Here is a 109,970-nt window from a genome sequence, read left to right as displayed (position 1 = left end):
CCCCCCCCACACACAACCTTGGGTTTGGTTAAGGCCATGATTTTCACCATTCTGTGGAAATATTTAAAGTGGGCTGGATATGCGTGTTCGGCCAATCTCGATTGTTTATTTGGTGCTCTGAGAGAATAATTATTTAGCTATTGAAATTGCTGTGCTTATTCCTAATGTTTATTTAAAAGTGTCAATGTTGACAGTATTTTTCGTTAATGAATTTGCGCATGCTGCAGAGGATTACTCCAATAAGGGAATACAGGCTATGTCACAGGTGCATTTATTAAAAACGCTTCAATGCTTTACTGCTATTGGAGGATTAGTGCTGATGGGTAATGCCTATGCAGCCCCGCTGTCTTGTCCAGACGTCTCAAGTATTAAGGCAGTGAGTATTCACTTCTCAGGCGGGGTGCAGGAGTGGAGTGGTGAGCAGCTTGTCGAGGATAGCTCGATGGTTGAGGGGTTCAGCTTTTCAGGCGCGGCGATCAAGCAGGGAACAGACAGCGAGACGAAGTTGCCTTATAACTATGTGACCTGCGATTACGTGGGAAAAGGCAAGAGCGACTATTTAAGGCTGTCCAAGCGTTTTACCTTGCCTCCAGTGGCTAAAGGCAGTGCTTGGAACGAGCACAAGGAATGTAAAAATAACACTGTCACAGACTGTACTTTTGAGCTAATGAACTCAAAGGGCCCTGCGAAATTGACATTGCCTCCTCAGTAGAAAGGCGAAGCCATCAGGTGCTGGGGCTGACCTGACGGCACAAATTTAATTAAGTCCACTTTATGAAAAACCCGCAGGAGTGCGGGTTTTTTGCTGGAGTTTGATTAGACGGCGCTGGGTGTATCGAACCCTTGCTGTTCAATCACCCGGAACACGTCGCTCACGTCCTGAACCAAAATGCGTGCGGTATTGGCGATGTTGTTCAGGTCGCGTTCTGTGAAATCCGGCAGGCTGGAACAGGCCATCAGGTTGAGGTGTTCAATGGCCGCGTTGAGGCGTTCGCGCAGGCAGGCGTGGAGGTCGAGCAGTGGGGCGTCGCTGTCGATGAGAAGCACGGGGTAGTCGGTGGCGGTTTCGGTGCAGGGGGTGAAACGGCGGGGTGGAAGCTGTTGGGTCATGGCAAATATCCTCGTATCTGAAAAGGACTACCGCCATTCGCTGCGAAACGAAGTGGGTGGTAGCTGTGCGCGGGTTCGCAGACCGAGGATACGAGGAACCCGGCAGACCCGGAGGTCTCCCACACACAGCCACCATAAAACAGACGACGGGCGCCGAAGCGCTCATCGTTGTATTCATGATGCTTGGTTACACACGTATCGTTAGGGCTGCGAAACCCTATCGCTGATCAACGCCAGCGACGGGGCGAACTATAAGCGGCGAGTTGGCTGACCGCAACGGTCCTGTAGGACGGACACCAAGCCCTCAGGCCACACAGGCCAAATGTGGGAGGGGGCTTGCTCCCGATTGCGGTGGGTCAGTCACAGCTATTGGAGCTGGCACACCGCTATCGGGAGCAAGCCCCCTCCCACAGGGGATTTAATCGTCTGGATTTATCGGGGAATGATCCGTGGGCTTATCGGACGTTGCCTACTCGAAATAGGCTAATCCATTTACTCGTGATCAATATCCAACTTCGCAAACGTCACCCTTGCCCCCTCCTTGCTGTCCCCACTGTTGTCCTGCACATACACCCCCGCCTTGAAGTACAACGGCTTGTCGCCCCAGGCAGCGCCAATGCGTTCATTCCACTCGCTGTCGGCCGCGTACACGCTGAGCAGCCCGGCTTTATTGAGATTGATAACGTAGGTGAAGCTCTTCTCCAGTGGCACGTTGGAGGCGACGATGATGACCTGGCTCTCGGCCTCATCCGGGCGCATGCGCACCTTGGCGACGATGTTGCCGGTCTGGAGTTTCTCCTTGAACTGGTACTCCAGCTTGATCAGTGGTTTCTGGCTGTCATAGGCGTGGATCTGGCCGATGACGACTTTGCCGGAGGTGGGTACCTGGTTGACCGTGAGGGTGGCGCGCAGGAAGTTGTCGGCCTCGGGGTAGGTCCAGTTGCGCAGGCGCCCGTCGGCGTAGGTTTCGCGCAGTTCGCTGCGTGGGTAAATGGCGTTTTCGGTGCGGGTGCCGGTCACGGGGGTCCAGAACTGCACATCGCTGCCTTCGGCCTGGAAGTATTGATCGTTGAAGCCACTCAGCAGCCTTGGGGTGTCGATGGTCGTGGGCGGGGAGCCGACCGGAATGCTCAGGTTCCAGGTGGAGAGGTCGATCATGGTGTTGGCCTTTTACAGAGGGTGAAAACGTTGGCCCAGAGGCCTTACCGGTTCTTTATAGGCGGTGCTGGTGCAATTGTTAAACAATCGCTGGCAATTAATTGGCGTCAGAGGAATGCCAAAAAGCCATGTTGCCCATGAGCCGCGGGCTGCAGGGCCTTACCGTTAGTCGGCTTCCTGGCTTTTGTTTCAATGAGGGCATCCACGTCACTTCTGCTTTTTTGGAACCGAGGCTAGAGTGAGCCCTCAGTATTTATCCGGGTTTGGTAACAGAACTGACCGGTGCAGCTCCCCAAGGAAGAGACGTAGCATGGATTGCGCTCCACACCCAGGCGATGCCAGTTCGGTCCTTTTGGTGGTCGATGACTACCCGGAAAATCTCGTCAGCATGCGTGCGCTATTGCAGTGTGAAGACTGGCGGGTAATGACCGCCGCTTCCGGCCTGGAAGCCTTGGAATTGCTGCTGGCCCACGACGTCGACCTGGTGTTGCTGGACGTGCGCATGCCCGGTATGGATGGCTTCGAGGTGGCACGTCTGATGCGTGGCAGCCAACGCACGCGCATGACGCCGATTATCTTCCTGACAGCCACTGCCCATTCACCCGATGCGGTACTTGAAGGGTATGCCAGCGGTGCGATCGACTACCTGTTCAAGCCGTTTGACCCACTTATCCTCAAGCCCAAGGTGCAGGCGTTGCTGGATCACCAGCGTAATCGCCGCGCTTTGCAGCGCCTGAGCCATGACCTGGAACTGGCCCGCGCCTTTAATGCCTCGGTGCTGGATAACGCCGCCGAGGGCATTCTGGTGGTGGGCGACACCAGTGTGATCGAGTACGCCAACCCGGCCATTTCGCGGCTGCTCAATGCCACGATGGCCGAGTTGCAGGGGGAGAGTTTCCTCAGTTTTCTGCAAAAACCTCATGTGCCCACTTGGCTGGGCTTCCCGATGTACGAGGCGTATCGCAAGGGCCAGACGTGGCGCCAGCACGATGCCATTTTGCGTACGGGTCGCGGGCAGCAGGTGCCGGTGGCGTTATCCTGCGCGCCCTTGCCTGCCGAGCAGCAGGCGATGGTGGTGACAGTGCTGGACATGTCTGAAGTGCGCCACCTGCACCAGCAGCTGGAGTTCCAGGCCGTGACCGACCCGTTGACCGGGCTGCTGAACCGGCGGGGTTTTCATCAGGCGGTGGAGAATACGTTGCTGCGCGGCGAACGCAGTGAGCAGGCGCTGGTATTGCTGTACCTGGACCTTGATGGCTTCAAGCGAGTCAACGATACGTTGGGCCACGACGCCGGTGATCGCGTGCTGCGTTGGGTTTCTGAACAAATGCAGGCATGTCTGCGTTCCTACGACATTCTCGGACGCATTGGCGGGGACGAGTTCACCGCCTTGCTGGAGCTTGAGTTCCCCGAACAGGCTGCGAAGATCGCGGAAAAGCTGATCGAGCGAGTGTCTGTGTGCCAGCAGGTCGACGGTCTGGATGTGATGCTCGGCGTCAGTATTGGCATTGCGACGTTTCCGGATTGCGGCTCGGACCTGAGCGGTCTGTTACGGGCAGCAGATATCGCTATGTACGAAGCCAAGCGCGCCGGACGTCAGCAGTATCGTTACTACGACCAGGAAATGAACGGCCGCGCCCGTTCGCGGCTGATGCTCGAAGACAGCGTACGCACAGCCATTGCGAACAAGGATTTCACCTTGGTGTACCAACCCCAGATGTGCCTGGATGATGGGCGTCTGCGCGGTGTCGAAGCACTGTTGCGCTGGCAGCATCCGAGTGTCGGCGATGTGCCACCAGGTTTGTTTTTGCCGCTGTTGGAAGAGGCGCACTTGATCAGCCAGTTGAGCACCTGGATCTACCAGCAAGTCGCTGCTCAGCGCCAGGCCTGGCAAGCTACCTTCGACCCTGAGCTGGTGCTGAGCGTGAGCCTGAGCAGCAGCCAGTTCAATATGCCCAACCTGGCCAACCAACTGCAGCAGGTACTGGAGCGACATGGGCTGCGTGGGCGGCAGTTGGAGGTGGAAATCGGTGAAGACTGCCTGATGAATAATCTTGAGGAGTCGACCAAACAATTGCAGTTACTGCGCCGCATTGGCGTGCGTATAGCCCTGGATGACTTTGGTGCTGGCCACTGCTCCCTGGCCCATTTGCGCGATCTTGCGTTCGACACCCTCAAGCTTGACCCGCAGTTGGTGGCGCGCCTGCCAGGCTCGTCGCGGGATGCCGCAATGGCCCGCAGCATCATCCAGTTGTGTGGGCATTTTGATGTGTTGGTGATCGCTGAAGGCGTAGAGACCGTTGAGCAAACAGAATGGCTCAAGGCCAATGGCTGCACGTATATCCAGGGGCCGTGGGCGGCGTTGCCGTTGACGGCCGAGGACGTTGCAGGCTGGTCGTACCCTCGCGTGCGTTGAATTCGCTACACTGGCGCCCGTCCCATTTGCGTTGCACACCCCCATGACTGCGTTGAAATACCTCCAGGCCTATCCCGCTGCGCTTCAGGAGCAAGTGCGTCAACTGATCGCCAAGGATCAGTTGGGTGCCTATCTGGAGCAGCGTTACCCCGAACGCCACGCCGTGCAGAGCGACAAGGCGCTGTACGCCTACGCGCTGGCCCTGAAGCAGGAACACTTGCGCAACGCACCGTCCATCGACAAGGTGCTGTTCGATAACCGGCTGGACCTGACTCATCGCGCCTTGGGTTTGCACACCACGATTTCGCGGGTACAGGGCGGTAATCTCAAGTCCAAGAAAGAGATTCGCATCGCTTCGCTGTTCAAGGAGGCCGCCCCGCAGTTTCTACGCATGATCGTGGTGCATGAACTGGCGCACTTCAAGGAATCGGACCACAACAAGGCGTTCTACAAACTCTGCCAATACATGATGCCGGACTACCATCAGGTGGAATTCGACCTGCGGGTGTACCTCACCTGGCGCGATTTGCAGGGCAAGCCCTAACCACAAGGCGACAGACCATGGATGTGAGCAAGACCAAAAGCAGCTTCTATCGCCGCCTGTATGTGGCGTATTTGATCGACAGCCAGTTGGCCAGCAGCGTCCCGGCGCTGACCGAGGCCACTGGCATGCCACGGCGCACGGCCCAGGACACGATTGTGGCGTTGGCCGACCTGGATATTGTGTGTGAGTTCGAGCAGGAGGATGGTGCGCGTAACCATGCGGGGCGTTATCGGATTCGGGATTGGGGCGCGATTGATCGGGGGTGGATCGAGGCCAATCTGGCGTCGATCAAGCAGGTGTTGGGCTACCCCTGAGTTCAGCAGTGGCTGGACTGACGCTATCGCGGGCAAGCCCGGCTCCCACAGTTGAATGCGTTCCAATGTGGGAGCTGGCTTGCCTGCGATGGCGCCCTCAGATGCGCCGCATACCAATATGTGGAATATCGTCCTCCAGGTATTCCTCACCCGCCACCACAAACCCATACCGCCCGTAATACCCCTGCAAGTGCGCCTGGGCCGAGAGAAAAATCGGCGTTTGCGGCCAGATATCCTCAATACGCTCAAGCGCCTTTTCCAGCATTTGATGCCCCAGCCCGGTGCCCCTTGCCGCTGGCGAAACGATAACGCGGCCAATCACCACATCGCCGCCCTGAGACTCCGGGTCTAGCAGGCGCAAGTAAGCCACCAGTTCATTGTCGTCCCAGGCCATCAGGTGATGGGTGTCTCCGGCCAGGTCCTGCCCATCGATGTCCTGATACGCGCATTTCTGCTCGACGACAAATACCTCGCTGCGCAAACGCAGGACGGCATATAGCTGGTCCTTGCCCAAGTCGTCGTGATGTTTGCAAACCCAATCAACCGTCATGATGTGTGCTCTGATAAAGACGTGCCTGGATAGTAAGCGTGGCGGGCGCCGCTGTCTAAAATTGGCAAATGTGTGAATGGCGTCAATTTGCCATCATTGAGTGCGTGCGCCGTTGGCTTCTTTGTGTAATCTGCAGTGCACGCTCATTGATGAGCTACTGTTATCAGGCCACTGCCTGCCCGCCAAGGACTTTGAGCATGCCGCGATTGACTCGTGCCGTTGCTTTGATCGCCGTGTTGTTACTGGCCCAACCGGTGTTGGCACAACGCCTGCGCCTGGTGGCGGATAGCTGGCCGCCGTTTACCGATGCCACCCTGATCAATGGCGGCCTGGCCACGGATATCGTCAGCACGGCCCTGGCCCGTGCGGGGTATGCCAGTGATTTTGACCAGGCGCCTTGGGCTCGCGCCTTGAAAGGGGTGGGGGACGGACGCTACGACGTGCTGATCAACGCCTGGTACGACGAGGCCCGTACGCAGTTGGGGCAATTTTCCGGCGAGTATTTGCTTAACCGTGTGCGCTTTCTCAAGCGTAGCGACGATCCCATTGCTTATCGCAACCTGACAGAACTGCACGACGAGACGATCGCCGTGGTGCGCGGTTACGCCTACTCGGCAGCGTTTGACCAAGACACGCTGTTGCAGAAAGTGCCGGTGCACAACTTTGCCATGGCCGTGCGCATGTTGGCGGCCCGGCGCGTGCGGTTGACGCTGGAGGATGAATACGTAGCGCGTTACTACCTGGCGCGGGAATCGCCGCGGGTGCGCAATGCCGTGGCATTTGTGGGCGAGCCCTTGAGCCAGAACAGCTTGCATATCCTGGTCAGCCTGAAGAACCCCGAACACGCGCAGATTGTTGCCGGTTTTGATCGGGAGATTGCACGGATGAAGGCGGATGGCAGTTATGCGCGGTTGATGAAGGCGCATGGGATGTAGCGTCTGTGCGGGCCTCATCGGGGGCAAGCCCCCTCCCACAAGGGACCGGCATACACCAATCGAATGTGGGAGGGGCGGTGCGACGATTCGACTTGCCCCCGATAGCGGCCTAAGCCGCGCTGGTGTCTTTGATCAAGTGCGCGGCCAACGTGCGCAACGGCCCCAACTGCCGACAGATCAACGCCAACTGCGTTTGCACCAGCCGCTGCGCCTCATCGATCTCATCCGGCATTTGCTCCAACTCTGCCGCCAACCCTTCCTCGGCATCACTCTGGATCGCAATCGGCTGTTTGTTGGCCAGGCCGCTGGCGATCTCATCAATGCTTGCCGCCAGGCTGTTGCCTGCGCCTTCGATCAAATGCTCACGCACGTCGGCCGGTAGCTGGGTTTCGCGGTGCGCACCCAAACCCGACAAATAGCTGAGCAAGGTGTGTGACAGCACCAGAAAGCGAAAGCCTACGTCGGCCTCCTTACGAAAATGCCCAGGCTCCATCAGCATATTCGCCAGCGTAGTGGATAGCGCGGCATCGGCGTTATGCGCGTTGCGCCGGGCCAGGCGGTAGGCCAGGTCGTCGCTCTTGCCGGCGGCGTATTGCTGCATGATCTGGCGCAGGTAGATGCTGTTGCAGGTCAGGGTATTGGCCAGCACTTTGTTCAGGCGCCGGCCTTGCCAGTCCGGCAGGAACAGGAATACCGCCAGCCCCGCGATCAGGCTGCCAAGCAGGGTATCGAACAGGCGAGGCAGAAACAGCCCGTAGCCATCGCCCACCTGGTTGAAGCAGAACAGCACCATCAGGGTGATCGCTGCAGTCGCCAGGGTGTAGCGCGTGGTGCGGTTGATAAAGAACACCAGGCCCGCAGCGATGGCGAACATCGATTGCACGACCGGGTTGGGGAACAAATCGAACAGCGCCCAGGCCACGGTCAGGCCGATGGCGGTGCCGATGATCCGCTGGCCGAGTTTGCGGCGGGTGGCGCCGTAGCTCGGCTGACAGACGAACAGGGTGGTGAGGATGATCCAGTAACCTTGGGACGCGTGGATGGCGTGCAGGGTGCCATAGCCGATGGTCAATGCCAGTGACAGGCGCAAGGCGTGCCGAAACAGCAATGACGTCGGCGTGAGTTGGGTGCGCAGGCGCGTCCACATTTCCTTGAAGTTACGCGGGGCGCGGTCCAACAGGTTGCTGTCGGTAGCGTCGGCCAGGGCATCGGGGTTGCTGGCGTCGCCCAGCAGGCGGTCGAGGGTGGACAGGTTGGCGGCCAAGGCGCGCAACGAGCGCAACAGGCCACGCCAGGCGGGGTTGCTCTGGATGCGCAGGTGCTCCAGGGAGGCGTTCAGGTCGCCCAGGGCCTCGGCGAAGCTGTCGTCATAGATGAACGGTTGGCGCAGTTGGATCGATTCGGCCAGGGTCTGGCAGGCTTTGCCTTGCTGGCGCAGCAGGCGCTGGCAGCGAAACAGCACATCGCTGTGGAAAAAGGCATCGGTCAGGGCGTTGTACGGGTAGTGAGACGAACTGGCGCGTTCGTGGATGTCCTGGGCCAGGAAATACAGCTTCAGGTAGCGGCTGACCTTCGAGCCCGGTCGACCATTGCCGACACGGTGCAGAATGATTTCCTTGGCCGCATTCAGCGCGGCGACCACCCGGCCATTTTGCTGGGCCAGTTCCAGGCGCCGGGCTTCCACATCCAGTTGGCGGATCGGCTCGAACAAGGATGACTTGAGCTTGAGATAGCGCCCCAGCTCACGGAACAACCGCGCCAGGCTCTGCTGCACCGGCTGGTTGGAAAACAGCGCCTGCCACACCACCGACAGCACGCCGTACCAGGCGGCGCCGGCCACCAGCAGCAGCGGCTCATGCCAGAAGTCGGTGACGGCGCCGCCGCGCTGGTCCACGCCGATCATGGTGTAGACCGACAGAATCAGGGTGGCCGAGGCAATCGCGCCATAGCGTTCGCCCAGCGCACCGAGCATGGTCAGGGAGAAACTGGCCAGGGCCAGGGCGATGGCAAAGATCCAGGGGTAGGGGAACAGCAATTCCACCGACAGCGCGGCGATGCTGAAACACACCAGTGTCACCGCCAGGGCGTTGAGGCGGCCCTGCCAACTGTCATCAGTCTCGGCCAGGGCACTGGCGATAATCCCCAGGAACAGCGGGATCAACAGCGTCATTTCATCCTGGTACCAACACAGCGCCATGCTGCCGGTGAGGGCGATGAACACCCGTACGCTGTAGCTGAATTTATCCAGCGCCCACAGGCGCCGCATGGACTGCTTGAACGAGGTCGATGACATGAAGTCTGGAGTCTTCCGGGACGTTGTCGCTAAATTGAGCTATCAAGGACGCCACGGCAAGTGTGGTGATCACATCCAACAGCAAATTTTTCAAGATCACTACAAAACCAATGTGGGAGGGGGCTTGCTCCCACATTTTTACTGCTTTGTGTCAGGCGTATTGCGCGGCTGCGTAGCCCGACGCCCAGGCCCACTGAAAGTTGAACCCGCCCAAGTGACCGGTCACATCCAGCACTTCGCCGATGAAGTACAGGCCAGGGCTTTTCAGTGATTCCATGGTCTTGGACGACACTTCCCGCGTGTCCACTCCACCTAAGGTTACCTCGGCGGTGCGATAGCCCTCGGTGCCGGCCGGTACGAGTTGCCAGCTCCCAAGCTTTTGCGCGATATCGGCAATTTCAGCATGGGTGTACTGCTTCATCGGTTTGGATTCGAACCAGCTTTGGGCCAGCAGGTTGGCCATCTTCTTGGTGAAAATCTCCCCCAGCAGGGTCTTCAGCTCGCTGTTGGGATGCTCGGCCTGTTGCTGTTGCAGCCAGTCATGGGCGTCATGATCGGGCAACAGGTTGATTTCCACCGTGTCGCCGGATTCCCAGTAAGACGAGATCTGCAAAATCGCCGGCCCGCTCAGGCCGCGATGGGTGAACAGCATGTTCTCGCGAAAGCTCTGGCCGTTGCAGCTCACCAGGCAATCCACTGAAGTGCCGGATAACTCACTGCACAATGGCTTGAGCTGGTCGGTGATGGTAAACGGCACCAGCCCGGCGCGGGTTGGCAGCAGTTCGTGGCCAAATTGCTTGGCCACTTGATAGCCAAAACCGGTGGCGCCCAATGTGGGGATCGACAAGCCACCGGTGGCAATCACCAGCGACTCGCAGTGCAACTCGCCGAGCGTGGTCTGCAATTGGTAGCCGCTATCGAGCCTGGCGATTTCCTCGATGGAGGTGTCCAGGTGCAGGCTCACGCCGGTCTGGATGCACTCATCGAGCAACATGCCGAGGATGTCGCTGGACTTGTTATCGCAGAACAGCTGGCCGAGTTTTTTCTCGTGGTACGGCACGCCGTGCTTGGCCACCAGCCCAATGAAATCCCACTGGGTGTAGCGCGCCAGGGCCGACTTGCAGAAGTGCGCGTTATGCGAGAGGAAGTTGGCAGGCTCGGTGTACATATTGGTGAAGTTGCAGCGGCCGCCACCGGACATCAGGATCTTCTTGCCGGCCTTGTTGGCGTGGTCGATCAGCATCACTTTGCGCCCACGCCCGGCGGCGGTCAGTGCGCACATCAAGCCTGCCGCGCCGGCGCCAATGATTACAACTTCGGTCGAGCGCAAAACGGTGTCCTCATACAAATTCTGAATTGAAATACAGTCAAATGTGGGAGGGGGCTTGCTCCCGATGGCGGTGGTTCAGTCACATCTATATTGACTGAGACTCCGCTATCGGGAGCAAGCCCCCTCCCACATTTGAATCTCCATTGGTGTGCGAGATATTTACAGGATCCGCACGCGCAACGACCGGCCTTTGATCTTGCCGTCATTCAAGCGCTGCAACGCCTGCTTGGCGATCCCGCGTTCCACGGCCACGAATGCCTGGAAGTCAAAGATCGCAATCTTGCCGACCTGGGCGCCCGGAATGCCGGCTTCACCGGTCAATGCACCCAGAATGTCGCCTGGGCGGACTTTGTCTTTACGCCCGGCGGCGATGCACAGGGTGCTCATCTGCGGCAGTAGCGGGCCACCGCTTTGCGGCTTGAGGTTGTCCAGTTGGTCCCAGTTCAGCGGCGACTTCTGCAGTTGCTCGATGGCCTGGGCGCGGTGCGCTTCGGACGGCGCCACCAGGCTGATGGCGATACCGGTCTCGCCAGCACGACCGGTACGGCCAACGCGGTGGATGTGGATTTCCGAGTCGCGGGCCAGTTCGACGTTGATCACCATGTCCAGCGAGTCGATGTCCAGGCCACGGGCAGCCACGTCGGTAGCTACCAGCACCGAGGTGCTGCGGTTGGCGAACATCGCCAGTACCTGGTCACGGTCGCGTTGTTCCAGGTCGCCGTGCAGGCCGACGGCGGAAATGCCTTTGGCTGTCAGGTGGTCGACAGTTTCCTGCACTTGCTGCTTGGTGAAGCAGAACGCCACGCAGGAAGCCGGGCGGAAGTGCGCGAGCACCTTGGTCACCGCGTCCATGCGCTCTTCCGGCGAGATTTCGTAGAAGCGCTGTTCGATCTGGTCATCGGAGTGGAACGCCTCGGCCTTCACCTGCTGCGGCGCACGCATGAACTTGGACGCCAGCTGCTTGATGCTCACCGGGTAGGTGGCCGAGAACAGTAAAGTCTGGCGGCGTGGTGGGGTCTTGCTGATGATGTCTTCGATGGCGTCGTAGAAGCCCATGTCGAGCATACGGTCGGCTTCGTCGAGGATCAGGGTGTTCAGGCCATCCAGTACCAGCGAGCCTTTGCGCAGGTGCTGCTGGATGCGGCCCGGAGTGCCGACGATGACGTGAGCGCCATGCTCCAGGGAGGCGATCTGCGGGCCGAGGGACACGCCGCCGCACAGGGTCAGCACCTTGATGTTGTCTTCGGCACGGGCCAGGCGACGGATTTCCTTGGCGACCTGGTCGGCCAGTTCACGGGTGGGGCACATCACCAGCGCCTGGCAACCGAAGTAACGTGGGTTGATCGGGTTCAACAGGCCGATGCCGAAGGCGGCGGTCTTGCCGCTGCCGGTCTTGGCCTGGGCAATCAGGTCCAGCCCCTTGAGGATCACCGGCAAGCTTTGCGCCTGGATCTGCGTCATCTCGACGTAACCCAGCGAGTCGAGGTTAGCCAGCATGGCGGCGGACAGGGGCAAAGTATTAAAAGCGGTGGCGATGGTAGTCACGGGACTGGCTCTGCAAAACAAAATGTCGCGCAGTGTACCAGCCCTGTGGGATTTTCCCCGCAAGTTCTCGACGAGAAGCCCGTCAGTGCTCGATATCGTGCTCGCGGCTGACCATGCGTTTGCCGTCTTTTGGCGACAATTGCAGGAAGATCGCCGCCGCCAGCATCGCCATGATGCCCACGGTGAGGAAGGTCAACTGGAACGCGCCGAGGACACTTTCCACACCATCATTGCCGGCTTCGGCAGTAAACCCGCCAAGCAACGCGCCGGCACAGGCCACGCCGAGGCTGAGGGACAACTGCGCCACCACCGACAACAAACTGTTGCCGCTGCTGGCCTGGGCGTCGTCGAGGTCGATCAGGGTCACGGTGTTCATCGCGGTGAATTGCAGGGAGTTGATCGCCCCCAGCACCGCCAGCATTGCCAGCAGCAGCGGGTAGGGCGTGTGCTCGCTGACCAGGCCCATGCTCGCCAGCATGATGCCCAGAGCCAAGGTGTTGCCGGTCAGCACGATGCGATAACCGAGGCGCTCGATCAACGGCCTTGCCACGGATTTGGCAAACATCGCCGCCGCCGCGAGTGGCAGCATGCTCATCCCGGCTTCCGATGGCGAGTAACCCAGTGCCACCTGCAACAGCAGCGGTACCAGGAACGGCAGTGCGCCGCTGCCCAGCCGCGCAAACAGGTTGCCCAGAATGCCGACGGCAAAGGTGCGGGTCTTGAACAGCACCGGCGAGAACAACGGGTTATCAATATGCCCGGCGCGCAGCCAGTACGCCGCCAGGCAGGCGAACCCGCCGAACAGCAGCAATATGACCCGCAGGTGCGGCAGGTGCAGTTCGCCCAGGCCCTCCATGGCGATGGTGATCAGCACCATTGCCGCGCCGAACAGCAGGAAACCCAGGCCGTCGAAGCGCGTGCGTTCGCTGCCGCGCAGGTCGGGAATGAATTTCCACACGGCATAGCAGCCGATCATGCCCACCGGCAGGTTGATCAGGAAGATCCAGTGCCAGGTCAGGTATTGCACCATCCAGCCGCCCATAGTCGGGCCCAGTAATGGACCGAGCAGGCCGGGGATGGTGATGAAGCCCATGATGCGCACCAACTCGGAACGTGGATAAGCGCGCAGCACCACCAGCCGCCCGACCGGCAGCATCAGCGCACCGCCCAAGCCCTGGATCACCCGTGCGCCCACCAGCATGGTCAGGCTGCTGGACAACGCGCACAGCAGCGAGCCGAGGCTGAACAGCATGATCGCGCCAAAGAAAATCTTCTTGGTGCCAAAGCGGTCGGCGATCCAGCCCGATGCGGGGATCAGCAGGGCGACGGTGAGCATGTAGGCAATCACCACCCCCTGCATGCGCAGCGGGTTCTCCGCGAGGTCCCGAGCCATGGCCGGCAGAGCCGTGTTGAGGATCGTCCCATCCAGCGATTGCATGAAGAAGGCAATCGCTACCACCCAGGGGAGCCAGCGGGCGGTCTTGGCATCGAGAGGGGCACGATTCGGCATGGGGACCCTTTTATTAGCAGGCTATGTGTTGGCGATTATGCGCCATTCGTCGCTCATTTTCCCACTGGCGGTTCGTCTAAGTCCGACAACGTTGCGTGCTCTCCGACCAGGAAATCCAGCAATGCACGGTGAACTGCCAGCGCCGCCTCCCGAGACTCCAGGTCCAGCAGGTGGCCGGTATGCTCGGCCACCGCAAAGCTGCTGCGGCCTACATATTGTTTGAACAGCTGGGCCTCGGCGGCCGGGGTGTATTCGTCCAGCGCACCGTTGAGAAAGTGCACCGGCGTCTCGATCTGTCGCAGCGCCGGCAAGTAGTTGCCATCGCCCAAGGCCAGGACCTGGTGAATGTGAAAGCGCGCCTGGCGGTACTCGGTAGTGGCCATGGTCGACAGGTGCCGATGGTTGTTGCGCTTGAGGCGCGGCGACAGGTATTTGCCGACCGTCTCGTTGAGCAGGTGGCCGACCGCAGATTTGTCATCGGCCTCGATCAACACGCGAACGCGCTCCACGTATTCGAGCATGGCCTGGTTGAGGTTGGGCGCCAGGGCCATCACCACCGAGCTTTCGATGGAGGGCGGGTTGTGCGCCAGGGTCAGCAGCGTAGAGATGCCGCCCCACGAGGCCGACACCAGATGGTTGACCTCAAAGCGTTCCACCAGGGCACGCAGGATTTGCACCTCGTCGTCCTTGGTGACCAGGTCAAGGTCGGTGTTGTGCTCGCGCGAGTAGCCGGAGAACGGCAAGTCGAACAGCAGCACATTGAAATGCTCGGCCAGGCATTTGCTGGTGCGGGCAAAGGAGCGCGTGGTGGACAGCGCGCCATTGACCATCAGTACGGTTTTTCTATGCGGATGGTTACCGAGCTGCTCTACGTGAACGTTGTAGTGTTTGAACAGCTTCTCTATGACAAAACTTCCATGGTTCATCTGAAGGCTCCAGCTTGCCCAGTCCAGGCAAGGTCATGCATCACGTGCGGGCACGTGGGTGGGGTGGCGGGATGCCATCAAGCCTTATAACGAGGAATCAGGGAGGGGACAATAGGCGGATTCGCCAAATGAGAGCACCGCAGAAAGTTTACCAGTGGGAAGGGATTTGCCTGACAGATGAGTCCACTTACAGGCAAGTCAGGCAAAGATTGGTTTAAGCCAACACCAATACGGTAGTTTCTTTACTGTCGAATGGTGAGTCGCCAAGAGGAACTTTGATACTCCACAAGTCGATATGGCCATCAATGACGGCGACAGAATGGCTGGAGTTGGCAAGGGTACCTATCGCTCCATTTTTTAATTCCTCAAGAGTGCCGCTGCGCATAGAGTGCTTGAGCCCAAGGCGTGTTAACGCTTCACCAGGGTGTTCTCCGTCGTTCAAGGTGTCCATTGCGGTCTTAAAGTTCTGGCTGGCCCGGTGGTCATTGTTTTCGTTCTGCGCCCGCTTTGCGCTGGCCGCATATAGAAAAACGGCATGTCGCAAGACCTTGCCGCTACCAGCGAATCCTGTGTGCTCCATGGCTTGAAGCAGTTCTTGATGGGTCAGGGTGATGCGGACATCGTCGCGCATCACTACGTCATAACCTTCAGGTGTCCGGGTTATCTTTTTATAAATACCCTCTGGATGGCTGCCGAACTTGGCCATCGCCGCCTTGATGGCTGACACCGTGACACAGTTACCTTCGGTGACTTGAAAGAAATCTCGCCATATGTTTTTTGGTCTGATGCCCGAGTCGGTGGTCGAGCGAACAATTGTACGGGCGGGGGCATCATCTTTGCGGGTGTAGGCAGCATTGAATTCGCCTTTTTCCAAGTGGCGATTGTTGATGCGACTATTATCGTAAGGGGTTGGATAGTTGAGGCCATTCAGTGGAGAGAAACCGATATTCATAGTAATTGACTCGGGGTACATAAAGGAGACTGTCGGTGAACAGGTTGTCTGAGAACTGACGGTGAGGATTTATTATTATGCGAGTTGATATCCGTGGGTGTGTACCTTCTCATCCCCAGGAAGGTTTTTACCTTCCTTTATGAGCCTGCCGTTGTAGAACAGCCCACCAGCGTTACTGCCGATCAACACGGTCAGGCCATCGGCATCGCCTGCTCTTTCCATGTATTTAATAGATGAGCTCACGCCCATCCCTTCCAGAACATTTTTTACCGTACGGCCATCAATTTTGCCAATCAATGCTGCTTCGAAACTCTGCCCAAAGGAGCGCACGGGGGGCTGGAGTTGTTGACGTTTGATGTAGGCTGCGAAGATGAAGTTGGCGTCCTTTATCATGCCATCATCGTGCCCGATAAATAAGGAGTGTTGTTGGGCTTGCTCAAGTTCGTCCCGCGAGAGGGTCAATTCAAATCCGTCCCTAAAGGTGACCTGATAGGCGTTATGGGCGAATTTTACATTTGAAAAAAACATCGGTTGGGCTCTGCCCGAACTTGGACATCAGCAATTTTATGACATCGGCGTGGGTTGAAGTCTCACCTTGAAAGACAAAAGGTCTTTGCGTATAAAACCTGGTGACCAGGTTATCTGGTTTCTGTCCATTTCGTTTGGCAGAAAGCTCCGGAAGTTCATGGTCGGCCTGAATATCACCTTCAGGGGGAAGGGGTTCGAGCGTGAAGGTGGAAGGTGTTGATATCTGAGGGACCGCAATAGGCGTCGGCATGGAGGTGTGGGGGGCCTTAAGGACAATAAAGCTTTCTATCCATTGTGGTACCTTTTTCTTGTGCCCGTAGTTTTCCATAAAGCCGTCATTAATCATGCCGCGCTTACTCGAAAATACCTTCATTGCCGGTACGGCTACCTGGTTCCCTACGTCCTGAGACCACACATGCTGTAGTTGGTAGTCAAGCCCTAAAAGCTTTAAACCCTCGTACCCGCTGATCCCGTAATCAGAAGAACTCAGAACAGCACCAAAGCTGTGTTGGTGAATATGGGTGCGATAATCGATTTTTCTGTAGTTGTATTGTGCTTCAAGGTGCTTGCGTTTATTCATGATCGCAAAAATAAAGCGTGCATCTTTTAGCATGCCCTCATCGTCGCCCGCAAACTTGGCATGGTGGGTAGCCAGTGCTAGTTCATCGTTGGATATATGCAGTTTGAAGCCGTCTTTCATGGTGATGTTGTAGCCGTTTCCGGTGTCCTTGACTTCATCAAAAATACTCAAGGGGCTCTGGCCGAGGCCCGACATGGCGGCCTTAATTACCGCCACCCAGTCATCGTGGTCATAACGGCCAAAGTAGGGGTATTTTTCATAGGTGGCATACAAGCCAGTCCACAAGTTACTGGGTGGGGCGCCTCTATCTTTTCCTGACATGACATGTGTTGCGGGTGTTTCGGTAGGCACGGCGCGGAGGAGGTGTGAAGACAATAGTTTGTTTTCAGCGCTCGACGTGTTATTTGCGGATTTGCCCTTTGTTTGTGAATAGCTATTTACGCTCGACCGATGACTGCCGGTGGGCGTCGAAATGCTCAGGCTCATAAGTATGCTCCGCAGTTGATAGTGGGTTGCCCGCAAATGAATCACTGTTGTAAGTGTCCTGTTGCTGCAATGCGTTCCCGCTATAGGTGAGAGGATAGGTTACAGAGAGTGACCTCGATTGGTTTTGGATGCAGGATAAATCCGGCCTTGGGTCGGTTTGTACGCAGGAAGGGAAATAGCCGGACACTTATATAACTAATGGCAGCCGGAGTGGCTGCCATTAGTTTTTACGCGGGCTGTGAAAGTTTCACAGCGTCAAGGTCAGGCACTTGACCAAGGCACCCGGCAGCAGGTTGGAGGCGGTATTGCGCTGGCTGTAAGTGCTGGCCGAGAGCAGCAACTCCCGATCAGCGGTCAGGGCCTCAAGTTGCGAGCCGAGCAACTGATAGACACTGTCATCAAAACGCATGGTGCTGACCGGCGCCTTGATTTCGCCGTTTTCCACCCAGAACGTGGCGAAGCGCGTCATGCCGGTCAGGCGCGCCGCTGGCAGGTCGGAATAGTTCAGGTACCAGAGGTTGCTGATATATAACCCGGTGCCCAACTGCTTGAGGATATCGGCCTGGGCCAGGCTGCCTGCCGCCATTTGCAAGGCGCTGGGCGACTCGTCGCTGCTGGCGCCGTTGGTGCTCAAACCGTATTCGGCGGCGCTGCGAGAGTTGATCAACTGGCCCTCGGCCTTGCCTGCCCGGATCAGGGGCACATCCCCGCGCGGGTAGCCTTCGGTGGAAAACGCCTGGCTCAGGGAACCGCTGATCTGTTCATTGATTGTCACCAGCGGGCTCAGTGATTGTTCACCGGCATACAGGCGCTGCAACGAACTGCCTTTGCTGGCGATGGCCTGGGCCGAAAAACCACCCCAGGTAATGATGCTGATGATTTCTTCCAGCGCTGGCGGTGCAAGGTAGGCACGGTATTGGCCGGGCGCCAGCTTGTGCAGCGGCCGCCCCAGAAACGCCAGTTGCTCGCGGGCCTGTTGAAAGCGTGCGGCAAATTCGGCGCTGTCCCAGGTGTGCCCGGCGTAGCTGGCCTTGACTGCTTCGCCATTGGCGTGGAACAGGCTGAAATCGAAGTTGAAGCTGTTGGCGCAATGCCAGCCGAACGCGCCCGAGGAACTGGCGAAACCACGGCTGATGGGGCCGGCGGCGTAGAAGCCGACCAGGTCGACGCCGTCGGCAGCCTGGCTGATATCGTCCAGCACCTGGGCCAGCGTCGGCAGCGGCCGTCGCTGTTCGTTGCTGCTTTGCCAGGCGTTGTGGTTGAGCAGCAGGTACGGATCACGTGGCAGCAGCGGCAAGGTTTCACGCAGCTGTTGCAGGGCATCGGCCAGACGCTGGCGATCCAGTGCCGCCTCGCCGGACAGGGTGATGCCCAGGTCGGCGTGGCGGCCATCGTTGATCAGCTTGAGGTTCAGGCTGGCCTGTTGCACTTGGCCGGCCTGGCGCACCTGTGCGTGGTTAAAACGCACGAACTCGGACGATTCATCCGCGTAACCCAGGTGGAACTGCTCCTTGTCGGTGACGGCCTGCTTGAGCCAGTCCACCAGTGCCTTGAAGTGGTTCATCAGGCATCGCCCCCAAATACGTCAATGTTACTGAATACACAGGCCGGAGACGCATGGCCAACGCGGATCACCTGGTTGGGCTCGCCCTTGCCGCAGTTGGGCGTGCCCAATACCTTGAAGGTGCTGGCGTCGCCGACCGCGCTGAGGTTGCGCCAGAATTGCGCGGAAATTGCCCGATAGTTGGGGTTCTTCACCACGCCCTTGAGTTCGCCGTTTTCAATCAACTGGCCCCACTCGCAACCGAACTGGAACTTGTTGCGCGCATCGTCGATGGACCACGAACGGTTGGTCGACATCAAGATGCCGTTTTCAATGCCACCCACCAGTTGCTCCATGCTTTTATCGCCGGCCTCGATATTCAAGTTAGCCATGCGGTCGATGGGCGGGCGGTTCCAACCGCAGGCGCGGCTGTTGGCAACGCCTGGCAAGTCGGCGCGAAATTGCGACAACGCACCGCCCAGGGGCTTGAGCAGCAGGCCATCGCGGATCAGGAATTGCTTGCTGGCGCGGGTGCCGTCGTCGTCATGGCTGTAGCTGGCGAGCTGTTCGGGGATGTCCGGGTCGAAGGTCACGTTAAGCAGCGGTGAGCCGTATTGCAGATGGCCGAAGTCGCTGGTCTTCACAAAACTGGTGCCGGCGTAGTTACGCTCGTCACCCAGGATGCGGTCGAGTTCCAGCGGATGGCCGATGGACTCGTGGATCTGCAGGATCATCTGGTCGGGCATCAGCAGCAGGTCACGTTGGCCGTGGGGCGTATTGGGTGCGAGCAGCAATTGCAGGGCTTCGTCGGCCACCTTGCGGGCGGCGCCCACCAGGCCAAAGCGCTGGATCACACCGGCACTGCCTTGCTGGCCGAAGTTGGTACCGCCCAGGGTGCGGGTCTGGCTGTCGTTGCCGTCGAAGGCGGTGACACTCAGGCCAGGAAAGACGAAGCGCTGGGCCTGACGTAGTTGCGCGCCGGCGCTGTTGAGGTAGATCTGCTCAACATGGGTGGTGCCCAGGCTGACTTCCCAAGTCACCAGGCGTTCATCCTTGGGCACGGCGGCAGATTCATCGCCGAGCAATTGGTAGCAGTCGCTCAGGGACGGGAAGGGCTGATCAAGGTCCGGAGACAGGTAGTCGGCGACTTCATTGGAAACCGGCTGCTGGTGCAGGTCGAGCAGGGCGTGGGGCTGGATCAGCCGGGCTTGCTGTTCGGCGCGCTCAAGGGCCGCTTGCAGGCCGGTAAGGGAAATGTCGTTGGTCGCGGCATAGGCTTCCACGCCATTGAGACGCACGGTAAGCATGGCGCCTTCATCGTGGCTCAGGTGTGGTGGTTCGGCGACGTTCTTGCGTACCGACAGGTACTGACCGGATTCGCGTACGTAGCGCAGGGAGAAGAATTCGGCACGGGTGCGCAGGGCACTGAAGTGCTGTTTGAGGGTGGCGTGGTGTTCGAACATGGGGCCTTCCTTGTGGGCGGCTCGGCGCGCGGCAGGCCAACAGAGTAGGCCGGGGCTGGGAGCTGATCAAGGAAAGTGTAGAGGGGGAGGTTTTGTGGTGGCTGTCAGGGCCTCATCGGGGGCAAGCCCCCTCCCACACTGACTGTGTTCACAAATTCAGATGTGAAAATACAGTCAAATGTGGGAGCTGGCTTGCCTGCGATATCAGGCGCCGCGGTGTATCAGTTACTGCGCAGTAGGGCCTACTTCACGCATCGGCTTGCCACGCACCGGCGCATCGCCTGCCACGTAGTAGTCGGCGGTGCTGCGCGGCAGTGGCTTGCGGCCACGGATCTTGTCGGCGATTTTTTCGGCGATCATGATCGTCGGCGCGTTCAGGTTACCGGTGGTGATGATCGGCATGATCGACGCATCGACTACACGCAGACCCTGCATGCCATGCACGCGGCCTTCGCCATCCACTACGGCCATCTCGTCGGTGCCCATCTTGCACGAGCAGGACGGGTGGAACGCGGTTTCGGCGTGCTCGCGGATGAACTTGTCGAGCTGCTCATCGGTTTGCACTTCAATACCCGGGCTGATTTCGCGGCCACGGTATTGATCCAGTGCCGGCTGCTGCATGATTTCACGGGTCAGGCGGATGCCATCGCGAAACTCCTGCCAGTCCTGCTCGGTGGCCATGTAGTTGAAGAGGATGCTCGGGTAGTCCCGTGGGTTCTTCGACTTCAGTTGCACGCGGCCACGGCTTGGCGAACGCATGGAGCCCATGTGTGCCTGGAAACCGTGCTCTTTCACACCGTTGCTGCCGTTGTAGTTAATCGCGACCGGCAGGAAGTGGTACTGGATGTTCGGCCATTCGAATTCCGGACGCGAACGGATAAAACCGCCGGCTTCGAACTGGTTGCTGGCGCCAATGCCAGTGCCGTTGAACAGCCACTCGGCACCGATGGCTGGCTGGTTGTACCAGAGCAGCGACGGGTACAGCGACACCGGCTGGGTGCACGCATATTGCAGATACAGCTCAAGGTGATCCTGCAGGTTTTCGCCGACGCCCGGCAGGTCGTGGACCACCGGGATGTCGAGGCTTTCCAGCAGCTTGGCCGGGCCGACACCGGAGCGTTGCAACAACTGCGGCGAAGCGATTGCACCGCTGCACACCAATACTTCTTTACGCGCACGGGCTTCAACGCGCTCTTCGGCGGCGCCGATCAGGTAGCGCACGCCAACGGCACGCTTGCCTTCGAACAACACTTTGTCGGTAAGGGCATGGGTGACGATGGTCAGGGTCGAACGCTTTTTAGCCGTGTCCAGGTAACCGCGTGCGGTGCTGGCGCGACGGCCATTCGGCGTGACGGTACGGTCCATCGGGCCGAAGCCTTCTTGCTGGTAACCGTTCAAGTCTTCGGTACGCGGGTAACCGGCTTGTACGCCGGCTTCGACCATGGCGTGGAACAACGGGTTGTTGCCCGCTTTCGGCGTAGTCACGCTGACCGGGCCTTCACCGCCGTGGTAGTCGTTCGGGCCAATATCGCGGGTTTCTGCCTTGCGGAAATACGGCAGGCAATCGAGGTACGTCCAGTCTTCCAGACCGGGCAGCTTCGACCAGTTGTCATAGTCCATGGCATTGCCACGGATATAGCACATGCCGTTGATCAGCGAAGAACCACCCAGGCCCTTGCCGCGACCGCACTCCATCCGGCGACCGTCCATGTGTGGCTCTGGATCGGTTTCGTAGGCCCAGTTGTAGCGGCGGCCTTGCAGCGGGAAAGCCAGGGCGGCGGGCATCTGGGTACGGAAGTCGAGGCGGTAGTCCGGGCCACCGGCCTCCAGCAGCAAAACGGTGACGCCTTCGTCTTCGGTCAGACGGGTCGCCAGGGTGTTACCGGCGGAGCCGGCACCCACAATGATGTAATCGTATTCTTGGGACATTGGATGCACCCTCTTTGAAGTCTAGTCAGGTCGGGCCTCATCGGGAGCAAGCCCCCTCCCACATTTGATCGGGTTCACACAGTCAAAGGTGGGAGGGGGCTTGCCCCCGATGGCGGCCTTACAGGCAATACAAGGCTCGGGTGTTAGAACACCGAGGCGTAATCGCCCAGCTCAACCTGTACCGATTTGATGCGGGTGAAGTTGTTCAGCGAGCTGATCCCGTTCTCACGGCCCACACCGGATTGCTTGTAGCCACCGACCGGCATCTTGGCGTCGGACTCGCCCCAGGCGTTGATCCAGCAGATACCCGCTTCCAGTTGATGAATCACGCGGTGGGCGCGGTTCAGGTCCTTGGTCACCAGGCCGGCAGCCAGACCGAAGTCGGTGTCGTTGGCGCGACGGATCACTTCTTCTTCGGTCTCGTAGGTGAGGATGCTCATCACTGGGCCGAAGATTTCTTCACGCACGATGGTCATCTCATCGGTGCAGTCGGTGAACACGGTCGGAGCCACGAAGGCGCCTTTGGCGAAGTCGCCGTCGGTCAGGCGATCGCCGCCGCACAGCAGGCGGGCGCCTTCTTCCTTACCTTTGGCGATGTAGCCCAGCACGCTTTCCATGTGGGCGAAGCTGACCAGCGGGCCGAAGTTGGTGTTGTCGTCCTGCGGGTCGCCGACACGGATGCGCGCAACGCGCTCGACAATCTTGGCTTCAAACGCAGCTTGCAGATGCTTGGGCACGAACACACGAGTGCCGTTGGTGCAGACCTGGCCGGAGCTGTAGAAGTTGGCCATCATCGCGATATCGGCGGCGCGATCCAGGTCGGCGTCTTCGAACACGATCAGTGGCGACTTGCCGCCCAGTTCCATGGTCACTTCCTTGAGCGACGAGCTCGAGGCGCTGGCCATGACTTTCTTGCCGGTGTCGGTGCCGCCGGTGAACGAGACTTTCTCGATGCGCGGGTGCTCGGTCAACCAGGTGCCGACTTCACGGCCGCTGCCGGTCAGTACGTTGAACACGCCAGCCGGAACGCCGGCTTCGGTGTAGATCTCGGCCAGTTTCAGGGTGGTCAGCGAGGTGACTTCGCTTGGCTTGAAGATCATCGCGTTGCCTGCGGCCAGGGCCGGGGCGGATTTCCACAGGGCGATCTGGATCGGGTAGTTCCACGCGCCGATACCGGCGACTACACCCAGCGGCTCGCGGCGAGTGTAGACGAAGGAGGTGTCGCGCAGCGGGATCTGCTCGCCTTCGATGGCTGGCACCAGGCCTGCGTAGTATTCCAGCACGTCGGCGCCGGTGACGATGTCGACGTACTTGGTTTCGGAGAAGGCTTTACCGGTGTCCAGTGTTTCCAGGGCGGCCAGTTCATCGTTGCGCTCGCGCAGGATGTCGACAGCACGACGCAGGATGCGCGAACGCTCCATGGCGGTCATGGCAGCCCAGATTTTCTGGCCCTTTTCAGCGCTGACCACGGCACGCTCGACGTCTTCTTTCGTGGCGCGTTGCACTTGGGCGAGAACTTCACCGTTAGCCGGGTTGATGGCTTCGAAGGTGGCATCGCTGCCAGCGTCGCTGTAGCCGCCGTCAATGTAGAGTTTTTGCAGGTCGAAACGGGCCATAAAGTCCTCGCAAGTGCATAAGTGGTTGGCGTTACCCGCCGTACAGTGGGCCATGGAGTTGTGGCAACACTGAGCGGCGGACGTTCAGGGGTTGAGCGTTTATAAGTGCTCTAACTCACCTGCTTGGCCAATTGGAAATCCATGTATTCGTAAGCGATCCGTTGCGCTTGCTCCGTGTCGAAAGCGTCTCCCGACAGGGCGCCGCGCAACCACAAACCGTCGATCAAAGCCGCCAGGCCGCGGGCTGCGCTGCGTGCCTCGGGTAACGGCATCGCACGGCGGAACTGGCAACACAGGTTGGAATACAGACGGTGATCGTTGATCCGCTGCAACCTGTGCAATGACGGGTGGTGCATGCTGGTGGCCCAGAAGGCCAGCCAGGTTTTCATTGCCGGGCCATTGACCTGGCTGGCGTCGAAGTTGCCTTCGATGATCACCTGAAGGTGTGCCCGTGGGCTGTCTTCCTTCAAGGCACGCCTGCGTTCGTGGACGTTCTCGATCAACGCATTCATCAGGTAGCGCATGGTCGCTGCGATCAGGCCGTTCTTGTCCTGAAAGTAGTGACTGATGATGCCGTTCGAGACGCCGGCCAGCCGCGCAATCAGCGCAATGCTGGCATCTCCCATTCCGACCTGATCGATGGCCGTCAAAGTGGCTTCGATCAACTGCTGGCGGCGTATGGGTTGCATACCGACCTTGGGCATGTAGCACCTCTCCTTAGGCCTGCCGATGGACGATCCACGTCCGTCGGCTTGAGGGCCAGTCTATTTTGTTTTGATTGAACGTTCAATCAACAAAGAATAAGATCTGCGACAAATGGTCGCTGCCTACAGATATTTCCTACCTGCGAGCTGCAACCTCTGACACCTGCAAAAACCCTTGAAACAGGCCACTTCAGAGCCTGATCACCGCTTCGGCGGGCTCAAGAATTTTCGGGGTGTCTTTATAACACCCGTCCGTCGACTGCCGAAAAATCGATGTCCCGGGATAACCGTTGCCTTGTGTTTCTCTCTCGCACTGCCTGGAGCATCTGCGCCATGAGTTCTGCCTCTCTTATAAAGACCCCGCCGGAAAAGGTCCGGGTCAACGGTTGGGTGTTCTACACCTCCACCGCGCTGATTCTGATATTGACCGCCATTCTGATCATCGCCCCGCAGGAGGCCGGGCGCCTGCTCGGCGTAGCCCAGGCGTGGCTGTCGAAAAGCTTCGGCTGGTACTACATGGTGGTTATCGCCGCCTACCTGGTGTTTGTGGTCGGTCTGGCGTTTTCGTCCTACGGGAAATTGAAACTGGGTAGTAAGGACGATACCCCGGACTTCAGCTACGGCGCCTGGGCCGGCATGTTGTTCTCGTCGGGCATCGGCATTTCGCTGTTGTATTTCGGTGCGTCCGAGCCGCTGGACCACTACTTCAACCCGCCCGAAGGCGCAGCGGCCAGCAATGGCGCGGCACGCCAGGCGCTGCAACTGACCTTTCTGCACTGGGGGCTGCACGGCTGGGCGATCTATGCCCTGGTCGGTTTGGCCGTGGCGTACTTTGCCTACCGCCATAACCAGCCGCTGGCCTTGCGTTCGGCGCTGTACCCATTGGTGGGCGAGCGTTGGGTGAAGGGCGCGGCCGGCCATGCGGTAGACGGTTTCGGCATGTTCGTCACCTTGCTGGGGCTGGTGACCAACCTGGGTATCGGCTCGATGCAGGTGTCGTCGGGGCTGGAAAACCTGTTCGGCATGGAGCACAGCAACACTAACTTGCTGATCGTGATCATCGTGATGAGCACCGTAGCGACCATCGCTGCTGTATCGGGCGTGGAGAACGGCATTCGCCGCCTGTCCAACCTCAACATCGTGCTGTTCAGCGGCTTGCTGATTTTTGTGCTGCTGTTCGGCCCGACCCTGCACCTGCTCAACGGCCTGGTGCAGAACACCGGCGATTACCTCAACGGCATCATTCTGAAAACCTTCGACCTGTATGTGTACGAAGGCGACGCCGACAAGACCGAGCGCTGGATGGGCCTGTGGACCCTGTTCTACTGGGCCTGGTGGATTTCCTGGGCGCCATTTGTGGGCATGTTCATCGCGCGTATTTCCCGTGGCCGTACCGTGCGTGAACTGGTGGCGGGCGTATTGCTTATCCCGCTGGGCTTTACCCTGGCGTGGCTGTCGATCTTCGGTAACTCGGCCCTGGACCTGGTGTTGAACCACGGGGCGGTGGAGTTGGGCAAGACGGCTCTGGAGCAGCCGTCCATGGCCATCTACCAACTGCTTGAGCATTACCCGGCATCGAAAATTGTCATCGGCGTATCGATCTTCGTGGGCTTTGTGTTGTTCCTGACCCCGGCGGATTCCGGCGCGGTGATGATGGCCAACCTGTCCTGCAAAGGCGGCAATGTGGACGAAGATGCGCCGCACTGGTTGCGGATCTTCTGGTCGGCGGTCATTACGCTGGTGACGATCGGCCTGTTGTTTGCCGGCAACTTCGAAGCCATGCAAACCATGGTAGTGCTGGCAGGGCTGCCGTTCTCGGTGGTGCTGATCTTCTTTATGTTCGGTTTGCACAAGGCGATGCGCCAGGACGTGGCCATCGAACAGGAGCAGGCGCAACTGGCTGAACGCGGGCGTCGTGGGTTCAGCGAGCGCTTGACGGCGCTGGACCTGCAACCGAGCCAGGCCACCGTGCAACGCTTTATGGACAAGCACGTAACGCCGGCGCTGGAAGAAGCGGCGGTTGCGCTGCGTGAGCAAGGTTTGGAAGTGCAGACACTGCTGGGCAAATCCAAGCGCTGCATTGGTGTGCGTATCGAGATGGAAGAGGGCAACCCGTTTGTCTACGAAGTGAGCCTGGATGCTTACTCGTCGGCGCCGGCTGACTTGCCTGAAGAAGAGCGCACCCGTTATTACCGTGCCGAGGTGTACCTGCACAACGGGCCTCAGGAATACGACCTGATGGGCTTCACCCAGGAACAGATCACCCGGGATGTGCTCGATCAGTTTGAAAGCCATCGGCAGCTCCTTGGCCGTGTCTATAGCTGATAGTTGAAACCTGGTGGTGCTTTGAATGTGGGAGGGGGCTTGCTCCCGATGGCGGTGTATCAGTAACAGATGTACTTACTGACACACTGCATCGGGAGCAAGCCCCCTCCCACATTGACCCAGTTGCTACAGTTGGTTTTGCAGTGTTTGCTAGCCCAGGTTCTTGCCTAAGAGGGCATGGTAGAGCTCACTGTCACCCAAGATCCCCACCACCTGGTTGTTGTCATGCAACACCAGCTTGTTCCCCGTCTGGTAGCGAATCTGTAACGCATCGCGCATACCGATGTTGGAGTCCACCAGCGTCGGCACCCGGCCCAGACCTTCCACCGCTTGCCCCGGCGCCCAATTCTGCAGGTTCATCGCCACGCCATTCTGGCGTGCGCCCTGGATGGTGTTGCCTTCGGCCAGGTCCAGCCACGAGTCACCACCCGGATCAAGGCACACCGAACCGTTCACGCGCTTGCAGTTGTCCAGCGTGCGCATCAGGCTGCGTCCGCACAGCACGTTCAGTGGGTTGGTGTGGGCGACGAAGGTGCGCACATAGTCGTCCGCCGGGTTCAGCACGATCTCTTCCGGCACGCTGTACTGGATGATCTTGCCGTCTTTCATGATCGCGATACGGCTGCCCAGTTTCAGCGCTTCATCCAGGTCGTGGCTGACGAACACGATGGTCTTGCTCAACTTGCGTTGCAGCTCCAGCAGCTCATCCTGCAAACCTTGGCGAATCAGCGGGTCGAGGGCCGAGAAGGGTTCGTCCATCAGCAGGATATCGGCGTCCATCGCCAGGGCGCGGGCCAGGCCGACGCGTTGCTGCATACCGCCGGACAGCTCGTCGGGCTTCTTGTTGCGCCATTGGCTCAGGCCCACCAGTTCAAGCTTTTCATCCACCAGCGTGCGCCGTTCCTTCTCCGGACGGCCCTGCATTTCCAGGCCGAAGCTGATGTTCTCGCGCACCGTCAGCCAGGGCATCAGGGCGAACTTCTGGAACACCATGGCGATGCGTTTGGTGCGCATCATTTTCAACTCGGCGGGGGTGCAGGAGGCGATGTCGATCTGGCGACCTTCATGCTCTACAAACAGTTGGCCACGGCTGACGGTGTTGAGGCCGTTGATGCAGCGCAGCAGGCTTGACTTGCCGGAACCCGACAAGCCCATCAGCACACAGATCTCGCCTTTCTCGATATCCAGGCTGGCCTTTTCAACGCCGACAATCTGCCCGGTCTTCTTCAGAATTTCGTTACGGCTCATGCCCTGGTCCAGCAGCTTGAGCGCTTCGCGTGGGTCTTTGGAAAAGATCACGTCGACATTGTCGAATCGGATAATGCTCATGCATCACCCCCTACTTTAGCGTCGGGTTGTTTGCAGATACGGTCGAGCATGATGGCCAGCAAGACGATCGCCAGGCCCGCTTCAAAGCCCAGGGCGATGTCAGCGGTGTTCAGTGCGTTGACCACCGGCTTGCCGAGGCCGTCGGCACCCACCAGGGCGGCGATCACCACCATCGACAACGACAGCATGATGCATTGGGTAATGCCGGCGGCGATGCTCGGCATGGCGTGGGGCAACTCGATGCGCGAGAGTAACTGGCGGCGCGAGCAGCCAAAGGCTTTACCGGCGTCCATCAGCTCTTGCGGCACATCGCGGATACCCAGGTAGGTCAGGCGGATCGGCGCGGCAATCGCGAACACCACCGTGGAAATCAGCCCGGGCACCACACCCAGCCCGAAGAGGGTCAGGGTAGGGATGAGGTAGACGAAGGTCGGTACGGTCTGCATCAGATCGAGCACCGGCCGCATCATGGTGTAGAACATCGGCTTGTGCGCGGCAACAATACCCAGCGGCACGCCGATGACCACGCAGACCAGGGTGGCGAACAGCACCTGCGCGAGGGTTTCCATGGTTTCCTGCCAGTACCCCAGGTTGAGGATCAGCAGGAAGGAGGCAATGACAAACACCGTCAGGCCCCATTTGCGTTGAATAAAGTGAGCCAGCAGCGCAATCAGACCGATCAATGCCAGCGGATTGAACCAGGTCAGCGCAAACGTCACGCCGTGGATCATCGTTTCCAGTGTCGATGCGATTGCGTCGAAATAGTTGGCACCGTGTTGGGTCAACCAGTCGACGAAGGCAGCGATGTACTGGCCTAGAGGGATTTTCTGTTCAGTCAGCATGGTAGTGAATGTCCACATGCGAAGGGGAAAACATCCCGGGCCAGCGCACCGGCCCGGGGTCAGCGGGTGCTATTTGGCGAGGTAAGCTTTGACGGCATCGAGCCCTGGTTTGCCATCGACGGTGGTGACACCGGCGAGCCAGGTGTCGAGCACTTGCGGGTTCTTCTGCAGCCAGGCCTTGGCGGCGGCGTCGGCCTTCATCTTGTCGTCCAGGACGTTACCCATCAGGGTGCTTTCCATGTCCAGCGTGAACACCAGGTTTTTCAGCAACTGGCCGACGTTGCTGCATTCCTGGGTGTAGCCCTTGCGGGTGTTGGTGTAGATGGTGGCCTGGCCATAGTTGGGGCCGAACGAATCGTCGCCGCCGGTCAGGTACTTCATCTTGAAGCGGGTGTTCATCGGGTGCGGTTCCCAGCCGAGGAACACAATGGCCTGGTTGCGCTTGGAGGCGCGTTCAACCTGGGAGAGCATCCCGGCTTCGCTGGACTCGACCACCTTGAAGCCGGCGGTCTTGAGGCCGAAGGCGTCTTTGTCGATCAGTGTCTGGATAGTGCGGTTGCCGTCGTTGCCCGGCTCGATGCCGTAGATCTTGCCGCCCAGCTCATCCTTGAATTTGGCGATATCGGCGAAGTCTTTCAGGCCCTTGTCGTACAGCGCCTGTGGGACCGCCAGGGTGTACTTGGCGTTTTCCAGGTTGGCGCGCACGGTTTCCACGGTGCCGGCATCACGGTACTGCTTGATGTCGTTTTCCATGGTCGGCATCCAGTTGCCGAGGAAGATGTCCATGTTCTTGCCGTCGGCCAGGGACTTGTAGGTCACCGGTACCGAAATCATCGTGGTGCGCGGCTTGTAGCCCAGGCCCTTGAGGATTTCGCTGGTGGTCGCGGTGGTGACGGTGATGTCGGTCCAGCCGACATCGGAGAAGTTGACGGTCTTGCACTGTTCCGGTTCTGCGGCGTGTGCCATGACGGGCAGACTCAGCATGGCGGCCAACAACAACGAGGGTGAACCTTTCATTGGGGTAGACTCCTGTGTCTTTTCTGGCGGCATTCGCCGCGCTTTATAAGTGTTGCGGTTGGAGCGTGCGACAACAGCTCTGGCGCGATGCCTTGCAAACGAGTCGAGACTGATCATGTACCAGTGAAAATCTGACGCCTACAGGGGGCGTCGTATCCAGTACAGGGAGGGTCGCATCCAGTACCGATGACGTCGCTTACAGCTTTTTCCCAAGGTAAAACTGCTGTTTTTACCCATCTGCACCGCAAAAAACGGCCAAAACAGGCGTTCGCACGCGAGCGACGCTGGTGAGCATGGATGCGTCGGTGTGAGACGCCGTGGCGAGCAACAAAAGCTTGATGATGCCGCCATCTGGGCGATCTGAGCGTAGCACCTCGTTCAAGCCCGGCCCGCGCTTATCGAGGAGTTACACGTTAATGGCTATCAGCGTTTTCGACCTGTTCAAGATCGGCATCGGGCCTTCGAGTTCTCACACCGTGGGCCCCATGCGCGCCGCGGCGTTGTTCGTGCAGGCGTTGCGTGAGCGTGAACTGTTGGAACGGGTTCGGCGTGTCGAAGTGCAACTGTACGGCTCGTTGTCTGCCACTGGCATCGGCCATGGCAGTGACACCGCAACCATCATGGGCCTGATGGGCGAGTGGCCGGACGCAATCGACCCCTCGCAAATCGGCGTACGCATTCAGACCTTGCGTGAAACCGACACCCTGTTGCTGGACAGCCGTTTGCCGGTGCCATTTGTGTGGGCGCGGGACATGCGCTTGCTCGACGAGAACCTGCCGTTCCACCCCAACGCCATGACCCTGGTGGTATGGGGTGATGACGGCGAACTGCATCGCGATACCTACTATTCGGTCGGCGGCGGCTTTGTGGTGGATGAGGCCCAGGCCCAAAGCGGCGTGGCCGATATGGACCGCACCGAATTGCCTTACGATTTTTCCAGTGCGGTGGAGCTGTTGCAGCTGTGCAAGACCCACAACCTGCGCGTCGCCGAACTGATGCTGGCGAACGAAAAGACTTGGCGCTCCGAAGAAGAAATCCGCAGCGGCCTGATGAAACTCTGGCGCGCCATGCAGGATTGCGTGGAGCAGGGCCTCAAGCACGAAGGCATCCTGCCCGGCGGCCTCAATGTGCGCCGTCGCGCCGCCAAGTTGCATCGCAGTTTGCAAGAGCTGGGCAAACCCAATGTGATCGGCTCGACCTTGAGCGCCATGGAGTGGGTCAACCTGTTCGCCCTTGCGGTCAACGAAGAAAACGCCGCCGGTGGGCGCATGGTGACGGCGCCCACCAATGGCGCGGCGGGGATCATCCCGGCAGTGCTGCACTACTTCATGAAGTTCAGTGAGGAGGTCACCGAAGCCAACGTGGTCGACTATATGCTCGGCGCGGCGGCGGTAGGTATCTTGTGCAAGAAGAACGCTTCGATCTCCGGTGCTGAAGTCGGCTGTCAGGGTGAAGTAGGCTCGGCTTGCGCGATGGCCGCAGCTGGCTTGGCGGAGATTCTAGGTGCCACGCCGGAGCAGGTGTGCAACGCCGCTGAAATCGGCCTGGAACATAACCTCGGCCTGACCTGCGACCCGGTCGGCGGCCTGGTACAGGTGCCGTGTATCGAGCGCAATGCGATTGCGGCGGTGAAGGCCATCAACGCGGCGCAAATGGCCCTGCGCGGCGACGGCCAGCACTTTATCTCCCTGGACCGGGTGATCCGCACCATGCGTGATACCGGGGCCGATATGCATGACAAGTACAAAGAGACATCACGCGGTGGGTTGGCGGTGAGTGCGGTTGAGTGCTGAGACCCAGTCGCCTGCATCGGGGCTTGCCCCCTCCCACACTTGATTTGTGAACACCTTCAAAATGTGGGAGGGGGCTTGCCCCCGATAGCAATAGTGCAGACACAATTGCTCATAAAGTGAACACCAGATCAAAAAACGCCACCTTTTAGCGCGTCGCAAACAGATAAGTAGCTACCAAACGATTTCCCTCTCGTCACCTGCGCATTGTGCTTTGGGTGACAGACACGTCCTACGCCCGCAAAGCGCCTTCCCACAAGTGCTACCGATTTGCTCACACGCTTTGAGTAGCACCCTTCTCACGTCATATCCCGCACCCCACGCGCGGGCTTATATAGACGCATCAACAGGTCGTTTTCAGGAGTTATTGAATAGCCATTCAATTTTAGGCACGGCATTTGCTCTATCAATTCAAAGCCTCTCCTTTTCAGGGAGCGCGCAATAACAAGAGCCTCGCCTGAGGCCATCACCCGCTTTGTGTGAGGAGATACCGCGATGACGTCGTTCAACTCCGGGGGCCAACCCCAGAACCGTGCGCCTCAATCCATCGGCTTTCTGCTGCTGGACAATTTCACGCTGATTTCCCTGGCTTCGGCAGTGGAACCGCTGCGTATGGCCAACCAGTTGTCCGGCCGCGAGCTGTATCGCTGGACCACTCTGAGTGTCGACGGTAACCAAGTGTGGGCCAGCGACGGTCTGCAGATCACTCCCGATGCCTCCATGCACAAAGCCCCGGCCCTGGACACCGTCATCGTGTGCGGCGGCGTGGGTATCCAACGCACTGTCACTCGTGAGCATGTGTCGTGGCTGCAAGGCCAGGCGCGCCAGTCCCGGCACCTAGGCGCGGTGTGTACCGGCAGTTGGGCCTTGGCCTGCGCGGGTTTGCTCGATGGTTTTGATTGCAGCGTGCACTGGGAATGCCTGGCGTCGATGCAGGAAGCCTTTCCGCGCGTCGCGATGAGCACGCGTCTGTTCACGCTCGACCGCAACCGCTCCACCAGCTCCGGCGGCACTGCGCCGTTGGACATGATGCTGCACCTGATCAGCCGCGACCACGGCCGTGAATTGTCGGCTGCCATCTCCGAGATGTTCGTCTACGAACGCATCCGCAACGAACAGGATCACCAGCGCGTGCCGCTCAAGCACATGCTCGGCACCAACCAGCCGAAGCTGCAGGAAATCGTCGCGCTGATGGAAGCCAACCTGGAAGAGCCGATTGACCTGGATGAACTGGCGGTGTATGTCGCCGTGTCGCGCCGCCAGTTGGAGCGGCTGTTCCAGAAATACCTGCACTGCTCGCCGTCGCGTTATTACCTCAAGCTGCGCCTGATCCGTGCACGGCAGTTGCTCAAGCAAACACCGATGTCGATCATCGAAGTGGCGTCGGTGTGCGGGTTCGTGTCGACGCCGCACTTCTCCAAGTGCTACCGCGAATACTTCGGCATACCGCCACGCGATGAACGTGTTGGCTCCAACACCACCCAGCAAGTAGCGATGATGTCGATTCCGCAGGCACTGGTGTTGTCACCGTTGTCGGGGCCGATGTCGGCGTTGAGCCAGGCCAGGAACGAGTCGACGTTTGCCAGTGTAAGGCTCTAAACCGAGTCGTCTGCATCGCAGGCAAGCCAGCTCCCACCTTGGAATGCGTTCTCCTGTGGGAGCTGGCTTGCCTGCGATAGCGGTATTTTCAGGCGCCGGAGTTCTGTTTGAATTGCATCAGCGCCGGCAACAACTGCTTGTCGATCGCCTGGCGTACCGCCGGCAAAATCGTCGCACTGCCGCTGTACATTTTTTCAACCATGCCCTTGAGCGCCTTGGCCCGCGCCTCGCTCAAACCGCGCACCGCACATTCACACGCCTGCTCGGCGGTGGTACCGCTGGATACTTCAAAACCCAGCGAGCGCAGTTGGCTCAGCAGGTCATCCTGGTCAATCAAATCCGCGTGCATCATGACGTTTATCCTGGTGTAGGGAACAGGGATTGACCTGGATTCTGGTTGGCCCCCGCTGGGTGGGCAAGAGCAGAATCGAGCAATGGCTTGGATGGCTATGAACAGGTCGTTTTCGGGTCACTTGGCAATACGGTTAATAGGCACACTGATCCCAGGCACGCAGCTTGACGGTTTGGTCACCCTCCAGATGCACAGCTCACACAAGGCCCCTCTGCCCCGATCCAGTCACGGCTGGCTCGGGGCTTTTTTTGCCGGCAAACCGATGACACGGCCAAGCAGGGCGGGCCTTGGCAGCTCGGCCTGTGCAGCGCTGATCGCGTCGAGCCGTTGCAGCGTGGCCTCGGTGAACGGTGTAGCTTGCGGCCCGGCCAGATCGACGTGCAGCAGCATCTGTTCATTGCCGGCCAGTTCCTTGTCATCGCCCACCCGGTGCAGGCTGTGATACAGGTGCAGGCGCTTGGCGTCATGGGCGATCAGTTGGGTGTGCACTTCAACCTCGGCGCCCAGTTTCACTTCGTGCAGGTAGTTCAGATGCAGCTCCAGGGTGAACAATGAGTGGCCGCTGGCTTCACGGTTGTCGCTGTCCAGGCCCAGGGTGTCCATCAGCGCGTCGGTGGCGTAGCTGAAGATCAGCAGGTAGAACGCGTCGCGCAGGTGGCCGTTGTAGTCCACCCAGTCGGGAAGGACTCGGGTGGTATAGGTGGTCAATGCGGGCATTATCGGTTCCCTTTATTCGGCGAAGGTCATGCCGTGCCGGGCCTTGGTGGTTTTCACCGCCTCAAGCACTGCCAACAGGCAATCATCACGATAGCGTTCCAGCGCCGAAATGCTGTGTTGGCCTAACTGATCGCTAGTGCCATCGACGACGTCGTCAATCAGCTTGTCGGTCAGCTCCGGTGCTGGCAGGTAGGTCCATGGTAACTGCAACGCCGGGCCGAATTGCGCCATGAAGTGCCGCATACCGGCATCACCGCCTGCCAGGGTGTAGGTGAGGAAGGTACCCATGAACGACCAGCGCAAGCCGGCGCCAAAGCGAATCGCGTCATCGATTTCGCCGGTGGTGGCCACGCCGTCATTGACCAGGTGCAGCGCCTCGCGCCACAACGCTTCGAGCAGCCGGTCGGCAATAAAACCGGGCACTTCCTTGCGCACATGCAGCGGGCGCATACCGAGGGATTCATACACCTTGATGGCCGCCTGGATCGCTTCAGGCGCAGTGCGCTTGCCGCCCACCACCTCCACCAAGGGCAGCAGGTAAACCGGGTTGAACGGGTGGCCGACCACGCAGCGTTCCGGGTGGGTCGAACCTTCATAGAATTCGCTTGGCAACAGCCCGGACGTGCTCGAACCGATCAACGCATTCGGCTTGGCCGCCGCGCTGATCTGGCTGTGTAACTGCAGCTTGAGCTCCAGGCGTTCCGGGGCGCTTTCCTGAATGAAGTCGGCGTCCTTGACGCACTCCTCGATGGTGCTGACAAAGCGCAGCCGATGCTGGGAGGCACCCGCTGCCAGGCCTTGTTTTTCCAGCGCGCCCCAGGCATTGGCGACGCGTTTGCGCAAGGCTGCTTCGGCACCGGGGGCAGGGTCCCAGGCGACCACATCCAGGCCGTGGGCGAGGGCACGGGATACCCAACCGCTGCCGATAACACCGCTGCCCAAGGCAGCGAAGGTTTTGATGTCAGTGATAAAGCTCATTGGCACATTCCTAAAGAGTTCGGGGATCCCCTCCCACATGTTTAACCGCGTTTGGTCAGGCCCATCTTGATTCGGCCCTCGGCCGGGGTCATGACCCGCGCACCCAGCCGGCTGAGGATTTCACGGGCGCGTTCCACCAACTGGCCGTTGGTGGCGAGCACGCCTTTGTCCAGCCACAGGTTGTCTTCCAGGCCCACCCGTACATTGCCGCCCAGCAGCACCGCTTGCGCGGCCATCGGCATTTGCATGCGACCAATCCCGAACCCTGCCCACACCGCGTCGGCGGGCAGGTTGTCGACCATGGCTTTCATGGTGGTGGTGTCGGCCGGCGCGCCCCAGGGAATGCCCAGGCACAGTTGGAACAGCGGGTTATCGAGCAGCCCTTCCTTGATCATCTGCTTGGCGAACCACAGGTGGCCGGTGTCGAAAATTTCCAGCTCGGCCTTTACGCCCAGGGCCTGGATACGCTTGGCGCCGGCCCGCAGTTGCGCCGGGGTGGACACGTAAATGGTGTCGCCGTCGCCGAAGTTGAGGGTGCCGCAGTCCAGGGTGCAGATCTCCGGCAGCAGTTCCTCCACATGCGCCAGGCGGGTCAGTGGGCCGACCAGGTCAGTGTTGGGGCCGAAGTCCATCGGGTTCTCGCCGCCACCGATTTCCAGGTCGCCGCCCATGCCGGCGGTGAGGTTGACGATGATGTCGATGTCGGCCTCGCGGATGCGTTCCATCACTTCACGGTACAGGGCTACATCGCGGCTGAATTTGCCGGTGTGCGGGTCGCGCACATGGCAGTGCACCACGGTGGCGCCGGCCTTGGCGGCTTCTACTGCGGCGGCGGCAATTTGTTTGGGGGTGACCGGCACGTGCGGGCTTCTGGCGGTCGTGTCGCCAGCACCGGTGAGTGCGCAGGTGATGATGACGTCGTGGTTCATGAGGCGGTTCCTTACAGGCGTGGTGGTGCCGTTCGCGGTCGCAAGTGGCCGCGAAACGGTGATTCGGAGAAGGTTATTTGCTGGTGAGTTTCAGGTTGGCGGCCGCGGGTTTGCCATCGAACGTGGTCACGCCCTCCAGCCAGCGCTGCTGGTCTTGAGGGTGATCCTTGAGCCACTGCCTGGCGGATTCCAGGGCATCCTTGTGATCGAGCAGCGGCTGCATCATGCGGCTCTCGTCGGCGGCGGTGAACGTCAGGTTGGTCAGCAGCGTGTGCACGTTGGGGCACTGCTCGGCGTAGGTTGGCGACGTGACGGTCCATACGCTGGCCCGGCCTTCGTTCGGCCCCAGGGCGTCTTCGCTGCCGGTGAGGTAGGTCATCGCCACATTCACGTTCATCGGGTGCGGCGCCCAACCAAAGAACACCACGGCTTCCTTGCGGCGCACGGCGCGGTCCACGGCGGCCAACATGCCGGCTTCGCTGGACTCCACCAGTTGGAACTTGCCCAGGCCAAACTGGTTCTTGGCAATCATCGCCTTGATCTGGGTATTGGCACCCGAGCCAGGCTCGATGCCGTAGATCTTGCCGCCCAGCTCTTTCTGGAACCTGGCGATGTCAGCGAAGGTCTTCAGGCCCTTGTCCGCCAGATAAGTCGGCACCGCCAGGGTGGCGCGCGCGTCTTCCAGGCTGGGTTTATCCAGGACCTTGACCTGCCCGGCCTCGACAAACGGCGTGATGGTCTGGGTCATCAGCGGGTTCCAGTAGCCCAGGAACAGGTCCAGGCGTTGGTCGCGGATACCGGCGAAGATGATTTGCTGGGAGGCGCTGGTTTGTTTGGTCTTGTAGCCGAGGCCGTCGAGCAGCACTTGAGTCATGGCGCTGGTGGCGATCACGTCGGTCCAGTTCACCACGCCCATGCGTACGTTCTGGCATGAAGCGGCATCCGCTGCCATGGCGTTAGTGCTCAAAACGGCGCTGGCGCTGAGTGCAAGTACGCAACGGCGGATCAGTCGGTTCATGGTGGGTCCCTCGGCAGGTCGTTATTGTGGGGGCCGGTGTCTTTGTGCACCGTGACGCCACGTTACGCAGCTTGGCGAACCACAAAGCGCACGACGGCGACCGGCTCTTGCACTGCAGCGACCTGTCCCCTTGAATCCGTGCATGAACGGGAGTATCACAGTGCCACGCTGCCCGCCCCACGAGAGCGCCACCATGTCCCAGGATTTCTACTTCTTGCTGATGCCGGGTTTTTCGGCCATCGGTTTTATCTCGGCCTTGGAACCGTTACGGGTCGCCAACCGCTTTCGTGGCGAGTTGTACCGCTGGCACATATTGAGTGCAGATGGCGGTGCGGTGCTGGCGAGCAACGGTATGTCGGTCAACGCCGACGCCGCGCTGGAGCCGCTGGAAAAAGGCGCCACATTATTAGTGGTGGCCGGTTTCGAGCCTTTGCAATGCTCCACCCCGGCGCTGGAGCATTGGCTGCGTCGCCTCGATCACGACGGCGTGACCTTGGGCGCCATCGACACCGGCGCCTGTGTGCTGGCCGAAGCGGGGCTGCTCGATGGCCACCGCCTGACCCTGCACTGGGAAGCCATCGACGCCTTCAAGGAAGCCTATCCGCAATTGAGCGTGACTCAGGAACTGTTCGAGATCGACCGTCGCCGCATTACCTGCGCCGGCGGCACCGCGTCCATCGACTTGATGCTCGATCTGATCGCCCAGGCCCACGGCTCGGAACTGGCGGTCCAGGTCTCGGAGCAATTCGTGCTTGGCCGTATACGCCCACGCAAAGACCACCAGCGCATGCAGATCGCCACGCGCTACGGCATCAACAACAAGAAACTGGTGCACGTGATCGGCGAAATGGAGCAACACACCGAACCGCCCCTGAGCACCCTGGCCCTGGCCGACGCGATCAAGGTCACCCGGCGCCAACTGGAGCGCCTGTTTCGTCTGCACCTGAACGACACCCCGAGCAACTTCTATCTCGGCCTGCGCCTGGAGAAAGCCCGGAAACTGCTGCGCCAGAGCGACATGAGTGTGCTGGAAGTGAGCATTGCGTGTGGGTTTGAGTCGCCGTCCTATTTCACCCGCAGCTATCGCGCCAGGTTTGCCAAGTGTCCTAGGGAGGATCGCCGGCGGGAGGTGGTTTGACGGGTAATTAGAGTCAATTATGCTGGGAACTATAATTTATAGTTCGTTCAATAATTGAGTATAAAACCATGTTCGCGCACAGCGGTTTTGTGTTCCGTCGTCCCGTCCCGCCGAGCTGATTGCCAATGCCATTGCCACACACTTCCAATGTGGGAGGGGGCTTGCCCGCGAAGACGTCGGCCCAGCAAACATTGAGGTGTGGTGTGGCTTACTTTTTCAGCAGCGCCGAGCACGCTGCCTTGTAAGCCTCATGCTGATATTTGTTCAGCGTGGCCGGCAATTCAACGTTGTGCTTCTTGTTCTGCGCATTGATGGTTTGCGGCGACAGCAGCGTCACCTCCACCCCGTCCAGCAACTGAAAGATCCCCTCAATCTTGAACGTCGTCGGGCCCCCGGCGAACTCGCCTTTTTTACTGCGCTTTTTGATCGCGATACGGGTAATGGCGTTCGCCTGCACGAACGCCTTCACCTGGGCGGCGAAGGCTTTTACGTTGGCTGCTTCGTCGTCGTCTTCAAGGGCGATTTTCTTGGTGGCCAGGGCGATGTGGGTCAGTGCCTGGTTGTCCAGAGCGGCGAGGGCGATGATGGCTTCGCTGCCTTTGATTTCGATGCCGCAAGTAGTCATGGAATGCTCCGCGCCCCAGAAAATGCTCATGGGTAAGTTATTTATCGGGGCGCATGATACCGCCAAGCTCAAACAGCTTCTTTACGGTTTCGCTCATGGGCTGCATTTGAGAGATCTCAATGTGCAATTTCAACAAACTGGCTTTCTTGATTTCTTCGTCGAGTTCATTTTGGCGCTCGTTTGGCCCGTGGATTTTTTTGCGCCAGCCGCTTAGGCCAAATACGGTTAGCCATGATGCGACGAGGGCGTATATGACGAGGGCGATCAATGAAAGCGCCTCTCGAGCACGTACGAAGTTAAATACAAGATCGAGGGTGTCAGGATCAGCAGGTTTGTAGCCGGCCTTCAGCTCTGACTGGATTTTCAATGCAGCTGCTAAAAAATCCGGATCGTTATTTAATTTCTTTGAAAGCTGCGGGATATAGTCTTTCTCGGTGTCACCCTCTTTAAGAGCGGTGATGCGGTTTTCGAATAATCTCTGATTATGCTGGTTTGAAAAGTTGTCCAGAGACGCGTTGGTCTGTACTTCGATTCGATAATCCAGGTAAGCCAATGACAGGATGGCAAACAGCGCGCCGCCGAGCATCAGCAAGCCGCAAACAGCGGCAAATTTGTACAGGTTGTCGGTGGGAGGGGTAGGAAACCATTGCATTGTTCAGTACTCATCCTTGAGAGGGAAAGCATCGTTAAATTTGACGAGCGCGCAAAAGCAGCGTGGGACTTGCTTGGCCAATAGGGTGCGCAAATCACTCCTGCCCAATCGACTCCAAAAACTCCGACCGCTCATCACTCATCCGCGCCAGGCAATCATTCTGCGCAATCGCATACTCCTTGCTGCCATTGACCGCCGGGAAGGTGTCCACCGCGCAATCGGCATCACGCAGTTTTTCCCATTTCTGCTGGGCGTCCTTCAGACGGGCGGTAATGTCGGCCAGTTTGGTCTTGTCGCTGCCGTAGGTTGAAGCCATGCGCTCCAGCAGGCCTTGATAGTTATCCTTGAGCAATTGCTCGGCGGTGGTTTTGTTGTAGGCGGCGCAGGCCAGGGTCTGTTTGTCGTTTTCGATGCCGTCGCACGGCGTGCTGTCGGTGTCTTCGGCTGCGTGAACGCCGGTTGCGATGAGTGCCAAAGCCAGGAAAATCGATTTCATTGCGCCGTCTCATATCACGTGATGCGCAATTCTGGCTCAAGCGTAAGACAAAGAACAGTCGCCCGTCAGGCATGTCTGCACAGCCTTTGTCGTGGATTGACGCTTTCGGCAATTCCCCTGTCGTTTTTGCACCCGGCTCGGGTTGTCCCTGGGCATATGCTGGCCCCAAAGCGCCGGCAGACGATTCGGCGCATGAATCGCCAATAAGGGGACGCCTGATGAGCCCAGCCGAGTTGCACGCCGACAGCATCGTTATCGACGGTCTGATTATTGCCAAGTGGAACCGCGACCTGTTCGAAGACATGCGCAAAGGCGGCCTCACCGCCGCCAACTGCACGGTGTCGGTGTGGGAAGGCTTCCAGGCCACGATCAATAACATCGTCGCCAGCCAGACCCTGATCCGCGAGAACAGTGACCTGGTGATCCCGGTGAAAACCACCGCCGACATCCGCCGTGCCAAGGAACAGGGCAAGACCGGCATCATCTTCGGCTTCCAGAATGCCCATGCGTTTGAAGACCAGCTCGGCTATGTCGAGATCTTCAAGCAGCTCGGCGTTGGCGTGGTGCAGATGTGCTACAACACCCAGAACCTGGTGGGCACCGGCTGCTACGAGCGCGACGGCGGGTTGTCGGGCTTCGGGCGCGAAATCGTCGCCGAGATGAACCGTGTCGGCATTATGTGCGACCTGTCTCACGTCGGTTCCAAGACCAGCGAAGAAGTCATCCTCGAATCGAAAAAGCCGGTGTGCTATTCACACTGCCTGCCGTCCGGGCTCAAGGAACACCCGCGCAACAAGTCCGATGAAGAACTCAAGTTCATCGCCGACCACGGTGGGTTTGTCGGCGTGACCATGTTCGCGCCGTTCCTGGCCAAGGGCATCGATTCGACCATCGACGACTACGCCGAAGCCATCGAATACACCATGAATATCGTCGGTGAAGACGCCATCGGCATCGGCACCGACTTCACCCAGGGGCATGGTCAGGATTTCTTCGAAATGCTGACCCATGACAAGGGCTACGCCCGCCGCCTGACCAGCTTCGGCAAGATCATCAACCCGCTGGGCATCCGCACCGTGGGTGAATTCCCCAACCTCACCGAGACCCTGCTCAAGCGTGGCCACCCCGAGCGCGTGGTACGCAAGATCATGGGCGAGAACTGGGTCAACGTCTTGAAGGACGTCTGGGGCGAATAAGCCAGACACCTATCGGCAACACCACAACGAATTTTTCTGGAGTTAAGTTTCCATGGCCAAGATCGCCCCGCAATTGCCAATCCAAGTCGACAGCGAAACCGGTGTCTGGACCTCCGACGCCCTGCCCATGCTGTACGTGCCGCGCCATTTCTTCGTCAACAACCACATGGGTATCGAAGAAGTGCTGGGCGCTGATGCCTACGCCGAGATCCTCTACAAGGCCGGCTACAAATCCGCCTGGCACTGGTGTGAGAAAGAAGCCGAGTGCCACGGCCTGGAAGGCGTCGCGGTGTTCGAACACTACATGAAGCGCCTGTCGCAACGTGGCTGGGGCCTGTTCAAGATCCAGGACATCGACCTGGATAAAGGCACCGCCAGCGTCAAGCTTGAGCACTCGGCGTTCGTCTACGTGTACGGAAAGGTCGGGCGCAAAGTCGACTACATGTTCACCGGCTGGTTTGCCGGTGCCATGGACCAGATTCTTGAGGCCCGTGGTAGCAAGATCCGCACTGTCGCCGAACAAGTCTACGGAGGCTCCGAAGAGGGCCACGACGATGGCCTGTTCACCGTCAAACCGTTGTAAGCCGAGGACCGTGCCATGGCTTTCGAAGCAATGTTTGCGCCGATCCAGATCGGCAAGCTGACCATCCGCAACCGCGTGCTCAGTACCGCCCACGCCGAGGTGTATGCCACCGACGGCGGCATGACCACCGACCGCTATGTGAAGTACTACGAAGAGAAAGCCAAGGGCGGTATCGGCCTGGCGATCTGCGGCGGCTCCTCGGTGGTGGCCATCGACAGCCCCCAGGAGTGGTGGAGCTCGGTGAACCTGTCCACCGACCGCATCATCCCGCACTTTCAGAACCTGGCCGACGCCATGCACAAGCATGGCGCCAAGATCATGATCCAGATTACCCACATGGGCCGTCGCTCACGCTGGGACGGCTTCAATTGGCCGACCCTGATGTCGCCGTCCGGCGTGCGTGAGCCGGTGCACCGTGCCACCTGCAAGACCATCGAGCCGGAAGAAATCTGGCGCGTGATCGGCAACTACGCCCAGGCGGCGCGTCGTGCCAAGGCCGGTGGCCTGGATGGCGTCGAGCTGTCTGCCGTGCACCAGCACATGATCGATCAGTTCTGGAGCCCGCGGGTCAACAAGCGTACCGACGAATGGGGCGGTAGCTTTGAAGGCCGCATGAAGTTCGGCCTGGAAGTGCTCAAGGCCGTGCGTGCCGAAGTGGGCGATGACTTCTGCGTGGGCATGCGCCTGTGCGGTGACGAGTTCCACCCGGACGGCTTGTCCCATGAGGACATGAAGCAGATCGCCAAGTATTACGACGACACCGGTATGCTCGACTTCATCGGCGTGGTGGGCTCGGGGTGCGACACCCACAACACCCTGGCCAACGTGATCCCGAACATGAGTTACCCGCCGGAGCCGTTCCTGCACCTGGCAGCCGGGATCAAGGAAGTGGTCAAGGTTCCGGTGCTGCACGCGCAGAACATCAAGGACCCGAACCAGGCCACGCGCATCCTTGAAGGCGGCTATGTGGACATGGTCGGCATGACCCGTGCGCACATCGCCGACCCGCACCTGATCGCCAAGATCAAGATGGGCCAGATCGACCAGATCAAGCAATGCGTGGGCGCCAACTACTGCATCGACCGCCAGTATCAGGGCCTGGACGTGCTGTGCATCCAGAACGCCGCGACCTCCCGTGAATACATGGGCGTGCCGCACATCATCGAGAAAACCACCGGGGCCAAGCGCAAAGTGGTCGTGGTGGGCGCAGGCCCCGCTGGTATGGAGGCAGCACGTGTCGCCGCCGAACGCGGCCACGACGTAACCCTGTTGGAGAAAAAAGAGTTCATCGGCGGGCAGATCACCACCGCTTCGAAAGCGCCGCAGCGCGACCAGATCGCCGGTATCACTCGCTGGTACCAGCTGGAGTTGGCGCGCTTGAAAGTCGACCTGCGCCTGGGCGTGGCGGCGGATGCCGAGACCATTCTGGACCTGCGTCCGGACGTGGTGGTGCTGGCGGTGGGCGGGCATCCGTTCATCGAACAGAACGAACATTGGGGCGCCGCCGAAGGCTTGGTGGTGAGCAGTTGGGATGTGCTTGACGGCAAAGTCGCGCCGGGCAAGAACGTGCTGGTGTACGACACCATTTGCGAGTTCACCGGCATGTCGGTGGCGGACTTCCTGGCGGACAAAGGCTGCCAGGTGGAAATCGTCACCGACGACATCAAGCCCGGTGTGGCAATTGGCGGTACGTCGTTCCCGACTTACTACCGCAGCATGTACCCCAAGGAAGTGATCATGACCGGCGACATGATGCTGGAAAAGGTCTATCGCGAGGGCGACAAGCTGGTGGCAGTGCTGGAAAACGAATACACCGGCGCCAAAGAAGAGCGGGTGGTCGACCAGGTGGTGGTGGAGAACGGCGTACGCCCGGACGAGGCCCTTTACTACGGGCTCAAGGAAGGTTCACGCAACAAGGGCCAGATCGACGTCGAAGCCTTGTTTGCGATCAAACCGCAGCCGTGCTTGAGCGAGGCGGGCGAAGGGTACTTGCTGTTCCGCATTGGTGACTGTGTGGCCCAGCGCAACACCCACGCCGCAATCTACGACGCCCTGCGCCTGTGCAAGGATTTCTAAGCCGACACCGAACCAAAAAGTGGACTCGGTTCAAATGTGGGAGGGGGCTTGCCCCCGATAGCGGTGGGTCAGCTACAACAGTATCAACTGACACTCCGCCATCGGGAGCAAGCCCCCTCCCACATTCAAGGCCAGTTTCACAGTAGACCTGTGTGGTCTGTGGGAGCTTCATCATGTTGAACACCTTGTTGCCAATTCTCTTGTTTGCCGCTTTGGGGCTCGCCGTCCTCGGCGCCTTGCGCCGCATGAGCATGTGGCGCCGTGGGCGTGCATCCAAAGTCGACTTGCTTGGCGGTCTTTTGGCCATGCCCAAGCGCTACATGGTCGACTTGCACCACGTGGTCGCCCGCGACAAATACATTGCCAATACCCACGTCGCCACGGCGCTGGGCTTTGTGCTGTCGGCGCTGCTGGCTGTTGCGGTGCACGGCTTCGGCCTGCAGAACCGCATTCTCGGCTATGCCTTGCTGCTGGCTTCGGCGTTGATGTTTGTGGGCGCGATCTTCATGTACCTGCGCCGCCGCAATCCGCCTGCGCGCCTGTCCAAGGGCCCATGGATGCGCCTGCCGAAAAGCCTGATGGCGTTCTCGGTGAGCTTTTTCCTGGTGACCTTGCCGGTGGCCGGGATTCTGCCCGCTGACTTTGGCGGCTGGCTGCTCGCTGCGCTGCTGAGCGTGGGCGTGCTGTGGGGCGTATCGGAAATGTTTTTCGGCATGACCTGGGGCGGGCCGATGAAGCACGCCTTCGCGGGTGCCCTGCACCTGGCCTGGCACCGCCGCGCCGAGCGCTTCGGCGGTGGCCGCTCCACTGGTTTGAAGCCGCTGGACCTCAGTGATAAAACCGCGCCGCTTGGCGTGGAAAAGCCCAAGGATTTCACCTGGAACCAGTTGCTCGGCTTCGACGCCTGCGTGCAATGCGGCAAGTGCGAAGCAGCGTGCCCGGCGTTCGCTGCCGGCCAGCCCCTGAACCCGAAAAAGCTTATCCAAGACATGGTCGTCGGCCTGGCCGGTGGCACCGATGCCAAGTTCGCCGGTAGCCCATACCCAGGCAAACCGGTGGGCGAACACGGCGGTAACCCGCATCAGCCGATCGTCAATGGCCTGGTGGATGCCGAGACGTTGTGGTCGTGCACCACATGCCGCGCCTGCGTGGAAGAGTGCCCGATGATGATCGAGCACGTTGACGCCATCGTCGACATGCGCCGCCACCTCACCCTGGAAAAAGGTGCCACGCCGAACAAGGGCGCCGAAGTCCTGGAAAACCTGATTGCCACCGACAACCCTGGCGGTTTCGCACCGGGCGGTCGCCTCAACTGGGCGGCGGACCTGAACCTGCCGTTGCTCAGTGACAAGGGCAGCTGCGAGGTGCTGTTCTGGGTCGGCGACGGTGCCTTCGACATGCGCAACCAACGCACCCTGCGGGCGTTTGTCAAAGTGCTCAAGGCGGCGGGGGTGGACTTTGCGGTACTCGGCCTGGAAGAACGCGACAGCGGTGACGTAGCGCGGCGTCTGGGCGATGAAGCAACTTTCCAATTGTTGGCCTCGCGCAATATCCAGACGTTGGGCAAATATAGCTTCAAGCGCATTGTTACCTGCGACCCGCACAGTTTCCATGTGCTGAAAAACGAGTACGGCGCCTTCAACGGCAATTACTTCGTACAGCATCACAGCACCTTCATGGCCGAGTTGATCGGCGACGGCGCGCTCAACCTGGGCCAGCACAAAGGCAGCAGCGTGACCTACCACGACCCTTGTTACCTGGGCCGCTACAACGGCGAATACGAGGCACCGCGCCAAGTGCTGCGGGCGTTGGGCATCGAGGTCAAGGAAATGCAACGCTCAGGCTTCCGTTCGCGCTGCTGCGGCGGTGGCGGCGGCGCGCCGATCACTGACATTCCCGGCAAGCAACGTATCCCCGACATGCGCATGGAAGACATCCGCGAAACCGGTGCCGAACTGGTGGCCGTGGGCTGCCCGCAATGTACGGCGATGCTTGAAGGTGTGGTCGAGCCGCGGCCATTGATCAAGGATATTGCCGAGCTTGTGGCCGACGCTTTGCTTGAAGACCCTGTGCCGGCAAAAGCGCCTAAACGTGAACCCGCGGAGGTGCATTGATGAGCGACATTATTCGCCGTGACCCTCGGGCCGAATGGATCGCCCGTAACCGTCTTCACCCCTTGCACGCGGCCATGCAGCCCGTGCAGCAGAGCTGGATGGGGCCCAACGGCATCATTCGTAAAAACGTGCACGGTGTCGGTTTTATCGGCCCCAACGGCATCAAGCGTATTGACCGCAGCGGTGCCCAGCAGGGCGGTGCGGCCAAGCGTACGGCGGCGGTGGAGGTACAGTTGCCACTGCATCAGGTGCCAACGCCCGCGTTCTACATCAGTGTGGTGCCGGACATGGTCGGTGGCCGCTTGAGCAGCCACGACCGTGACTTGCTTGGCCTGGCCAGGCAACTGGCTGGCAGCGACGGCGCGGTGCTGGCCATGGTGTTTGGTGAACATAAGGAAAACGCCTTCGCCACTGCCGGTGTCGATCGCCTGCTGGTACTGGACGGCCACGCGTTCGACGGTTATTCACCGGAGCAACGCGTACAAGGCCTGCGCGCTGTGGATAACCAGTTCAATCCGCGCCACTGGCTACTGCCGGACAGCCGCAGCGGCGGCGGTGAATTGGGTCGGCGCTTTGCCGCCAGCCTCAAGGAACGCCCGGCGACACGCGTTTGGCAAATCAAGGGCGATGAGTGCATCGGCCGTGCGGGGGCGGGCCAGCAAGATTTGGCCCGGCCGCTGCCGCGCCTGATCCTGGCGGCCGTTGAGTGTGCCGACCCGGTCAGCGAGACCCGGCATGAGGTATTGCCCGTAGAGTTATCCACAAGCCTGGCGCGCAGTTTGTCGCGTATCGAGGACCTGGGGGCGGTGGCGGTGGATCCGGCGGCGATTCCCATGGCCGAAGCGGAATTCATTTTCTCCGGTGGCAATGGCGTGAAGGACTGGGCGCTGTTCCACCAGACCGCCGCAGCCCTGGGCGCCACCGAGGGCGCGTCGCGGGTGGCGGTGGACGATGGCTTCATGGCGCGTGATCGTCAGGTCGGCGCCAGCGGCACCTGGGTCACGGCGCGGGTGTACGTGGCCGTGGGTATTTCCGGGGCGATCCAGCACCTGCAAGGCATCGGGGCCTGCGACAAGGTGGTGGCGATCAACCTCGACCCGACCTGCGACATGATCAAGCGTGCCGACCTGTCGGTGATCGGCGAAAGCGCCGCGATTCTGCAAGCCTTGATCGATGCGGTGCAGGCCTACCGCAACGGCGCCAAGCGCGATGCAGCTTAGGGACATGACCATGACAACCACTGTAATCAGCTTGGTATCCATCGGCGCCCACCCCACTTCCGGGCGCCCGCGCCGTGCGGAGCAGGACGCCCGCGCTGTCGAGCTGGGCCTGCAAATGGCTGGGGATAAGTTGCAGGTGCTGCACGCCGGCGATATCAACGAGCCGACCTTGCGCAGCTACCTTGGGATGGGGCTGGCGCAACTGCATGTACTGGAACAACCGCCCGGCGCCGATGCCTTGCCGGTACTCAGTGAATACCTGCATGACGCCGGCGCCCAGGTGGTACTCACCGGCAGTCAGGCGGAAACCGGTGAAGGCTCGGGCATGTTGCCGTTTCTGCTGGCAGAACAATTGGGCTGGCCCCTGGTTGTAGGGTTGGCCCAGGTGGAATCCATCGACGCCGGCGTGGCCCATGTACTGCAAGCCTTGCCTCGCGGCCAGCGGCGGCGCCTGAAAGTGCGCCTGCCGTTTCTGGCCACCGTGGATAACGCTGCGCCCAAACCGCGCCAGAGTGCATACGGCCCGGCGCAACGTGGCGAACTGGCGGCCCATGAGGTGGAGATCGAACAGGACGAGTTATTCACAGGCGCCCTGCTGCAACCGGCCAAGCCAAGGCCCAAGCGTCTCAAGGTGATCAAGGCCAAGAGCGGCGCCGACCGTATGAAGGCTGCCACGGCCAAGGCCAGTGGCGGTGGTGGGCAGGTGCTCAAGGGTGTGAGTGCTGAAGAGGGCGCTCAGGCGATTCTCAAGCTGTTGATTGAAGAGGGTGTCGTACGCTGATCCGCTGTGGGAGGGGGCGTGCTCCCTCCCGCATGAGTTCTGCGGTTTACCCACAATCGCTGTTGATCCGCTTGTGGATAACCTGTTCGCGGTTGTCCACACCCCCTATGTATCAAGCCTTGCAGCCCTCTGTACGAAAAATAGCCAGCCTAAACTGCGGTTTTTCCAGGAGTTTTCCCGGTTGGCAGTACTGACTTGCCCCCAAAGTCTGTTGGCGCATCTGTGGATAAGATGTTCGCTATCTTCTGTAAGCCATGTAAACAAAGGCTTTCAGGAGGTTGATCGAAATTCGATCAGTTTCGGCTTTTTTCTGCATTGAAACCCCGGGAAGCCCGATTTATGCAGGGTTTGTGCGCTTTTCCACAGGTTGGATAAAGTTGCCCCCAAAGTCTGTTGGTGCATCTGTGGATAAGGTGTTCGCTTAGTGCTGTAGGCCATATGAATCAAGGTCTGCACAGATATGATCAATAAATGATCAGGTAAGGATGGATCCCTTGGTTTCAAATAAGTCACGGATTTTCTTGATTTAATTTAAGCCGCACACCGACTTGCCCACAATTGCTGTGGGTGGCTTTGTGGATAAGTTGTTGGACAAAGGCTGGAGGGCAGGGTGTTAGCGGTCTGCGCGAGAGTTGATCAAATAGTAGGCAGCGTCTGCTTGAAGTGTGGGAGGGGGGGCTTGCTCCCGATAGGGATGGCTCAGCTTGCACATGCATTGGCTGATACTCCGTTATCGGGAGCAAGCCCCTCCCACCTTTTGATCCATAGGGCGTAAGTTACTCGTGTGCAGCCACACCTTTGAGGTACGGCGCAGGCGCGGCACCCAAGTTGTTCAACATGCGCTCGCTGTACCAGTCCACAAAGTTCACCACGCCAAACTCATAGGTCTTGGAGTACGGGCCAGGCTGGTAGGCTGTTGAGTTGATGCCGCGCTGGTTCTCCTCGGCCAGGCGACGGTCCTGGTCGTTGGTCGCGTCCCACACCTGGCGCATGCGCTCCACATCGTAGTCCACGCCTTCCACGGCATCTTTGTGCACGATCCACTTGGTGGTGACCATGGTTTCCTGGGCGCTGATCGGCCACACGGTGAACACGATGATGTGATCGCCCATGCAGTGGTTCCACGAATGAGGCAGGTGCAGGATGCGCATCGAGCCCAGGTCCGGGTTCTTGATGCGGCCCATCAGTTTGGCGCAGCCCTGCTTGCCGTCCAGGGTCATCGACACTGTGCCCTTGAGCAGCGGCATACGCACGATGCGGTTACGCAGGCCGAAGCTGGCGTGGGCGTAAGGGATCTTCTCGGCATCCCAGGCGGCGGCGGAGGCGGCTACGTGGTCCTTGAACGCCTGGTCGGCGCGCGGGTCGGTGACGTCGTCCCATTCCAGCAGGGTTTTGAGCAGTTCCGGGTGCGACGCGTTGCAGTGGTAGCACTCGCGGTTGTTTTCCAGCACCAGCTTCCAGTTGGCTTTTTCGAACAAGGTGGTCTGGATCGCCACCTTGGTGTTTTCCATGTCGTAGGGTTCCATGTAATGGCTGAGCGTCGACAGGAAGTCATCGATGGCCGGCGGGGTCTCGGCCAGACTGATGAAAATGTAGCCGCCGGCGGTCTTCACGTTTACCGGTTTCAAGCCGTACTGCTTCATGTCGAAGTCGGCGCCCATCTCGGTACCGGCGAACAACAGGCGACCGTCCAGTTCGTAGGTCCATTGGTGGTAGTGGCAAACCAGTTTGGCGACCTTGCCCTTTTCGCTGGTGCACAAGCGCGAACCACGGTGGCGGCAGACGTTGTGGAATGCATGTACCACGCCTTCGGCGCCACGGATCACGATGATCGGGTTCTTGCCCACTTGCAGGGTCAGGTAGTTGCCCTTGGTGGGGATTTCGCAGGTCATGCCGGCAATCAACCACTCTTTCTGGAAGATCTCCTGCATGTCGATATCAAACAGCCGCTCATCAGAGTAGAACGGCTGTGGCAGCGAAAAGGTGCGCTCGCGCTCGTGCAGCATTTGCGCGGTGGCCTTGCGTGCGGGTTCCAGCGGATCGCCCAAGCTTAAGGTTGCGGTGACGTCCATCGTGTGTGTCCTCATGGCCATTCTGTGTGGCCGGCGAATAGTGGCTGATCAGGTTTGCAGCAAGGCGTAAAGAACGCGTCTTTGTTGGGAGCGAGTGTGGGCCCGGCGTTGGGTCGAACCTTATCCATGGGCGACATGGCCCAATCTGATCCCGACGCGCAAGGCCCTGTCTTTGGGGGCTGGTCGCCGTAAGTATGTGAATGTCGCAGATAGGTAAATGGGTGGCCCCGGCGTTACGCAGAATCGCCACCATAAGGCCGACGTCGGCGGTGGAGAACAACATGTCTAGCAATTTCCTGAATCCGGTAACCACCCAGACCTGGGCCAATGGTCGGCACATCGTCCGTTGCGTCAAAGTCATCCAGGAAACCTGGGACGTGCGCACCTTCTGTTTTATGGCTGACCAGCCGATTCTGTTCTTCTTCAAGCCCGGGCAATTCGTCACCCTGGAGCTGGAAATCGAAGGCCAGCCGATCATGCGCTCCTACACGATCTCCAGTTCACCGTCGGTGCCTTACAGCTTTTCGGTAACCATCAAGCGTGTACCGGGCGGGCGTGTGTCCAACTGGCTGCATGACACGCTGCACGAGGGCCAGGAGCTGGCGGTGCACGGACCTGTCGGGCTGTTCAACGCGATCGACTTCCCCAGCCCGAAAGTGCTGTACCTGAGCGGCGGGGTGGGGATCACCCCAGTCATGTCCATGGCGCGCTGGTTCTACGACACCAACGCTAATGTGGACATGACGTTTGTTCATAGCGCGCGTTCACCCAAGGACATCATCTACCACCGCGAGCTGGAGCACATGGCGTCGCGGATCGACAACTTCAGCTTGCACCTGATTTGCGAAAAGCATGGCCTGGGTGAACCCTGGGCCGGCTACCGCGGTTATCTGAATCACAAGATGCTGGAACTGATGGTGCCGGACTTCCTGGAGCGCGAAGTATTCTGTTGCGGCCCGACGCCTTACATGAGCGCAGTGAAACGCCTGCTGGAAACCGCCGGTTTCGATATGGCGCGTTATCACGAAGAATCCTTTGGTGCGACGCCGCCGGAAGCGCGGGCCGACGCCGTGGAGCAGGCCGAGCAAGCGGCGGATGCGCCGGAAATCGACCTCGCGGATCTGCACCAGGTGGAGTTCATCGCATCGGGCAAAAGCATTCGGGTGGCCCCCGGCGAGACTGTCCACGCAGCAGCTGCCAAGCTTGGCCTGTTGATCCCCAAAGCCTGCGGCATGGGTATCTGCGGCACGTGCAAGGTGATGAAGCTGGGCGGGGAGGTGGAGATGGAACACAACGGCGGGATCACCGAGGAAGACGAAGCCGAAGGTTACATCCTGTCGTGCTGCAGCGTGCCGAAGGGCGATGTGCGCATCGAGTTCTAATACCTCGCACATTCCCACGCAGGAGCGTGGGAATGTGCGGTCGGCTGTGCGCCGAGGGTCATGAGTCTTCGGCGCGGGCTTCCAGGAGTAACGGTTACTGCGCGTAGATATGCACGACGAAATGCTGGCCTGATGCTGTCAATTCATAGGCTTTATCGTAGATCCTCAACGTCCTCGAAGGTTCGCGGATGGTGTCCCCGACTTTGGCGTACTTCCTGAACTCATCCCAGTCAATCACCGTGGTGCTGATAGTGCCATCGCTTTGCAGGGTGTTGCCGTTGCTTTGATATTCCATGATTAAGCTCTCCATTGGATTTACGTTTCCAGCCGATTATTCGGCGGGTAGCGAACCCGGAAAATGGCGGTTATGACTGCGTTTTCCTTCCGGGTACCAAGAGGCTAGTCAACGAATATCCAGCGCGTAGCTGTCAGAAATATCAAAAAACAGACTCGGCAATCGGCCAGTATTCGCTGGCCGAATTCCCACGTTAAGCCCTCATGACTTCCCTGATATCGGCGGCTAACTCTCGTACACGTTCTTCTTCTGTGTCCCACGCACACATGAATCGCGCCCCACCTTTACCGATAAAGGTGTAGAAGCGCCAACCCTTGGCTGTAAGCCCCGCAATGGCTGGCTCCGAGAGTTGCAGGAATACACCGTTGGCTTGCACAGGGAACATCAATTCAACGCCGGGGATGTCCGCAACCAGGCTGCTGAGCAATTGCGCGCAGTGGTTGGCATGGCGTGCGTGCTTGAGCCAGGCATCGTTTTCCAGCAAGCCTACCCACGGGGCGGACAGGAAGCGCATCTTGGATGCCAACTGGCCAGCCTGTTTGCAGCGGTAGTCGAAGTCTTCGGCCAGCTTGTGATTGAAGAACAGGATGGCTTCACCCACCGCCATGCCGTTCTTGGTGCCGCCAAAGCACAGCACGTCCACCCCGGCTTTCCAGGTCAGGTCGGCCGGTGAGCAGCCCAGGAACGCGCAGGCGTTGGAGAAGCGAGCACCGTCCATGTGCAGGTTCAGGCCCAGCTCTTTGCACGTGGCGCTGATGGCGCGGATTTCTTCCGGGGTGTACACGCTGCCGACTTCGGTGGCCTGGGTCAGGGTGACCACGCGCGGTTTGGGGTAGTGGATGTCCTGGCGCTTGAGGGCGATCTCGCGGATCGATTCCGGGGTCAGCTTGCCGTTCTCGGTGCGTGCAGTGAGCAGCTTGGAGCCATTGGAGAAAAACTCCGGTGCGCCGCATTCGTCGGTTTCAACGTGGGCGGTTTCCGAGCAAATCACGCTATGGTAGCTCTGGCACAGCGAGGACAGTGCCAGGGAGTTGGCGGCGGTGCCGTTGAAGGCGAAGAACACTTCGCAGTCGGTTTCGAACAAATTGCGGAAACCGTCGGCGGCGCGATGGGTCCACTCGTCATCACCGTAGGCGCGTTGATGGCCGTGGTTGGCTTGTTCCATGGCGGCCCAGGCTTCCGGGCAGATGCCGGAATAGTTGTCGCTGGCGAATTGTTGGCTCTTGTCGGTCATGGCCCATTCCTGTGGTCGATGTTGGTGCGCACTTTAACCAAGATTGTCAGGGGCGCGCACGCTCTGTAAATGCAAAGTCGTTGGGGAATTATGCACGGTACTCACACCTTGCCTGTCGGACGTGTCCGAGATGGCGCTTTGGACTTACTCAAGTGGCTGGCGCTGCTGAGCATGGTGCTCGATCACCTGCGCTATGTGGGGTTGAGCCTGGATGGGCTGTATGTGCCTGGGCGCCTGGCGTTCCCGTGGTTTTGCCTGGCGATTGCGGCCAATTTGCACAGGGCCCGGAACGCTCCGGTGACCGGCCATCGGCGCTACCTGGGGTGGTTGCTGCTGTTTAGCGTGATCAGCGAAGTGCCTTATCGGATGTTCATCGAAGATGCCGATACCTTGAACGTGTTGCCGACTCTGGCGCTGGGCCTGCTGGTTGCCCGAGGTTGGCAGCAGAAGGCGTTGATTGATCGAGGATTGGCGCTGATCGCCGTCACAATAGCCGCTGTGTTTTCAACCCAGTTGATGTTCGGTTTCTTTGGTGTATTGCTGCCACTGGCGATGCTGTTGGTGTTTCGCCGGCCCTGGTATTTCAGCGTGCTGCCGGGGTTGGTCTGTGTCGCCGCGAATCAATGGCAGATTCTGCTGAATAGCGGTACGCCTGTGGCGCAGTTGGGGTTGGCTGCATGTCTGATTGCGCCGCTGGCAGGATTGGTCTTATTGCGACATGGCAAAAACGCCAAGCCACCCGCCATGCGGCGCTGGGCCTATGCCCTGTATCCCATGCATTTTCTTCTGTTGCTACTCGTTCGCAAGCTCATCGCCTGACCCCTGTGGGAGCTGGCTTTGCACATTCTTCAGTCCATGTCGTAAACGCACCTTTGCGTGGCGTGCGCAGGCATTTGACCTGTACGCGCCAGCCCTACCATCGCATCAAAGGGCCCTGCGAGGGCTTCAACAATACGAAAGGCTGGGAGAGACGCGATGTTCAGCAAACAAGACCAGATCCAGGGATATGACGACGCACTGCTGGCGGCCATGAATGCCGAGGAGCAGCGTCAGGAAGACCATATCGAGCTGATCGCGTCGGAGAACTACACCAGCAAGCGCGTCATGCAAGCCCAAGGCAGCGGCCTGACCAACAAATACGCCGAAGGCTACCCGGGTAAGCGCTACTACGGTGGCTGCGAGCATGTGGACAAGGTCGAGGCCCTGGCCATCGAGCGTGCCAAGCAGCTGTTCGGCGCCGATTACGCCAACGTGCAGCCGCACTCCGGTTCGTCCGCCAACAGCGCGGTGTACCTGGCGCTGATCAATGCCGGCGACACCATTCTGGGCATGAGCCTGGCCCACGGCGGTCACCTGACTCACGGTGCCAAAGTGTCGTCCTCGGGCAAGCTGTACAACGCAGTGCAATACGGCATCAACACCGACACCGGCCTGATCGACTACGACGAAGTCGAGCGCCTGGCGGTCGAGCACCAGCCGAAGATGGTGGTGGCCGGTTTCTCTGCCTACTCCAAAACCCTGGATTTCCCACGCTTCCGTCAGATTGCCGACAAAGTGGGCGCGCTGCTGTTCGTCGACATGGCCCACGTCGCCGGCCTGGTGGCTGCCGGCCTGTACCCGAACCCGCTGCCCTACGCCGACGTGGTCACTACCACTACCCACAAGACCCTGCGCGGTCCACGGGGCGGCCTGATTCTGGCCAAGGCCAACGAAGCGATTGAAAAGAAGCTCAATGCTGCGGTGTTCCCCGGTGCCCAGGGCGGCCCGCTGATGCATGTGATCGCCGGCAAGGCGGTGTGCTTCAAGGAAGCGCTGGAGCCCGGCTTCAAGGCGTATCAGCAACAAGTGATCGACAACGCCCAGGCGATGGCCGAGGTGTTCATCAAGCGTGGCTACGATGTGGTCTCCGGCGGCACCGATAACCACTTGTTCCTGGTCAGCCTGATCCGTCAGGGCCTCACCGGCAAAGACGCGGACGCCGCCCTCGGTCGCGCCCACATCACCGTCAACAAGAACGCCGTGCCGAATGACCCGCAGTCGCCGTTCGTGACCTCGGGCCTGCGCATCGGCACTCCGGCGGTGACCACCCGTGGTTTCAAGGTGCCGCAGTGCATCGAGTTGGCTGGCTGGATCTGCGACATCCTCGACAACCTCGGCGACGCCGATGTCGAGGCCAACGTGGCCAAACACGTGTCTGCCCTGTGCGCTGATTTTCCGGTTTATCGCTGAGCGCGGTTTTGGAGTAATGACTATGCAACGCTACTCAGGCTTCGGCCTCTTCAAGCACTCCCTCAGCCATCACGAAAACTGGCAGAAAATGTGGCGCACGCCCACCCCGAAAAAAGTCTACGACGTGGTCATCGTCGGTGGCGGCGGGCATGGTCTGGCGACCGCCTACTACTTGGCCAAGGAGCACGGCATCACCAACGTGGCCGTGGTCGAGAAAGGCTGGCTGGGCGGCGGTAACACTGCGCGCAATACCACCATCGTGCGTTCCAACTACCTGTGGGACGAGTCCGCGCATTTGTACGAACATGCGATGAAACTCTGGGAAGGTTTGTCTCAGGACCTCAACTACAACGTGATGTTCTCCCAGCGCGGCGTGTACAACCTGTGCCACACCCTGCAAGACATCCGCGACTCCGAACGCCGTGTGAGCGCCAACCGCCTCAACGGCGTGGACGGCGAACTGCTCAATGCCCAGCAAGTAGCTGACGAGATTCCATACCTGGACTGCTCGAAAAACACCCGCTACCCCGTGCTGGGCGCCACCGTGCAACGTCGCGGCGGCGTGGCCCGTCACGATGCCGTAGCCTGGGGCTTTGCCCGTGCTGCCGATGCCTTGGGCGTGGACTTGATCCAGCAAACCGAAGTGATCGGGTTCCGCAAGGAAAACGGCGTGTGCATCGGTGTGGAAACCAACAAGGGCTTTATCGGCGCCAAGCGCGTCGGCGTCGTCACTGCCGGTAACTCCGGGCACATGGCCTCGCTGGCCGGTTTCCGCCTGCCGATCGAATCTCACCCGTTGCAAGCGTTGGTGTCGGAGCCGATCAAGCCGATTATCGACAGCGTGATCATGTCTAACGCCGTGCACGGCTACATCAGCCAGTCCGACAAGGGCGACCTGGTGATCGGTGCCGGTATCGACGGCTACAACGGCTACGGCCAGCGTGGTTCGTACCCGGTCATTGAGCACACCATTCAGGCCATCGTCGAGATGTTCCCGGTGCTGTCGCGGGTGCGCATGAACCGCCAGTGGGGCGGCATCGTCGACACCACACCGGATGCCTGCCCGATCATCTCCAAGACCCCGGTACCGAACATGTTCTTCAACTGCGGTTGGGGCACCGGTGGCTTCAAGGCCACGCCGGGCTCAGGCAACGTCTTTGCTGCCAGCCTGGCCAAAGGTGAAATGCACCCATTGGCCGCGCCTTTCTCCATCGACCGTTTCCACAACGGTGCGCTGATCGACGAACACGGCGCTGCGGCCGTCGCCCACTAACAGGAGAAATTCCCTATGTTGCATATCTTCTGTCCTCACTGTGGCGAACTGCGCTCCGAAGAGGAATTCCACGCGTCCGGCCAAGCGCATATCCCGCGCCCACTGGATCCGAATGCCTGCACCGATGAAGAGTGGGGCGACTACATGTTCTTCCGCGACAACCCTCGCGGCCTGCACCACGAACTGTGGATCCATGCCGCCGGTTGCCGCCAGTACTTCAATGCCACCCGCGACACCGTCACCTACGAAATTCTTGAAACCTACAAGATTGGCGAAAAACCCCAGTTCACCGCCAAGGCTTCTGGAGAGAAGGTATGAGCCAGATCAATCGCCTGTCCAACGGTGGCCGCATCGACCGCAATAAAGTCCTGACTTTCAGTTTCAACGGCCAGACTTACAAAGGCTTTGAAGGCGATACCCTGGCCGCCGCGTTGCTGGCCAACGGCGTCGACATCATCGGTCGCAGCTTCAAGTATTCGCGCCCACGGGGCATCTTCGCCGCCGGCGCCGAAGAGCCGAACGCAGTGCTGCAGATCGGTGCTACCGAAGCCACGCAAATTCCTAACGTGCGCGCCACCCAACAGGCGCTGTACCAGGGCCTGGTTGCCACCAGCACCAACGGCTGGCCGAACGTTAGCAACGACGTGATGGGCATTCTCGGCAAGGTCGGCGGCAAGCTTATGCCGCCGGGTTTCTACTACAAAACGTTCATGTACCCGCAGTCGTTCTGGATGACCTACGAGAAGTACATCCGCAAGGCCGCAGGCTTAGGCCGCTCGCCGACCGAGAACGACCCGGACACCTACGACAACTTCAACCGTCATTGCGACGTGCTGGTCGTGGGCGCAGGCCCTGCCGGCCTCGCGGCTGCATTGGCCGCTGCGCGCAGCGGTGCGCGGGTGATCATCGCCGACGAGCAGGAAGAGTTCGGTGGCTCGCTGCTCGATTCCCGTGAAAGCCTCGACGGCAAGCCGGCCACTGAGTGGGTTGCCAGCGTCATTGCCGAATTGAAAGCCCTGCCGGACGTGGTACTGCTGCCCCGCGCCACCGTCAACGGCTACCACGACCATAACTTCCTGACCATTCACGAGCGCCTCACCGATCACCTCGGTGACCGTGCGCCGATTGGCGTGGTGCGTCAGCGTATCCACCGTGTGCGTGCCAAGCGCGTGGTGCTGGCCACCGGTGCGTGCGAGCGTCCGCTGGTGTACGGCAACAACGATGTGCCGGGCAATATGCTGGCCGGAGCGGTCTCTACCTATGTGCGCCGCTACGGTGTGGCGCCGGGCAAAAAACTGCTGCTGTCGACCAATAACGATCATGCCTATCGCGTCGCGCTGGACTGGTTTGATGCGGGCCTTTCGGTGGTGGCGGTGGCTGATGCCCGTCACAACCCACGTGGCGCGCTGGTGGAAGAAGCCCGCGCCAAAGGCATTCGCATCCTCACCGGCAGCGCCGTGATCGAAGCGCGTGGCAGCAAGCATGTGACCGCTGCCCGCGTGGCCGCGATCGATGTGAAAGCGCATAAAGTCACCAGCCCCGGCGAGTGGCTGGACTGCGACCTGGTCGCCAGTTCCGGCGGTTACAGCCCGGTGGTCCACTTGGCCTCGCACCTGGGCGGCAAGCCGACCTGGCGTGAAGATATCCTCGGTTTTGTGCCGGGCGAAGCACCGCAGAAACGCGTGTGCGTCGGCGGTATCAACGGTGTCTACGGCCTTGGCGATTCCCTCGCCGATGGTTTTGAAGGTGGCGTGCGTGCGGCCAGTGAAGCCGGTTTTGCGCCGGTGGAAGGTGTGCTGCCTAAAGCCTTGAGCCGTCTGGAAGAGCCGACGCTGGCGCTGTTCCAGGTGCCCCACGAAAAAGCCACTGCACGGGCGCCGAAGCAATTTGTCGACCTGCAAAATGACGTCACCGCAGCCGCCATCGAACTGGCCACCCGCGAAGGTTTCGAATCGGTCGAGCACGTCAAACGCTACACCGCGCTGGGCTTCGGTACTGACCAGGGCAAGCTGGGTAACGTCAACGGCCTGGCCATCGCCGCCCGTTCGCTGAACGTGACCATCCCGCAGATGGGCACCACCATGTTCCGTCCCAACTACACGCCAGTGACGTTCGGCGCGGTGGCGGGCCGTCACTGTGGGCACATTTTCGAACCGGTGCGCTACACCGCGCTGCAAGCCTGGCACGTGAAGAACGGCGCCGAGTTTGAGGATGTCGGCCAGTGGAAACGCCCATGGTATTTCCCGCGTAACGGTGAAGATCTGCACGCCGCGGTGAAGCGCGAATGCCTGGCGGTGCGTGACAGCGTCGGCCTGCTGGATGCCTCCACCCTCGGCAAGATCGATATCCAGGGCCCGGATGCGCGTGAGTTCCTCAACCGCATCTACAGCAACGCCTGGACCAAGCTCGATGTGGGCAAGGCGCGCTACGGTCTGATGTGCAAGGAAGACGGCATGGTCTTCGACGACGGCGTCACTGCCTGTCTGGCCGACAACCACTTCCTGATGACCACCACCACCGGCGGCGCCGCCCGCGTTCTCCAGTGGCTGGAAATCTACCAACAGACCGAATGGCCTGACCTCAAGGTGTACTTCACCTCGGTCACGGACCATTGGGCGACCATGACCCTGTCCGGCCCCAACAGCCGCAAGCTGCTGGCGGAAGTCACCGACATCGACCTGGACAAGGATGGCTTCCCGTTCATGACCTGGAAGGAAGGTTTGGTCGGCGGTGTACCGGCGCGGGTGTTCCGTATCTCGTTTACCGGTGAGCTGTCGTACGAAGTCAACGTGCAGGCCGACTACGCCATGGGCGTGCTGGAGAAGATCGTCGAGGCCGGCAAAAAGTACAACCTGACCCCGTACGGCACCGAGACCATGCACGTCCTGCGCGCCGAGAAGGGCTTCATCATCGTCGGGCAAGACACCGACGGCTCGATGACCCCGGACGACCTGAACATGGGCTGGTGTGTAGGCCGTACCAAACCGTTCTCGTGGATCGGCTGGCGTGGCATGAATCGCGAAGACTGTGTGCGTGAAGAGCGTAAGCAACTGGTGGGCTTGAAGCCGATTGATCCAAACGTATGGCTGCCGGAAGGCGCGCAGTTGGTGTTCGATCCAAAGCAGACGATTCCGATGAAGATGGTCGGTCACGTCACTTCAAGCTATGCGCACAACTCCCTGGGTTATTCGTTTGCCATGGGCGTGGTGAAGGGCGGCTTGAAGCGCATCGGTGAGCGGGTGTTCTCACCGCAGGCCGATGGCAGCGTGATCGAGGCGGAGATTGTGTCCTCGGTGTTCTTTGACCCGAAAGGTGATCGCCAGAACATTTGATAGACCGCGTCGCGGCCATCGGGAGCAAGCCCCCTCCCACATTTTGATTTGTGAATATCTTCCAATGTGGGAGGGGGCTTGCTCCCGATGAGGCCATCAGCCTCACAACAGAATTCAGGAAAGGTGCTTTATGACAGCAGCCAATGTTTACCAACAACGCCCCACCACCAGCGCCAAGGCCGAGTCGTCGCTGCACCATGCAGACCTCGCCAGCCTGGTCGGCAAGGGCCGCAAGAACGCCGGCGTGACCGTGCGTGAAAAGAAACTCCTCGGCCACCTGACTATCCGTGGCGATGGCCATGATGCCGCCTTCGCCGCTGGCGTACTCCAGGCCGTCGGCATTGAACTGCCCGGCCCGCTAAGCGTGACCGTCAACGGCGAGACCAGCCTGCAATGGCTCGGCCCGGACGAGTGGCTGCTGATAGTGCCGAGCGGCGATGAATTCGCCGCAGAACAAAACCTGCGTGCCGCCTTGGGGGATTTGCACATCCAGATCGTCAACGTCAGCGGCGGCCAGCAGATTCTCGAACTCAGCGGCCCTAATGTGCGCGATGTGCTGATGAAGTCCACCAGCTACGACGTACACCCCAATAATTTCCCGGTGGGCAAGGCGGTGGGCACGGTGTTTGCCAAGTCGCAATTGGTGATCCGCCATACCGCTGAAGACACCTGGGAACTGCTGATCCGTCGCAGCTTCTCCGATTACTGGTGGTTGTGGCTGCAGGATGCCTCGGCCGAATTCGGTCTGAGCGTTCAAGCCTGAGGAATCGCCCATGAGCCGCGCACCCGATACATGGATTTTGACTGCCGACTGCCCCAGCGTGCTCGGCACGGTGGACGCGGTCACCCGCTACCTGTTCGAGCAGGGCTGCTATGTCACTGAGCACCACTCGTTTGATGATCGTCTCTCGGGCCGGTTTTTCATTCGTGTGGAGTTTCGTCAGCCTGACGGTTTTGACGAGCAGGCGTTCCGCGATGGCCTGGCGACCCGTGGTGAAGCCTTCGGCATGATCTTCGAGCTGACGGCGCCGAACTATCGGCCGAAAGTGGTGATCATGGTCTCCAAGGCCGATCACTGCCTCAACGACCTGCTGTACCGCCAGCGTATCGGCCAACTGTCGATGGACGTGGTCGCGGTGGTGTCCAACCACCCCGATCTCAAGCCGTTGGCCGACTGGCACCAGATTCCCTACTACCATTTCCCGCTCGACCCCAACGACAAACCGTCCCAGGAGCGGCAGGTGTGGCAAGTGGTGGAAGACACCGGCGCCGAACTAGTGATCCTTGCGCGCTACATGCAGGTGCTGTCGCCGGAGCTGTGCCGCAAGCTGGATGGCAAGGCCATCAACATTCATCACTCGTTGCTGCCGGGGTTCAAGGGCGCCAAGCCGTATCACCAGGCGTACAACAAGGGCGTGAAACTGGTGGGAGCCACGGCGCATTACATCAACAACGATTTGGATGAGGGGCCGATCATCGCCCAGGGTGTGGAGGTGGTTGATCACAGCCACTATCCCGAGGATTTGATCGCCAAGGGGCGCGATATCGAAGGGCTCACATTGGCGCGTGCGGTGGGGTATCACATTGAGCGGCGGGTGTTCTTGAATGCCAATCGCACCGTCGTTCTTTAGATCGCTATCGCAGGCAAGCCAGCTCCCACATTCCAGGATGTGTGAACCCGATCCACTGTGGGAGCTGGCTTGCCTGCGATGAGGCCCTTACAAGCAACACAAGAAACAGCATCTGTACCCGAGCACTAACGCGCTGCCACCCAAGCGGCAACGCAGTTCCATAAAAACAACAGCGAGGTGAAAGCATGTCTGGTAATCGTGGTGTCGTGTATCTCGGCAACGGCAAGGTCGAAGTACAGAAAATCGACTATCCCAAAATGCAGGACCCGCGCGGCAGGAAGATTGAGCACGGCGTCATCCTGCGCGTGGTCTCCACCAACATCTGCGGCTCCGACCAACACATGGTGCGTGGCCGCACTACTGCCCAGACCGGCCTGGTGCTGGGGCATGAAATCACCGGCGAAGTGATCGAGAAAGGCAGCGACGTTGAGAACCTGAAAATCGGCGACCTGGTTTCCGTGCCGTTCAACGTCGCATGCGGCCGCTGCCGCTCGTGCAAGGAGCAACACACCGGCGTGTGCCTGACCGTCAACCCGGCGCGTGCCGGTGGTGCCTACGGCTACGTCGACATGGGCGACTGGACCGGCGGCCAGGCCGAGTACGTGCTGGTGCCGTACGCCGACTTCAACCTGCTCAAACTGCCGGACCGCGACAAGGCCATGGAGAAAATCCGTGACCTGACCTGCCTCTCCGACATCTTGCCCACCGGCTACCACGGCGCCGTCACTGCCGGCGTTGGCCCGGGCAGCACCGTTTACATTGCTGGTGCCGGCCCGGTCGGTCTGGCCGCTGCTGCCTCGGCTCGGCTGTTGGGTGCAGCCGTTGTAATCATTGGCGACGTCAATTCCATCCGCCTGGCCCACGCCAAGGCCCAGGGTTTTGAAATCGTCGACCTGTCCACCGATACGCCGCTGCACGAACAGATTGCTGCGTTGCTGGGCGAACCGGAAGTGGATTGCGCCGTCGACTGTGTAGGCTTTGAAGCACGCGGCCATGGCCACGACGGCGTCAAGGCCGAAGCCCCGGCCACCGTGCTCAACTCACTGATGGGCGTGGTGCGTGTGGCAGGCAAGATCGGTATCCCTGGCCTCTACGTCACCGAAGATCCGGGTGCTGTCGATGCCGCCGCGAAAATGGGCAGCCTGAGCATTCGCTTCGGTCTGGGTTGGGCCAAATCCCACAGCTTCCACACCGGGCAGACGCCGGTGATGAAGTACAACCGCCAGTTGATGCAGGCGATCATGTGGGATCGGATCAATATCGCCGAAATCGTCGGTGTGCAGGTGATCAGCCTGGACGATGCGCCACGCGGGTATGGCGAGTTCGACGCGGGTGTACCGAAGAAGTTTGTGATTGATCCGCATAAGTTGTTCAGTGCGGCGTAAGTGGAAAATGAACGGCGACCTTCAGGTCGTCGTTCTTGTTTGATATTCCAGGCATTCGGTGCAATTACACTATTGCTGCACCACGCTGATCAATTGAAGGTGCAGCCTGACGGTTCCTTGGCCTGGCAATCAACAGTCCAATTGCCTTCAACTGGGAGCAGTGCTTTACCTGTCTTTAGCACCATGACGGTGTTGGCTTCGCCATCCCTGCTGTTTTCTCCGGTTCCCTCGTATCGGCAGATGACAGCTGAGTCTTTGCTCTTCTTAGTGACCGGGTCGAAGCTTGCTTTTTGAAGGCGTACCGATGTGAAGACGTAGCTTGATAGATCGTTTTTTTCAGTCCATTTATCTCCGCCCACCCACTCGTTTCCGTCTGGCCCTGCGGCGGTGTAGCTGAAACCACCTCCGACCATCGGCGTTTGCTCAATTTTGGAAACTTCCGGGCAGGTAGTGGCGTACGCGGTGTTCGCAAGGAGAAAAAGTGTCATCAGACAAAGGGTGTTGTAGGTGTTCATTTTTCATACTCCTTTATGTCGTTTCGGAAAGAGTATGAGAAAGAGAAGGAGGAGGATACTGTGAAAGATGACAGTTTTTAGAAGTCGTTCTGATTAACCAATCCGAGGTTATTTCGAAGGATGATAAAAGTCGCCCTATTTGTTTTTGGAATTTACGCCTGCAAACGTCGGCTGATCACATCCAGCAAATCACACCATCATGCAACGGAAAGTTTTCCCATCGAGCTTCGCAAACAGCGCGCGGTGTTTGACCAGGAATTCATTTCTCGCAGTTGTGGTGCCCTTGCTCAAGTACTGCTATGCAAATCATCGATTTCCTTGAGGGCTGTTTCGATTTGCGTCAAGTGCCTGCTCCAGGCGCTGCTTGCACCACCAATGCCAAGCGAAGCAAGGGACATGATGGCCTTCAACTGATCATAACGTACGGTGGTGTGAGAGGACGACGGATCTGAATCCACCTCCTTCTATATACTTCCGCTCTCTACAAGGAGACCGGTGATGCAGAGGCCTATAATGGCGAGGAAGGTGACGAGTGTGGGTATGACCATCCAGTACTTGAGATTCCTTGGTATTTTCTCAACGTCCTCAACAAGTACCATGCCCCTCCATTGAATGACTTTTGGGATGAGAATAACGGTTGCCATGGCAAATACGCGTTGAGGTCTTCCTTCAAAGTGAAAATGACGAAAAGTGTGCCGGCATCCGACTATATAGGTACTGTATTGCATATAGCGCTCAGCGGCATCGAGCTTTTTGTACATGGCAGAAAAGAGGATAGGGAAACTTAATAGCAGGAGGGAGAATGAGCCCACCGCAAAATATTCCAAGTACATTCAACCCTCCACAGCTTGATAGAGCGCGTCACCTACCCATTCCCCACCCTTGCTTCCGAGCTTGCCAACGGCGAGTCCGCCCGCAGCACCGCCGATGATGGCGCATGCCAAAGCTCCGGCACCCGCCGTGGGTAGGCCGAAAGCAATCATGCAGGCAGCGGTACTGACATAGACGCCTGCAAGACCGCCCGCAGATGCGCCACCCACGGCACCCACTAACTTCCCTCCTTCGCATATTTCGCTTGCGTACATTGTTGCTCACGCCCTGTGGAGCATGCCTCCACTATCTCCAGCGCTGTCGCGCCTACATCCAGCGCGATTCCAATGTAAGTGCCTTTCTTCAACATCTGCGCAGTCTTGGCTACGCGCTTGACGTTTGCTTCGTATCCCCGGATTTCCCCATGTTGCCAGTAACTCTTACTGGAAATTCCTAACATCTTTTTGATCGAACCTTCGTTTTTCAGTCCCGTACCAAAACGCGCCATTCCTGACAGTTGCCCATCCAGTTTCGCAAACAGCGCCCGGCGTTTGATGAGGAACTCATCTCTCGCAGCCGTGGTGCCCTTGCTCAAGTACTGCTTATGCAAATCATCGATTTCCTTGAGGGTTGTCTCGATTTGCGTCAAGTGCCTGGTCCAAGCGCTGCTGGCACTACCAATGCCAAGCGAAGTATGGGACATGATGGCCTGCAACTGATCATAGTTTTTGATCAGGAATTGATCGGCAGCAGATTGCGCCATCAGGTCATGTTTGACGCTCTGCGCTGAACGCATCAGCCAGGCCTCTTCAGTGGTGCAAGATGCTGTGCGTGGGTCAGGGATGATCACCAACTGCCCAGGCAACACCACGGTGTTGCGGATATGCTGGTTAAGGGTGTCGAATTTGGTTTGCGTATGAGGATTGAGAGAAAGGCTTTGCTTGAGTGTCGGATAAGGCTGCTGTTGATCGTTGATAAATGCATAGGGTCCCTGCATCGCGTACACCTCCTAAGTAGCTGAGTCGCTCGACTATAAGAAGGCGCTACAAGCGAGGTAAGACGCGTGCAGGGGCGTTTTAACGTTTCAGAAATGGACTACTTAAGTCCAGGCTCATGCCTACGACTGTAACCGCCTGCTGATCACATCCAGCAAATCGCATCCATCGCGTAATGGAATGGCGCACAGCAGGGCGAAGTCCTGGAGGACGATGTTGTCGGTTTGCAGGCCCTCGCGAAACGCCAGGTTTTCCATGACTTGGGTGACCGCGCGGATGCGGTAGACGGCGGCGTCGTGGAGCACGTCGAGCGGGACTTGGGTGTCGATGAGTAGGGAGGGAGTGGTGGCGTCGTGGCCGGTGAGCGGCATGTATCGGTTCATGTTTTAAAGCCCATTCAAGTAGAGGTGGGCTACACACTTGTTCGTCGCCAAACGAACTGGGTGGCAGCTGTACGCAGGTTGGCGAACCGGGAATGGAACCGGCAGACCCGAAGGTCTCCCGCGCACAGCCACCATGAAGGCAGCTATTGCGGACGCAAAAGAACCTGCAAAAAAGCAGAAGCTTTTGCACCATTCACCGGGTCGCCAAACCCGTGTCGCCATGTGGACGACGGCCGAACTATAAGCGCCATCCCTTGCCATGAGCAAGCCACCCAGGCACTGAATATCAAAATGTGGGAGGGGGCTTGCTCCCACAAGGGTTTTATGGTTTTTAGGAATCAGCGAGTGGCCAGTGCGCCCTGGTATACAGTCGGGCCTGTCGGTTGTTTGCTGATGGAGCCACCCTTGGTCTCCGAACTCACCATCAACTCCACCGGCTTGCTGATGGTTTCCTGCTGGCGCGGGTTCAGGCCGATGATGCCCTCGCCGTCTTCCGGCAACAGGCCCAGCGACACCGGTGTGCCATCTTTAGGGATTGCCCACAGCTCCAGGCTTTGGTCTGGCGCCGGCGCCGTGGAGGCAATCGGCTGCACTTCAAGATAATCCTTGTGGGCCATGATTTGCGCGGCCGGCTGCTGGGTAGTGTTCACCAGCGTTGCCGCGGATTTGACGCTGTCCTGGGTGTAGAGGGCGCCGCCGATACCGGCAACCACCACCACACAGGCGCCGATGAACAGGCGTGGGCGGCTCCAGAATGGAGGCTTTTGCTCAATCACTTGGGGTTGGATCGCAGTCATAAGTCTCTTCTCGACAAATTTTGTAGTCTGTCCATGGACCCGATTATCCCGATTGGGTTCCGGGCAGGGCTTGGAACAACCGACGGGATACCTAGTCCAACGCTTGCTTTTGCATCCATCTCCTGAGGTTGTATTGATGAAGATTTCACGCGGTTTTGCCCTTTCCTGCCTGCTGTCCATGGCCGCCGTCCCGGTGTTCGCCGCAGGTTTCAGCCTTGGCGATGCAGCCAACGCGATTTCCGGTATGCAGGGTGGCAACAACAAAGCCGCTGCCGCCGCACCCTCGTCCGAGACGGCCGGCCTGCTGAGCGCCCTGACCTCGCAACTGAACATCACCCCCGAGCAAGCGGTGGGCGGCACGGGCGCCATGCTGGGCCTGGCCAAGAACAAACTGAGCGGCAACGACTATTCGCAACTGGGCAACAGCGTGCCGGGCCTCGATCAATTGTCGGGTAACAACGCATTGGGCAGTCTCGGCGCTTTAAGCGGGATGCTCGGCCAGAGCGGCGGCAGCAAGACCAGCGGCCTTGATGGTTTGCTGGGTAACGTGAAGAACACCAGCGACCTGAATACGGCCTTCAGCGCGTTGGGCATGGACAGCGGGATGGTGAGCCAGTTTGCCCCAGTGATCCTGCAATACCTGGGCGGCCAGGGCGCCAACAGCTCATTGCTGGGCAAGCTGGCCCAAGCCTGGGGCACTGGCAGCTAAGTACGCTGCGCGCGCAGTTGTTCGATGCGCGCATCTTTCTCTCTCCAGAGCTGGTTGACCCAGTTCTGGACGGTTTGGCGAAAGGCCGGATCATTCTCGTAATCCCCTTGCCACAACGCCGGGTCCAGCTCGCGGGTGCGGATATCCACGATCACCTTCGGCACCGCGCCACTGATCAAGTCCCAGAACCCCGGGATCTTGTGTTGCGGGTAGACCACGGTGACGTCGAGTACCGCGTCCAGCTGTTCACCCATCGCCGCCAGTACAAACGCGACGCCGCCTGCCTTGGGCTTGAGTAGCCGGGTAAAGGGTGAATCCTGTTGCGCGCGCTTGGCCTCGCTGAACCGCGTGCCTTCCAGGTAATTGACCACCGTCACCGGCTGGCGCTTGAATAGCTCGCAGGCCTCTTTGGTGATTTTCAGATCCTGCCCTGCCAGTTCAGGATGCTTGGCCAGAAATGCCTTGGTATAGCGCTTCATGAACGGGTAATCCAGCGCCCACCAGGCCAGGCCGAGGAAGGGCACCCAGATCAGCTCTTTTTTCAGGAAGAATTTGAAGAACGGCGTGCGCCGGTTCAGCGCCTGGATCAGCGCCGGAATATCGACCCAGGATTGGTGGTTGCTGATGACCAGGTAGGAGGTGTCACTGCGCAGGTCCTCACCGCCGCGGATATCCCATTGGGTTGGAATGCACAGCGAGAAAATCAACTTGTCGATCTCGGCCCAGGTCTCGGCGATCCACATTACCGCCCAGGATGCATAGTCACGCGAGCGGCCCGGCGCCACCAGCTTGAGCAGGGCAAACACCATCAAGGGGCCGATCAGGATCAGCGTGTTGAGTAACAGCAGCAGTGTGACCAAACAGCCGGTGAGCAGGCGGCGCATAAATAACTCTTGGAATCTTGTGGGTGGGCCATGATAAGCAAGGTCAGTCTAGAGGCCAAATCGCAAATCAGCGGACGAATGTTTCACAATGTGCCGTGTAGGGTGGCAGTCACTAACTAAGTGCCGCGTTTGCGGTCTAGAATCCGCCTACTTCTTTCCGAGGAACTCACTTCGTGAAACTGTTATTTGCCTCCCTCGCTCTGCTGGCCCTGCCTGTCATGGCTGCCGAACCGACCCTTTATGGTCGCTACGAATACATCCAGTTGCCGGAGATCGGCGAAACCTTCAAGGCCAAGATGGATACCGGCGCGCTGACCGCCTCGCTGTCGGCCCGGGACATCGAGACCTTCACCCGCGACGGCGACGATTGGGTGCGCTTCCGCCTCGGCGGCAAGGACGCCGGCAACAAGGTCTACGAGCACAAGGTGTCGCGCATCAGCAAGATCAAGAGCCGTGCCGACGAAGACGATGACAAGGACGAAGCCAGCGTGGCCAAGCGTCCGGTGATCGATCTGGAGATGTGCCTGGGCGACGTCAAGCGCACCGTCGAGGTTAACCTCACCGACCGCAGCAGCTTCAACTACCCGCTGTTGATCGGCGCCAAGGCCCTGCGTGAATTTGGCGCGGCGGTGAACCCGGCACGTCGCTACACTGCCGACAAACCGGACTGCTGATCGAACCCATGCCGCACATCCTGATTGTCGAAGACGAAGCGGCGATAGCCGACACGCTGATCTTTGCCCTGCAAGGCGAGGGCTTCACCACCACCTGGCTGACCCTTGGCCAGGCGGCGCTGGAGCATCAGCGCCAGAGCCCGGCCGACCTCATCATTCTCGACATCGGCCTGCCGGACATCACTGGCTTTGAAACCTGCAAGCACCTGCGCCGGTTCAGCGAAGTGCCAGTGATGTTCCTCAGTGCCCGGGATGCCGAGATCGACCGGGTGGTGGGGCTGGAAATCGGTGCCGACGATTATGTAGTCAAGCCCTTCAGCCCTCGGGAAGTAGCGGCGCGGGTCCGGGCGATTCTCAAGCGTGTTGGCCCGGGTGCGGCCCCGATGCTGTTCCAGGTGGACCTGGAGCGCATGCAGATCCACTATCGCGGGCAACCCCTGAGCCTCACGCGCCATGAGTTCCGCCTGCTGCAAAGCCTGTTGGAGCAACCCGAGCGCGTGTTCAGCCGCGAGCAACTGCTGGACGCCGTCGGTGTGCCTGCCGATGCCGGCTACGAGCGCAATATCGACAGCCACATCAAAAGCCTGCGCAGCAAATTGCGTAGCGTGGCGGCACAGGCCGAGCCGATCCAGACCCATCGCGGCCTGGGCTACAGCTACAGCCCGAGCCACAGCTGATGCGCCTGGGGCTGCGGATTTTCCTGGTGTATGCGCTGTTTATCGGCCTGACCGGCTACTTCGTACTCAACACGGTGATGAAGGAAATCCGCCCCGGCGTGCGCCAGTCTACCGAAGAAACATTGGTAGACACCGCCAACCTGCTGGCTGAAATCCTGCGCGAAGATGTGAAGAACGGCACCCTGGGCCAGAGTCATTGGCCAGCGCTGCTCAAGGCTTACGGCAATCGCCAGCCGGGTGCGGTGATCTGGGGCCTGCCGAAAAACCAGGTCAACCATCGTATTTATGTGACCGACGCCAAGGGCAGGGTCCTGCTTGACTCCAGCGGTGAAGCGGTGGGTCAGGACTATTCGAAGTGGAACGACGTGTACCTGACCCTGCGCGGCGAATACGGTGCGCGCTCCACCCGCAGCGACGTGGACGATCCCGCGTCATCCGTGATGCACGTTGGGGCGCCGATTCGCGATAACGGCCAGATCATCGGCGTGGTCACCGTGGCCAAGCCCAACAGCTCGTTGCAACCCTACGTGGATCGCACTGAGCGCCGCCTGCTGTGGTACGGCGCGGGGCTGGTCATTCTGGGCCTGCTGCTGGGCGCGCTATTGTCGTGGTGGCTGACCGTCGCCCTCCGACGCCTTACTGCCTATGCCGAAGCCGTGAGCGAGGGCCGCCGCGCCGAGTTGCCGCATTATCGCGGCGGCGAGCTCAAGCAGTTGTCCACCGCCGTGGAACACATGCGCACGCAGTTGGAAGGCAAGGCTTATGTAGAACACTACGTGCATACGCTGACCCATGAATTGAAAAGCCCGTTGGCGGCGATTCGCGGTGCGGCGGAGCTGTTGCAGGGCGATATGAGCCGTGAGCAGCAGCAGCGGTTTGTCGGCAATATCGACAGCGAAAGCGCGCGCCTGCAACAGTTGATCGAACGCCTGTTGAACCTGGCCCAGGTTGAGCAACGTCAGGGGCTGGAGGAACAATCGAACATCCCGCTGGCGGTGTTGGTCGATGAGGTGCTCAAGGCCCAATGTGCGCGAATCGAAGGTGCCGGCTTGCAGGTGGAGCAGGTCATCGCCGCCGATGTGAAGGTGTTTGGCGAACCCTTCCTGCTGCGTCAGGCCCTGGGCAACCTGCTCGACAATGCGCTGGATTTCACCCCACCCGGCGGCACGCTGAGATTCAGCGCCCAGGTGCGGCATAACGATGTTCAGGTCAGTCTGTTCAACCAGGCCGCGGCGATTCCCGATTACGCGCTGCCGCGCCTGAGCGAGCGGTTCTACTCGCTGCCACGTCCGGCCAGCGGGCGTAAAAGCACGGGCCTGGGGCTCAACTTTGTCGAGGAGGTGATGAAGCTGCACGGCGGCTCGCTGCAGATCGGCAATGTGCCAGGCGGCGTGCAAGCAGTGCTGCATCTCCACACAGTCTCCACATTGCCCACATAAATCCCCCATACCGGCTGGGCAGACTCTCCCCCATTCAAACAGGGAGAGACCCATGAACCGCAGCCTGCTTTTCAAACTTGGCGCGATTGCGCTGCTGATCCTGCTGTTGCTGATTCCGTTGCTGATGATCAACGGCATCATCACCGACCGCCAGCAACTGCGCGACGGCGTATTGATGGACATCGCCCGCAGCTCCAGTTACGCCCAGCGCCTCACCGGGCCGGTGATGGTGGTGCCGTTTCGCAAGACGGTGCGTGAATGGAAGCTCAATGAAAAGCTCAATAAACGCTACGAAGAAACCCGTGAAGAGCGTGGCCGGTTGTATTTCCTGCCGGAGCATTTCGAGCTCGACGGCAAGGTGCAAACCGAACTGCGTGCGCGGGGTATCTACCAGGCGCGGTTGTTCCATGCCGACAACCGTATCAGCGGGCGTTTTGAATTGCCTGCGCAGTTGGGAATCACCGAAGACTTTGCCGATTACCGCTTTGAGCCTGCGTTTCTGGCGGTGGGCATCAGCGATATTCGCGGCATTGAAAACGCTTTGAAGCTGGAGCTGGGTGATCAGCGCCTGGAGTTCTCGCCGGGCTCGCAGGTGGACTGGCTGGGCGAGGGCGTGCATGTGATGTTGCCGACGCAAGACGGCAAGAAACCTGCCGTGCTGGATTTCGCCTTCGACCTGCGTCTGCAAGGCACCGAACAACTGCAAGTGGTGCCGGTGGGCAAGACCAGCCAGGTGTCCCTGGCGTCCAACTGGCCGCACCCGAGTTTCATCGGCAACTTCCTGCCGGCTCAACGGGAAGTCAACGACCAGGGCTTCAGTGCCAGTTGGCAGACCTCATTCTTCTCCACCAACCTTGAACAAGCGCTGCAAAGCTGCCTGGACCGCCAGGGTTGCGAAGACTTCAACAACCGCAGCTTTGGTGTGAACTTCATCGACCCGGTGGACCAGTACCTCAAGAGCGACCGTGCGATCAAATACGCGCTGTTGTTTATCGCCCTGACCTTCGCTGGCTTCTTCCTGTTCGAAGTGCTCAAGAGCCTGGCGGTGCACCCGATTCAGTATGCACTGGTGGGTGTGGCGCTGGCGTTCTTCTACCTGTTGCTGTTGTCGCTGTCCGAGCATGTGGGCTTTGCCTTGGCGTACCTGATATCGGCCAGTGCCTGTGTGTTGTTGATCGGTTTCTACGTGTGCCACGTGCTGCGCAGCGTCGTCCATGGGCTGGGGTTCTCGGCAGGGTTGGCGGCGTTGTATGGTTTGTTGTTCGGGTTGCTCAGTGCCGAGGATTACGCGCTGTTGATGGGCTCGCTGTTGCTGTTTGGCCTGCTGGGCACGGTCATGGTGCTGACGCGCAAGCTGGATTGGTATGGGGTGGGTAAGCGCAAGGTGGAGCAAGTGCAATGATTGGGTTGCGGGAGGATCAGCAAGCGGGGGCGCAGTTGGCCTCAAGGATCGCCACCTTCCTCAATACCACCACCGTCCCCTGTGGGAGCGGGCTTGCCCGCGATAGAGGTGGTTCAGAAGCAGATGTACCGAATGACACGCCGCAATCGCGGGCAAGCCCGCTCCCACAGGGGGTAGGTATGCATGTCAGGCGGGCGGTTGGGTCTGCTGCATCGAAGGCCGCTGGCTGACCTCGGCGTACCAGGCGGCGAGCTTGGGGGTGTCCGAGCGCCACTGCATATCCGGATGGCGAAAGTCGAGGTAGCCCAGGGCGCAGGCGACGCTGATCGAAGCGATATCGAAATGGCTGGCCAGTTCGGCGATGGCGTCCTGCTCCAGCTCGGCGAGAGCGCGACGAATCTTGTTGCGCTGTTCGTCGAGCCATTGATCCCAGTGTTTTTCCAGCGGGCGCATGGCGGTCTCGTAACGCACCAGCACGGCGGCATCCATGATGCCGTCAGCCATCGACGCCAACGTCAGGCGCCGCCAGCGGGCCGATCCATCGCGGGGGATCAGCGGGTTGCCGACGTGCTGGTGATCGAAGTAATCGAGGATCACCCGGCTGTCATGCAGTACTGAACCGTCGGCCAGGCGCAGGGCCGGGATTTTGCCCACGGGGTTGCCTTGCAGCACTTGGGCATCCGGGTTGACCGGTGTCGGCAGGCAAGCGTGCAGGGCCACGCGGTCCTGCTGGCCGGTCTCGCTCAGCAGCACGCGGACTTTGCGTACGAACGGCGAAGCGGGGTTGTGGAACAAGGTCATGCTGGGGGCGGACATGGGCATTCCTCGAAATGGACTGGGGCTAGCGTAGATGCTTGCGCAGTGGCTGGCGAGGGGGATTTTTGTGATCCTGAGGGCCTCATCGGGGGCAAGCCCCCTCCCACAGTGGACGGCGTTCACAAATCAAATGTGGGAGGGGGCTTGCCCCCGATAGCGCCCTCAGCCGCGCCGCTTGCCCAACGCCCAAGCGCCAATGGCAGCAGGTACGCCCAACCCCACCCAACTCAACGAATCCCACATCCCATCCCCCAGCAGCGCCGCAAACAACCCGGCGGCACTGAGCAGGCCAATCCCCATTGGTATGCCAAACACCTTCCAGAAATTCGACTGCCGAGGCTTCATACCTTGGCCGCCTTGCGCCGCACGATCCACAAGTAAATGCCGCTGACCAGCACGACGATGGTCAGCACATCCAGCACTGCCCACAAGATCTTCATCGGCATCCCGCCGTAATCACCGAAGTGCAGCGGTTGGGACATGCCCATGGCGTCCATGTACCAAGGGCGCTCGGCGATGGCGGTGACGGCCAGGGTGCTAGCGTCGATCAGCACCGGCGTGAGCAGATGGGAGGTGAGGTGCGTGCTGCCTTTCATGAACACCGCATAGTGATGCTCGCTGGAGAAGCGCGTGCCGGGGAAAGCGATAAAGTCCGGCTCCATGCCCGGCGCGGCCTGGGCGGCAATGCTCAGCAGCTCGGTGGCCGGTGCGCGGTGGGTCAGCGGCGGGGCGTTCTGGTAGGGTTCGATCATGGCGCTGAGGCTGTCCTGGCGCCAGGCGGCGATGATCAGGTCGGCGCAGGCGCTGATCACGCCGGTCACGCCCACCACCAGCGCCCACGTCAGGGTGACCACGCCGATCAGGTTGTGCAGGTCGAGCCAGCGCAGGCGGGTGGACTTGTCCTGACGCACGGTGGCGAACTTCAAGCGGCGCATGAACGGCAGGTACAACACCGTGCCCGAAACAATCGCCAGCACGAACAGAAGGCCCATGAACGCCAGCAGCAACTTGCCCGGCAGGCCGGCGAACATGTCCACATGCAGGCGCAGCAGGAACAGGGTCAGCCCGCCATTGGCCGCCGGGGTTTCCACTGCTTCGCCAGTGCGGGCGTCGAGCATGAAGGTGTGCGACGAGTTCGGCTCGGTGCCGGCCGTAGCGGCCATGATCGCGATCACACCGTTCTTGTCGTCTTCGTCCCACGCCAGGTACTGCATGGCCTCGCCGGGTCGATGGGCCTGGGCTTTGGCCACAAGCTGCTCAAGGTTGAGCTGCGGCGTATCGGCCGGCATCTGTGCCAGCTCGGGCTCGTTACCCAGCAGGTGGTCGATCTCGTGGTGGAACACCAACGGCAAGCCGGTGAGGGCGAGCAGTAGCAGGAATACGGTGCAGATCAGGCTGGTCCAGGTGTGGATGAAGGACCAGCGGCGGATGGTTTTGCTTTTCATCACGGCTCCAAGGCAAAAGGGCCGCAGTTCAGGCGGCCCTTCATAAGCGGTTTTTCACCGTCTTAGAATTTGTAGTTCACGCTGGCGACCACGTTGCGCTGGTCACCGTAGTAGCAATAGAAACCGTCGCAGGTGGAGAGGTAGTCCTTGTTGAAGATGTTCTTGGCGTCCACGGCCACTGTGACACCCTTCATGGCGCTGTTCACACGGCCTAGGTCGTAGTGCACCGAGGCGTCGTAGACAGTGTAGGAACCTACATGGCCGAGTTCGGTGTTGGCGGCGTTGCCGTAGGTATCGCCAACGTAGCGCACGCCTGCACCCACACCGAAGCCGTCCAGTAACCCACTGCGCCACGTGTAATCGGCCCATCCTGTCGCCTGGTTGCGTGGTAGCTGGTTCATGCGATTGCCTTCTTCACCGGTCGCGCCCTTGGTGATCTCGCTATCGTTATAAGTGTAGGAGCCTACCAGTTTGAGGCTGTCGGTGACGTCGGCGCTGGCTTCCAACTCCAGACCTCGATTGCGCACTTCACCGATCTGGCGCGTGATGCTGCCCTCAGTCACCGTGGAGTTCTTTTGGGTCAGGTCAAATACCGCCGCTGTAAGCAAGGCCTTTGTGCCCGGTGGCTGGTACTTGATCCCTGCTTCGTACTGCTTGCCTTCGGTCGGCTTGAAAGCCCCGGTGCTGGCCACTTGTGTACCGGTACCAGCTTGGAACGATTCGGCATAGGACAGGTACGGCGTGATGCCGTTATCGAACACATAGCTCAGCGCGGCATTTGCGCTGAAATGCTTGTCGCGTTGTGTGTTGGTGACGTCGTTCAGGTTATGGAAAGTAGTGCCGGTGTGTACCCAGTCTTCCCGCCCGCCTAACGTCAGTCGCCAATTGTCCAGTGCCATCTGGTCTTGGATATAAAGGCCGGTCTGTTGGGTCTTCTGGGTGTAGTCATACATGGTGAAGTACTGGACATTGGAGAAGTCCTGTCCATACACCGGGCGATTGAAATTGATGGTTGGCACGCCGGTCGAGCCCCAGTCCCAGCGCGCATTGCTGGTGGAGCGCTGATGGTCCAGACCCAGCAGCAGTGTGTGGTTCACGGCGCCAGTCTTGAAGTCGGCCTGCAAGTTGTTGTCGACCGCGAACTGACTGATGTCCTCATCGACCTTGCCGGCTGAACGACGCACGTTGCCGTCAGCGTCAACCGCGGTTTCCGGGCCATTCGGAAAGAACGCACCACCGGCGGTCAGGCCCTGGAACGACAAGTCGTTCTTGGTATAGCGCAGGTTCTGGTGGAACTGCCAAGTGTCGTTCAGGCGCGTTTCAAACGCGTAGCCCAGTGCGTAGTAAGTGCGGTCATAGAACTCCCAATCTGGATCGCCCAGGTTCTTATGATGGGAAATCTTGCCGGCTGGCGAGCTCAATTTGGTGCCTTGCAACGGCAGGAACTGGCCGGTAATACCGGTATCGTCGCGAGTAAACTGGGTGAGCAACGTCAGCTTGGTGTCGTCGTTGATATTCCAAGTGAGACTGGGCGCAACGTTGTATCGCTTGTCCGGGATGTGGTCCACCGCCGTATTGCTGTCGCGCACGACGCCACTGACTCGGTAAAGGAACTGGCCTTCGTCGTCGATTTTTCCGGTGCTATCGAAGTTGATCTGCTTGTGGTTATTGCTGCCGGCCTGTACTTCAATTTCGTTTGAGCTTTCGGCCTGGGGGCGACGGCTAACCATATCCAATAAGCCGCCGGGTGGGGTTTGCCCGTAGACCGACGAAGCGGGACCTCGCAGGACAGCGATACGCTCTAGATTCCAAGTGTCGATTTTCGGCGTTGCGTAGTTACCCTTGGGCAGTGGTAGGCCATCGAGGAATTGGGTGGGGACAAAGCCGCGAACCAGTAACCAATCACTACGCGAGTCGGAGCCATAGCCACTGCTCTGCACGCCGGCGGTGTAGCGCAAGGCGTCGTTGAGGTTGAGAACGGAGCGGTCTTCCATTTGCTGGCGAGTAATGACCGTGACGGAACGGGGCAACTCGGCAATAGGTGTATCAGTCTTCGTGCCCGCTGCTGTGCGAGTAGCCACATACCCCTCCACCGGCCCCCAAGCGCTTTCATAGTTGCCCTGGCCGGTGATGTTGGTAGTCGGCAAGGCGACGACGCCCTCCGGAACCGGCACCAGGGTGTAAGTGCCCGTACTGCTTTGTTCCAACTGCAAGCCAGTACCGCGCAAGGCCTCGCGCAACGCGCTCTGTGCATCGAACTGGCCCTTGACCGGGGCCGAGGTCTTGCCGGCGGCGAGTGTCGGGTTGAGGGTCAGCGCCAGGCCAGCCTGGCTGGCGATCTGGTTCAGGGTGCTGGCCAATGGGGCTGCCGGCAGGTTATAGGCGCGCACGCTCAAGGCTTGTTCAGCAGCGATCAGCGAAGTGCTCGCCAGCGGGGCGCTGAGGGCGATGGCCAGGGCTAACAGACTGGGACGCAACAAGGTGTCTAGCGTGCGGGACATAAGGGCGGCTCCTGAATGGAAATATTTCTCAATTGCCTAGGTGCCGAGCGAGAATCGGAAAGTGATAGGGTTGGGTGAAACTATTTTTTGGCGGTGTGTTTCAGGGCCTCATCGGGAGCAAGCTCCCTCTCACATTTTGATGCGTGAGTACCTTCCGATGTGGGAGGGGGCTTGCTCCCGATGGCGATTGCCCGGTCACACAGAATCTAAGGCTTGGCAGCGACAGTCACCCACCACGGCGTGTGCTGCTCGATCTGCACCGGCAAGGTCGGCAACAGCGCATTCAACGCCAGCGTGGTGTCGTGCAGGGGGAAGCTGCCGGTGATGCGCAGGTCGGCCACGTTGTCATCCACGCCCAAGTGCCCGGTGCGGTAGCGGCCCAGTTCTTCGATCACATCGCCCAGGCGGGCGTTGTCGACCACCAACATGCCGCGGGTCCAGGCGTCGGTGGCGGGTGTCACGGCCAGCAGCGGGCCAAGGCCATCGCTGCGCATCAACACTTGCTGGCCTGCTTTGAAAACGTGCTCCTGATGCAGCGCTTCAGGCTGGGCGGCCACGGCGGACTGCAACACGCCCAAGCGCGTAGCGTCGTCTTCGCGCTTGACGATAAACCGGGTACCCAGCGCTCGCAGGCTGCCGTCGCGGGTTTGCACATAGAACGGGCGTGAATCGTCGTGGCCGGTTTCGACGAGGATTTCGCCCTCCTGCAACACAATCAATCGGCGCTGTTCGTCGAAGCGCACATCTATGGCGCTATGGGTATTGAGGTTGATCGAGGTGCCATCGTCCAGTTTCAGCGTGCGTTGCTCGCCGGTGGCGGTGCGCTGGTCGGCCAGCCAATAGTGGATCGGCACATAACGCTCGCCGGCAAACAAGCCCAGGCCACACACCAGGCCGATACTCGCCAGGCCACGGCCCAGCTTGCGTACGCGCTGGCGAATGCCGTGGCGCGATTGCAGCAACGCCGCCCGGGCCGGGCCGGCGGCCACGCTGAAGCGCTGATCGAGCATGCCCAGTTGGCGCCAGGCGCGGGCATGTTCCTCATCGCTGGCCAGCCATTTGGCGAACTCTTGCTGTTCCACCGCGCTGCCGTCGCCCGAGTCCAGAGACAGTTGCCAGGCAATCGCGGCATCCAGCACCCGTGCCGAAACCGGTTTGGAGCCAATGGCTGTCACGACGGCTCGCCATACAGCGCGATGTAGCACTGACGTATACCTTGGGCCAGGTACTGGCGCACACGGGGCACCGACACACCGAGGCGCTGGGCGATTTCTGCGTGGCCCAGGCCGTCTAGGCGGTTATAGAGGAACGCGGCGCGGGCCTTGCTCGACAGCTTGCCGAGCAGGCGGTCGATGGCCTTGAGGTCTTCAAGGATCAGTTGCTGTTCTTCGGGCGATGGGTGTTCGCTTTCGGGGATCAGCATCAATTCGGTGAGATACGCCTGTTCCAGAGCGGCACGACGGAAGTAGTCGAACAGCAGGCCCTTGGCGATGGCCACCAGGAACGCCCTGGGTTCACGGGGCTCGCGCAAGCCGTCGCGGCCCAGCAGGCGCATGAAGGTGTCCTGGCTCAGGTCCTCGGCGCGGCTCGGGCAGGCTACATTGCGGCGTAGCCAGGCCAACAGCCAGCTACGATGGTCGCGATACAACGCGCCAACAAGCTCACTGTGTGGGGTCTGGACCGACGACAAGGCATCACCGAATAAATAGTAGGTTTAAACTAACGAGAATTATTCGCGATTGTGTCAGAGGCGTGGGGTGGGCGCAATTAGCGTCTGTCGGGAGGTGACATTAAAACGATGGCGCTTGTTGGCGCCGTTTCCACTGGGCCAAACGCTCTTGCAGCGCGTGGGGCGTGTCGATCTGCTGCTGCCGTGCACGGCTGAACAGGATCAGCATCAACTCCGCCGTGACCAGTGCATCGGCGCTGGCGTGATGACGCTCGCCGACCTGCAGCTGGAAATGCTTGACCCAGTCGTCCAACCCGGCCTCGCGCAGCGTGGCGTCGGGGCACAAGAGCGGTGCCAGGTCGGCCACGTCGAGAAACGGGTGGGCCAGTCGATAACCCAGGCTGTCCTTGAGCGCCCGGCCCAGCATGTGTTGATCGAACGGTGCATGGAAGGCCAGCAACGGGCTGTCGCCCACGAATGCCATGAAATCCAGCAGCGCCTCGGCCGGGTCGCTGCCGGCGGCAATCGCACTGGGGCCGAGACCATGAATCAATACGCTGGGGCTGAGTTTGGTGTCGGTACGTTGCAGGGTGCGTTCAAACAGTTGCGAAAAATCCACCGCACCGTCCTCGATCACCACGGCGCCGATGGACAGCACCTGGTCACGGTTTAGGTTCAGGCCGCTGGTTTCCAGATCCACCACGACCCAGCGTTGGTTGCGCAACGAACCATCGCCCAATGCGCAAGGCTTGGGCAGTTGTTCCAGGCGCTGTTGTTGCGCGGCATTCAGCCCCGGTTTTTGCTTATGAAACCAGCCGAACCAACTCACAGTTGATACCGCAAGGTCAGGCTGCTTTGCAGGCGCTGGGCCTGGCGCAGGGATTCACGCAGGATACGTCGGTCGAGGTGGTTGAGGCTGTCGGGGTCGACGCGGTTGGAGTAGGGCTGGTTCTCGCGGGTCTGCAATTGGTGCTGCTGCATACGGGTTTGCTGAATGAAGTGGTAGGCCTCTTCGTAGGCCGCGCCATCCAGGGGCTCGATCACTTGCTTGTCGACCAACTGACGCAGGCGCTCCAGTGTGTTGTTGACGTGGATACCATTGGCCAGGGCGAGCAGGCGTGCGCCGTCGACAAAGGGGGTCAAGCCCTGCACCTTGAGATCCAGGGTGGCCTTTTCGCCGCCCTTGCGGGTCAGCACGAACTCGCGAAAGCGTCCCACCGGCGGGCGCTGGCGTAATGCGTTTTCGGCCAACATGCGCTGGAACAAACGGTTGTCCGCGACCTGATCGAGAATGCCCTGACGCAGTTGCTCGCAACCACGCTCGTCGCCCCACACTGCACGCAAATCAAAATAGATGCTCGAGCTAAGCAGGTTCTCCGGCGTCGCCTCGCGAATAAACGCGCCGAAGCGCCGCGCCCACTCTACCCGGGACAAGCACAGCTCGGGGTTGCCGGCCATGATATTGCCTTTGCACAGGCTGAAGCCGCACAGCGCCAGGCTTTGATTGATGTGCTGTGCCAGGGGAAGCAGCCGCTCACGGATCTGGGCAGCTTCGACGGCGTCCTTGGCCTCGAACAGAATGCCGTTGTCCTGGTCGGTGTACAGCGTTTGCTCGCGGCGGCCTTCGCTGCCGAAACACAGCCAACTGAATGGCACGCCGGGGTCGCCTTTTTCCGCCAGGGTCAACTCGATCACCCGGCAGACGGTGTGGTCGTTGAGCAGCGTAATGATGTGGGTGATCTGGGTGGAAGACGCGCCATGAGCAAGCATACGTTCCACCAACTGACCGATTTCACCGCGGATTGCCACCAGGTTGTCGACCCGGGGCGCGTTGCGGATAGTGCGGGCCAGGTGCACCAGGTCCACGCGTTGCAACGAGAACAAGTCACGCTCGGACACCACGCCGCACAGGCGCTGGTCTTTGACCAGGCACACGTGGGCGATATGCCGTTCGGTCATGGCGATAGCGGCGTCGAAGGCACTGTGGTCCGGGCTCAGGAAGAACGGCGCCTGGGTCATATGGCCGTCAATGCCCTGGCTGAAATCGCTGGTGCCGTCGGCCACCACCTGGCGCAGGTCACGCAGGGTAAAGATGCCCAGGGGCGCCTTGTGTTCGTCCACGATCACAATGCTGCCGACCTGTTGCTCGTGCATCAACGTGACCGCTTCGCGCAACGGCGTGTGCGGGCTGCACGTCACCGGGTGGCGCATGGCCAATTCGCCCAGGCGGGTATTCAGGGAGTATTGGGTACCGAGGGTTTCCACGGCTTTTTGCTGCACTTGCTGGTTGACTTGGTCGAGCAGGCTACTGACACCACGCAAGGCAAAATCACGAAACGGGCTGGAAAGGGCAAACAGCTTGATAAACGCCGGCTTGTTCAGTTGCAGGCAGAAGGTGTCTTGCGCGGCTTTATGTTCGGTGCGGGTCGCACGTTCACCCAGCAATGCGGCGAGGGGGAAGCACTCGCCGGTAGTGATTTCGAAGGTGGGATCTGGCGAGTCTGGCCGCTCGCCAATCACCCGGCCCTGTTTGACGATATAGAAATGCTCGACCGGCCCGCCCGACGGTTTGAGGATGCTGTCGCCCTGGCCATAGAAGCGCAGTTGGCACTGTTCCACCAGAAAGGCCAGGTGCGCCGGTTCCATCTGGTTGAACGGCGGGAAGCGTTGCAGCAATTGCAAGGTGCCGTGGATGTTCTGCAACACAGCAGTTTTACCCGCCTGTGCGAATGCATCAGCTTTACTCATAACAGTGACCGCAGTTTTTTTGTCGTTATCGTGCTGCATGGTCGACTCCTGCACCGCGGGTGCCCATTGGACGTAAGTCTAGGTCGGTGAAAACGCTGCAAAACTAGGGAAAAACCTTACATGACTATCGTCCAAACCCCGTAGAACGCCCACTAGGCAAACTTTCCGACGAAGTGCACATTGTTCGACCTTGCACAGATGTCTGACGAGTGCTGGGAGATTGATTTAGAACTGCTGAGAAACGTATGTCCGACCACGATATTTTGAGTGATGCCGAGCGCGAGGCGTTGAGCGCCGTGATGCTCGAGCCTGATTTACCGCCCCAACGCGTATTGATCGTGGACGACGACAAGGATGCGCGTGAACTGTTGGCGGAAATCCTGGGGCTGGACGGTATTCGTTGCTTGACCGCCGACAGTGGTGAGGCGGCATGGGATTTGTTGAAATCGAGCGGCTCTATCGGTTTGCTGATCACCGACCTGCGCATGCAGCCCAGCAACGGCCTGGAGTTGATCCGTCAGGTGCGTGAGTCGACCCGGGCGGCGCTGCCGATCATCATCATGTCGGGTGACGCCGAAGCGCCGGATGTGATCGACGCGATGCACTTGAGTGTGGTGGATTTCTTGCTCAAGCCGATAGATAGCGTGAAGTTGGCGAAGTTGGTGAAGCGGGAGTTGGGGATGGCTTCCTGATTTTTGTGATGCTGTGATGGCCTCATCGGGAGCAAGCCCCCTCCCACATTTTGAACTGCGAACACTTTTAGAATGTGGGAGGGGGCTTGCTCCCGATTGCGCCAGTTCAGTCATCCTCAACCCAACTAAAAAGCCCTGATCTCTCGATCAGGGCTTTTTCATTTACAGGCCGTTTTTAGCCTTGAACTCCCGACGCCTGCGGTGCAACACCGGCTCGGTATACCCATTGGGCTGCTTGGTCCCTTCAATCACCAACTCCACCGCTGCCTGGAACGCGATATTGCTGTCGAAATCCGGCGCCAGTGGGCGGTACAACGCGTCCCCGGCATTCTGACGGTCCACCACCGGCGCCATGCGCTTGAGGCTTTCCATCACTTGGTCTTGGTTGACGACGCCGTGGCGCAGCCAGTTGGCAATGTGCTGGCTGGAGATACGCAGGGTGGCGCGGTCTTCCATCAGGCCCACATCGTTGATGTCCGGTACTTTCGAACAGCCAACGCCCTGGTCAATCCAACGGACCACATAGCCAAGGATGCCCTGGGCGTTGTTGTCCAGTTCATTGCGGATCTCTTCGTCCGACCAATCGGTGTTGCTGGCCAGAGGAATGGTGAGGATATCGTCCACCGAGGCGCGTTCGCGCTTGGCCAGTTCGGCCTGGCGGGCAAATACGTCGACCTTGTGATAGTGCAACGCGTGTAGCGCCGCAGCGGTCGGCGATGGTACCCAGGCGGTGTTGGCACCGGCCAATGGATGGGCGATTTTCTGCTCAAGCATCGCCGCCATCAGGTCGGGCATGGCCCACATGCCTTTACCGATTTGTGCACGGCCTTGCAGGCCGGTGCTCAAGCCGATATCGACGTTCCAGTTTTCGTAGGCGCCGATCCATTTTTCCGCCTTCATGGCGGCCTTGCGCACCATCGCGCCGGCTTCCATTGACGTGTGGATTTCGTCGCCGGTACGGTCGAGGAAGCCGGTGTTGATAAACACCACGCGCTCGCTGGCGGCCTTGATGCAGGCCTTGAGGTTGACCGTGGTACGGCGCTCCTCGTCCATGATCCCGACTTTGAGCGTATTACGCGCCAGGTTCAGCACCTCTTCGATGCGACCGAACAGCTCGTTGGTGAACGCGGCTTCTTCCGGGCCGTGCATCTTCGGTTTGACGATGTACACCGAACCTGTGCGGCTGTTCTTGCGCGTGTTGTTGCCATTGAGGCTGTGGATCGCCGCCAGGCTGGTGATCAGGCCGTCGAGGATGCCTTCGGGCACTTCGTTGCCGTCTTTATCGAGGATCGCATCGATGGTCATCAGGTGGCCAACGTTGCGCACGAACAACAGCGAACGGCCGTGCAGGGTCACGTCGTTACCGTCGATGCCGGTGTAGGCGCGATCAGGGTTCATGGTACGAGTAAAGGTCTTGCCGCCCTTGGCCACTTCTTCGGCCAGGTCGCCCTTCATCAGCCCGAGCCAGTTGCGGTAGATCACCACCTTGTCATCGGCATCCACGGCAGCAACGGAGTCTTCGCAGTCCATGATGGTGGTCAGCGCGGCTTCCATCAGCACGTCTTTGACGCCGGCGGCATCGGTCTGGCCGACCGGAGTGCTGGCGTCGATCTGCAACTCGAAGTGCAGGCCGTTGTGTTTGAACAGGAGCGCAATCGGCTCGGCCGCGGGGCCCTGGAAACCGATCAACTGGGCATCGTCACGCAGGCCGCTGTTGCTGCCGCCTTTGAGGCTCACGATCAGCTTGCCGTCGACGATCTTGTAGCCGGTGGAATCGACGTGGCTGCCCGCGCTCAGCGGTGCGGCTTCGTCGAGGAAGGCGCGGGCGAAGGCGATGACCTTGTCGCCACGCACCTTGTTGTAGCCCTTGCCCTTTTCGGCGCCGTTGGCTTCGCTTATGGCGTCGGTGCCGTACAACGCGTCATACAGCGAGCCCCAGCGCGCATTCGAGGCGTTGAGGGCGAAGCGCGCATTCATCACCGGCACCACCAGTTGCGGGCCGGCCATGCGCGCGATTTCGTCGTCGACGTTTTGCGTCGAGGCCTCAAAGTCTGCGGCTTCTGGCAGCAGGTATCCGATGTCTTGCAGGAAGGCTTTGTAGGCCACCGGGTCGTGGGCCTGGCCGGCGTGAGTCTGGTGCCAGGTATCGATCCGCGCCTGGAAATCGTCGCGTTTGGCGAGTAGGGCTTTGTTCTTCGGTGCCAGGTCGTGGATGACCTTGTCGGCACCGGCCCAGAACTGGTCGGCAGTAATGCCGGTACCGGGAATGGCTTCGTTGTTCACGAAGTCGAACAGGACTTTGGCGACCTGCAGGCCACCGACTTGAACGTGTTCAGTCATTGCTTGCCTCACTCTGCGGAGCTTATGCGCTTTTTCAGATTTTCATTATGTAGTGCACGGTTGGGCATACTACATGATGACTTGCGGTTGTGAAAATTAGACTAAATACGTCGTTTAGCGACCCACTTTGGTCGTACGGTCACAGCGGAGAACCGGATGTTCTCAAAAAACTATTGGATTGTTCCAGATAAATATAAAAATGGTACACGATTTGTTTTCGAGGGCTCCCGGGTCCACCTTGTAGATTGAATTCCAGAGGGCTTCGCCATGGACCATCTTGTACTCACAATTATCGCCGCCGACAAACCCGGCCTGGTTGAACGCATCGCGCAGAACATTGCCGCCCACGGTGGTAACTGGCTGGAAAGCCGCATGGCCCACATGGCTGGGCAGTTTGCCGGGATCCTGCGGGTCAGCGTGCCGACGGAGCAACGTCAGGCACTGGTGGGCGCGCTGGAAGACTTATCCACACACGGCATACGCGTGCTGGTGGGCGAGGGCAGTACAGGGCAGGCGGCAGTGTCCAAATCGATTGTGATGACGCTGGTGGGCAATGACCGCTCGGGCATCGTGCGCGAGATTACTGCGCTGTTGAGCCAGCAGGGTGTCAACGTGGAGCGCTTGAGTACCGATGTACGCCCGGCGCCCATGAGCGGGGACCCGTTGTTCAACGCCGAGGCTTTGTTGCAGGTGCCGTCCATGTTGTCTCTGGAGCGCTTGCAGGAATCGCTTGAGACCTTGGCCGACGATTTGATGGTGGAACTGCGCAACGAGGAATAACCACCCACAAGGTTATGCATGGAAATCTTGCATGGGCCTGTGGATAACCTGTAGAGACCCGACGCCAGGCCACGTCGGCCGGACTTCTCCGTCAGTTGAGCAAAAAACGAGCAGTTTCAAGGGCTTGTGCACAAATGGCGGGGATCAGGTTGTGGATAACCTTGGGGTGAAACGCTGCAAGCCACGGGCGCCGTGGCTTGCAAAGGTTTGTGCGTTATTTGATCAGCGTTTGCGCACCGTCAGCCATGCATCCACGCTGTAGATCACCAGCCCGGCCCAGATGAAGGCGAAGGCAATCAGCGTGGCCGGCGCCAGGTGTTCGCCGAACAGCAATACCGCTTCCAACAGCACCAGGGTCGGCGCCACGTACTGCAAAAAGCCCAGTGCGGTATAGGGCAAATGCCGTGCTGCGGCGTTAAAGCAGACCAATGGAATCAGGGTTACCGGACCTGCGGCCACCAACCACCAGGCTTCGGAGGTGCTCCAGAATTCCAGTTGTGCACTGTGGGCCGATGGATTGAACAGCAACCAGGCGACGGCAATCGGCACCAGCATCCAGGTTTCCACCACCAGCCCCGGAAGTGCCTTGACCGGGGCCTGTTTACGGATCAAGCCGTAAAAACCGAACGTCAACGCCAGCGCCAGCGACACCCATGGCAAGCTACCCACCTGCCACACTTGTTGCGCCACACCGACCGCCGCCAACCCCACCGCCACCCATTGCAGGCGGCGCAGGCGTTCACCGAGTATCAACATACCCAACAGTACATTCACCAGCGGGTTGATGTAGTAACCCAGGCTGGCTTCAAGCATGCGCCCACTGTTCACCGACCACACATAGGTCAGCCAGTTGGCCGCGATCAGCGAACCGCTGAGTGCCAGGATCGCCAGGCGCTTGGGGTTGTCACGCAGTTCGCGAAACCAGCCAGGGTGCTTCCACACCATCAACAGCAAGCCGCCGAACAGCGCTGACCACAGCACGCGGTGCACGATGATCTCGGCGGCGGGCACGCTGGCGATGGCTTTGAAATAGAGCGGGAACAGACCCCAGATGACGTAGGCGCTCAGGCCCAGGATGTACCCCTTGCGAGGGTTGGCGGCTTGCATTGCAGAATCCTTGCTTAGGCAGCTAACAAAGCGCGATTGTAAGGATATTTGTCAGACAATGGGGACTTGCTTGGCAATGGGGATTTTTATGTGGGAGGGGGGCTCGCTCCCACATAAAGCAAAGCAGTCAGAAGAGTTTTAGCGGTTCTTCATTGAGCGCCGACAGTTGCTCACGCAACGCCAGCACCTGGTCGCCCCAATACCGCTCGGTGCCAAACCACGGGAAGCTGTGGGGAAACGCCGGATCGTCCCAGCGCCGTGCCAGCCAGGCGCTGTAGTGCATCAGGCGCAAGGCGCGCAACGGTTCGATCAGGGCGAGTTCGCGGGGGTCGAAATCGTGGAACTCCTGATAGCCGTCCATCAGTTCCGACAGCTGGCCCAGGCATTCCTGGCGGTCGCCAGCGAGCATCATCCACAGGTCTTGCACCGCCGGGCCCATGCGGCAGTCGTCGAGGTCGACGATATGGAACATCTCGTCGCGGCACATCATGTTGCCGGGGTGGCAATCGCCGTGCATGCGGATGTTCTTGTGCGGCGTGGCTTTATAAACCTCTTCCACACGCTTGAGCAGGTCGCGGGCCACGGATTCATAGGCCGGCAACAGGCTTTTGGGAATGAAGTTGCCTTCGAGCAAGGTGTTGAGGGAATCGTGACCGAAGTTCTTCACGCCCAGGGCCTCGCGATGTTCGAACGGGCGGGTTGACCCCACGGCGTGCAAACGGCCGAGCAACTGCCCAAGGCGATAAAGCTGGTCGAGGTTGCCCGGCTCCGGCGCGCGGCCGCCACGGCGGGGAAACAGGGTGAAGCGGAAACCTGCGTGTTCGAACAGGCTCTCGCCGTTGTGAATCAGCGGGGCCACCACGGGCACTTCGCACTCGGCCAGTTCGAAGGTAAAGCGGTGCTCTTCGAGGATCGCCTCGTTGGTCCAGCGTTGGGGTCGGTAGAACTTGGCGATCAGCGGTTCGGCGTCTTCGATGCCCACCTGGTACACGCGGTTTTCGTAGCTGTTGAGCGCCAACACGCGCGCATCACTGAGAAAGCCGATGCTTTCGACGGCGTCGAGGACCAGATCAGGGGTAAGTGTTTCAAACGGGTGAGCCATGCGAACTCCTGCGCGCAGCAGGGCGCCGCGTCCGGCCGGGTATGGTAACGCACCGGGGCTGGGATAGGTGGTGGCTGTGCTATTGCAATCGGGGGCAAGCCCCCTCCCACATTTGAATGTATTCGCAATTCAGAATTGTGGGAGGGGGCTTGCCCCCGATGAGGCCCTGTCAGGCGCCTACGATCCCGCCATCATCCCGCCGAATCGCCATCACCGACGAACGCGGCTTGCCGTTCGGCAGATGTTCAGGCCAAGTCGAACCACCGGTTTCTCCCGGATGCTGAATCCCCACAAACAACGTCTTCTGATCCGGCGCAAAGCTGATCCCGGTGACCTCACACGCCACCGGCCCGACCATGAAACGGCGGATTTCCCCGGTGCTCGGGTCGGCACACAGCATCTGGTTGTTGCCCATGCCGGCAAAGTCGCCCGCGTTGCTGTAGTCGCCGTCGGTGAGGATCCACAGGCGCCCGGCCTTGTCGAAGCCCAGGCCGTCGGGGCTGTTGAACATGTTCTGTGGGTTGATATTGGACGAGCCGCCCTTCGGCGTACCACCGTGCACGCCCGGGTTTCCGGCCACTACGAACAGGTCCCAGGTAAAGTCTGTGGCGCCGTGGTTATCGGCGTCGGCTTTCCAGCGCAGGATCTGGCCGTAGACGTTTTTCTCTCGCGGGTTGGGGCCGCCCACCGGCTGGCCGTCTTCGCCGCGCTTGGCGTTGTTGGTCAGGGTGCAGTAGACCTGGCCGTCGGTGGGGCTGACGACGATCCACTCCGGGCGGTCCATGCGCGTGGCCTTCACTACGCTGGCGGCCAGGCGCGCATGGATCAGCACCTCTGCCTGGTTGGCGAAACCGCTGCCGGCGTCGATGCCGTTTTTGCCATGGGTGAGTTCAACCCATTGGCCTTTGCCCTTGGGATGATCGGCGTTACCGTCGCCCGCATCGAAGATGGCCACGTACAAGGTGCCGTGGTCGAGCAGGTCTTTGTTGGCTTTCGGATTGCTGTGGTTGATCTGATCGCGGCTGACGAACTTGTAGATGAACTCGCCGCGTTCGTCGTCGCCCATGTACACCACGGCGCGGCCGTCGCGCGTTTCGGCCAGCGCCGCGTTTTCATGTTTGAAGCGGCCCAGGGCCGTGCGCTTGACCGGAGTGGATTGCGGATCGAACGGGTCGATTTCCACCACCCAGCCATGGCGGTTGAGTTCGTTGGGGTTCTTGGCCATGTCGAAGCGTGGGTCGTGCGGGTGCCAGTTGATGTCTTTGCTGGCGGCCACTACGCCGTAGCGTTTCTGCCCGGCGTCGAACGCTTGCTGCGGGTTGCTGCTGCCGAAGCAGTCGGTGAAGTTCTCTTCGCAGGTCAGGTAGGTGCCCCACGGTGTCTTGCCGTTGGCGCAGTTCTGGAACGTACCCAGGACTTTCTTGCCGGTTTTGTCGGCAGTGGTTTTCAACCAGTCATGGCCGGCAGCGGGGCCGCTCAAGCGGATTGGTGAGTTGCCATGGATGCGCCGGTTGTAGCGTGAGTCCTGGACGAACTGCCAGGTGTCGCCCTTGCGCCGTACTTCGATCACCGACACGCCCTCGCTGGCCAGGGCCTTGCGTACCTCCTCGGCCGATTGTGGCGCGCCGCCGTGGGCGTAGAGATAGCGGTAGTTGGTGTATTCGTTGTTGATCGCCATCAAGGCGCGGTTGTCGTCGCCCGGGAACGGAAACAGGCTCATGCCGTCGTTGTTGTCGCCAAATTGCTGTTCCTGGGCCTTGGCCGTGCCATTGCCCGACGGGTCGAAAGCCGGGGCGTTCTTGTGCAGCGGCTGGCCCCAACTGATCAGCACCGAAGCGCTGTAGCCAGGGGGCAGGGTAATGGTGTCGCTGGTGGCGGCGGCGATGCTGGTAAAACCCAGCAGCGGGCTGGCGGAGGCAGCATTCACTGCCAGGGCGCTGCGGCTCAGCAGGTTACCGCCGAGGAACATCGCGGCGCCGCACAGGGCGCCCGCGCCGATAAAGCGACGGCGGGTCAGGCCGACCATTTGTTCAAGGTCAGTGGCTTGGTTTTCTTCTAATAGGCTCATCTCAGGCTCCCGCGATTTTTGCAGATACCTTAAGGAGCGGTTGTGACCAAATTGTTGCAGCCTGAAGACGTTATACCGGGGTCCCGAGCAGCACATTGCTGGGTGCGAATTGCACCTGGATCGGCTGGCCCTCGGCAGCGTTGAGTACCAGGAGTGCAGCGGGCGGTGCCAGCGCGCATAACACCTGGCCGTTGGGCAAGGCGATACGCACCTCGCTGGGGCCGTCCTCGGCGTCGAGAATCGTCTCGATCACACCGCTCATGCAATTGTGTCCAGGTGTTTCTGGGTGCCCGATCGCCCGCAACTCCAGCCATCCCGCTTTGATCAGGGCGACCACCTCCACGCCGGCCTGCAGCTCCAGCCGTTGGGTGCTGTCGTGGGTAATCTGGGCGTCGAGGTACAGGTCGCCGGCCAGTTGCAGGCGAATCCTGTCGTTGCGGCCCTGGCTGTCGATGGCGATGACCTGGCCGTGCAATTGGTTGCGTGCACTGGTGCGCAGCATCAAGCGGCCGAGCAGGTTGAAGTCACTGGCCGCTTCGTCCGAACCGAGCAGCTCGGCCTGCAGCACTTGCAGGCGCTGATAAAGGCGCAGCACTCGTTCACCTTCTTGCGTCAGCTTGGCGCCGCCACCGCCTTTGCCACCGACGCTGCGTTCCACCAGCGGTTTTTGCGCCAGGTTGTTCAGTTCATCGATGGCGTCCCAGGCGGCCTTGTAACTCAACCCCGCACTTTTGGCGGCACGGGTGATGGAGCCCTGCTCGGCGATATGCCCCAGCAAGGCAATGCGTTGGGGGCGACGGATGATGTGCTGGCTGAGTGGGCTGGGCAGAGACATGGGCATACGCTTGGATGAGATAAGCCGACGTTGCCGCCCTGAAGCAGGGGAGTCAAGTCAGGGGCCGGGTTTGGGGGTGCGGGCCAGGCAGTAGACATCGACCTGGCGTGCGCCGGCGCCCATCAATAACCGCGCCAGGCTGTGGGCGGTAGCGCCGGTGGTGAGTACATCGTCCACCAGCGCCAGGTGTTGCCCTGCGACTTGAGCGCCGGGCGCCAGGGCAAAGGCGTTGAGCAGGTTACGCTTACGCGTCTTGGCGTCGAGGTCTTGCTGCGCCACGGTTTCAAGCGGGCGCAGCAGCGCGTGCTCATTGAGGGGAATGTCGAGCGCGCTACTGAGCCAGCGAGCCACCATCTGCGCCTGGTTAAAGCCGCGTTGGCGCAGGCGTTTGCGGGCCATGGGGACCGGCAGTAGATAGTCGGGGCGGTTGAGTTCGGCGTTATCGAAGCGGTGCTGCAGGTGCTGCCCCAGCAGGCGCGCCAGCATGTGGCCCAGCGGCCAGCGAGCCTGATGCTTGAAGCGGCTGACCAGGGTGTCGATGGGAAAACTGTAGGTCCAGGGTGCGATCACCTGGTTAAAGGCCGGAGGGTGTTTTTGGCACTGGCCGCAGATCAACCCGTCCATCGGCAAAGGCAAGGCGCACTGTTCACAATGCTCAAGCAGCCATGGCAGTTCTGTTTCGCAGGTATTGCATACATTTTCGGCGGAGTCTGTGCATTCGTCACAGATCAGACAGATCTGTTTGTTTTTTAACCAGATGTAAGCTTGGTTTTTGTACTCAGGTTGACAGTGCATGAATCTTCCTTAAATATGCCGAGCATCCGTGTCGTGCCTGTGGGTATTGCCCTTCCCGCAGCGTTAGCCAAAGCATAATCAAGGAATCGCCCATGAGCGCCAGCACCTCTGCCACCCTGCGTCACGACTGGTCTTTGGCCGAAGTCAAAGCCCTGTTCGTGCAGCCGTTCAATGACCTGTTGTTCCAGGCGCAGACCGTGCACCGCGCGCATTTCGACGCCAACCGCGTGCAGGTATCGACCCTGCTGTCGATCAAGACCGGCGCCTGCCCGGAAGATTGCAAATATTGTCCGCAGTCGGGTCACTACAACACCGGCCTGGAAAAAGAGAAGCTGATGGAGGTGCAGAAGGTCCTCGAAGAGGCCGCCCGCGCCAAGGCCATCGGCTCGACGCGCTTTTGCATGGGCGCGGCGTGGAAACACCCGTCGGCCAAAGACATGCCCTACGTGCTGGAGATGGTCAAAGGCGTAAAGGCCATGGGCCTGGAAACCTGCATGACCCTGGGTCGTCTCGACCAGGACCAGACCGAAGCGCTGGCCCAGGCCGGCCTGGATTACTACAACCATAACCTCGACACATCGCCAGAGTTCTACGGCTCGATCATCACCACCCGTACCTACAGCGAGCGCTTGCAAACCCTGGCCTACGTGCGTGATTCGGGGATGAAGATCTGCTCGGGCGGCATCCTCGGCATGGGCGAGTCCCTCGACGACCGTGCCAACCTGCTGATCCAACTGGCCAACCTGCCAGAGCATCCGGAGTCGGTGCCGATCAACATGCTCGTGAAGGTGGCCGGTACGCCGTTGGAAAACGCCGAGGACATCGACCCCTTCGACTTCATCCGTATGCTGGCGGTGGCGCGCATCCTGATGCCGCAATCCCACGTGCGCCTGTCCGCTGGCCGCGAAGCCATGAACGAGCAGATGCAGGCCCTGGCGTTTTTTGCCGGTGCCAACTCGATCTTCTACGGCGATAAATTGCTGACCACCGCCAACCCTCAGGCTGACAAGGACATGCAGCTGTTCGCACGCCTGGGCATCCTGCCCGAAGCTCGTGAAGAGCACGCCGATGAAGTTCATCAGGCAGCGATCGAGCAGGCGCTGGTGGAGCAAAAGAGCAGCGAGCAGTTCTATAACGCCGCTGTTTGATCGAGGCCAGCATGTCTTTTGATCTCGCCGCGCGCCTCGCGGCCCGCCGTGCCGAACATCTTTACCGTCAACGCCCGTTGCTTCAGAGCCCCCAAGGCCCTGAAGTGGTGGTGGATGGCCAGCCATTGCTGGCGTTCTGCAACAACGATTACCTGGGCCTGGCCAATCACCCGCAGGTGATCGAAGCCTGGCGCGCCGGTGCGGCTCGTTGGGGCGTGGGTGGCGGCGCTTCGCATTTGGTGGTGGGTCACGTCACGCCGCACCATGAGTTGGAAGAAGCCCTGGCTGACTGGACCGGGCGCCCGCGTGCGTTGCTGTTTACCACCGGCTATATGGCCAACCTGGGCGCGGTCACGGCGCTGGTGGGGCAGGGCGATACGGTGCTGGAAGATCGCCTCAACCATGCTTCGTTGCTGGATGCCGGCTTATTGTCCGGGGCGCGGTTCAACCGCTATCTGCATAACGACGCGGGCAGCCTGGCCAAGCGCCTGGAAAAGGCCACCGGCAGTACGCTGGTGGTCACCGATGGTGTGTTCAGCATGGACGGCGACCTGGCCGACCTGCCAGCGCTGGCCCGGGAAGCCAGGGCCAAAGGTGCCTGGCTGATGGTAGATGATGCCCATGGCTTTGGCCCGCTGGGCGCCCATGGCGGCGGCATCGTCGAACATTTTGGCTTGAGTCAGGACGATGTACCGGTGCTGGTTGGCACCTTGGGCAAAGCCTTCGGCACCGCCGGGGCATTTGTGGCAGGCAGTGAAGACTTGATCGAAAGCCTGATCCAGTTTGCCCGGCCGTATATCTACACCACCAGCCAGCCACCGGCACTGGCCTGCGCCACCCTCAAAAGCCTGGAGTTGCTGCGCAGCGAACACTGGCGGCGTGAGCACCTCAACGGGTTGATCCGCCAGTTCCGCCGCGGTGCCGAGCAGATGGGCCTGGCATTGATGGACAGCTTTACGCCGATCCAGCCAATCCTGATTGGCGACAGCGCCCGGGCGTTGCAGCTGTCACAGATGCTGCGCGAGCGTGGGCTGATGGTGACTGCAATCCGCCCGCCGACTGTACCGGCCGGCAGTGCAAGGTTGCGCGTGACATTGACGGCGGCGCACAGCGAAGCGCAGGTGCAGCTATTGTTAAACGGATTAGAGCAATGTTTCCGGTTGTTGAACGCAGCGGAGCCCGACCATGCGTGATCGCCTGATACTGCTGCCCGGGTGGGGGCTCGGTGTGTCGCCGCTGGAACCGTTGGCCGCGGCACTGCAGGGCCTCAACGAGCACCTGCGGGTACAGATCGAACCCTTGCCGGCGCTGGATTCCAGTGATCTGGATGAGTGGCTTGACGAGCTCGATGCGACGCTGGCGGACGACGTCTGGCTCGGGGGCTGGTCCCTGGGCGGGATGCTTGCTTCGGAGCTGGCGGCACGCCGTGGCGAACGTTGCTGCGGTTTGCTGACCCTGGCGAGCAACCCGTGTTTCGTCGCCCATGATGGCTGGCCCCACGGGATGCCCGCCGAGACCTTCGATGCGTTCCTGGCGGGCTGCCACGCCGACTCCCAGGTCACCCTCAAGCGCTTCGGCCTGTTGTGTGCCAAGGGCGCGCAGGAGCCTCGCGGGCTCTCGCGTTTGCTGGTCAGCGGCGCGCCGCATACCGCCCCCAGCGTGTTGATGCCCGGCCTGGAGCTGCTGGCCCAACTGGATACCCGCGCGGCCTTGCAGGCATTTCGCGGGCCGCAGTTGCATCTGTTTGCCGGCCTGGATGGGCTGGTACCTGCCGAAGCCGCCAGTGACCTGCTGGCGTTGCTCCCGGATGTAGAAGTCGGCCTGATTGAACAGGCCGGTCACGCGTTTCTTCTGGAAGACCCCCACGGTGTAGCGGGGGCCATCCAGGCTTTTTTGCATGAGTGTGTTGATGACTGACTTATCCCACCCTTGTTTGCCGGGTGCCTTGCCGGACAAGCGCCAGGTTGCTGCCTCGTTCTCCCGTGCAGCGGCCAGCTACGACAGCGTGGCCGAGTTGCAGCGCGCAGTAGGGCATGAGTTGCTCCGCCGTTTGCCCAGCGAGCTTTCGCCACAACGCTGGCTGGATATGGGTTGCGGCACAGGGTATTTCAGTCGCGTGCTGGGTGAGCGTTTGCCCGGGAGCGAGGGCGTGGCGCTGGATATCGCCGAAGGCATGCTCAACCACGCGCGTCCGTTGGGCGGCGCCGCGCATTTCATGGCTGGCGATGCTGAACGCTTGCCGCTGAAGGCTGACAGCTTCGAGCTGCTCTTCTCCAGCCTCGCCGTGCAATGGTGTGCCAACTTCGATGCAGTGCTCAGCGAAGCTCAGCGCGTATTGCAACCTGGCGGTGTGTTGGCGTTCGCGAGCCTGTGCGTGGGTACCCTGGATGAACTGCGCGAAAGCTGGCGAGCGGTAGACGGCTTGGTTCACGTCAATCGCTTTCGCACCTTCGAGGCTTATCAGCAGTTATGTGCGGCCAGCGGCTTGCGGGTGGTGAGTCTCGCGCGACAGCCCCATGTGCTGCATTACCCGGATGTGCGCAGCCTGACCCACGAGCTCAAAGCGTTGGGCGCCCATAACCTCAACCCCGGCCGCCCCGGCGGCTTGACGGGGCGCGCGCGGATTGTTGCACTGGTAGACGCATACGAGCAGTTCCGTCAGGCTCAGGGCCTGCCCGCCACGTATCAGGTGGTGTACGCCGTACTGGAGAAACCGCTATGAGCGTCGCTTACTTCATCACCGGCACCGACACCGATGTGGGCAAGACCACTATCGCGGCCGGCCTGTTGCATGCTGCCAGGCTCGCAGGCAAAAGCACGGCCGCCGGAAAGCCGGTGGCGTCGGGGTGCCGGTTGACTGCCCAGGGTTTGCGCAATGCCGATGCCCTGGCGTTGCTGGCCGAGTGCTCATTGCCGCTCAGTTATGCCGAGGTCAACCCGGTGGCATTCGAGCCGGCTATCGCGCCGCATCTGGCTGCGCGCGAGGCGGGCGTGGGGCTGACGGTGCAATCGTTGCTCAAGCCGATGCAACAGATTCTGGCCCGTGGAGCCGACTTTACCTTGATCGAAGGGGCGGGCGGCTGGCGCGTGCCCTTGGCCGATCAGGCCAACCTGTCTGACCTGTCCATCGCGCTCAAATTGCCGGTGATCCTGGTGGTGGGCGTGCGCCTGGGCTGCATCAGCCACGCGTTGTTGACCGCCGAAGCGATCGCACGGGACGGCTTGCCGCTGGCCGGTTGGGTGGCGAATATCATCGATCCCAAGACCTCTCGTCTGGAAGAAAACCTCGCCACCCTGGCCGAGCGCTTGCCGGCGCCCTGCCTGGGGCGAGTGCCGAAGCTCAAGGATGCCGGTGCCGCCGCCGTGGCGGAGTACCTGGAGTTGGACCTGCTTGACTGATTTTGGCTATCGCAAGGCATTATGCCATTAGTGTTTTTGACGAGCCTTTTGCCGGTATGTCTGCTTCAATCCACCTTCACGATTCTCTCAAGGCAGGCTTAAGCCATGGAAATCTCTGGAAGCAGCGCGTTTTATTCGGGCCTGAGCAGTATTCAGACCGGGCAGAACCGTGTCGACCAGGCGGCCGGCAAGATTGCCAGCGCCGCAACAGCCCAGCCATCGGCCGCGCAAAGCGATCGTCTGCAAGCCAATGACCGCGCCCAAGCGTCAAACTCGGCGAGCAATATGGTGGAAATGGCCCAGGGCAAGTTTCAAGTCGAGCTGGGGGCAAAAGTCGCCAAGGCTTCGGATGAAATGCTCGGTACGTTGATCGATACCTACGCCTGATCCCCTGCTGAACTCAATTAAAAATGTGGGAGGGGGCTTGCTCCCGATGCGGTGTATCAGCGTGCCCATTCATAGCTGACCTACCGCTATCGGGAGCAAGCCCCCTCCTACATTCGCCTGTGCCTGGCCCTGAGCTAGTTCTCTATTCGTTTTTTGCAGTGGCATCCCGCCGCAGGCCTTGCCGTGCCTGGCGATGACCTGCGTCAAGACAAACGGCATCTGGCCGACGCTTGACAACCCTGGGTCGTAAACGTATGTTTCAAACCCCTGTTTGACCGCCATAACAAATCCACGCGGTTGTTCATCCCAGATACATCAGCAGAGGTTTATCGCTATGCCTGACTACAAGGCCCCCTTGCGTGATATTCGCTTCGTTCGTGACGAACTGCTCGGTTATGAAGCGCACTATCAGAGCCTGCCGGCTTGCCAGGACGCTACCCCGGACATGGTCGACGCCATCCTCGAAGAAGGCGCCAAGTTCTGTGAGCAAGTCCTGGCACCGCTGAACCGCGTGGGCGACATCGAAGGGTGTACCTGGAGTGAGTCAGGCGTTAAGACCCCTACCGGTTTCAAAGAAGCCTACAAACAGTTCGTCGAAGGCGGCTGGCCGAGCCTGGCCCATGACGTGGAGCACGGTGGCCAGGGCTTGCCGGAGTCCCTGGGCCTGGCTGTGAGCGAAATGGTCGGCGAAGCCAACTGGTCGTGGGGCATGTACCCTGGCCTGTCCCATGGCGCGATGAACACCATTTCCGAGCACGGCACCCCCGAGCAGCAAGACGCTTACCTGACCAAGCTGGTGTCGGGCGAATGGACCGGCACCATGTGCCTGACCGAGCCACACTGCGGTACCGACCTGGGCATGCTGCGCACCAAGGCCGAGCCTCAGGCTGACGGTTCCTACAAAGTCTCCGGCACCAAGATCTTCATCTCGGCCGGTGAACACGACATGGCCGACAACATTGTCCACATCGTACTGGCCCGCCTGCCGGACGCACCGGCCGGCACCAAAGGCATCTCGCTGTTTATCGTGCCCAAGTTCCTGCCCAACGCCGATGGTTCAGTGGGCGAGCGCAATGCGGTCACCTGTGGTTCCCTGGAACACAAGATGGGCATCCACGGCAACGCCACCTGCGTGATGAACTTCGACGCAGCCACCGGTTTCCTGATCGGCCCGGCGAACAAAGGCCTGAACTGCATGTTCACCTTTATGAACACCGCTCGCCTGGGCACTGCCCTGCAAGGCTTGGCCCACGCCGAAATCGGCTTCCAGGGTGGCCTGAAATATGCGCGTGATCGCCTGCAGATGCGCTCCCTGACCGGCCCTAAAGCACCGGACAAAGCCGCTGACCCGATCATTGTGCACCCAGACGTACGCCGCATGCTGCTGACCATGAAAGCCTTCGCCGAAGGTAACCGCGCGATGGTGTACTTCACCGCCAAGCAAGTGGACATCGTCAAGTACGGCACCGATGACGAAGCCAAGAAACAGGCCGATGGCCTGCTGGCATTCATGACCCCGATCGCCAAGGCGTTCATGACCGAAGTCGGCTTTGAATCGGCCAACCACGGCGTGCAGATCTACGGTGGCCACGGCTTCATCGCCGAGTGGGGCATGGAACAGAACGTGCGCGATAGCCGTATTTCGATGCTGTACGAAGGCACCACCGGCATCCAGGCCCTGGACTTGCTCGGCCGCAAAGTACTGATGACCCAAGGCGAAGCGCTCAAGGGCTTCACCAAGATTGTGCACAAGTTCTGTCAGGCCAACGAGGGTAACGACGCGGTTAAAGAGTTCGTTGCACCGCTGGCGGCACTGAACAAGGAGTGGGGCGAGTTGACCATGAAGGTCGGCATGGCCGCGATGAAAGACCGCGAAGAAGTCGGTGCCGCTTCGGTGGATTACCTGATGTACTCCGGCTACGCGTGCCTGGCGTACTTCTGGGCCGACATGGCGCGCCTGGCCGCCGAGAAACTGGCTGCCGGTACCAGCGAAGAGGCGTTCTACACCGCCAAGTTGCAGACCGCGCGCTTCTACTTCCAGCGCATCCTGCCGCGTACCCGTACCCACGTGGCGACCATGCTGTCGGGCGCCAACAACCTGATGGACATGAAAGAAGAAGACTTCGGCCTAGCTTACTAAGCCTTACCGGTTCTTTCTGCAACCGCCGCCTCTTTCGGGACGCGGCGGTTTTTTTTGCCCTCCTACAGAGTACGGGCATAAAAAACCGCAGTAATGCACTCAGGGATTACAACCCGCTGCCGTTACAGTAGTGGCAATGTGATACGTGTCAGCCCGGTTGTGCTTAACTGGCTGCATAAAGGCACAGTGCCATTATTTTGCGGGTCGGAGTTTTACCCTTGTCACGCGTGTCTGCTGTACGTTTCAGTCATTTCCTACCTTCGCTGCTGCTGTTGCTGGCCGGGCTTTCGGCTGCGTACGTCAAGGACCTCAACGTCTTCTTCACCTCGCTCTTCAACGTGTTGCCGACCCTGGTCCTGCTGCTCGGCGGCGCGTACTGCGCGGTCTATCGGCGCCAGCGTGAACTGTTCCTGATGATCACGGTGTACGTCGCCTATTTCCTGCTGGATACCCAGACCGATTTCTACCGCGACAATGGCCGCGTGCGTGACGACGCCGCGGTGGTGTTCCACCTGTGTTGTCTGCTGTTGCCGTTGCTGTTCAGCATCTATGCGCTGTGGCAGGAAAAAACCCATCTGTTCCGTGACTTCGTCGCCCGCTGCGCGGTGTTGCTGGCGGTGGGCAGTGTGGCGCTGGCCCTGGAGCAAAGTTTCCCCCAGGCTTTGCTGGGCTGGTTGGCGGAGATTCGCTGGCCGATGCTGCATGGCGCGTGGATGAGCCTGATCCAGCTGTCCTATCCCATGTTCCTGATCGGCTTCCTTACCCTGGCCGCCCAGTATTGGTATCAGCCGCGCCCGCTGCACGCCGCCCAATTGGTGGAGTTTTTGGGCCTGTTCTGGATGTTGCCGCAAACCTTCATCCTGCCGTTCACCCTCAACATCATGTGCAGCCAAGTGATGTTGATGATTGCTGCCGGTGTGGCCCACGAAGCCTATCAAATGGCGTTCCGCGACGAACTGACCGGCTTGCCGGGACGACGCGCCCTCAACGAACGCATGCAACGGCTGGGGCGCAACTATGTGCTGGCGATGAGTGACGTTGATCACTTCAAACGTTTCAACGACACCCATGGCCACGACGTGGGCGACCAGGTGCTGCGCCTGGTGGCGAGCAAGCTGTCCAAGGTCAACGGCGGCGGGCGCGCCTACCGGTATGGCGGTGAAGAATTTGCCGTGGTATTTGCCGGCAAGACCTTGGATGAATGCATGCCGCACCTGGAGGAGATTCGCGAGATCATTGCCGGCTACGCCATCAAGTTGCGTAACCCGGATCGTCCTCATGACGACCACCAAGGCCGTCAACGGCGTGCGGGCAGCGGAGCCTCCAGCGTGTCGGTGACGGTCAGCATCGGCGTGGCCGAGCGTCAGGCCGAGCAGCGTAACCCTGAAGAGGTGCTCAAGTCCGCCGACCAGGCGCTGTACGCCGCCAAGGGCGCCGGGCGTAACTGCGTGATTGCGGCCGGGCAAACCCGTCGTGGCGCGGTGCGCACGCAAAGCGCTGCGGGTTGAGTCAGCGCGCTGTATTTACTGTGACTTAAAAATACCAGATAGTCACAAGCAGACCCTATGTGTCTGAAAAGTTGTTCGGGTACACTCGGGGTCTGTAAAACCGATCCTATCGAATCACTTTTCATGTTCCCACGAGGTTTGCCATGGCTGATTACAAAGCGCCGTTGCGTGATATGCGCTTCGTCCTCAACGAAGTTTTTGAAGTCGCCAAGACTTGGGCCGAACTGCCGGCATTGGCAGACACCGTTGATGCCGAAACCGTTGAGGCGATCCTCGAAGAGGCCGGCAAGGTTACCGCCAAATCCATCGCGCCCTTGAGCCGCGGCGGCGATGAGCAAGGCTGCCATTGGACCGACGGCGCGGTGCGTACCCCGGACGGTTTCCCCCAGGCTTATGCGACCTACGCCGAAGGCGGCTGGGTGGGTGTGGGCGGCGATCCGACCTATGGCGGCATGGGTATGCCCAAGGCGGTGTCGGCGCAGGTTGAAGAAATGATCAACTCGTCGAGCCTGGCATTCGGCCTGTACCCGATGCTGACCTCCGGCGCCTGTGTCTCGATCAACACCCACGCCAGCGAAGAGCTCAAGGCCGCGTACTTGCCGAAGATGTATTCCGGTGAGTGGGCAGGTTCCATGTGCTTGACCGAAGCCCATGCCGGCACCGACCTGGGCATGATTCGCACCAAGGCCGAGCCTCAGGCGGACGGTTCCTACAAGGTCAGCGGCACCAAGATCTTCATCACCGGTGGCGAGCACGACCTGACCGAGAACATCATCCATCTGGTGCTGGCCAAACTGCCGGATGCACCGGCGGGGCCCAAGGGCATCTCGCTGTTTCTGGTGCCCAAGTTCATGGTGAACGCCGACGGCAGCCTTGGCGCGCGCAACCCGGTGACCTGCGGTTCGATTGAACACAAGATGGGGATCCAGGCGTCCGCGACCTGCGTGATGAACTTCGACGAAGCCGTGGGTTATCTGGTCGGTGAGCCTAACCGTGGCCTGGCGGCGATGTTCACCATGATGAACTACGAGCGTCTGGGGGTGGGCATCCAGGGCCTGGCGTCCGGCGAGCGCTCCTATCAGAACGCGATTGAATACGCCCGCGACCGCCTGCAAAGCCGCTCCCCGCTGGGTGCACAGGCCAAGGATAAAGTGGCAGATCCGATCATCGTGCATCCGGACGTACGCCGTATGCTGCTGACCATGAAGGCGGCCAACGAAGGCGGTCGTGCGTTCTCCACCTACGTGGCGACGCAGTTGGACATCGCCAAGTTCAGCGACGATGCGCAGGCGCGCGAGCGCGCCGATAACCTGGTGGCGTTGTTGACACCCGTGGCCAAGGCGTTCCTCACCGACCTGGGCCTGGAAACCACTGTGCTCGGGCAGCAAGTGTTTGGTGGCCATGGCTATATTCGCGAATGGGGCCAGGAGCAGTTGGTGCGTGACGTGCGCATCACCCAGATCTACGAAGGCACCAACGGCATTCAGGCGCTGGATTTGATGGGACGCAAGATCGTCGGCAGCGGCGGTGCGTTCTACACGCTGTTCGCCGATGAGATCCGCCAGTTCATCGCTGAATCGGGGGCCGAGCTGGCCGAGTTCACCACGCCGCTCAGCGCAGCGGTGGATAACCTGGATGAATTGACGGCCTGGGTACTGGACCGCGCCAAGAGCAACGCGAATGAAATCGGTGCAGCGTCGGTGGAGTACCTGCATGCATTCGGCTACATGGCCTACGCCTATATGTGGGCGCGCATGGCCAAGGCCGCGTTGGGCAAAGAGGCCGAGGAGGCTTTCTACGCCAGCAAATTGGGGACTGCACGTTTCTACTTTGCCCGTCTGCTGCCGCGCATTCATTCGTTGAGCGCGTCGGTAAAAGCCGGTAGCGAATCGTTGTTCCTGATGGATGAAGCACTGTTTTAAGGGCCTGTAGGGCGTGTAAGCAATCTCTTACATGACGTGCTGCTAATCGTCCTCTATCGCCAAATTGGATCCACGGATAATCTACTTCACATGGACGTCGCGCAGGAAGCGCAAAGCAACAACACGGACACGTAGGATTCTGCCAGGACGGCGGAGTGAAATGGATGTCAGGGAAACAGTCTGCAAAGCCCCGCTTCGGCGGGGTTTTCTTTTGCCCGCGAAAAAGTCAGGCGCTTGCCTGCGGGGCATTCATCACGTCTTCCAGCAGGGTGCGCAGCAATGCGACGGTGGCCTGTTGGCGTTGCACATCGCGGCACACCAGCCCCACCTTCAATGGCACCCTCGGTTCGCTCAAGGGTTTCCACAAAAGCGCCTGGCTGTTGTGTTCGTCCTGGGAACGCCCCGGTAGCACCGTCGCCAGCTTGGTGTGGGGCAGGCTGTCGAGTATTCCCACCATGGTGTTGAGCTCCGCTTGCACCTGCGGCCGCCGCCCCAGGTTGGCCAACTGGCCCTGCCAGATCTGCCTGACTTGAAACTCCTCCCCCAACAGCAGCATCGGTAACTCGGCAGCTTGTTTGAGCGAGACTTTCTTGAATTCGCGCAGCGGATGGTCGTCGGGAATCACCACCTTCAACTCATCTTCATACAGCAGCACACCGTGCAGGCCTGGCTGGCGTGGTGGCAGGTAACTGATGCCAATGTCGAGGGAGCCGTTGAGCAACCGCCGCTCAATCTCAAGCCCCGTCAGCTCGTAAATCTGCACCACCAAATGAGGCTGGGCCTTGCGCACGCGCTCAAGCATTTGCGGCACCAGGCTGGTGTGCACGGTTTGCAGCACGCCGATGGCCAGGGTCCGCATGGCCTGGCCCTTGAAGTTGCGTAGCGCTTCGACGGCTTGCTGCATGCCATCAATGAGCGGCAACGCGTGGTTGTATAAGGTGTGCGCCGCCAGGGTCGGCAGCAGCCGCTTGCTGCTGCGTTCGAACAGACTTACATCAAGGTTCTGCTCCAGCTGGCGAATCTGTTGTGACAAGGCCGGTTGCGAGATCGAAAGACGCTCCGCAGCACGCCCTACGTGGCCTTCCTCATACACCGCGACGAAATAACGCAGTTGCTTGAAATCCATAAGGCTTACTTATCGAAAAAGCTGGAAAATCGAAATGGCCGCTGGCCCCCGAGACGCCTAGTCTAGCGCCTATTCGCAGGGCTTACAGGGCCGGATCGGACAATGAACAGCGTTTTTGTTGATAGCGTTTACATAGGCAAGGCAAAAAAACCTCAGGTGCAATGGTCCGGCCGTAACCACCAAGGTCAGGTTGCCAATGGGGGTAAGTTGTGAATCTGTTCAACATCCGCCGCCCCGCCCCGAGCCTGGATGACCTGATCCAGGATGCCCCACGCGACACGCATTCAACCGAGCATTTGATGCCCACTGTGGCGCGCCCACCTCAAGTGTTTGTGCGAGGCCAGGGCTCGTGGCTGTGGGACAGTGATGAGCGTGCCTATATGGACTTCAGCCAAGGCAATGCCGCCAACAGCCTGGGCCATAGCCCACAGGTATTGATCAAGGCCCTGGCTGCGCAAACCCAGGCGCTGATCAATCCCGGCAATGGCCTGCATAACCGTGCCCAACTCAATCTCGTCGAGCGTCTTTGCCAGCATACCGGCAGCGACCAGGCTTACCTGCTCAACAGCGGCGCGGAAGCCTGCGAGGCGGCAATCAAACTGGCGCGCAAGTGGGGGCAACTGCACCGTGGCGGGGCCTATCGCATTATCAGCGCCAGCAACGGTTGCCATGGACATGGCTTCGCTACGCTAGCCGCTTCGGCTGGTACCTTGGTAAACCGCTTCGAACCGCAATTGTCGGGCTTCAGTCACGTTCCCTTCAATGATCTTCCCGCCCTGCATGCTGCCGTGGATGCCCAGACGGTGGCCATTCTGCTGGAACCGATCCAGTGCGAAGCCGGCGTGATCCCGGCGACCGAACACTATCTCAAAGGCGTCGAGCGGCTGTGCCGCGAACTGGGGATCCTGCTGATCCTCGACGAAGTGCAAACCGGCATGGGCCGCTGTGGCACCTTGCTTGCCGAGCAACAGTACGGCGTGCATGCCGACATCATCACCCTGGGCAAGGGCCTGGGCGGCGGTGTGCCGTTGGCGGCGCTGCTGGCACGGGGCAAGGCCTGTTGCTTTGAAGTGGGTGAGCTGGAAGGCACCCATCATGGCAATGCATTGATGGCCTCGGCTGGGTTGGCCGTCACCGATACCGTGCTTGAGCGCGGTTTTCTTGAGCATGTACGCGTGTTGGGCTGTCACCTGGGCGAAGGGCTTGCCCGCCTGGCCTATCGCTACGGCCATGGCCCATTGCGCGGGAATGGCCTGATGTGGGGGCTTACCTTATCGGATGATTCTGCGGATGCGGTGGTAAAAGCCGCGCTGCAAGAGGGACTGATCCTCAGCGCGCCGCAACCCGACTGCCTGCGCTTCACACCGGCGCTGACGGTGAGCAAAAGCAACATCGACGAAATGCTCCTGCGCCTGGCCCGCGCCTTCTCACGGGTGCGCACCGCGCAACTGCAATGCCGAAAGGGCATTGCTGTTTAACCGTCCAATTCCTGAACCGTCTCGCGGTATACGCGGCGCCCTCAGCCTGATTCTTTTGGCTGGGGGCGTTTTTTTGCCTGAGTAATTTCTGGTGTGAAAACGTTTATTGAGTCTCTTTGGAAACGATGGCTTTTTAGCGAGCGTCGGCAAGGACTGCCGGAGGGGCACGACGTGCTCGACTTTTAATCTATACCACTGGGTGGTATGTTTTAGGAAGGGATCTCCATGAGGCTCAGGTTGTTCAAAACAAGGCGATTTGCCGAGGCGGCCACTAAAGTCTGGATCTGCGATTCTGAGTTGAGGAAGGCGTTTGGCGAAATGTTGAGGGGGCAGGCAGATAATCTGGGAGGTGGTGTCTGGAAAAAACGTCTCAACCAGAATCGGCATCGGTCTGTTGTATTGGCCAAGGGCAGGCATTATTGGGTTTATCAGTTTCTGTTCGCGAAGCAGGATCAAAGCAATATAACGCAGAGCGAACTTGTCTGGTTTCGAACACTTGCCAAAACTTATGAAGGGTTAAACGAAGCACAGATTCAGCGCATGCTGGATCTCAGGGAGTTTGTGGAGATACATCATGACCAAGAAGTATAAAAGTGAGGCGCTTGAGTCCATTCATCAGTCTGCCGAAGCGCTTCATGCCATCGGCGCCATCAGCAAAACCACGCTTCGAGAATATGATGAAGCATGCTTATCTGCCATGCCGGACCAAATCCCTGCCGAACAGATCAAGCAACTGCGTGAAAGCAGCCATGTCAGCCAACCTGTATTTGCCCGCTACCTGAACACCAGTGCTTCCACGGTCAAAAAATGGGAGTCGGGCGAGAAACGGCCCAGCGGCATGGCACTCAAGTTGTTGAGCGTCGTGAAGAAGCATGGTCTGCAGATTCTGGCGTGAGATGGCCCGATGCCAGAATCCACTGAACCCTCACGAACCGCCAATGTCGATTAGCTACACGGCTCACACGAGCCGATTTTCTGGAGCTGACCCATGGACATTATTCGTATCATCATCGCTATTCTGCTGCCGCCACTGGGTGTGTTCCTGCAAGTAGGCTTCGGCGGTGCATTCTGGCTGAATATCCTGCTGACCCTGTGCGGTTACTTCCCTGGCATCATCCACGCGGTGTACATCATCGCCAAGCGTTGAAGCCCTCAGCCTTTTGCAATGAGCCGTGAGTTGCGCTCATTGCGAAAGGCCAGTTGCTCGATGGTCTGGGTGGCATGTTCGGCTTCTTCCCGTGCCTGCAGGATGATGCCGTGCTGCTCGGACTTACTGCATACAGGGTCGGCATTGCTGGCGTCACCGGTGAGCATGAACGCCTGGCAACGGCAGCCGCCGAAATCCTTTTCCTTTTCATCGCATGAGCGGCAGGGCTCGGGCATCCAGTCGTAGCCGCGAAAGCGATTGAAACCAAACGAGTCGTACCAGATGTGCTGCATGCTGTGGTCGCGCACATTGGGAAACTGCACCGGCATCTGCCTCGCGCCGTGACAGGGCAGGGCGGTGCCGTCCGGTGTCACCGTCAGAAAGATGCTGCCCCAGCCGTTCATGCAGGCTTTCGGACGCTCTTCATAATAATCCGGTGTCACGAAGATCAGCTTGCACGGATGACCTTCGGCTTCCAGTTTGGCGCGGTATTCATTGGTGATGCGTTCGGCGCGCACCAACTGGTCTCGGGTCGGCAATAAGCCCACGCGATTAAGCTGCGCCCAGCCGTAGAACTGGCAGGTGGCGAGTTCGACAAAATCCGCTTCCAGCGCGATACACAGCTCGATGATGCGGTCGATCTTGTCGATATTGTGCCGATGGGTGACGAAGTTCAACACCATCGGGTAGCCGTGTGCCTTGACCGCACGGGCCATTTCCAGCTTTTGCGCGAAGGCTTTTTTCGAGCCGGCCAACAGGTTGTTCACCTGTTCGTCGCTGGCCTGGAAACTGATCTGGATATGGTCCAGCCCGGCCTTTTTGAAGTCGCTGATTTTCTGCTCGGTCAGGCCGATACCGGAGGTGATCAGGTTGGTATAGAAGCCCAGCTTGCGGGCCTCGGCGATCAGTTCGGCCAAGTCCTGTCGCACCAGTGGTTCACCCCCGGAAAACCCCAGCTGTGCGGCACCCATCTCGCGGGCTTCGCGAAACACCTTGATCCATTGCTCGGTGCTCAGCTCTTTGCCCTGCTCGGCGAAATCCAGCGGGTTGGAACAGTACGGGCACTGCAGCGGGCAGCGATAGGTCAACTCGGCCAGTAGCCACAGCGGCAAGCCGATGGCGGGTTTTTCAGGCAAGGGTGATCCAGTGCTCAGCACGGGCGACCTCCATGAATTGCTCGATGTCTTCACCGAGCTCCGGTACGTCGGGGAATTGTTGGTCCAGCTCGGCGATGATGGCTGCCACGTCGCGCTCGCCGTCGATCAAACCGCCGATCAACGCGGCGCTGTCGTTGAGCTTGATCATGCCTTCCGGATAGAGCAGCACATGGCCTTTTTGCGCAGGCTCATACTGGAAACGGTAGCCCTGGCGCCAGGTCGGTATTTTGCTGCGATCAAAGCTCATAGGGTGATCCCTTTATGCCACACCCGCTGCTCGGTCACGCTGTGATAGGGCGGGCGTTTGAGTTCGTAGGCCATGCTCATTGCATCGAGCATGCTCCATAGAATATCCAGTTTGAACTGGAGAATTTCCAGCATGCGCTCCTGACCCTCGCGGGTGGTGTAGTGCTGCAAGGTGATCGCCAAGCCATGTTCCACATCGCGACGAGCCTGGCCCAGGCGGGTGCGGAAGTATTCGTAGCCGGCCGGGTCGATCCACGGGTAGTGCTGCGGCCAGCTGTCGAGGCGCGATTGGTGGATCTGCGGCGCGAACAGCTCGGTCAGCGAGCTGCTGGCAGCTTCCTGCCAACTGGCGCGGCGGGCGAAGTTGACGTAGGCGTCCACCGCGAAGCGTACGCCGGGCAGCACCAGTTCCTGGGAGCGCAGCTGGTCCGGGTCGAGGCCAACGGCCTGGCCCAGGCGCAGCCAGGCTTCGATACCGCCGTCTTCCCCCGGTGCGCCGTCGTGGTCGAGCAAACGCTGGATCCACTCGCGGCGGATCTCACGGTCCGGGCAGTTGGCCAGGATCGCGGCGTCTTTCAGGGGGATGTTCACCTGGTAATAGAAGCGATTGGCGACCCAGCCCTGGATCTGCTCGCGGGTAGCGCGGCCTTCATACATCGCCACATGGTAGGGGTGATGGATATGGTAGAAGGCGCCCTTGGCCCGCAAGGCTGCTTCGAACTCGGCGGTCGTCAGCGGTGTGTCAGTCATTTCAGTGGCTCCTACAATTCAATGCTCATGCCGTCGTACGCCACTTCGACATTGCGCCGCACCAACTCGGCTCGCTCGGGGGAATCTTCATCGAGGATCGGATTGGTATTGTTGATGTGGATAAGCACCTTGCGCTGCTTGGGCAACTGCTCCAGCACTTCGAGCATACCGCCCGGGCCGTTCTGCGCCAGGTGGCCCATCTCGCGCCCGGTGCGGGTGCCGACGCCACGGCGCTGCATTTCATCGTCATCCCACATCGTGCCGTCTACCAAAAGGCAATCGCTGCCGCCCATGATATCCAGCAGCGGCGCGTCGACCTTGCCCAGGCCCGGGGCGTAGAACAGTTTACCGCCGGTGCGCAGGTCTTCGACGATCAGGCCGATGTTGTCACCAGGGTGCGGGTCGAAGCGGTGCGGCGAGTAGGGCGGCGCTGCGCTGCGCAACGGCAGTGGGGTGAAACGCAGGTTGGGGCAGGCCGGAATGGTGAAGCTGGCGTCCAGTTCGATGCGGTTCCAGGCCAGGCCGCCGTTCCAGTGGGTCAGCATGGTGAACAACGGGAACCCGGTGCTCAGGTCTTCATGGACCATGTCGGTGCACCACACCTGATGCGGGCAGCCTTCACGCAGGCTCAACAGGCCAGTGGTGTGGTCGATCTGGCTGTCCATCAGGATGATTGCGCTGATACCGGTATCGCGCAGGGCGCGCCCGGGTTGCATGGGCGCAAAGCCCTGGAGTTGCGCGCGGATATCCGGCGACGCGTTGCACAGTACCCAATTCACACCGTCGTCGGAGATCGCGATGGACGACTGGGTGCGCGCCTGGGCCCGCAGGCTGCCATCGCGAAAGCCTGCGCAGTTCACGCAGTTGCAGTTCCACTGCGGGAAGCCACCGCCGGCGGCGGAACCTAGAATCTGGACAAACATGATCGCTCCATCAAGCACAGCTCAAAACAAAAACGCCCCGGGCGAACCGAGGCGTTGTATTACTCAGCCAATCAACGGCTGGCGAAGTACATGGTGACTTCGAAACCAATACGCAGATCAGTGTAAGCAGGTTTGGACCAGGTCATATTCTTACTCCTATCAAGGGATGGGACGTTCACTACCAAGTAATACATATAGTCCACCTCCCACTGGAGATGTTCAGATATTGCTGCGCAATGTTACGCAATTCTTTTCAAGTTAGCGCTGTCTCGATGGAAAAAGCCTGTTGCAGGGTTGGCAACGATCATTGTGCCGCTTGCCAGTCATCGCTGATACGCGGGCCGTTAGCTACGCAACGCCAGCCGCCTGCTGCTTCAAGGAGTTGTTGGGCTGCGTGCTGCAAGTCCTCGCGTGTGCGGCTTTGGATCAGGTGTTGAAGTTGATCCAGGTAACTCGACGAATGACCCGCCAACTGCGCGTGCCAAAGCAAATCGGCGGCTTGGCTGACGGGGAGTGCCTGCGCCGTGAATTGCTGCGCAAGAGGCTGATTGCCCACGTCTGCGCTGCGTTCGATCAAAGACGGCAGTTGTTGCAGGAAGGCTTGCAGGTGTTCGGCGATCCTGCCCAGTGACAGGCTGGGCGATTGCACGCCAAACAACAGGCCGGTTTGCCCGTTGACTTGTCGGATGCCGCTGAACACGGCGTAGCCGATTTGCAGCTCAACTCTCAAACGTTGGTAGAACGGGCCCTGGAGCATATGCCCGAGCAGTCGCCAGTTGGCCTCATCGACGAGAGATTGGCTCGGCACTGGACAAAAAAGCAGCAGCGCAGCGTCGCTGGATGCGGTGTTCACCGGGTGCCAGATCCGCTCCCCGTCAAGAACTTCAGGTGTGCATTGAATGTTGGCCGGCTGCCCTGGCAAGCGGGCGGCGGCGATTTTGATCGCCGCTTCACAGGCCGCAGGCAAACCCGCACCCAGCCCCTGCCAGTGAGCGGTGGACCACGACGCTGGTGTCTCCGAGGAGTCGGCTGAAACACCGACGCAGCAAGCCGGCAACGCCTTGAGAAGTTCGCGAATGGCGATCATTGGCGTGGGCGTCGGTGATGACAGATGTGCATCCGAGCTGCTCAGGCTGCGCGCCAACGCTTCGAGCACGGCCGGCATCGGTTCGTGAAGGCCGTGCATGTTCACCCGCCAATCGTTGCCAATGGTTTCGCAAGACAACTCGACACCCGCTTGACGGGCTTGCTCGCGCAACGGCTGCAACAGGCTTTCCAATCCGGCGGGTACGGCAGCGTCAAACCGCCAATGCAGGTACAGCGCGCCTTCGTCGGTGTCACCTGCCAGTGCGTTGCTGAAGGTCAGCGCCGATAACTCCCTCCGGCCCCGTAAGCGATCCTGGGCAAAGGTACG

Annotated in this window: 101 protein-coding genes (1 of these 101 only partly in view); 45 read left to right on the top strand and 56 right to left on the bottom strand. The window is 60.0% G+C overall.

Translation table 11 applies throughout. From position 1 onward, the window contains the following. The first annotated feature begins 151 nt into the window (after nt 1–151). Nucleotides 152–712, top strand: coding sequence for a DUF3757 domain-containing protein (locus tag E4P01_RS01045; RefSeq protein ID WP_248129857.1), 561 nt, complete (start codon nt 152–154; stop codon nt 710–712). Between the two features lie 104 nt (nt 713–816). Here the strand turns inward: E4P01_RS01045 and E4P01_RS01040 are convergent, their stop codons facing one another. After that, nucleotides 817–1,110, bottom strand: a complete 294-nt coding sequence (locus E4P01_RS01040) for a fructose-bisphosphate aldolase (protein WP_216090416.1) — start codon at nt 1,108–1,110, stop codon at nt 817–819. 492 nt (nt 1,111–1,602) lie between these two features. Beyond that, on the bottom strand, nt 1,603–2,268 hold the full coding sequence (locus E4P01_RS01035; protein WP_216090415.1) for a polysaccharide lyase family 7 protein: 666 nt from the start codon (nt 2,266–2,268) through the stop codon (nt 1,603–1,605). 310 nt (nt 2,269–2,578) lie between these two features. Here E4P01_RS01035 and E4P01_RS01030 point away from each other — a divergent pair, with 310 nt between their 5' ends. The 3 genes from E4P01_RS01030 to E4P01_RS01020 are packed head-to-tail and all read left to right on the top strand — an operon-like array spanning nt 2,579 to nt 5,542. Further along, a complete protein-coding gene (locus tag E4P01_RS01030) occupies nt 2,579–4,684 on the top strand; it encodes an EAL domain-containing protein (RefSeq protein WP_216090414.1) in 2,106 nt (701 codons plus the stop codon). A gap of 43 nt (nt 4,685–4,727) precedes the next feature. Beyond that, complete coding sequence (locus E4P01_RS01025) at nt 4,728–5,228, top strand: M48 family metallopeptidase (protein WP_032879017.1); 501 nt, start codon at nt 4,728–4,730, stop codon at nt 5,226–5,228. 17 nt (nt 5,229–5,245) lie between these two features. Next, nucleotides 5,246–5,542, top strand: coding sequence for a winged helix-turn-helix domain-containing protein (locus E4P01_RS01020; RefSeq protein WP_216090413.1), 297 nt, complete (start codon nt 5,246–5,248; stop codon nt 5,540–5,542). Between the two features lie 97 nt (nt 5,543–5,639). Here the strand turns inward: E4P01_RS01020 and E4P01_RS01015 are convergent, their stop codons facing one another. Then, nucleotides 5,640–6,092, bottom strand: coding sequence for a GNAT family N-acetyltransferase (locus E4P01_RS01015; protein ID WP_078822536.1), 453 nt, complete (start codon nt 6,090–6,092; stop codon nt 5,640–5,642). A gap of 197 nt (nt 6,093–6,289) precedes the next feature. Between E4P01_RS01015 and E4P01_RS01010 the strand changes: the two genes are divergently transcribed. Then, nucleotides 6,290–7,027 (top strand): transporter substrate-binding domain-containing protein, encoded by a 738-nt coding sequence (locus E4P01_RS01010; protein WP_216090412.1) that lies wholly within the window; start codon nt 6,290–6,292, stop codon nt 7,025–7,027. A 109-nt stretch (nt 7,028–7,136) separates the two neighbouring features. Here E4P01_RS01010 and yccS read toward each other — a convergent pair whose 3' ends face one another. The 13 genes from yccS to betI all read right to left on the bottom strand — a co-directional run bounded on the left by yccS (nt 7,137) and on the right by betI (nt 24,432). Then, nucleotides 7,137–9,320, bottom strand: coding sequence for a YccS family putative transporter (yccS, locus tag E4P01_RS01005; protein ID WP_078822535.1), 2,184 nt, complete (start codon nt 9,318–9,320; stop codon nt 7,137–7,139). Nucleotides 9,321–9,471: 151 nt separating this feature from the next. Next, nucleotides 9,472–10,650: an NAD(P)/FAD-dependent oxidoreductase gene (locus E4P01_RS01000; RefSeq protein WP_032879024.1), complete on the bottom strand. Its 1,179-nt coding sequence runs from the start codon at nt 10,648–10,650 to the stop codon at nt 9,472–9,474. 159 nt (nt 10,651–10,809) lie between these two features. Further along, nucleotides 10,810–12,147: an ATP-dependent RNA helicase DbpA gene (gene dbpA / locus E4P01_RS00995; protein ID WP_232289440.1), complete on the bottom strand. Its 1,338-nt coding sequence runs from the start codon at nt 12,145–12,147 to the stop codon at nt 10,810–10,812. A 130-nt stretch (nt 12,148–12,277) separates the two neighbouring features. After that, entirely contained in the window at nt 12,278–13,705 is a 1,428-nt protein-coding gene (gene mdtD / locus E4P01_RS00990) for a multidrug transporter subunit MdtD (protein WP_148854082.1), read from the bottom strand. A gap of 53 nt (nt 13,706–13,758) precedes the next feature. Next, a complete protein-coding gene (locus tag E4P01_RS00985; RefSeq protein ID WP_032879030.1) occupies nt 13,759–14,631 on the bottom strand; it encodes an alpha/beta hydrolase in 873 nt (290 codons plus the stop codon). Nucleotides 14,632–14,845: 214 nt separating this feature from the next. Further along, nucleotides 14,846–15,583: a hypothetical protein gene (locus E4P01_RS00980; RefSeq protein WP_216090411.1), complete on the bottom strand. Its 738-nt coding sequence runs from the start codon at nt 15,581–15,583 to the stop codon at nt 14,846–14,848. Between the two features lie 75 nt (nt 15,584–15,658). Then, a complete protein-coding gene (locus E4P01_RS00975; protein WP_216090410.1) occupies nt 15,659–16,111 on the bottom strand; it encodes a hypothetical protein in 453 nt (150 codons plus the stop codon). Continuing rightward, entirely contained in the window at nt 16,080–17,177 is a 1,098-nt protein-coding gene (locus tag E4P01_RS00970) for a hypothetical protein (protein ID WP_216090409.1), read from the bottom strand. Before E4P01_RS00970 ends, E4P01_RS00975 begins: the two co-directional genes overlap by 32 nt. Nucleotides 17,178–17,424: 247 nt before the next feature. After that, nucleotides 17,425–18,741, bottom strand: a complete 1,317-nt coding sequence (locus tag E4P01_RS00965; protein WP_216090408.1) for a TldD/PmbA family protein — start codon at nt 18,739–18,741, stop codon at nt 17,425–17,427. Further along, nucleotides 18,741–20,183, bottom strand: a complete 1,443-nt coding sequence (locus E4P01_RS00960; RefSeq protein WP_078822529.1) for a TldD/PmbA family protein — start codon at nt 20,181–20,183, stop codon at nt 18,741–18,743. Before E4P01_RS00960 ends, E4P01_RS00965 begins: the two co-directional genes overlap by 1 nt. A gap of 225 nt (nt 20,184–20,408) precedes the next feature. Next, a complete protein-coding gene (gene betA, locus E4P01_RS00955; RefSeq protein WP_005792174.1) occupies nt 20,409–22,112 on the bottom strand; it encodes a choline dehydrogenase in 1,704 nt (567 codons plus the stop codon). A gap of 143 nt (nt 22,113–22,255) precedes the next feature. Then, the gene (betB, locus tag E4P01_RS00950) at nt 22,256–23,728 is read right to left on the bottom strand and encodes a betaine-aldehyde dehydrogenase (protein ID WP_078822527.1); all 1,473 of its coding nucleotides are present in this window, start codon (nt 23,726–23,728) and stop codon (nt 22,256–22,258) included. 110 nt (nt 23,729–23,838) lie between these two features. Then, on the bottom strand, nt 23,839–24,432 hold the full coding sequence (gene betI / locus E4P01_RS00945) for a transcriptional regulator BetI (RefSeq protein ID WP_032879040.1): 594 nt from the start codon (nt 24,430–24,432) through the stop codon (nt 23,839–23,841). Between the two features lie 390 nt (nt 24,433–24,822). Between betI and E4P01_RS00940 the strand changes: the two genes are divergently transcribed. Next, nucleotides 24,823–26,757, top strand: coding sequence for a BCCT family transporter (locus E4P01_RS00940; protein ID WP_228309931.1), 1,935 nt, complete (start codon nt 24,823–24,825; stop codon nt 26,755–26,757). A 150-nt stretch (nt 26,758–26,907) separates the two neighbouring features. Here E4P01_RS00940 and choV read toward each other — a convergent pair whose 3' ends face one another. The 3 genes from choV to E4P01_RS00925 all read right to left on the bottom strand — a co-directional run bounded on the left by choV (nt 26,908) and on the right by E4P01_RS00925 (nt 29,945). After that, nucleotides 26,908–28,086 (bottom strand): choline ABC transporter ATP-binding protein, encoded by a 1,179-nt coding sequence (gene choV, locus E4P01_RS00935; protein WP_078822526.1) that lies wholly within the window; start codon nt 28,084–28,086, stop codon nt 26,908–26,910. Next, nucleotides 28,083–28,928 (bottom strand): choline ABC transporter permease subunit, encoded by an 846-nt coding sequence (gene choW, locus E4P01_RS00930; RefSeq protein ID WP_003194913.1) that lies wholly within the window; start codon nt 28,926–28,928, stop codon nt 28,083–28,085. The genes choV and choW overlap by 4 nt, the downstream gene beginning before the upstream one ends. A 69-nt stretch (nt 28,929–28,997) precedes the next feature. After that, nucleotides 28,998–29,945 (bottom strand): choline ABC transporter substrate-binding protein, encoded by a 948-nt coding sequence (locus tag E4P01_RS00925; protein ID WP_032879044.1) that lies wholly within the window; start codon nt 29,943–29,945, stop codon nt 28,998–29,000. Between the two features lie 416 nt (nt 29,946–30,361). On the opposite strand from E4P01_RS00925, the gene E4P01_RS00920 reads away from it, so the two are divergent. Both E4P01_RS00920 and E4P01_RS00915 read left to right on the top strand, forming a co-directional pair. Continuing rightward, complete coding sequence (locus tag E4P01_RS00920; protein WP_032879045.1) at nt 30,362–31,738, top strand: L-serine ammonia-lyase; 1,377 nt, start codon at nt 30,362–30,364, stop codon at nt 31,736–31,738. Nucleotides 31,739–32,230: 492 nt separating this feature from the next. Further along, nucleotides 32,231–33,334, top strand: coding sequence for a GlxA family transcriptional regulator (locus E4P01_RS00915; RefSeq protein ID WP_078822525.1), 1,104 nt, complete (start codon nt 32,231–32,233; stop codon nt 33,332–33,334). Between the two features lie 88 nt (nt 33,335–33,422). Here the strand turns inward: E4P01_RS00915 and E4P01_RS00910 are convergent, their stop codons facing one another. From E4P01_RS00910 to E4P01_RS00890, 5 genes are all read right to left on the bottom strand, one after another. Beyond that, complete coding sequence (locus E4P01_RS00910) at nt 33,423–33,686, bottom strand: hypothetical protein (RefSeq protein WP_032879047.1); 264 nt, start codon at nt 33,684–33,686, stop codon at nt 33,423–33,425. 225 nt (nt 33,687–33,911) lie between these two features. Then, nucleotides 33,912–34,403, bottom strand: a complete 492-nt coding sequence (locus E4P01_RS00905; RefSeq protein ID WP_032879049.1) for a thioesterase family protein — start codon at nt 34,401–34,403, stop codon at nt 33,912–33,914. A 12-nt stretch (nt 34,404–34,415) separates the two neighbouring features. Then, nucleotides 34,416–35,381 carry an L-carnitine dehydrogenase gene (locus E4P01_RS00900; RefSeq protein ID WP_078822524.1) on the bottom strand — a complete coding sequence of 322 codons (966 nt, stop codon included), beginning with the start codon at nt 35,379–35,381 and terminating at the stop codon, nt 34,416–34,418. Between the two features lie 41 nt (nt 35,382–35,422). Beyond that, a complete protein-coding gene (locus E4P01_RS00895; RefSeq protein WP_078822523.1) occupies nt 35,423–36,310 on the bottom strand; it encodes a 3-keto-5-aminohexanoate cleavage protein in 888 nt (295 codons plus the stop codon). Nucleotides 36,311–36,383: 73 nt separating this feature from the next. After that, nucleotides 36,384–37,328 carry a choline ABC transporter substrate-binding protein gene (locus E4P01_RS00890; RefSeq protein ID WP_032879054.1) on the bottom strand — a complete coding sequence of 315 codons (945 nt, stop codon included), beginning with the start codon at nt 37,326–37,328 and terminating at the stop codon, nt 36,384–36,386. Between the two features lie 193 nt (nt 37,329–37,521). Between E4P01_RS00890 and E4P01_RS00885 the strand changes: the two genes are divergently transcribed. Next, a complete protein-coding gene (locus E4P01_RS00885; RefSeq protein WP_005792161.1) occupies nt 37,522–38,466 on the top strand; it encodes a GlxA family transcriptional regulator in 945 nt (314 codons plus the stop codon). A gap of 208 nt (nt 38,467–38,674) precedes the next feature. Here the strand turns inward: E4P01_RS00885 and E4P01_RS00880 are convergent, their stop codons facing one another. From E4P01_RS00880 to E4P01_RS00870, 3 genes are all read right to left on the bottom strand, one after another. Next, entirely contained in the window at nt 38,675–39,091 is a 417-nt protein-coding gene (locus tag E4P01_RS00880) for a DUF3010 family protein (protein ID WP_216090407.1), read from the bottom strand. 37 nt (nt 39,092–39,128) lie between these two features. After that, on the bottom strand, nt 39,129–39,743 hold the full coding sequence (locus E4P01_RS00875; protein ID WP_032879060.1) for a hypothetical protein: 615 nt from the start codon (nt 39,741–39,743) through the stop codon (nt 39,129–39,131). Between the two features lie 94 nt (nt 39,744–39,837). Next, a complete protein-coding gene (locus tag E4P01_RS00870) occupies nt 39,838–40,239 on the bottom strand; it encodes a lysozyme inhibitor LprI family protein (protein ID WP_005792155.1) in 402 nt (133 codons plus the stop codon). A gap of 218 nt (nt 40,240–40,457) precedes the next feature. Here E4P01_RS00870 and E4P01_RS00865 point away from each other — a divergent pair, with 218 nt between their 5' ends. The 6 genes from E4P01_RS00865 (at nt 40,458) to E4P01_RS00840 (ending at nt 48,209) form a co-directional block, all read left to right on the top strand. Continuing rightward, nucleotides 40,458–41,435, top strand: a complete 978-nt coding sequence (locus E4P01_RS00865; protein ID WP_005792153.1) for a dipeptidase — start codon at nt 40,458–40,460, stop codon at nt 41,433–41,435. 52 nt (nt 41,436–41,487) lie between these two features. Then, a complete protein-coding gene (locus E4P01_RS00860; RefSeq protein ID WP_078822519.1) occupies nt 41,488–42,018 on the top strand; it encodes a DUF5943 domain-containing protein in 531 nt (176 codons plus the stop codon). A gap of 15 nt (nt 42,019–42,033) precedes the next feature. Then, a complete protein-coding gene (gene dgcA, locus E4P01_RS00855; protein WP_032879068.1) occupies nt 42,034–44,094 on the top strand; it encodes a dimethylglycine demethylation protein DgcA in 2,061 nt (686 codons plus the stop codon). 173 nt (nt 44,095–44,267) lie between these two features. After that, complete coding sequence (dgcB, locus tag E4P01_RS00850) at nt 44,268–46,208, top strand: dimethylglycine demethylation protein DgcB (protein ID WP_078822514.1); 1,941 nt, start codon at nt 44,268–44,270, stop codon at nt 46,206–46,208. Continuing rightward, nucleotides 46,208–47,428, top strand: a complete 1,221-nt coding sequence (locus E4P01_RS00845) for an electron transfer flavoprotein subunit alpha/FixB family protein (RefSeq protein ID WP_216090406.1) — start codon at nt 46,208–46,210, stop codon at nt 47,426–47,428. The genes dgcB and E4P01_RS00845 overlap by 1 nt, the downstream gene beginning before the upstream one ends. 10 nt (nt 47,429–47,438) lie before the next feature. Beyond that, on the top strand, nt 47,439–48,209 hold the full coding sequence (locus E4P01_RS00840; RefSeq protein ID WP_005792147.1) for an electron transfer flavoprotein subunit beta: 771 nt from the start codon (nt 47,439–47,441) through the stop codon (nt 48,207–48,209). A gap of 776 nt (nt 48,210–48,985) precedes the next feature. Here the strand turns inward: E4P01_RS00840 and gbcA are convergent. Next, nucleotides 48,986–50,281: a glycine-betaine demethylase subunit GbcA gene (gene gbcA / locus E4P01_RS00835; RefSeq protein ID WP_032879076.1), complete on the bottom strand. Its 1,296-nt coding sequence runs from the start codon at nt 50,279–50,281 to the stop codon at nt 48,986–48,988. Nucleotides 50,282–50,562: 281 nt separating this feature from the next. Here gbcA and gbcB point away from each other — a divergent pair, with 281 nt between their 5' ends. Further along, complete coding sequence (gene gbcB, locus E4P01_RS00830; RefSeq protein WP_032879077.1) at nt 50,563–51,663, top strand: glycine-betaine demethylase subunit GbcB; 1,101 nt, start codon at nt 50,563–50,565, stop codon at nt 51,661–51,663. Between the two features lie 94 nt (nt 51,664–51,757). Here gbcB and E4P01_RS00825 read toward each other — a convergent pair whose 3' ends face one another. Next, entirely contained in the window at nt 51,758–51,958 is a 201-nt protein-coding gene (locus tag E4P01_RS00825) for a hypothetical protein (RefSeq protein WP_078822512.1), read from the bottom strand. Nucleotides 51,959–52,151: 193 nt separating this feature from the next. After that, a complete protein-coding gene (locus E4P01_RS00820; protein WP_032879081.1) occupies nt 52,152–53,192 on the bottom strand; it encodes a low specificity L-threonine aldolase in 1,041 nt (346 codons plus the stop codon). Nucleotides 53,193–53,282: 90 nt separating this feature from the next. On the opposite strand from E4P01_RS00820, the gene E4P01_RS00815 reads away from it, so the two are divergent. From E4P01_RS00815 to fdhA, 8 genes are all read left to right on the top strand, one after another. After that, complete coding sequence (locus E4P01_RS00815; protein WP_216090405.1) at nt 53,283–54,011, top strand: TraX family protein; 729 nt, start codon at nt 53,283–53,285, stop codon at nt 54,009–54,011. A 156-nt stretch (nt 54,012–54,167) separates the two neighbouring features. Continuing rightward, nucleotides 54,168–55,421, top strand: coding sequence for a serine hydroxymethyltransferase (gene glyA / locus E4P01_RS00810; RefSeq protein ID WP_032879086.1), 1,254 nt, complete (start codon nt 54,168–54,170; stop codon nt 55,419–55,421). A 22-nt stretch (nt 55,422–55,443) separates the two neighbouring features. After that, nucleotides 55,444–56,694, top strand: coding sequence for a sarcosine oxidase subunit beta (locus E4P01_RS00805; protein WP_003176546.1), 1,251 nt, complete (start codon nt 55,444–55,446; stop codon nt 56,692–56,694). Between the two features lie 15 nt (nt 56,695–56,709). Further along, a complete protein-coding gene (locus E4P01_RS00800; protein ID WP_027605979.1) occupies nt 56,710–57,012 on the top strand; it encodes a sarcosine oxidase subunit delta in 303 nt (100 codons plus the stop codon). Beyond that, on the top strand, nt 57,009–60,026 hold the full coding sequence (locus tag E4P01_RS00795; RefSeq protein WP_216090404.1) for a sarcosine oxidase subunit alpha: 3,018 nt from the start codon (nt 57,009–57,011) through the stop codon (nt 60,024–60,026). Before E4P01_RS00800 ends, E4P01_RS00795 begins: the two co-directional genes overlap by 4 nt. Before the next feature lie 130 nt (nt 60,027–60,156). Further along, the gene (gene soxG / locus E4P01_RS00790; RefSeq protein ID WP_032879088.1) at nt 60,157–60,789 is read left to right on the top strand and encodes a sarcosine oxidase subunit gamma family protein; all 633 of its coding nucleotides are present in this window, start codon (nt 60,157–60,159) and stop codon (nt 60,787–60,789) included. A gap of 10 nt (nt 60,790–60,799) precedes the next feature. After that, nucleotides 60,800–61,657 (top strand): formyltetrahydrofolate deformylase, encoded by an 858-nt coding sequence (gene purU / locus E4P01_RS00785; protein WP_005792124.1) that lies wholly within the window; start codon nt 60,800–60,802, stop codon nt 61,655–61,657. A gap of 185 nt (nt 61,658–61,842) precedes the next feature. Then, nucleotides 61,843–63,042, top strand: a complete 1,200-nt coding sequence (gene fdhA, locus E4P01_RS00780; protein WP_005792122.1) for a formaldehyde dehydrogenase, glutathione-independent — start codon at nt 61,843–61,845, stop codon at nt 63,040–63,042. 89 nt (nt 63,043–63,131) lie between these two features. Here fdhA and E4P01_RS00775 read toward each other — a convergent pair whose 3' ends face one another. Then, nucleotides 63,132–63,557, bottom strand: coding sequence for a DUF3757 domain-containing protein (locus tag E4P01_RS00775; protein WP_078822509.1), 426 nt, complete (start codon nt 63,555–63,557; stop codon nt 63,132–63,134). Between the two features lie 120 nt (nt 63,558–63,677). On the opposite strand from E4P01_RS00775, the gene E4P01_RS00770 reads away from it, so the two are divergent. After that, entirely contained in the window at nt 63,678–63,971 is a 294-nt protein-coding gene (locus E4P01_RS00770; RefSeq protein WP_179119853.1) for a hypothetical protein, read from the top strand. Nucleotides 63,972–64,605: 634 nt separating this feature from the next. Here the strand turns inward: E4P01_RS00770 and E4P01_RS00765 are convergent. The 3 genes from E4P01_RS00765 to E4P01_RS00755 form a co-directional block, all read right to left on the bottom strand. After that, a complete protein-coding gene (locus E4P01_RS00765) occupies nt 64,606–65,364 on the bottom strand; it encodes a hypothetical protein (RefSeq protein ID WP_348983551.1) in 759 nt (252 codons plus the stop codon). A 120-nt stretch (nt 65,365–65,484) separates the two neighbouring features. Next, complete coding sequence (locus E4P01_RS00760) at nt 65,485–65,733, bottom strand: hypothetical protein (protein ID WP_078822506.1); 249 nt, start codon at nt 65,731–65,733, stop codon at nt 65,485–65,487. Nucleotides 65,734–66,083: 350 nt separating this feature from the next. Then, entirely contained in the window at nt 66,084–66,542 is a 459-nt protein-coding gene (locus tag E4P01_RS00755; protein WP_005792120.1) for an anti-sigma factor, read from the bottom strand. A 136-nt stretch (nt 66,543–66,678) separates the two neighbouring features. On the opposite strand from E4P01_RS00755, the gene E4P01_RS00750 reads away from it, so the two are divergent. Continuing rightward, nucleotides 66,679–67,251, top strand: coding sequence for a DUF2780 domain-containing protein (locus E4P01_RS00750; RefSeq protein WP_216090403.1), 573 nt, complete (start codon nt 66,679–66,681; stop codon nt 67,249–67,251). Here E4P01_RS00750 and E4P01_RS00745 read toward each other — a convergent pair. Further along, complete coding sequence (locus E4P01_RS00745) at nt 67,248–68,135, bottom strand: acyltransferase (protein WP_216090402.1); 888 nt, start codon at nt 68,133–68,135, stop codon at nt 67,248–67,250. The genes E4P01_RS00750 and E4P01_RS00745 overlap by 4 nt on opposite strands. Nucleotides 68,136–68,308: 173 nt before the next feature. On the opposite strand from E4P01_RS00745, the gene E4P01_RS00740 reads away from it, so the two are divergent. The 4 genes from E4P01_RS00740 to creD are packed head-to-tail and all read left to right on the top strand — an operon-like array spanning nt 68,309 to nt 72,327. After that, on the top strand, nt 68,309–68,809 hold the full coding sequence (locus E4P01_RS00740) for an ATP-dependent zinc protease (protein ID WP_005792112.1): 501 nt from the start codon (nt 68,309–68,311) through the stop codon (nt 68,807–68,809). Between the two features lie 8 nt (nt 68,810–68,817). Further along, entirely contained in the window at nt 68,818–69,486 is a 669-nt protein-coding gene (gene creB / locus E4P01_RS00735) for a two-component system response regulator CreB (protein ID WP_078822503.1), read from the top strand. Next, entirely contained in the window at nt 69,486–70,925 is a 1,440-nt protein-coding gene (gene creC / locus E4P01_RS00730; RefSeq protein WP_032879096.1) for a two-component system sensor histidine kinase CreC, read from the top strand. The genes creB and creC overlap by 1 nt, the downstream gene beginning before the upstream one ends. A gap of 52 nt (nt 70,926–70,977) precedes the next feature. Further along, complete coding sequence (gene creD, locus E4P01_RS00725; protein WP_032879097.1) at nt 70,978–72,327, top strand: cell envelope integrity protein CreD; 1,350 nt, start codon at nt 70,978–70,980, stop codon at nt 72,325–72,327. A 186-nt stretch (nt 72,328–72,513) separates the two neighbouring features. Here creD and E4P01_RS00720 read toward each other — a convergent pair whose 3' ends face one another. From E4P01_RS00720 to E4P01_RS00685, 8 genes are all read right to left on the bottom strand, one after another. Further along, nucleotides 72,514–73,143, bottom strand: a complete 630-nt coding sequence (locus E4P01_RS00720; protein WP_216090401.1) for a glutathione S-transferase family protein — start codon at nt 73,141–73,143, stop codon at nt 72,514–72,516. 162 nt (nt 73,144–73,305) lie between these two features. Further along, entirely contained in the window at nt 73,306–73,488 is a 183-nt protein-coding gene (locus E4P01_RS00715; protein WP_056846909.1) for a hypothetical protein, read from the bottom strand. Continuing rightward, on the bottom strand, nt 73,485–74,588 hold the full coding sequence (locus tag E4P01_RS00710) for a PepSY-associated TM helix domain-containing protein (protein WP_005792106.1): 1,104 nt from the start codon (nt 74,586–74,588) through the stop codon (nt 73,485–73,487). Before E4P01_RS00710 ends, E4P01_RS00715 begins: the two co-directional genes overlap by 4 nt. 62 nt (nt 74,589–74,650) lie before the next feature. Further along, nucleotides 74,651–77,089 carry a TonB-dependent siderophore receptor gene (locus tag E4P01_RS00705; RefSeq protein ID WP_216090400.1) on the bottom strand — a complete coding sequence of 813 codons (2,439 nt, stop codon included), beginning with the start codon at nt 77,087–77,089 and terminating at the stop codon, nt 74,651–74,653. A 206-nt stretch (nt 77,090–77,295) separates the two neighbouring features. Further along, the gene (locus E4P01_RS00700; protein ID WP_216090399.1) at nt 77,296–78,264 is read right to left on the bottom strand and encodes a FecR family protein; all 969 of its coding nucleotides are present in this window, start codon (nt 78,262–78,264) and stop codon (nt 77,296–77,298) included. Then, nucleotides 78,261–78,779 (bottom strand): RNA polymerase sigma factor, encoded by a 519-nt coding sequence (locus E4P01_RS00695; protein WP_216090398.1) that lies wholly within the window; start codon nt 78,777–78,779, stop codon nt 78,261–78,263. Before E4P01_RS00695 ends, E4P01_RS00700 begins: the two co-directional genes overlap by 4 nt. Before the next feature lie 100 nt (nt 78,780–78,879). Further along, nucleotides 78,880–79,587 (bottom strand): 3'-5' exonuclease, encoded by a 708-nt coding sequence (locus E4P01_RS00690; protein ID WP_005792102.1) that lies wholly within the window; start codon nt 79,585–79,587, stop codon nt 78,880–78,882. Then, complete coding sequence (locus tag E4P01_RS00685) at nt 79,584–81,506, bottom strand: putative nucleotidyltransferase substrate binding domain-containing protein (protein ID WP_216092203.1); 1,923 nt, start codon at nt 81,504–81,506, stop codon at nt 79,584–79,586. Before E4P01_RS00685 ends, E4P01_RS00690 begins: the two co-directional genes overlap by 4 nt. 245 nt (nt 81,507–81,751) lie before the next feature. Here E4P01_RS00685 and E4P01_RS00680 point away from each other — a divergent pair, with 245 nt between their 5' ends. After that, the gene (locus E4P01_RS00680) at nt 81,752–82,198 is read left to right on the top strand and encodes a response regulator (protein ID WP_032879104.1); all 447 of its coding nucleotides are present in this window, start codon (nt 81,752–81,754) and stop codon (nt 82,196–82,198) included. Nucleotides 82,199–82,360: 162 nt separating this feature from the next. Here the strand turns inward: E4P01_RS00680 and E4P01_RS00675 are convergent, their stop codons facing one another. Continuing rightward, on the bottom strand, nt 82,361–84,538 hold the full coding sequence (locus E4P01_RS00675; protein WP_216090397.1) for a malate synthase G: 2,178 nt from the start codon (nt 84,536–84,538) through the stop codon (nt 82,361–82,363). A gap of 267 nt (nt 84,539–84,805) precedes the next feature. Here E4P01_RS00675 and E4P01_RS00670 point away from each other — a divergent pair, with 267 nt between their 5' ends. Then, entirely contained in the window at nt 84,806–85,318 is a 513-nt protein-coding gene (locus E4P01_RS00670; RefSeq protein WP_216090396.1) for an ACT domain-containing protein, read from the top strand. A gap of 222 nt (nt 85,319–85,540) precedes the next feature. On the opposite strand, the gene rarD is transcribed toward E4P01_RS00670, so the two are convergent. The 5 genes from rarD to E4P01_RS00645 all read right to left on the bottom strand — a co-directional run bounded on the left by rarD (nt 85,541) and on the right by E4P01_RS00645 (nt 91,225). Further along, entirely contained in the window at nt 85,541–86,425 is an 885-nt protein-coding gene (gene rarD, locus E4P01_RS00665) for an EamA family transporter RarD (RefSeq protein WP_005792097.1), read from the bottom strand. Nucleotides 86,426–86,552: 127 nt separating this feature from the next. Then, nucleotides 86,553–87,527 carry a serine/threonine protein kinase gene (locus tag E4P01_RS00660; protein ID WP_103735247.1) on the bottom strand — a complete coding sequence of 325 codons (975 nt, stop codon included), beginning with the start codon at nt 87,525–87,527 and terminating at the stop codon, nt 86,553–86,555. A gap of 169 nt (nt 87,528–87,696) precedes the next feature. Beyond that, nucleotides 87,697–89,595 (bottom strand): PhoX family phosphatase, encoded by a 1,899-nt coding sequence (locus tag E4P01_RS00655; protein ID WP_078822492.1) that lies wholly within the window; start codon nt 89,593–89,595, stop codon nt 87,697–87,699. 70 nt (nt 89,596–89,665) lie between these two features. Further along, a complete protein-coding gene (locus E4P01_RS00650) occupies nt 89,666–90,430 on the bottom strand; it encodes a TOBE domain-containing protein (protein ID WP_216090395.1) in 765 nt (254 codons plus the stop codon). Nucleotides 90,431–90,487: 57 nt separating this feature from the next. Continuing rightward, nucleotides 90,488–91,225: a ComF family protein gene (locus E4P01_RS00645; RefSeq protein WP_216090394.1), complete on the bottom strand. Its 738-nt coding sequence runs from the start codon at nt 91,223–91,225 to the stop codon at nt 90,488–90,490. Nucleotides 91,226–91,317: 92 nt separating this feature from the next. Between E4P01_RS00645 and bioB the strand changes: the two genes are divergently transcribed. The 9 genes from bioB (at nt 91,318) to E4P01_RS00600 (ending at nt 101,729) form a co-directional block, all read left to right on the top strand. After that, on the top strand, nt 91,318–92,373 hold the full coding sequence (bioB, locus tag E4P01_RS00640) for a biotin synthase BioB (RefSeq protein ID WP_005792092.1): 1,056 nt from the start codon (nt 91,318–91,320) through the stop codon (nt 92,371–92,373). Between the two features lie 11 nt (nt 92,374–92,384). Next, nucleotides 92,385–93,566 carry an 8-amino-7-oxononanoate synthase gene (gene bioF, locus E4P01_RS00635; protein ID WP_216090393.1) on the top strand — a complete coding sequence of 394 codons (1,182 nt, stop codon included), beginning with the start codon at nt 92,385–92,387 and terminating at the stop codon, nt 93,564–93,566. Beyond that, nucleotides 93,559–94,290 carry an alpha/beta fold hydrolase gene (locus E4P01_RS00630; protein WP_032879110.1) on the top strand — a complete coding sequence of 244 codons (732 nt, stop codon included), beginning with the start codon at nt 93,559–93,561 and terminating at the stop codon, nt 94,288–94,290. The genes bioF and E4P01_RS00630 overlap by 8 nt, the downstream gene beginning before the upstream one ends. After that, nucleotides 94,283–95,095, top strand: a complete 813-nt coding sequence (gene bioC, locus E4P01_RS00625; protein ID WP_078822490.1) for a malonyl-ACP O-methyltransferase BioC — start codon at nt 94,283–94,285, stop codon at nt 95,093–95,095. Before E4P01_RS00630 ends, bioC begins: the two co-directional genes overlap by 8 nt. Next, nucleotides 95,092–95,772: a dethiobiotin synthase gene (gene bioD, locus E4P01_RS00620; RefSeq protein WP_216090392.1), complete on the top strand. Its 681-nt coding sequence runs from the start codon at nt 95,092–95,094 to the stop codon at nt 95,770–95,772. The genes bioC and bioD overlap by 4 nt, the downstream gene beginning before the upstream one ends. A gap of 105 nt (nt 95,773–95,877) precedes the next feature. Then, complete coding sequence (locus E4P01_RS00615) at nt 95,878–96,159, top strand: pyrroloquinoline quinone biosynthesis protein PqqE (RefSeq protein ID WP_078822488.1); 282 nt, start codon at nt 95,878–95,880, stop codon at nt 96,157–96,159. Nucleotides 96,160–96,493: 334 nt separating this feature from the next. Beyond that, nucleotides 96,494–98,299 carry a phenylacyl-CoA dehydrogenase gene (locus tag E4P01_RS00610; RefSeq protein WP_032879115.1) on the top strand — a complete coding sequence of 602 codons (1,806 nt, stop codon included), beginning with the start codon at nt 96,494–96,496 and terminating at the stop codon, nt 98,297–98,299. Nucleotides 98,300–98,517: 218 nt separating this feature from the next. Next, a complete protein-coding gene (locus E4P01_RS00605; RefSeq protein WP_248129852.1) occupies nt 98,518–99,807 on the top strand; it encodes a GGDEF domain-containing protein in 1,290 nt (429 codons plus the stop codon). A gap of 143 nt (nt 99,808–99,950) precedes the next feature. Next, complete coding sequence (locus tag E4P01_RS00600; protein ID WP_078822486.1) at nt 99,951–101,729, top strand: acyl-CoA dehydrogenase C-terminal domain-containing protein; 1,779 nt, start codon at nt 99,951–99,953, stop codon at nt 101,727–101,729. A 226-nt stretch (nt 101,730–101,955) separates the two neighbouring features. On the opposite strand, the gene E4P01_RS00595 is transcribed toward E4P01_RS00600, so the two are convergent. Beyond that, nucleotides 101,956–102,855, bottom strand: a complete 900-nt coding sequence (locus E4P01_RS00595) for a LysR family transcriptional regulator (RefSeq protein WP_005792083.1) — start codon at nt 102,853–102,855, stop codon at nt 101,956–101,958. A gap of 209 nt (nt 102,856–103,064) precedes the next feature. Between E4P01_RS00595 and E4P01_RS00590 the strand changes: the two genes are divergently transcribed. The 4 genes from E4P01_RS00590 (at nt 103,065) to E4P01_RS00575 (ending at nt 105,480) form a co-directional block, all read left to right on the top strand. After that, a complete protein-coding gene (locus tag E4P01_RS00590) occupies nt 103,065–104,333 on the top strand; it encodes an aminotransferase class III-fold pyridoxal phosphate-dependent enzyme (RefSeq protein ID WP_216090391.1) in 1,269 nt (422 codons plus the stop codon). Nucleotides 104,334–104,558: 225 nt separating this feature from the next. Beyond that, a complete protein-coding gene (locus tag E4P01_RS00585; RefSeq protein WP_032879120.1) occupies nt 104,559–104,924 on the top strand; it encodes a type II toxin-antitoxin system RelE/ParE family toxin in 366 nt (121 codons plus the stop codon). Then, a complete protein-coding gene (locus E4P01_RS00580; protein WP_032879122.1) occupies nt 104,908–105,228 on the top strand; it encodes a DNA-binding transcriptional regulator in 321 nt (106 codons plus the stop codon). Before E4P01_RS00585 ends, E4P01_RS00580 begins: the two co-directional genes overlap by 17 nt. 93 nt (nt 105,229–105,321) lie before the next feature. Next, complete coding sequence (locus E4P01_RS00575) at nt 105,322–105,480, top strand: YqaE/Pmp3 family membrane protein (RefSeq protein ID WP_003194776.1); 159 nt, start codon at nt 105,322–105,324, stop codon at nt 105,478–105,480. A 5-nt stretch (nt 105,481–105,485) separates the two neighbouring features. Here E4P01_RS00575 and pqqE read toward each other — a convergent pair whose 3' ends face one another. The 6 genes from pqqE to pqqF form a co-directional block, all read right to left on the bottom strand. Then, entirely contained in the window at nt 105,486–106,637 is a 1,152-nt protein-coding gene (gene pqqE / locus E4P01_RS00570; protein ID WP_005792079.1) for a pyrroloquinoline quinone biosynthesis protein PqqE, read from the bottom strand. After that, entirely contained in the window at nt 106,609–106,884 is a 276-nt protein-coding gene (gene pqqD, locus E4P01_RS00565) for a pyrroloquinoline quinone biosynthesis peptide chaperone PqqD (RefSeq protein ID WP_216090390.1), read from the bottom strand. Before pqqD ends, pqqE begins: the two co-directional genes overlap by 29 nt. After that, nucleotides 106,881–107,633, bottom strand: a complete 753-nt coding sequence (gene pqqC, locus E4P01_RS00560) for a pyrroloquinoline-quinone synthase PqqC (protein WP_017138042.1) — start codon at nt 107,631–107,633, stop codon at nt 106,881–106,883. Before pqqC ends, pqqD begins: the two co-directional genes overlap by 4 nt. Before the next feature lie 11 nt (nt 107,634–107,644). Beyond that, nucleotides 107,645–108,556 (bottom strand): pyrroloquinoline quinone biosynthesis protein PqqB, encoded by a 912-nt coding sequence (pqqB, locus tag E4P01_RS00555; protein WP_005792074.1) that lies wholly within the window; start codon nt 108,554–108,556, stop codon nt 107,645–107,647. Nucleotides 108,557–108,627: 71 nt separating this feature from the next. Further along, nucleotides 108,628–108,702, bottom strand: coding sequence for a pyrroloquinoline quinone precursor peptide PqqA (gene pqqA / locus E4P01_RS00550; protein ID WP_003194766.1), 75 nt, complete (start codon nt 108,700–108,702; stop codon nt 108,628–108,630). Nucleotides 108,703–108,860: 158 nt separating this feature from the next. Further along, a protein-coding gene (gene pqqF / locus E4P01_RS00545) for a pyrroloquinoline quinone biosynthesis protein PqqF (RefSeq protein WP_216090389.1) crosses the window boundary here: on the bottom strand, nt 108,861–109,970 show its end. The gene runs 1,266 nt beyond the window's last position; only the last 1,110 of its 2,376 coding nucleotides appear in the window; the start codon falls outside the window, past its right edge; the stop codon is at nt 108,861–108,863.

The sequence above is a fragment of the Pseudomonas sp. NCIMB 10586 genome, from assembly GCF_023127895.1.
Taxonomy (GTDB): domain Bacteria; phylum Pseudomonadota; class Gammaproteobacteria; order Pseudomonadales; family Pseudomonadaceae; genus Aquipseudomonas; species Aquipseudomonas synxantha_A.
Note: the sequence above shows the minus strand (reverse complement) of the source record. Positions and strands in the feature narration are given on the sequence as shown.

Bases quoted from the DNA above. Each gene is read 5' to 3' on its own strand.
- E4P01_RS00880 (WP_216090407.1), bottom strand. From the start codon at position 39,091: ATGACTACTTGCGGCATCGAAATCAAAGGCAGCGAAGCCATCATCGCC.
- E4P01_RS00965 (WP_216090408.1), bottom strand. From the start codon at position 18,741: ATGAACCACTTCAAGGCACTGGTGGACTGGCTCAAGCAGGCCGTCACC.
- bioF (WP_216090393.1), top strand. From the start codon at position 92,385: ATGTCTTTTGATCTCGCCGCGCGCCTCGCGGCCCGCCGTGCCGAACAT.
- bioD (WP_216090392.1), top strand. From the start codon at position 95,092: ATGAGCGTCGCTTACTTCATCACCGGCACCGACACCGATGTGGGCAAG.
- fdhA (WP_005792122.1), top strand. From the start codon at position 61,843: ATGTCTGGTAATCGTGGTGTCGTGTATCTCGGCAACGGCAAGGTCGAA.
- soxG (WP_032879088.1), top strand. From the start codon at position 60,157: ATGACAGCAGCCAATGTTTACCAACAACGCCCCACCACCAGCGCCAAG.
- E4P01_RS00805 (WP_003176546.1), top strand. From the start codon at position 55,444: ATGCAACGCTACTCAGGCTTCGGCCTCTTCAAGCACTCCCTCAGCCAT.
- E4P01_RS00765 (WP_348983551.1), bottom strand. From the start codon at position 65,364: ATGCAGGGACCCTATGCATTTATCAACGATCAACAGCAGCCTTATCCG.
- E4P01_RS00715 (WP_056846909.1), bottom strand. From the start codon at position 73,488: ATGAAGCCTCGGCAGTCGAATTTCTGGAAGGTGTTTGGCATACCAATG.
- E4P01_RS00610 (WP_032879115.1), top strand. From the start codon at position 96,494: ATGCCTGACTACAAGGCCCCCTTGCGTGATATTCGCTTCGTTCGTGAC.
- E4P01_RS01015 (WP_078822536.1), bottom strand. From the start codon at position 6,092: ATGACGGTTGATTGGGTTTGCAAACATCACGACGACTTGGGCAAGGAC.
- rarD (WP_005792097.1), bottom strand. From the start codon at position 86,425: ATGCAAGCCGCCAACCCTCGCAAGGGGTACATCCTGGGCCTGAGCGCC.
- E4P01_RS00815 (WP_216090405.1), top strand. From the start codon at position 53,283: ATGCACGGTACTCACACCTTGCCTGTCGGACGTGTCCGAGATGGCGCT.
- E4P01_RS00900 (WP_078822524.1), bottom strand. From the start codon at position 35,381: ATGAGCTTTATCACTGACATCAAAACCTTCGCTGCCTTGGGCAGCGGT.
- E4P01_RS00915 (WP_078822525.1), top strand. From the start codon at position 32,231: ATGACGTCGTTCAACTCCGGGGGCCAACCCCAGAACCGTGCGCCTCAA.
- E4P01_RS00890 (WP_032879054.1), bottom strand. From the start codon at position 37,328: ATGAACCGACTGATCCGCCGTTGCGTACTTGCACTCAGCGCCAGCGCC.
- E4P01_RS00820 (WP_032879081.1), bottom strand. From the start codon at position 53,192: ATGACCGACAAGAGCCAACAATTCGCCAGCGACAACTATTCCGGCATC.
- E4P01_RS00910 (WP_032879047.1), bottom strand. From the start codon at position 33,686: ATGATGCACGCGGATTTGATTGACCAGGATGACCTGCTGAGCCAACTG.
- E4P01_RS00615 (WP_078822488.1), top strand. From the start codon at position 95,878: ATGGAAATCTCTGGAAGCAGCGCGTTTTATTCGGGCCTGAGCAGTATT.
- E4P01_RS00755 (WP_005792120.1), bottom strand. From the start codon at position 66,542: ATGACTGCGATCCAACCCCAAGTGATTGAGCAAAAGCCTCCATTCTGG.
- E4P01_RS00845 (WP_216090406.1), top strand. From the start codon at position 46,208: ATGAGCGACATTATTCGCCGTGACCCTCGGGCCGAATGGATCGCCCGT.
- dgcB (WP_078822514.1), top strand. From the start codon at position 44,268: ATGTTGAACACCTTGTTGCCAATTCTCTTGTTTGCCGCTTTGGGGCTC.
- E4P01_RS00705 (WP_216090400.1), bottom strand. From the start codon at position 77,089: ATGTCCCGCACGCTAGACACCTTGTTGCGTCCCAGTCTGTTAGCCCTG.
- E4P01_RS00800 (WP_027605979.1), top strand. From the start codon at position 56,710: ATGTTGCATATCTTCTGTCCTCACTGTGGCGAACTGCGCTCCGAAGAG.
- E4P01_RS00925 (WP_032879044.1), bottom strand. From the start codon at position 29,945: ATGAAAGGTTCACCCTCGTTGTTGTTGGCCGCCATGCTGAGTCTGCCC.
- E4P01_RS00775 (WP_078822509.1), bottom strand. From the start codon at position 63,557: ATGAACACCTACAACACCCTTTGTCTGATGACACTTTTTCTCCTTGCG.
- E4P01_RS01030 (WP_216090414.1), top strand. From the start codon at position 2,579: ATGGATTGCGCTCCACACCCAGGCGATGCCAGTTCGGTCCTTTTGGTG.
- E4P01_RS00885 (WP_005792161.1), top strand. From the start codon at position 37,522: ATGTCCCAGGATTTCTACTTCTTGCTGATGCCGGGTTTTTCGGCCATC.
- E4P01_RS00585 (WP_032879120.1), top strand. From the start codon at position 104,559: ATGAGGCTCAGGTTGTTCAAAACAAGGCGATTTGCCGAGGCGGCCACT.
- betI (WP_032879040.1), bottom strand. From the start codon at position 24,432: ATGCCCAAGGTCGGTATGCAACCCATACGCCGCCAGCAGTTGATCGAA.
- gbcA (WP_032879076.1), bottom strand. From the start codon at position 50,281: ATGGACGTCACCGCAACCTTAAGCTTGGGCGATCCGCTGGAACCCGCA.
- gbcB (WP_032879077.1), top strand. From the start codon at position 50,563: ATGTCTAGCAATTTCCTGAATCCGGTAACCACCCAGACCTGGGCCAAT.
- E4P01_RS01035 (WP_216090415.1), bottom strand. From the start codon at position 2,268: ATGATCGACCTCTCCACCTGGAACCTGAGCATTCCGGTCGGCTCCCCG.
- E4P01_RS00745 (WP_216090402.1), bottom strand. From the start codon at position 68,135: ATGCGCCGCCTGCTCACCGGCTGTTTGGTCACACTGCTGCTGTTACTC.
- E4P01_RS00655 (WP_078822492.1), bottom strand. From the start codon at position 89,595: ATGAGCCTATTAGAAGAAAACCAAGCCACTGACCTTGAACAAATGGTC.
- glyA (WP_032879086.1), top strand. From the start codon at position 54,168: ATGTTCAGCAAACAAGACCAGATCCAGGGATATGACGACGCACTGCTG.
- E4P01_RS00710 (WP_005792106.1), bottom strand. From the start codon at position 74,588: ATGAAAAGCAAAACCATCCGCCGCTGGTCCTTCATCCACACCTGGACC.
- E4P01_RS00895 (WP_078822523.1), bottom strand. From the start codon at position 36,310: ATGAACCACGACGTCATCATCACCTGCGCACTCACCGGTGCTGGCGAC.
- E4P01_RS00595 (WP_005792083.1), bottom strand. From the start codon at position 102,855: ATGGATTTCAAGCAACTGCGTTATTTCGTCGCGGTGTATGAGGAAGGC.
- E4P01_RS00795 (WP_216090404.1), top strand. From the start codon at position 57,009: ATGAGCCAGATCAATCGCCTGTCCAACGGTGGCCGCATCGACCGCAAT.
- choV (WP_078822526.1), bottom strand. From the start codon at position 28,086: ATGAGCATTATCCGATTCGACAATGTCGACGTGATCTTTTCCAAAGAC.
- E4P01_RS00575 (WP_003194776.1), top strand. From the start codon at position 105,322: ATGGACATTATTCGTATCATCATCGCTATTCTGCTGCCGCCACTGGGT.
- bioC (WP_078822490.1), top strand. From the start codon at position 94,283: ATGACTGACTTATCCCACCCTTGTTTGCCGGGTGCCTTGCCGGACAAG.
- E4P01_RS00770 (WP_179119853.1), top strand. From the start codon at position 63,678: ATGATAAAAGTCGCCCTATTTGTTTTTGGAATTTACGCCTGCAAACGT.
- E4P01_RS01040 (WP_216090416.1), bottom strand. From the start codon at position 1,110: ATGACCCAACAGCTTCCACCCCGCCGTTTCACCCCCTGCACCGAAACC.
- E4P01_RS00985 (WP_032879030.1), bottom strand. From the start codon at position 14,631: ATGAACCATGGAAGTTTTGTCATAGAGAAGCTGTTCAAACACTACAAC.
- E4P01_RS00875 (WP_032879060.1), bottom strand. From the start codon at position 39,743: ATGCAATGGTTTCCTACCCCTCCCACCGACAACCTGTACAAATTTGCC.
- E4P01_RS00760 (WP_078822506.1), bottom strand. From the start codon at position 65,733: ATGCCGCTCACCGGCCACGACGCCACCACTCCCTCCCTACTCATCGAC.
- E4P01_RS00685 (WP_216092203.1), bottom strand. From the start codon at position 81,506: ATGAGTAAAGCTGATGCATTCGCACAGGCGGGTAAAACTGCTGTGTTG.
- E4P01_RS00645 (WP_216090394.1), bottom strand. From the start codon at position 91,225: ATGCACTGTCAACCTGAGTACAAAAACCAAGCTTACATCTGGTTAAAA.
- E4P01_RS00970 (WP_216090409.1), bottom strand. From the start codon at position 17,177: ATGAGCCTGAGCATTTCGACGCCCACCGGCAGTCATCGGTCGAGCGTA.
- pqqD (WP_216090390.1), bottom strand. From the start codon at position 106,884: ATGAGCTTTGATCGCAGCAAAATACCGACCTGGCGCCAGGGCTACCGT.
- E4P01_RS01010 (WP_216090412.1), top strand. From the start codon at position 6,290: ATGCCGCGATTGACTCGTGCCGTTGCTTTGATCGCCGTGTTGTTACTG.
- E4P01_RS00660 (WP_103735247.1), bottom strand. From the start codon at position 87,527: ATGGCTCACCCGTTTGAAACACTTACCCCTGATCTGGTCCTCGACGCC.
- yccS (WP_078822535.1), bottom strand. From the start codon at position 9,320: ATGTCATCGACCTCGTTCAAGCAGTCCATGCGGCGCCTGTGGGCGCTG.
- choW (WP_003194913.1), bottom strand. From the start codon at position 28,928: ATGCTGACTGAACAGAAAATCCCTCTAGGCCAGTACATCGCTGCCTTC.
- E4P01_RS00600 (WP_078822486.1), top strand. From the start codon at position 99,951: ATGGCTGATTACAAAGCGCCGTTGCGTGATATGCGCTTCGTCCTCAAC.
- purU (WP_005792124.1), top strand. From the start codon at position 60,800: ATGAGCCGCGCACCCGATACATGGATTTTGACTGCCGACTGCCCCAGC.
- betA (WP_005792174.1), bottom strand. From the start codon at position 22,112: ATGTCCCAAGAATACGATTACATCATTGTGGGTGCCGGCTCCGCCGGT.
- E4P01_RS00905 (WP_032879049.1), bottom strand. From the start codon at position 34,403: ATGCCCGCATTGACCACCTATACCACCCGAGTCCTTCCCGACTGGGTG.
- creB (WP_078822503.1), top strand. From the start codon at position 68,818: ATGCCGCACATCCTGATTGTCGAAGACGAAGCGGCGATAGCCGACACG.
- E4P01_RS00865 (WP_005792153.1), top strand. From the start codon at position 40,458: ATGAGCCCAGCCGAGTTGCACGCCGACAGCATCGTTATCGACGGTCTG.
- E4P01_RS00860 (WP_078822519.1), top strand. From the start codon at position 41,488: ATGGCCAAGATCGCCCCGCAATTGCCAATCCAAGTCGACAGCGAAACC.
- E4P01_RS00580 (WP_032879122.1), top strand. From the start codon at position 104,908: ATGACCAAGAAGTATAAAAGTGAGGCGCTTGAGTCCATTCATCAGTCT.
- E4P01_RS00825 (WP_078822512.1), bottom strand. From the start codon at position 51,958: ATGGAATATCAAAGCAACGGCAACACCCTGCAAAGCGATGGCACTATC.
- creC (WP_032879096.1), top strand. From the start codon at position 69,486: ATGCGCCTGGGGCTGCGGATTTTCCTGGTGTATGCGCTGTTTATCGGC.
- pqqB (WP_005792074.1), bottom strand. From the start codon at position 108,556: ATGTTTGTCCAGATTCTAGGTTCCGCCGCCGGCGGTGGCTTCCCGCAG.
- E4P01_RS00870 (WP_005792155.1), bottom strand. From the start codon at position 40,239: ATGAAATCGATTTTCCTGGCTTTGGCACTCATCGCAACCGGCGTTCAC.
- dbpA (WP_232289440.1), bottom strand. From the start codon at position 12,147: ATGCTGGCTAACCTCGACTCGCTGGGTTACGTCGAGATGACGCAGATC.
- E4P01_RS00630 (WP_032879110.1), top strand. From the start codon at position 93,559: ATGCGTGATCGCCTGATACTGCTGCCCGGGTGGGGGCTCGGTGTGTCG.
- bioB (WP_005792092.1), top strand. From the start codon at position 91,318: ATGAGCGCCAGCACCTCTGCCACCCTGCGTCACGACTGGTCTTTGGCC.
- creD (WP_032879097.1), top strand. From the start codon at position 70,978: ATGAACCGCAGCCTGCTTTTCAAACTTGGCGCGATTGCGCTGCTGATC.
- E4P01_RS00670 (WP_216090396.1), top strand. From the start codon at position 84,806: ATGGACCATCTTGTACTCACAATTATCGCCGCCGACAAACCCGGCCTG.
- dgcA (WP_032879068.1), top strand. From the start codon at position 42,034: ATGGCTTTCGAAGCAATGTTTGCGCCGATCCAGATCGGCAAGCTGACC.
- E4P01_RS00960 (WP_078822529.1), bottom strand. From the start codon at position 20,183: ATGTTCGAACACCACGCCACCCTCAAACAGCACTTCAGTGCCCTGCGC.
- E4P01_RS00720 (WP_216090401.1), bottom strand. From the start codon at position 73,143: ATGTCCGCCCCCAGCATGACCTTGTTCCACAACCCCGCTTCGCCGTTC.
- betB (WP_078822527.1), bottom strand. From the start codon at position 23,728: ATGGCCCGTTTCGACCTGCAAAAACTCTACATTGACGGCGGCTACAGC.
- E4P01_RS00975 (WP_216090410.1), bottom strand. From the start codon at position 16,111: ATGTTTTTTTCAAATGTAAAATTCGCCCATAACGCCTATCAGGTCACC.
- E4P01_RS00750 (WP_216090403.1), top strand. From the start codon at position 66,679: ATGAAGATTTCACGCGGTTTTGCCCTTTCCTGCCTGCTGTCCATGGCC.
- pqqC (WP_017138042.1), bottom strand. From the start codon at position 107,633: ATGACTGACACACCGCTGACGACCGCCGAGTTCGAAGCAGCCTTGCGG.
- mdtD (WP_148854082.1), bottom strand. From the start codon at position 13,705: ATGCCGAATCGTGCCCCTCTCGATGCCAAGACCGCCCGCTGGCTCCCC.
- E4P01_RS00680 (WP_032879104.1), top strand. From the start codon at position 81,752: ATGTCCGACCACGATATTTTGAGTGATGCCGAGCGCGAGGCGTTGAGC.
- E4P01_RS00980 (WP_216090411.1), bottom strand. From the start codon at position 15,583: ATGAATATCGGTTTCTCTCCACTGAATGGCCTCAACTATCCAACCCCT.
- E4P01_RS00920 (WP_032879045.1), top strand. From the start codon at position 30,362: ATGGCTATCAGCGTTTTCGACCTGTTCAAGATCGGCATCGGGCCTTCG.
- E4P01_RS00840 (WP_005792147.1), top strand. From the start codon at position 47,439: ATGACAACCACTGTAATCAGCTTGGTATCCATCGGCGCCCACCCCACT.
- E4P01_RS01020 (WP_216090413.1), top strand. From the start codon at position 5,246: ATGGATGTGAGCAAGACCAAAAGCAGCTTCTATCGCCGCCTGTATGTG.
- E4P01_RS00675 (WP_216090397.1), bottom strand. From the start codon at position 84,538: ATGACTGAACACGTTCAAGTCGGTGGCCTGCAGGTCGCCAAAGTCCTG.
- E4P01_RS01025 (WP_032879017.1), top strand. From the start codon at position 4,728: ATGACTGCGTTGAAATACCTCCAGGCCTATCCCGCTGCGCTTCAGGAG.
- E4P01_RS00650 (WP_216090395.1), bottom strand. From the start codon at position 90,430: ATGTCTCTGCCCAGCCCACTCAGCCAGCACATCATCCGTCGCCCCCAA.